Raw genomic sequence first — 115,343 nt, forward strand, 5'->3', positions numbered from 1 at the left:
GAGCTGCTGCCCCGGGTGGCGGGCCGGGTCGGCGCCATCGTGGAGAGCCCGCAGTTCTTCGGCAACTTCACCGGGTACCGCACGCTGCGGCTGCTGGCCCGTGCGGGTGGGGTGCCGGTCTCGCGGGTGGACGAGGCTCTGGACCTGGTGGGCCTGCGCGACCGGGGTGACGAGCGGGTCAAGGGCTACTCGCTGGGCATGAAGCAGCGTCTCGCGGTGGCGTCGGCGCTGCTGAAGGACCCGCGGTTGCTCATCCTGGACGAGCCGGCGAACGGGCTGGACCCGGCGGGCATCCGGGAGATGCGCGACCTGATGCGGTCGCTGGCGGCGGCCGGGGTGACCGTGCTGGTGTCCAGTCACATCCTGGGCGAGATCCAGCTGATCTGTGACCACGTCACGATCATCTCGCGGGGGCGGCAGGTGGCGACCGGCCGCGTGGACGAGGTGCTTGCGGGCTTCGACCGGCACGAGTTCCTGGTGCGGGTGGCCGAGCCGGAACGCGCCGTCGAGGTGTTGCGGGCGGCGGAGCTGGCGGCGGTCGTGGACGGCGAGGCGCTGGTGGTGAGCGGGGTGACCGACCCGACGATGGTCAGCCGGGTGCTCGGCGAGCAGGGGCTGTGGGTGGGCGAGCTGACGCCGCTCCGGCCGGATCTGGAGAGCGTCTTCCTGGAGCTGACCGGCGCCGGGCATCCGTGGTTGCCCCGGCAGGTCGACGGCTCGGAGCTGCCGGCCGGCGCCGAGGACGACGTGGTGATGGATCTCGACGTACGGGGAGTGGACTCGTGAACCTGGTCCGGGCCGAATTGGAGCGGCTGTCCGCGCGTCGCTTCGTGCAACTCATGGTCGTGCTGCTGGCGCTGGCGTTCGCCGTCACCGCGGCGACCACCCTGGCCGGCTCACACAAGCCGAGCGCCAGTGAGCTCGCCTCGGCGCGACAGCAGGCCAGCGAAGCGCGGCAGGGCCTGGAGACAACGTTCCAGGAGTGCCTGGCCCGGAAGAACGGCACGGCACCACCGCGCGACACGGGCGGCTATTTTCCCGCCGACTGCTCGGAGATCGACCCGACTCGGCAGGAACGGTTGCCGATCGTGGCGGACTACCTGCCGGGGGTGTTCAGCTTCGCCCAGCAGGCCCGCCCGCTGCTGTACTTCCTCATCGCGTTCCTGGTGCTGTTCGGGTTCCTGGTCGGCGCCTCGTACATCGGCGCGGACCTGAACTCGGGTGGAGTGGTGAACCTGCTGCTGTGGCGACCGCGCCGGCTGACGGTGCTCGGCGCGAAACTCGGCACCCTGCTCGGCATGGTGCTGGCGTTGTCGGTGGTGGCCTCGCTGTTCTATCTCGCCACGTTCTGGGTGATCGGGCAGACCGCTGGGCTTGCTGGCCAGTTGGACGGGGAATTCTGGGGTTCGCTGGGCGCCATCCACGGTCGCGGCCTGGTGCTGGTGTTGCTGGCCAGCGCCCTGGGCTTCGCCATCGCGACGCTGGGTCGGCACACGTCGGCGGCGCTCGGCGCGGTCGCCGCGTACGCGGTGGTGTGGGAGTTGGGCGCCCGGGTGGTGCTGGAGATCGTGGACGCCCGGCGGCCGGATCAGCTGATGGTCTCCAGCCACATCGGGGCGTGGCTCACCGGCGAGGCGCGGTTCTGGGATCCGCAGCTCTGTGCCAGCGACTCGACCGGCGCCTTCTGCGACGGCCTCTACACCCTGACCTGGCGGCCGGCGCTGGTGGTGCTGCTCGTGATCACCGGTGGGTTGACCGCGGCGGCGTTCGCCGTGTTCCGTCGCCGCGACCTGATCTGAGGGCCTGCCCCGGGCCGCTCGCGCTGACGCGGGCGGCCCGGCGGGTTATCGGCAAGAGCTTGCAGCCTGTCGCCCAGCGGTGAAATATTCCTTCACATGACCGTGCCAGCGGGCTCAGCCGACGGTGGAGCCGAACACCTCGTCGCGGACGGCGTCCAGCGCGGTGCGCAGCGCGCCGCGCAGGATCGGCTCCTCGGTGAGCCCGGTGGGCACCACTCGCGGCCGGACCAGGGTGATCGCCGCGACCTCACGCTGCACCCGGTCGGCGAGCGCATCTCCGCCGGCCTGGCCCACCTCGCCGGCGAGCACCACCAGCGGGGGGTCGAGCACCACGCAGGTGCTGGCCACACCGAGCGCGAGCCGCCGAGCCAACTCGTCGAGCATCGGGCCGCCGGCAGCGCCGTCGGCGACTGCCGCGCGCACCGCCTCGGCCGCGTCCGCGCTCGGGTAGCCGTGCTCGCGGGCCACCGCGCGCACCGAGTCCGCGCCGATCACCTGCTGGAAGGCCGGCTTGGCACGGCGGGACACGTCACGCGGGATCGGCGCCCCGGGCACCGGCAGGTAGCCGATCTCGCCTGCGGCGCCGCTGCTGCCGTGGTGCAGCCGGCCACCCAGCATGATCGCGAGCCCGACACCCGCGCCCACCCAGACCAGCACGAAGTCGGTCATCCCCTGCGCGGCACCGGACTGCGCCTCGGCCACCGCGGCCAGGTTGACGTCGTTCTCGAAGACGACCGGGGTGTGCAGGTCGTCGCGCAGCGCGGCGAGCAGACCGCTGTGCCAGCGCGGCAGGTTGAAGGCGAAGGTGATGTCGCCGGTGTGCGGGTCGACCAGGCCCGGGGTGCCGAGCACGACCCGCCGGACGCTGCTGAGCTGCGCCTGCGCGCTGCTCGCGGCCTGCACCACGGCGTTGTGCACCACGCCCACCGGGTCGTCGGTGTCCCGTGTCGACTGCTCGACCCGGCCGATGACCGCGCCGGTGATGTCGGCGCAGGCGGCCACCACCCGGTCCGGCCCGACGTCCACCCCGACCACGTGTGCGCTGCCCGGACGGACCGCGTAGAGCTGGGCGTTCGGCCCCCGGCCGCCGGCCTGCTCGCCGACCCGGGCGACCAGGCCGCGCTCCTCCAGCCGCTCCACCAACTGGGAGGCGGTGACCTTGGACAGCCCGGTCAGTTCGCCGAGTCGGGCCCGGGTGAGTGGCCCGCGTTCGAGGAGCAGTTCGAGCGCCGCGCGGTCGTTGAGCGCCCGCAACAGGCGGGGGGTGCCGGGCAGCCGGGTCGCACTCATGCCACGTCCTCTAGTTTTAGTAAACTTTGCTAACTGTAAACCGACCTGCGAGCGGGTAGTCGTAGCGTATCGGCCACCCGCAGGTGGAGCGCTCGGCCGACTCGGCAGGGAGATGACCACCGCCGGTACGACTTTTCGTACTCGTGGGGACCGAAGGGGGAAGATCACGTGGGGCTGGATCCAGGACTGCGCAGGCTCGCGTTGGGCACCCTGCTCGCCGCGTACCCGGGGCCGGTCCCGCCGGACTGGGCGGTCGAGTTGCTGGCCGACGGGCTGGCCGGGCACACCCTGTTCGGCACCAACGTGCACGATCCGGCTCAGGTGGCGGCCAGCACCGCCGCACTGCGCACCGGCCGACCGGACGCGCTGATCGCCATCGACGAGGAGGGCGGCGACGTGACCCGGCTGGCGCACGCCACCGGCAGCCCGTACCCCGGAAACGCCGCCCTCGGCGCGATCGGCGACGTGGCGCTCACCCGGCGGGTCTACCAGGCGATCGGCGCCGAGCTGGCCGCGCTCGGCATCACCGTCAACCTCGCACCGACCGTGGACGTCAACAGCGCCGACGACAACCCGGTGATCGGCACGAGGTCGTTCGGGGCGGACCCGGTGCGGGTGGCCGCCCACTCGGCCGCTGCCGTCTCCGGGCTCCAGTCCGCCGGTGTCGCCGCCTGCGCCAAACACTTCCCCGGCCACGGCGCCACAGTGACCGACTCGCACCACGAGCTGCCCACCGTGGACGTTCCGGTGGAGCTGCTGCGCCAGCGGGACCTGCCGCCGTTCGCCGCGGTCGTCGCCGCCGGGGCGCACGCCGTGATGACCGCGCACATCCGGGTGCCGGCGCTGACCGGCGACGGCCCGGCCACCTTCAGCCGGGCCGTCCTGGTCGACCTGCTCCGCGGCGAGTACGGCTTCACCGGCGCCGTGATCACCGACGCGCTGGAGATGAAGGGCGCGGCGGTGGCCGCCGGCGGCGTCGGGCCGGCCGCGGTCCGGGCCCTGGCGGCCGGCGCCGACCTGCTCTGCATCGGCGCGAAGGTCGACGCCGAACTGGTCGAGCGTGTGGCCGCCGAGATCGTCGAGGCGCTCACCGACGGCCGGTTGGAGACCGCGCGGGTCGAGGAGGCGGCCGGCCGCGCCGCCGCGCTCGCCGCCTGGACCCGGGCCGCCGGCGGCGCACCGGCGACGATCGACCCCGATCTGGGGTACGCGGCGGCGCGCCGGGCCGTCCGGGTGGACGGGGTGCTCACCGGGCTGGACCGGCCGCTGGTGGTGCAGTTGCACACCGAGTCGACGATCGCCGAGGGACGGGTGCCGTGGGGCCTCGGCCCGCACCTGGACGGCGTGCGGGAGATCAAGGTGATCGCCGCCGAGACCGAGCCGGCGACGTTGCGCGGGCTGGCCGATGGTCGGTCGATCGTGCTGGTCGGGCGGCATCTGCACCGCCTGACCGGCGGCGCGGAGCTGATCGCCGCCCTGGCCGCCGAGCACCCGGTGACCGTGGTGGAGATGGGCTGGCCGGCGCAGTGGCGTCCCGCCGGCGTACGCGCCTTCGTCACCACGTACGGCGCGAGCCACGCCAACGGCCGGGCGGCGGCGGAGGTGCTCGGCCTGGCCGGCTGAGCCGGTACGGGCTGATGAAGTCCTGCACGCTACGTCACTGAGCGGGCCGACAGCTCTTCTCGGCTCCGCCGCAGGTCAAGTCCACAATTCGACACTCCGACCCGACCGCTTACGCCTTGCACGACGCCATTCCTATACGTAGCGTGATCGACACGGACCGGCCCGCAACGGCCGGTCGCCCGATACGGGGACCTGGGGGGAGGTTGCGGACCGTGGATCCGGCCCGGGATCCACGGTCCGCGCCCGGCACCGCCCACGATCCTGATCAGCGCGGATAGACCCCGTACGCCCGCCAACCCCGGTCCGGGAAACCCGCCGCCTCCGCGACCCGCGCCGAGGCGGGGTTGTCCTTCTCGTGCAGGTACGTGGGCACCGCTCCCTCGTCGAGAACCCGCCGCGCCGCCTGCGCCACCAGTCGACGCGCGAGGCCACGGCCCTGGGCGGCCGGCACGGTGCCGACGGCCAACTCCTGCCCGTACGCGTCGTGCCGTTTGATCCCGGCCCCGGCCAGGTAGGCGCCGTCCGCGTCCCGAACCACCAGCACCGGCCTGTCGAACAGTCGCAGCCAGGGCGGCAGCCCGGGGGCTGTCGACTCGGTCCACTCCCCCACGTCGGGCAGCGGCGCGGGGTTGAGGCTCCAGCGGAACGGGCCGTCGTGGAGGCACCAGGCGGGCAGGCCGACGGCTTCCGGCAGGGCCGCGAGCAGCCGGTCCGGCGTGCGCCCGAGCAGCGCTCGGATCGTCGCCACCCGGTCCGGCGCGACGGACAGCACCCCGCTGCGCCCGGTGTCCACGGCCAGTGCCGGACGCAGCCGACCGTCCCAGGCCGGTCGGGTCCGGCGGTGCGAGGCGACCACGTGCAGCCCCGGCGCGGCCGGCCACTGACCGAGCCAGGAGGCCAGGTGCAGTTGGAGTCGCCGGTCGAGCATGCGTACCTCCCCGTCACCCGGCCGTCGTGATCACCGTACGCCGGGCGGCGCGACCGGGCGGATGATCCGCGAAGCAGCCTGCGGCGTGGTGGACGAACCCCGGGAACCGATCACATCAATCGAACGTCATAGGTATTTCCATATCTAGACACCTTTGTTTGGGACGGTAGGGTCATGCCGATTCAGCCGAACGACCGCCACCAGCAGGACCCCGCGCGACAGTGGTGGGCAACGGGGGCCGCCGGGCGCTTCCCGGCCCAGCCGCGGCACCGGGCGCGCCGCACGTCGGGCGCCCTGTCCTGGGCGGAGTTGGACGCGCTGCCGGCCGGCACCTCCAGCCTGCGCCACCTCAACGCCCACTGACCGGTTCCACACCCGGGCACGACACACCCGGGCCCTCCAGCGGCGGCTTTCGCACACCTGTCGGGTAATTTCTTGTGGTCCGTCATCCCGGCTACGACAGGAGAAGCTCCGCGCATGGGCAAGAAGACGATTCACGTCTCCGACTTCACCGGCACCGTTCTGCAGCAGGATGACGAGGTGGTTCGCATCGTCGTCCTGGAGCACCCGGACCTGGTTGCCGGGCCCGTGCAGTTGGACGCCACCCCGGGCGAGGTGGAGAACATCGACGACGCTGCCCTCGACGTCGCCGTGGTCGAGATCCACGACCGACACGGCGGCGGTGAGCCCCGTCGGGTGGTGCTCACCGCCAGCGAGTTCGACGCGATGGCCACCGACGTGCCGATGGCGCAGTTGCTGAAGACCGCCGAACGGGTCCGCCCGCCCAAGGCCCGCAAGAGCGCCGAGAAGATCGACTACGGCACGCTGGAGCACGCCGGCAAGCCACACCGGGGCCGGGTCACCGAAGACGAGGCCCGGCTGGTACGCGAGCAGCTCGACGAGGTCAACAAGCGGCTCGCTGACGCGGGCGTACGGCAGATCGACCCGGCGGACCCGGAGCACGCCCTGCGGTACGGCTTCCCCGACGTCTCCTGAGCAGCGCGTCTCGCGCGAGAACCAACGATCAGCACGACCACCGAGCAGGAACGCCGTCCACGCGGGCGATGCGGGACGGCGTTCCTGGGTGGCACTACTGGGTGACGTCGCCACCCGCCGCCTTCACCACGGCGGCGAGGGCGGCGACCAGGTCGGCCTCGACCGCCGCCTTCTCCAGACCGAGGTCGGTGAGGACGCCCGTGCCGTCCTCCTGCTCCAGCAGCGCCAGCAGGATGTGCTCGGTGCCGACGTAGTTGTGCCCGAGACGCAGCGCCTCCCGGAAGGTCAACTCCAGTGCCTTCTTTCCGCGTGCGTCGTACGGGATGAGGTCCGGGACCTGCTCGGCCGGCGGCGGGAGGACGGCAGCGACCGCCTCGCGGACCGCCTCGGGAGTGGCCCCCCGACCAGCCATCACCCTCGCGGCCAGCGCCTCCGGCTCGGCCAGCAGGCCCAGCACCAGGTGCTCGGGGCCGATCTCGGCGCTTCCGCTGGCACGGGCCTCCTCCTGCGAGGCCATCACCACGTTGCGGGCACGAGGGGTGAACCGGCCGAAGCCGGCGTTCGGATCGAGCGCCGCCTCGGTCGCCTTAGGCACGAAGCGCTTCTGGGCGGCCTGCTTCGTGACCCCCATGCTGCGGCCGATGTCGGTCCAGGAGGCGCCCGAGCGTCGGGCCTGGTCGACGAAGTGCCCGATCAGGTGGTCGGCGATCTCACCGAGGTGGTCGGCGGCGATCACCGCGTCGGTCAGTTGGTCGAGCGCGTCGGGGTGCGCTTTCTTGATCGCCTGGATCAGGTCGTCGAGCTTGACCGGGTTGCTCATCTGGAAAGGTTCCGTCATGCGTCAACCATAGGTTGACGACCCCTCTCCGTCAACCTCAAGTTGACGATCGGCCAAGAGTGCTCGCCGTCGGGGTGTCACGGCCCGGTCAGCCCCACGTCTGCGGGGCCGGCTGGCGGGTGGTGGCGTTGATCCGGTTGAAGAAGTTGGTGGTGGCCACCCAGAGCACGATCGCGGCAAGCTCCTCCTCACCGAAGTGCCGGGCCGCCTCCGCCCAGATGTCGTCGGGCACAGCGTCGGCCCGGTCGGCGAGCCGGGTGGCGGCCTCCGCGAGCGCGAGCGCCGCCCGCTCGGCCTCGGTGAAGTACGGGGTCTCCCGCCAGGCGGCTACCGCGAACAACCGCTCCTCGGTCTCACCGGCCTTGCGGGCACCCCGGGCACCCGCGTCGACGCAGGCGCTGCATCCGTTGATCTGGCTGGCCCGCAGGTGCACCAGGTCGAGGGTGGTGTTCGGCACCCCGGCCGAGTGCGCGGCCCGGTAGAGCAGGTTGATCGCCTTCACGGCGTCCGGCAGCAGGCTGGCGGGGTTCTGGATGCGTGGTTCGATGACCATTTCCTGTCGGTCCGTCCTGTTAGGCTGCCCGGCGATCGTCGCGGCGCGACGTCCGGTTGCTGTTCACTGGGATGTCGCAGGGCGAGCCGACGGTGTGACAGATGTGCCGGCGGTCACAGAACGATCAGCCTGCGTCCGGGGGTGGAGAGGTCATGAGCGAGGCCGACCAGATGGCCCGACGCTTCGAGGAGAACCGGCCACGGCTGCGGGCGGTGGCCCAGCGGATGCTGGGCTCCGACGCCGAGGCCGAGGACGCCGTCCAGGACACCTGGCTACGGCTCAGCCGAGCGGACGCCACCGCCATCGACAACCTGCCCGGCTGGCTGACGACCACAGTCGGCCGGATCTGCCTGGACCGGCTACGCACGCGAACCGCACGGCCGGAGCAGCAGTGGGACACCGCCGGCCCGGAGCCCGACCCGACGGACGGCGGTCCGGTCGACCCGGAACGGGAGGCCCTGCTGGCCGAGTCGGTCGGACGAGCGCTCCTGGTCGTCCTCGACACCCTCGCGCCGACCGAGCGGTTCGTGTTCGTGCTGCACGATATGTTCGCGGTCTCGTTCGAGGAGATCGCCACCGTGGTCGACCGCACCCCGAGCGCCGTCCGCCAGATCGCCAGCCGGGCTCGACGCAGGGTGCACCAGGACGGGACGGTCCGGGAGGCCGACCCGGCCCGCCAGCGGCGGGTGGTCGAGGCGTTTCTCGCCGCCTCCCGCGAGGGCCGGTTCGACGACCTGGTCAGCCTGCTGGACCCGCACGTCGTCATGCGCGCCGACTCGGTCGCCTCGGCTCTGGGGCCGGCCGGTGAGACGCGCGGCTCGGCCGCCATCGCCGACTTCTTCAGCGGCCGGGCCGAGGCGGCTGTGCCGGCGTACGTCGATGGGCTGCCCGGAGCGATCGTGGCACTCGGCGGCAGCGTCCGGATCGCGATCAGCTTCATCGTGACCGACCGGATCATCGGCATCGAGGTGGTGGCCGATCCGGCGCAGCTCGCGACACTGCTGTTCGCGGACTGAGGTTCGAGCGGTCCCGGCGCACTCCGGTAGTCGGCGGCCTGGTGCGGGCAGGTGGTCGATCTCCTCAGCGAGCGCGCGGGTCGGCGCATGGTGTCGGAACCTGCCTGCCGCACCGGCGGTCCGGTCGCGGCCGGCGCGCGTATACCGTGGGCTCGGGCGAGGCGCGGTTCACTGGAGGGAGGCTGTCGTGCGGCTTTCCGTGGGATGCGCGATGTGGACCCACCGGGCATGGCAGGGACGCCTGCTCGCGCCGCAGGAGCGCCTACGGCACTACGCGAGTTGGTGCGACGCCGTGGAGGGGAACACGACGTTCTACGCGACGCCCGCCCGGGACACCGTGGCGTCGTGGGCCGCGCAGACGAACCCCGACTTCCGGTTCGTCCTGAAACTCCCCAAGGTCATCACGCACGAACGCCGGCTCACCGACGTCGGCGACCCACTGTGTGCCTTCCTGGACGCCATCGAGCCGCTCGGCCCGCGCGCACACGCCCTGTGGGTCCAACTGCCCGGCTCGTTCGCTCCCGCTGACGTGCCGACCCTGAGTCGTTTCCTGGGTCGACTCCCGCAGGCGCACAGGTACGCGGTGGAGGTCCGGCACCCCGCGTTCTTCACCGACGCCCGCGCGACCCGACTGCTGGAGGACGCCCTCGCCGCCACCGCCTCGGAGTGGATCCCCTTCGACACCACCGCCATCTTCACCGACCCACCGACAAGCGACGCGGAGCGGGACGCCTGGACCAAGAAACCCCGCCTGCCGTTGCGGTCACACGCGCTGACGGGCCACCCGATCGTCCGCTACCTCGGCCGCGACGATGCGGACCGCACGGTCCAGGGGTGGCAGCGCTGGATCGACGTCACCGCCGACTGGCTACGCGAGGGCCGCTCCCCCACGGTGTTCGTCCACACCCCGGACAACGCCGACGCGCCGGTGCTCGCCCGCCGATTCCACGACGAGGTACGGGCGCGCGTACCCGAGCTGGACGCGCTGCCCGAGCCGATACCGGTCGAGCCCTTGACGCTGTTCTGACGCGGCGGGTCAACGCTGTTGGTCGAGGAGCTCGTCGAGGTGGGCCGCCGTGCTGATCAGCGAGAGGTGGCTGAACGCCTGCGGGAAGTTGCCGATCTGCTGACCGGTCGGGGCGATCTCCTCGGAGTAGAGGCCGAGTGGGCTGCTGTAGGTGAGCATCTTCTCGAACGTCAGCCGAGCGTCGTCGAGCCGACCGGCCTGTGCGAGGGCCTGGACGTACCAGAAGGTGCACATGTTGAAGGTGCCCTCGGTGCCGGCGAGGCCGTCCGGCGAGGCGTTCGGGTCGTAGCGGTAGACCAGGCTGTCGGAGACCAGCTCGGCGTCCATCACCCGCAGCGTCGACTCCCACATCGGGTCGGTCGGCGCGATGAAGCCGACCCCGGGCATGGCGAGGAGCGAGGCGTCCAGGATGTCCGTGCGGTAGTGCTGCACGAACGCGCCACGGCCAGGGTGGAACCCCCGCGTCATGACCTGCTCGTAGATGGCGTCGCGTGCGGTGGTCCAGCGCGCGATGTCGCCGGGGCGACCACGGCGGCGCGCGAGGCGGATGGCACGGTCGAGCGCCACCCAGGACATCACTCGCCCGTAGGTGAAGTCCTGCCGACCGGACCGGGTCTCCCAGATGCCGTCCTCGGGTTGGTCCCAGTGCTCGCAGAGCCAGTCCATCAGCCCCGCCGTCTTCCGCCAGCCCTGGTACGGCGCGATCAACCCGTGCCGGTCGGCCAGCTCCAACGAGTTGAGCGCCTCGCCGTAGATGTCGAGTTGCAGCTGGCCCGCCGCGCCGTTCCCGATACGCACCGGCGCTGAACCGCGATACCCCTCCAGGTGGTCCAGCACCTCCTCGGGAAGGTCCGGTGAGCCGTCGATCCGATACATGATCTGTAGCGGCAGGTCGCCGTCGCGGGAGTCCCGGATGCGCACGTCGAGCCAGTACAGGTATTTGCTGGCCTCGTCGGTGAAACCCAGGCGCAGCAGCGCGTGCACGGATGTAAATGGAGCGTTCCAGATGCCGGATCGACTCCGCGTAGAAGGCCTGGTCCCGGCGTTGGCTCCACCGCAGGGGCGCCAACCGCACCACCTCGTCGGCAGCGGCGATGCCTTCGTTGAGCGCGACGACCGCGGGCCCGAGTTTGCGTAACTCGCGCAGCCCGCGCTCGGCCTCGCCGAGATCGCGGGTGCGCAGCGCGGCGGACACCGTGTGCAGGGCGGCGGCCGCCGGTTCGACCACGGGCTCGGTCAATCGCATCAGCGTCCGCTGCGGGTGGATGGGCACCAGCAGCAGCCCCACCCCGAGCCCGACCAACCCGCCGACCGCGGCGTCGACGAAACGGGGAACGGACAGCTCCTGCACGGGGGGCTCCAGGGTGGCGATGAGCACCGCGGTGCCGCCGGCCTGGGTGATCAGGGAGCCACCACCCTTGAGCAGTACGGCCACGACGATCGCCAGCACGACGACCACACCGGTCTGCCAGGGCCCGATGCCGAAGAACGGCATGAGCGCGTCGCCGACGGCGAGTCCCAGGGTCACCCCGGCCAGCAGCTCGACGGTGCGGCGCAGGCGTGACCCCATGGAGGCGGCCACGATGCCGACCGCGGTGGTGGGCGCGACGATAGGAGATGAGTCACCCAGGAAGTGGTACGACACGAACCAGGCGATCGACGCCGCGAAGCCCGCCTGGAGGGCGAGCAGCCCGTACAGGCGCAGCCGATAGAACCGGGCGTTCGCCGAACTCTTTCCCCGCTCTCGCAGGTCGGCAAGCGTTCGGTGCGCCCGGTCCGGTAGGTGCGGTGCCGGGTGGTGTTCGGCTGCCGGCTCCTCGTTGGCGGGCACGCGGGGCGCTTACCCACCGCGCGCAAAACTATCCGGTAGGGCCGCAGCGGGTGGAAAAGGACGTGGGGGGCACCCGCCGCCGGATTCGACGGCAGGTGCCCCCACAACCGGGGCGGAGATCAGTTCAGGGAGCTGTTCCCCCCGGGCTGCACGACACCGTTCACGGTGAGCTGGTACGGCGCGTACTGCGTGACCTGCTCGGTCGGGTCGTCGTACGCGATCACGGCGACGACCTTGGGGAACGCGTCCAGCACGGCCAGCTCCAGCGGGCCGATTGTGACCTCGGCCTTGCCGTTGCGCTCGAACTGCCAGGCGATCGAGTGCTTCTCGTCGATGCCGATGAGCCGCAGGTTCCAGTTCTTGACCTGGGTCGGCCGGATCTCCGTAGGCGAGTCGAACGGCGCCAGGCTGGAGCCGTCGCTGAGCGTCTTCCCGCCGAGGGTGATGTCGTCGAGCAGCAGGCCGCCCTCGTTGACACCGCCGTCGCTGACGTACCGGAAGCCGAGCAGCACGGTCTTGCCGGCGTACGCCGACAGATCGTACGAGCGCGCCTCGAAGCCGCTCGTCGTGCCGTTGAGCGCCGGCCCCAGCGGCCCAGCGACCGTGTGGTCACCCGGGATCGCCGTGTACGTGGCGCCGCCGTCGGTCGACACGGTCACGTAGCCGTAGTCGAAGCCGAACTCGGCGCCGTACTTGGCGAGGAACCGCAGCGTCGGGTCGGCGGTCGGCACCTGGACGGAGGTGACAGCCGCCGAGTCGAGGCTGTTGGCGTTGCCGGAGAACAGGACGGCGTTGCCCGGGCGGTCCGGGTCCTGGGTGGTGCTCGTCCACGCCAGCGGGAGCGCCGGCAGGGTCTTCGCGCCCTTGAACTTCACCGACCGCAGGTCACGGCCGCTGAACAGCTTGCCCTTCGCCGCGCCCAGTTGCACGTAGTCGGCCCCGTTCGGCGCGACGCCCGGCGTGGCGTTGGCCGTCGTGCTGGCCAGGTTGACGGTGGAGCGCAGGCTCGGCGTGGTGACCCGGCTCTTGGCGACGCCGAGGGTGATCCCGAGCCGGGAGTCACCGACGATCTTGTCGAGCAGCGTCATCGACTGGAAGTCGTGGATGACCTGGTAGACGTCGTGGACGCCGACCGTCTCCAGCTCGGCGTCGAGGCTCGCGATGCCCTGCCGCTCGCCGTCGCGGTGCAGCCGGGACATGAAGGCGGCGCCGTAGCGGTCGTACAGGAACATCATCATCGAGTACGCGTTGCCGTAGTCGGCGAGCACAGCGTTCGGGTTGGGGCTCTCGTCCCACAGGGTCAGGGAGTTCTCCGGCCCGCCGCAGTCGCGCGGGTTCGTGTTGTACGGCGTCTGCACGGTGCCGAAGCCCTGGTAGCAGTAGAGGTGGCTCTCCGCGCCCCGGTCGAAGACCGTCGCCTTCGAGTCGCTGTAACCGGTCAGCGACATGGCGAAGTCGGAGAGACCCTCGTTGATCCAGTTACCCTCGAACGGGTCGGCGTAGTAGTGCGCGAGGTGCTGCCACTCGTGGGCGAAGGTGCCCTCGTAGCTGTTCGGCCGCGCGCCACGACTGGTGCACAGGTCGTTGGTCGGCTCGTCCGGCGGGTTCGGCGTCATCCGGTGCAGCCAGTCGAACGCGTCGACGGTCATCACGTTCCGGTCGAGCAGCTCGTTGAACTGCGCCGAGAAGAAGCCGGCGATGTAGGTCGGCGCCTCCGGGAACGTGTAGTAGTTGTCGTCCCGCACATTGTCCACCAGGGTGACGGTCTTGTTGCCCGCACCGGTGTAGACCCCGCCCTTACCGTCGGCGTCCGGCCCGATCTGGGCGTTCGTGCCGTCGCGGTCCGGCGGGGTGCTGAAGGCGTTGGTCTCCTTCGGGTACATGTTGTTGTCGAACTCGTCGACGAGGTGCTGCACCTGCGCGTCGGTGACCTGCGTCGAGGACGGCACCTGGGCGCGGCAGTCGCCGGCCGGGAACGCCAGGTCGTTGGCCACCCAGACCTCGATGTGCTCACCGACGGCCCGCAGCGTGTAGTCCTTGCGGTAGACGCTGCCCTGGACGTCGTCGAGGCCGAGCCACTGGCGAACCGTGCCGACCGCCGGCGTCTCGGCGGCCTTCTGGGCCTGCCTGCGCGCGTCGGCGCGCGGCTGGTAGCGGGACGGCGTCTGGATCGGCTGTCCGTCCAGCGTGAAGTCCTTGCGGGTGAGTTCACGCATGTCGCTCGGCTGGCTGGCCTTCGTCGTGCTGGTTTCCGCCGCCGCCGGGGACGTCGTGGCCACGACGGATAGGGCCGGTAGGACGAGGGTAGCGGCGATCACCCCAGCGATGCGGGTGCGTGCCATGGAGCCTCCTTCGGGTGTCTGACCCGGTTTCCGCGAGATCGGCCGGGGTGCCAGCCGCTCACGTTGATCATTGGGACCGACGACACGGTAGCCCCGGGCAACGAACCTACTGACGGGTCAGAAAGTGATACATGCCACTACTCCGAGGTCTTCCCTGCGGGAGATATAAATGCATAGCGACCCATTCATCCACAGTGGATGAATCAATGCGGCGACAGCGCCTCGGCTCTGCGTGCGGCGGGCGGGCTCGGTGTCGTACCGAGCCCGCCCGCTGCGGGTCGAGTCGCTCATCCGGTGCGGTGTGCGCCGCGCCGGGGTGTGGTGCTGCTGTCTAGCGTTGCAGGGTGAGCAGGCCGGGGCGGTAGGGCAGCAGGCCGTAGTCGCCGCCCGAGTTGGGCGAACGCCCCTGGTAGAGCAGTTGCAGGTTGCACGGGTCCACCGTCATCGTCTGATCGGCGTTGGTGCGCAGCAACTCGCCGTGGCTGATGTCGTTGGTCCACGTCGCGCCACTGTTGGCCTTACCCGCGAACGGGTTGCTCTCCGTGGCCGCCTGCGGGGTCCAGGACCCACCCAGGCTGGTGGCCGTGAACGACCGGAAGTAGCGGCCCTGCGACCCGATCGCCTCGACGATCATCAGATACCGACTCTGACCCTGAAGCTTGTAGACCTGCACGGCCTCGAACAGATTGTTCGTCGAGTCGCTCATGATCGTCGTGTAGTTCGACCCGAAGCTGCCCGGGAAGTTCCCGATCGGCATGCTCGCCCGATAGATCTTGCCGTTGTCACCGGCGAAGAACAGGTACATGTTCGTGCCGTCACCGATGACCGCCTGATCGATCGGCCCGGTGCCCGAGCCGGAGATACTCCCGGTGAACAGCGGCTGCGCCGACGACCAACCATTCGGGTTCGTCGGGTCACTGGAGGTCCGGTAGGAGAACGCGGTCGGACCCCACTGATACGCCAACACCCAGATGTTGCGCGGCGCGAAGTAGAACAACGACGGCGCCACCGTCGCCGACGACATCGCGTTCTGGCTGGCCGACGCCATCTCCGAATAGTTCGTGAAGAGGCTGAAGTTCATCGAACCCCACCTCGTGCCGGTGTCGTGCGTGGTGGCGTAGACCAACTGCCGACCGTTGTACGGAGCGACAGTGAAGTCCTTCAACGACACCCACCCCGACCGCGGGTTCGCCAACACGCCCGTCGACGACCATCGGTACGTCGACGGAAGGTTGCACGTACCCGGCGGCGGAGTCGTCGGCGGCGGCGTAGTGGGCGGCGGAGTCGTCGGGGGCGCAGTGGTCGGCGGCGGAGTCGTCGGGGCCGGGGTCGTCGGCGTCGTGCCGCCGGTGCACGTCACGCCGTTCAGGGCGAAACTCGTCGGCGTCGGGTTGCTGCTCGTCCACGACCCGTTGAATCCGAACGACACCGCACCGTTGGTCGGGATCGAACCGTTGTAGCTCACGTTGCTCGCGGTCACCGCCGAGCCGCTCTGCGTCAGCGACGTGTTCCACGACTGCGTCACCGTCTGCCCGGCGCCGAACGACCACGTCAACGTCCAACTGCTCAACGGGTCACCCAGGTTCGTTATCGACACGTTGGCACCGAACCCGCCCTGCCACTGGGACGACACGGCGTAGTTCACCGAACAGCCGGCAGCCGCGGCGCCAGCCGGCATCGCCGCGACGACCGTCGCCGATGCCAGCAACGCGACACCGGCCGACACCAGGCCGACATTTGTCGCTCTGGACCTTTTCATAAAGCACCCTCCTAACGGGTGGGGCGGCCGGGGGCATTCGTGGGGGTGATTGTTTTGTGAACGTTAACAGCCGCGTCAGGTATGTTACGGGAGCGCTCCCATACACTCAACGCCATCGATCGAAAGTTTTCCGGTCCCGAGTGCCCGAGCGCCGCCCACGCCCTCACTGGCCTCCGACAAACTGTTGCCTTGATCAACCGGTACGCTCGGCATTGCTGCAGAGTGCGCTGCCAGGCGTCGACGGGCGTCACCGACCGGATACGACCAGCCGCCCAGGCCGCGAGCCTGCAGCTGACCGACCCGACCCGCGCCTCGCGCCGTTCCAGGGGGAAGCCACCAGGTGAGCACCCACTCGATGCTGTTGTTCGTGCTCGCCGCCGTCGCGGTCATCGTCGCCGTGCGGTGGATAGCGACTCACACCGGCCTACCCGCAGCGGCGCTCCTGCCGCTCATCGGCATCGCGTACGCGCTGCTCCCCGGCCCCAACGTCGGCCTGGATCCCGACCTTGTGCTCATGATCGTGCTGCCACCGCTGCTCTACAGCGCCGCACTGGATTCCTCGCTGCTGGACATCCGCCGGAACCTGCGCATCGTGGTCAGCCTGTCCGTGCTGCTGGTGCTGCTCACCGGGCTTCTCGTAGGCATCGGGTTCCACCTGTTCGTCGCCGGGGCGACGCTGGCTGCCGGAATCGCGGTCGGCGCCGCCATCGCGCCACCCGACCCGGTGGCCGCCCTGGCGGTGGGCCGCCGGGTCAACCTGCCGCCGAAGATGGTCACGATCATTCAGGGCGAGGGGCTGCTGAACGACGCCACCGCCCTGACGATGCTCAGCGTCGCGGTGGCCGCCGCCGTGGGCGGTGAGTTCTCGTTCCCGTCGGCCGTCGGGAAGTTCGTGCTGGCGGCGGCCGGTGGGGTGGCCGTCGGAGCGGTCGTCGCCAGGCTGGTCCGGCTGGCCCGACCGATCACCGCGGACCCGCTGCTGTCCAACGCCATCTCGCTCGCGACACCGTTCGTGGCCTACCTGCTGGGCGAGGCACTGCACGTCTCCGGGGTGCTCGCCGTGGTGGTCGCCGGGCTCATCGTCGGCCACCAGACGCCCCAGTTCGGCTCCGGCGCGGCCCGGTTGCAGACCAACGCGGTCTGGCGGCTGGTCGACTTCCTCCTCGAAGGCTTCGTCTTCCTGCTCATCGGCCAGCAGCTCCCCGAGGTCATCAAGGGCCTGCGCGAGTACGACACGTCGACGATCGTCATCGCCGTCGCGGTGTCGGTGGGCGTGGTGCTGCTGCTGCGCCCCGCGTGGCTCGTGTTGACGCAGTCCCTGCCCCGGTCGCTGCACACCCGCCTGGGTGGCATCTCCGAGCAGGACGACACCGACGAGCCCGGCACCGCCCGGCAGATCGCCCGCGCCGACCGCAACGCCCGCCGACTCACCCCCAGCGAGGTGACGGCGCTGAGCTGGTCCGGCACGCGCGGTGTCATCAGCCTGGCCGCGATCTTCACCCTGCCGCTGACCACCAACAGCGGCGCGGCCTTCCCCGACCGGAACCTCCTGCTGTTCTGCACCTTCGTGGTCGTCCTCGTGACCCTCGTCGGGCAGGGCCTGACGTTCGCGCCGCTCGTGCGGATGCTCGGCCTGCGCGCCAACGAAACCGACCAGGCTCGCGTACGCAACGAGGCGCGCTCGGCGGCGGTCGAAGCCGCCCTGGCCCGCCTCGACGAGGTCGTCGCCGAGGAGCCGGACAGCGCCGAGGCCGTCAACGCCATCCGTACGAAACTGCTCGCCCGGCTGAAGCGCTACCGGGGACGGCTCGACCTGCTCCAGCAGAGCGGGTCCGCCGAGATCCCCACCTCACCGGAGTACGAGACGGCGCTTCGCATCCGCCGGACGGCCATCGACGCGCAGCGGGAGGAACTGGTGCGCTGGCGTGACTCCGGCCGACTGCCCGACGAGGGACTCCGCGTCCTGGAACGGGAACTCGACCACGAAGAGCTGCTGCTGCCGAAGCGGGGTTCATGACGCTGAGCGTCTGACGGACGCGGCGGCCTCTCGCCTGCGGTGAGCACGCCCGCGCGCCGACGTCGGCGGTACCGTCGTACTCGATCTGCGTACCACGAGGGCGTGGGGAGGCAGGCGAATGTTCGGCGACCGGTGGGGTGTGACCGACGAGGACGTCGCGCGCTCCTACCCGTGTGACGACTTCGTTGCCGCGCCCACGTTGCGCGCATGGCGAGGGGTACGGGTCGGCGCACCCACCACGGTGGTGTGGCGGTGGGTCGCCCAGGTGCGGTTGGCGCCCTACGCGTACGACTGGATCGACAACTTCGGCCGCACCTCACCTCGGGAGCTGCTGGGCCTCCCCGAACCGAGGGTGGGCGAGCCGTTCACCAGCGTCGGCGGGCGCGGGCAGGGCCGGATCCTCTCGGTCGACCCGGGGCACCAGCTCACCGGGACGATCATGAATGCCGTCCTGTCCTACGTTCTGGTCCCCGACGGGGACGAGGCCACGCGCTTGCTACTCAAGGTCGTCATGCGGACCAACCCGGTGGTCGCGCTCGGGCTGTGCGTCGGAGACCTGGTGATGGCCCGCCGGCAACTGTTGAACCTCAAGCAGCTCGCCGAACGCACACCGGAGTGACAGCAGCGGGGACGTCAGCGTCTGCGGGGCTTGGACGACCATCGCCTCGCCAGTGTGATGGAACCACTGGCGAGGCAATGATCAGCCGATGGGCGCTACTTCTTCTTCGTCTCGATCTTGATCGTCGCGGTGCGGTAGTTGTTGCGCTTGTCGTTCTTCGTCGGGTCGTAGCCCTTCTCGATGTTGCCGGCGCTGTCCACCGAGAACCAGTTGAAGGTCGTCGTCTCGGTCACGTGGAACACCTGCCCCGGCTCACGGAACTCGGTCGCCGCGTAGCGGGGCGACTCGAGCGTGGGCCGACTGCCGTCCGTCGTGTAGTAGATGGTGGCCGGCTCGCTGGTCTCGAAGTGCACGTTGACCGGCCCCTGGTACTTCCCGTTGCCGGGAACGAGGTCGGACGTCGGCTTCTTCTTGTCCTTGCCCCAGTCCGCCGCGACCCGGAACATCTCCATGATGCCGTTGGCGTACTCCATGGTCTCGGCGTGGCCGCTGACCAGCGCGGGGTTGCCCTCCCACGCCGGCTGGAACGAACCGCCCTGCCAGTTGCCGGTAGCCGGGTTGTAGATGGAGCCACCGACCTCCCAGCCGAAGGCGTAGATCCCGTAGGTGTGGTACAGGTCCTCGCGGACGTTGCCCGCCGAGGAGTAGAGGACGTCGGACGAACCGCCGACGTTCTCCGGCGTCACGACGGTCTCCCGGTGCGCCTTGACCTGCCCCAGGATCCGGGAAGCCGACTGCCAGTAGAACGCCTCGTCACCGAGCGGCGGACGCGGGGTGGTGATGCGCCCGTCGGCGATGTAGGCGCCGGGCTGCCAGAACAGCTGACCGCCGTTGGAGTGCACCGACATCATGAACTTGATGTTGTTGTACTTCTCGACCAGCCAGACGATGTTCTTCGCCTCGGGCTCGGACAGCTTCTCCGGGCCCTGGTAGGTGCCGCTGGTGCACACCGACGAGCCGCCGGAGTAGCCGTCCTGGGCGGACCCGACCCGGTAGTTCCGGTTCAGGTCGACACCCCAGGAGTTACGGTTCGCCGGGTCGGCGGCCGAGTCCGCGCAGTGGTTCGTCATGTTCTTCCGCTGCGAGGCGAAGTTGTAGAAGCTGTAGTTCGCCCCGTCGGGGTTGTTGGAGAGGATGAAGAAGACGTCGGTGTTGTCGACGATGTTCTTCGTCTCCTTGTCGGTCTTGTAGTTGTGCACCAGCCGCTCGGCCGACTCCAGGCTCGTCGTCGCCGGCACCCACTCGCGGGCGTGGTCCTGCGCCTGGATCAGCACGCCGGGCTTCTTGCCGTCACGGTGCTTGCCGATCCGCAGAACGGGGATGGTGACCGGGCCGCGCGGCACCTCGCCCTCGGGCGCGCCGACGCGCTTCTCGTCGAGGAAGTCGGTCAGGGCGACCGGGCCCTCCGTCGGCGCGACGATGCCGGTGCCCGCGTTGTTGCGGTACGGGTGCGACCGGTCGATGAGGCCCTGGGACTGGGTCCGCAGTGCCTCGGCCACCTGCGCGGCCGTGCTCGACAGCGCACCGGAGGCGTCCTTCGCGAGCAGGACGCGGACCGCCTTGCCCGTGACCTCCACCGCGAGCGGGAGGTTGGCCCCCGACCGGTTCACGAACTCGACAGTGACGTCGTTGCCGCCCTCGTGGCCCCACGCCGCCGTGGTGGCGACGACCGCCGACTGACCTGTGCCACCGATGGTGGCCTGCGCCTTGCGCTGGTAGCCGTTCGTCTGGTTCGGGAGGTAGACGATCTCGGCGATGCCCGGGTACTGCTGGGCGATCTCCTTGGCGCGAGCGAAGAGCTGCTGCGGGTGCTTGTAGCCGTCAATGAAGTCGGACTTGTAGCCGGGCTTCTCCGTCAGCGGCTCGGGGGCGTTCTCCAGCCAGTCGGAGACGACGCCGGTGGTGACACCGCCGGTGGAGCTCGTGACCCGGATCTCGCTCGGGCGCGCGTCGAGCTTGAACAGGTTCCGGTGGAACATGTACTGCCCGGAGTCCACGAACCGGCTCATCGTCCGCGCGAACTCGAACGGCGTGCCCTTGCCCGAGTTGTTCTCCAGCTGCATCCCGACGATCGGGGTGGTCTGCTGCCCCTCGGTGGTGCGGGCCTCGACGTAGAGGAAGCCCTGGCCCTTGGTGGTGAACCAGTCGGCGCGGGCGATGCGTACCGTCGCCAGCGCCGGGTCGGTCGCCGGCGGCTGCGTCGGGCGGGCGGCGGGACCCTTGGGGCCCTTGAGGCCGCCGTCGGCCTTCTCGCTCCACTCGAAGCGCGCGTTCTCCTCGAGGAGCTGCACGCCCATGGACTGCAGCTTGGTGAGCTCGTCGGCGGTGACCACCGCTTCGCCCTCGATGCCGTCCGGCACGCGCTTGAGGCCGTGCTCAAGGTCGAACCCGGCGGCGACGACCTTGTCCAGCATGTCGGCGCCGGCCAGCTTGATGTCTACGTGACGTGCCTGCTTGATGTTCTCGAGCGCGGAATGCCCGGAACCGGCCGAGGCCCTCGGCCCGGCGGGGTCCGCACCAGCGGGCCCGGTCGAGACGAGGACGCCCGCCACCAGGGCGGGAACGGCGAGAAGTGCGATGCGTCGTTGTCTGCGTCGCATTTGCCCCTCCTTCTACTTGCGACGATATGTGCTCTGCTGGCCGACCCCCGCACGGTCGTTCCTCCACTGAGGACTGCCGTACCGAACTCGCGTGCCGTGTGCCTGGGTACGACGAAGGTGGTGTTGCCGTTGCGGAAGGGGGTGGGGGTCATCCGCGCGCTGAGTTCGGGAGAGCGTATGTGCGATCCACGGCTTCGCTAGCTGGCATGATCCGAATTTGAGCATTACTTGAGGCACCGGGTGACGCCCTGGACGCACACCGCAACCGGCACGCATAGAAGCACATCAGCGCAGGTGAGGGCTGACGGAGGGGTGCGCCGCGCACCGCCGGACGGCCGCACGGAGGCGGCTGGCACCTTCTTGGGGGCACCACGAAAGCCTCAAGGGCCGGTCGATCAACCGGCCCTTGAGGCATGGTCCGTCGGTCAGCCCAGGCGGGCGGTCACCGCGGCGACCACCTGCTCCTGCTCCGGCACGAGATAGAAGTGGTCACCGGGGAACGTGGCCAACTCGAAGCCGCCGGTGGTCAGCTCCTCCCAGGCCCGCACCGTCGACGTGGTGCACGTCGGGTCCTCGGTCCCCAGGTAGGCGGCGATCGGGGCCTTGACCTTCGCCGGTTCGCGCGGCAGGTGGCGGTAGAGCATCCGCAGGTCCCCCCGGAGCGAGGGCATGATCAGCTCGCGGAGCTTCGGTGACCGCAGCAGCACCGGATCGACCTCGCCCAGGGCGCCGATCCGACCGAGCAGATATTCGTCGTCGGCGAGATCCGGGTCGAGTTCGACCCGGGAGATGTGCGGCGCGCCGTGTCCCGAGACGAAGAGCACGCTCGGCGTGAACCCGTACCGGGACTCCAGGACCAGGGTGACCTCGTACGCCACCGACGCGCCCATGCTGTGGCCGAAGAACGCGATCGGCCGGTCCAGGTACGGCACGAGCACGTCACTGATCCGCTCGGCGAGCACGCCCATCTGGTCCACGCACGGCTCCAGCAGCCGGTCCTGCCGACCCGGATAGCAGACCGCCAGCAGGTCGGTGCCGCCGTTCAGCAGGCCCGCCCAGGGTTGGAACACGTTGGCGTTCCCACCGGCGTGCGGGAAGCAGACCAGCCGCAGGTCGGACCGCTCAGCACGGCGGTAGGTCCGAAGCCACCGGCCGCGTACCTCGGCCTCGTTCATCTCCACGTCTCTCCTCCCGCCGGCTGATGCCCCGGTCAGTCCGACATCGCCACCAGGATGCGGCGGTTGCCGGTGTAGGGCCGCCGACCGTGCGCCACCAGCACGTTGTCGATCAGCAGCAGGTCACCGACCCGCCAGTCCACGTCGATCGCCGCGTCCAGCCCCCGGTCGCGGATCTGGAACACGTACTCGTCGGGGATCGGGCTGCCGTCGGCGAAGGTGACCGACTGGGGCAGCTCGTCCTGCGTCATCACCTGGGTCATCACCCGAGCGACCTCGTCGTCCAGAGCGGCCGGGTGCCACTGGTCGCTCTGGTTGAACCACACCTCCACGCCGGTCACCGGGTGCCGGGTGGTGGACGGGCGGACCTGGCTCACCCGCAGCCCGTCGGCGGTCCACGTCCAGGTCGCCCCGGCGCCCTTGAGGAACGCCTCGACCTCCGCCCGGTCCTCGGTCTCGAAGGTCTGCTGCCAGCTCTTGCCCAGCCCCAGGCCGTCGTGCAGGTTCTGCTGGTAGCACACGCCACCCGCGAAGGCGGCGCGGACCTCCGGGTCGAGGGACTCCAGCCAGAGGTGGGCGTCGACCACCGGGGTGGCGCCACCGGTCGGCGCGGCGACCTGGCAGTAGAACAGCAGGCGGGCCGGCCAGTGCGCGGCGTACGACAGCTCGTTGTGCATGGAGATGGTGTACGGCGCCGGGTACTCCGTCGACGTGTAGACGTTGCGGCCGACCTTGGTGCGGGGCGAGTTGCCGTGCACGTAGGCGAGCCGGTTGGGCAGCAACTGGTCCATCACCGGGTCCAGCGCGCCCGGCTCGACGCCGAAGCCCCGGAACACCAGCGCCTTCTCGGCGGTGAGTAACGCCGTCAGGTCCAGCTCCCCCAGATGGCCGATCAGCCCGTCGACGGTGGCTGCGCATCCGGCGCTGCCCGGTGTGATCTCGTGTGGCTGCCACGTGCCGTGCTCGCTCATCGGTCGATCTCCTCCACGCCAGGGTCGGTCCACTGGGGGCAGCCTGACGTGGGCAGCCATATTTCCTCGATATCGTCGCCGGGCTCAACCGTGCGGGTCGCGGCCGGCCGCGGTCGCGGCCAGCTCGGCGTCCGCCCGCTCGGCGTCCGCCCGCTCGGCGTCCGCCCGCTCGGCGTCCGCCTCGGCCCGTTCCGCCTCGGCGGCGGTACGGGTGCCGAAGGCCAGTACCGCGAACACCGCGATCACCACCATCGTCGCGCCCACGACGGCCAACGCCACCTCGATGCGTGCGGCATCCAGCAGGAAGCCCGCGAACAGCGCGCCGATCGAGTTGGCCCCCGAGGAGAGCAGCGTGAAGATCGAGCCGGCCCGGCCGCGCAGCTCATCGGGAGTCGTCCTGAGCAGGTACAGCATCCCGGCCACGTTGCCGATCCCGGCGCCGTAGTTGATCAACGCCAGGATCACACTGACCGCCACCAGCCCGGGTGCCACAACCAGCAGCGGCATCAGCACCGCCCACGCCACGTGGATGCCGACCATCATCCGGCGGATGCCCCACCGGCGCAGGAAGGCGTTACTGGTCATCGCGCCCGCCATGCCGAAGACACTGTTGACCGCCAACAGCAGACCGACCGTCGCGGGCGTCCCCTCACGGTCCTTGACCAGCACCACCAGACCGAGGCTGAGGATCTGGAAGAGGATGTTGCTGGCCGCGAAGAGACACAGCGCCCGACGCAGGTAGAGCTTGCCCCAGATGAAGACGACACCTTCCCTGATCTGGGCGATCAGCCCGCCCGCCCCGCCGTGCGACGACCGGGGCGCCCGCAGGTCCCGTCGGACGAACAGCAGGGTCACCAACGAGATCAGGTGCACCACGGTGGCGAACAGGAACGGTGCGAACCGGGCCACGGCATAGAGCACCGTGCCGGTCGGCTGGCCGAGGATGCTGGCGGCGTTGCCCCGCGACTCGTTGGCCGCCATCGCCGCGCCCAGTTGGGCCCTGGGCACCACGGCACACACCGCGGCCCGTTCCGCCAAGGCGTAGCAGATGCCCAGCGTGGCCTCCAGGAACGCGACCACCATCAGGTGCGGCAACCACACCGCGTCGAGCAGCACCACCGCCGCCACGCTGCCGGCCCCGAGGACCCGGCCGGCGGTGCAGACCAGCATCGTCGTACGCCGGTTCCACCTGTCGACCAGCGCGCCGGCCGGTAGCTGGGCGACCAGGTTCGGCAGCAGCGCGGCGAAGGTGACGAGGCTGGCCGCGGTGGCCGAGCCGGTCGACCAGAAGACCAGCAGGGTGTAGCCGATGGAGGTGGCCCGGGCGCCGAGCGCGGAGAACCCCGAGCCGGTCCAGAGCAACAGGAAGTCCCTGTTGCGGGTGAGCCTCGCCCCGCTGCGGGCCGGTCTGTCCGCCTGCTCGGTGTCCGTCACCACGTCGCCCCAACCGCAGGCGACCGGCACCACTCGAGCACCGCCATCGCGCTGTAGAGCTTGTTCTCCGCCTGACCGAACGCGATGCTCGCCGGCCCGTCGAGCACCTCCGAGGTCACCTCCTCGCCGCGATGTGCCGGCAGGTCGTGCAGGAAGACCGCGTTCGGGCTGTGCCGCCAGAGGTCCTGTTCGACCCGGAACGGGGCGAAGACCTGACGCCAGTCCGGGTCCGGCTTCATGGTGCCGGTGGTCTGCCAGCGGGTCGTGTAGATGGCGTCGAGATCGCCCGGCAGGTCGGCCATGTGGCACCGCTCGACGATGCTCGCCCCACTGATCTCGGCCTGCCGGGTGGCGTCGGCCAGGATCTGGGCGGACAGGCCGTAGCCGGGCGGGGTGCGCAGTTCCAGTTCCACGCCCGGAAACCGGGTGAGCGCCAGGGCGAGCGCGGTGGCCGTGTTGTTGGCCTCCCCCAGGTAGAGCAGGCGCAGCCCCTCGATTCGGCCGAACTGCCGCAGCAACGTGGTCAGGTCCGTCAGCGCCTGGGTGGGGTGCTCCTCGGCGCTCATCGCGTTGAGCACCGACATCCGACTCTGGGCAGCCCACGCCCGCAGCTCGGTTGGGTCACCGGCGGTGCGGGCGACCAGCACGTCGAGCATGCCGGACAGCACCCGGCCGGTGTCCGCGCTGGTCTCTCCGGTGTTGGTCTGCAGATCCTGCGGGCCGTACTGGATCACGCCGGCACCGAGCCGCAGTGCGGCACTGGTGAAAGCGGTCCGCGTACGCGTCGAGGTCTTGAGGAAGTAGACCCCGGCCACCTGCCCGGCGAGCGGGCTGCCGCACTCCCCGGCGGCGAACGCGGCGCCCCGCGCGACGATCGAGTAGAGGTCCCCGTCGGTCAGGTCGCGGATCGACACCAGGTGCCGTACCTGCCGGACGGTGGGGTCGGTGACCGGCGGGGAGACGCTCGGCATGGTCGTCATCGCATGTCCTCCGTCCGTGCGGTGTTCGACATCAGCTGCGACATGACCTCGTCGCCTGCCTCGCCGTTGGTCAGCAGCACCAGCCCGGACCCGTCGGGAACCCGGCCGGTGACGAGCGCCCGGTAGCCGGCTAGGTGGCCCCGGTGGGTGAACTCCACGTGCGTTTCGGCGCCCCCCTCGATGCGGTCCACCATGCAGCCGAGCCCGAAGACGCCGCCCGGACCGGCGGTCAGTTGCGCCAGCACCAGTTCCTGGCTGAGCAGGGCCGACCCGCCCCGGTAGGCGATCTGGATCTCCTTGGTCAGCGTGGCCAGGTCGGTGGCGGTGCTCCAGAGACCGGCCGCCGCCAGGTCCGCACGCACCTCCCACCCGTGTGGGTGTGGCTCGCCCCGTTCGTCGTGCCCGGCGGCCACCGGCCGGCCGGACGTCTCCGGGAAGCTCTGGTCGAAGCTGCTGCCGGTCATCCCCAGCGGCGCGAAGACCAGCTCGGCCATCAGGTCGGCGAAGGGTGTCGCGGTGACGTCCTCCATGAGCTGCTGGATCACCACGAAGTGGCTGTTGCGCTCCACCGCGACCGGGTCGGGCGCGTCGAGCGCCCGCACCGGGCCGGTGGGCACGCCACGGCCGAGCAGCAGGTCCGACAGCGGCGGTACCGGGCCGCCGCGCGGGTGGCCGGTGCTGCCCGTCGACGTCAGCCCGGCGACGTGGCCGAGCAGTTGCCGCAGGCTCACCGGCCGGTCGGTCGGCAACTGCCATTCCTTGAGGTACGCGTTGACGTCCGCGTCGAGCTGGAGCGCTCCCCTGTCGACCAGGGCCAGCGCACCCACCGCCGCGACCAGCTTGCTGACCGAGCCCACCGGGAAGATGGTGGCCGGAGTCACCGGGGCGTCCCCGCCCGACGTGCCGTGCCCCACGGCGAGGACCTGCACCAACTCGCCGTCCGCGAGCACGGCCAGCGACGCGCCGGGCACCCGCGCCTCGGCGAGGAGCGGAGCGATCTGGGGCAACGGCGCGTTCCGGGGCACCGCCACGGCTCGCGGAGCCGGACCGGCCGGGGTGAACGCGGCGGCGAGGTCGGCCAGCGGACGGTCCAGCATCGCCTGTTGCAGCGTGAGCGGGAGGCCGGCCTGCCGGGCCGCGGTGACCATGGGCACCACCAGCAGGGAGTGCCCGCCCAGGGCGAAGAACCGGTCCTCACGACCGATCCTCGGCACGTCCAGCAGCTCGGCCCAGATCCCGGCGAGAGTGGTCTCGGCCGGACCCTGCGGCGGGGCGATCTCCGCCTCCGTCCGCAGGGGCGCCGCCGGCAACGCCCGCAGGTCCACCTTGCCGTTGGGGTTGAGCGCAATGGCATCGACCGGCACGAAGGCGGCCGGGACCAGGGCGGCGGGCAGCCGCCGGGCACAGTGCCCGGCCAGGTCGTCAGAACCACCCACGTGGTACGCGATCAACTGGTTGCCGCCGCCGGGTGCCGGGCGGGCCACCACCGCCGCGTCGCGTACGGCGGGATGGTCGAGGAGCACCGCGCGGATCTCGCCCGGCTCCACCCGGTGCCCACGGATCTTCACCTGGTCGTCGACCCGGCCGAGCAGGTCGAGCTGCCCCTCCGGCAACCAGCGGCCACGGTCACCGGTGCGGTACAACCGGGAGCCCGCCGGCCCGTACGGGTCGGGCACGAACCGGTCGGCGGTGTGGTCGGGCCGTCCGGCGTACCCCCGGGCCAGTTGCGGCCCACCGAGGTAGACCTCGCCGACCACGCCGACCGGCACCGGATTCAGCCGGGCGTCCAGCACATAGGTACGCATCCCGCCGAGCGGACGGCCGATCGGGGCGACCTGGCCGGTGAGCGCGCCAGTCACCGGGTAACGGCTGACGGCGACGGTCGCCTCGGTCGGGCCGTACTCGTTGAGCAGCACGGTCCGTGGTGCGAGTTCCTGCCACCGCGCGCAGGTCCGCGCGGTGAGCGCCTCGCCGCCGAGCACCAGCATCGGGGTCAGCGCGGCTGCCTGCTCGGCCGACAACTGCCCGGCGAGCAGGTCCAGATGACTCGGGGTCAGCTTGACGAAGCTGAAAGGCCCCGCCGCGGCCAGCCGCGGGCCGAGCTCGTCCAGCCCGGCGTCGGCCGGCAACAGCCACAGCCGCTGCCCGGCGACCAGCGGCGCCCAGATGGTGGTCACCACCATGTCGAAGGCGACCGAGGAGAACAGGGCCGCGCCACCCGCCCGGTCGGCGATGATCTCGTCCACCGCCCAGTTCAGGTAGCCGGCCAGGCTGCGATGGCTGACCTGCACGCCGTTGGGCTGGCCCGTCGACCCCGACGTGAAGATCACGTACGCGAGCTGGTCCGGGTCGGTGCGTCCCGGCGGATGCTCGTCGAAGTGGGCCGCGATCAGCCCCGCGTCGACGTCCAGCAGCACCCGGTCGACGTCGGTGAACCGGTCGGCGTAGGCGGTGCTGGTGACCACGACGGTGGCCCCGGCCCGGGTGAGCATGGACGCGATCCGGGCCGCCGGGTACGACGGGTCGATCGGCAGGTACGCCCCGCCCGCCCGCCAGATGCCCAGCAGGGTCGTGACGAGGTCCGTACCCCGGTCGAGCAGCACCCCCACCACCCGCTCCGGCCCTACGCCCCGCTCCCGCAGGTGCCAGCCGAGCCGGTTCGCCGCCGCGTCGAGGCCGGCGTAGCTCAACTCGCCGACCGCCTCCGCGTCGCCCGCGATGGCGGCCCTCTCCCGCACCAGGTCCGGCACCAGGCCGGGCTCCGGCCCGCTCCCGTCGGCTGCCTCGGCCCAGGCCACCAGCACGTTGTGCCGCTCCGCCTCGGGCAGCCGGACCGCACGGGCGTCGCCGTCCGGGTCCGCCACCATCGCGGCGAGCACGAGCCGGTACATCGCGGCCATCCGTTCGACCTCGGCCCGCTCCAGGTGATCGCTGTCGCTGCTCAGCTCCAGGTGCCCAGCGACCGCGGAGACGGCCAGGGCGAACTCCGAGCTGGCGGCGGCGTACCGGGGGCCTGCCTCGACGTGCTCACCGACCACCTCGTCGAAGTCGAGGTAGCTGAAGTAGACGTCGAGCAGGCGGCTGCCGGCGACCGCCGGCCGGATCGCCGGCGCGGGGTAGCGCCGGTGCGGCCACATCTCGACCTCCGTCGCGTGCACCCGGCGGACCAGTTCGGTCCAGGTGGCGGAGTCGCGTTCGTACGGGAACGGCAGCGTGTTCAACGACATGGCGTACACCCGCTCGCTGCCCAGCATGTCCGGCCGGGTGTGGCAGACCAGGCCGCTGTAGAACCGGGGCTCGTCGGTGAGCTGGCCGAGCACCGTCAGGTGCGCGGCGTGCAGCACCGCCTTGAGCGAGACCCGCGCGGCGGAGGCCAGCGCGCGAAGGCCCGGCTCCAGGTCGCGGAACGGCACCCGGACGGTGTGGGCGGTACGCGCCCGCGGCGGCGACGTGGGCCGCCAGCCGGAGGGGAAGGTGAACTTCGCGCAGCGGTCCATCAGGTCCTGCCAGTACCGCCGGTCCGCCGGGGATTCCAGGGCACGGCGTTCCTCGGCGATGAAGTCGGCGAACCGCACCTCCGGCAGCGGCTCCGACTCGGTTCGGGCGCCGACGCGCATCGTGCGGTAGCGATCGAGGATCTCCGCGACCAGCGCGTGCAGGCTCCAGCCCTCGACGACCACGTGGCAGATCGTCAGCACCAGACGCCAACTCCGGTCGGTCTCCCGGCAGACGGCGAACCGCAGCAGCGGCGCCCGCTCGACGTCGAACGGCGACCCGTACTCCACGGCGACCAGGCGGCGCAGCTCGGCCTGCCGGTCCCCCTCGGACAGCCCGCGCAGGTCGTGCGGCACGACCGGGACCCGCACGGCGGGATGCACCAGTTGCATCGGCACCGAATAGCCGGTCGGGTCCACCGAGGAGCGCAGCACCTCGTGCCGGTTCACCACGAGGCCCACCGCCGCGCGCAGCGTCGGCAGGTCCAGCGGGTCGTCCTCGCGGACGAGGAAGGACGCCACGTTGTGGTAATGGTTCCAGCCGTTGTCGGCCAGCATCTCCAGCAGCATGCCGAGCTGCACCTGGGACAGCGGGTACGCGTCGGTGAGGCCGTCCGGCAGCAGGGCCCGGTCCGGCGCGGACACCAGCTCGAACGGCTCCACCGGGCGGTCGACGTGCACCGGGCCGGTGCGGTCGACAAGCGCGGCGCAGAGCCGGGATACGGTCTGCAGGTCCATCACGTCCGCGACCGAGACCTCGAAACCGGCCGTCCGCAGCGTGCTGGCCAGCACCAGGGCCTTGATCGAGTGGCCGCCCAGCTCGAAGAAGCCGTCCTCGACGCCCACCGCCGGCACGCCCAGCACCTGCGCCCAGATCCCGGCGACCCGTTCCTCCAGCTCAGTACGCGGACCGACCCTGGCCCGCCCATCGCCGGGATCGCCGTCCTGCGGCGCGGGCAGTGCCCGCCGGTCGAGCTTGCCGCTGTTGTTGCGGGGCAACTGGTCCAGCGTCACGAAGGCCGACGGGATCATGTAGTCCGGCAGCGTGCGGGCCAGCGCCACGCGCAGCTCGCCAATGCTCGGCCGCTGCCCGGGCGCGCCGGCCAGGTACCCGACCAGTCGCGGGTCACCAGCGGTGTCCTCGCGCAGGACGACCGCCGCCTCGGCGACCTCCGGCAGCGCGGCCAGCGCCGACTCCACCTCGCCCAGCTCGATCCGGTAACCACGCAGCTTGACCTGGTCGTCGAGCCGGCCGAGGAACTCCACGCTGCCGTCGGGCAGCCGGATCCCCTGGTCGCCGGTGCGATACATCCGACTGCCGGCGGGGCCGTAGGGGTCGGGCAGGAACCGCTGGGCGGTCAGCGCCGGTTGGTTCAGGTAACCCCGTGCCACACCGTGCCCGGCCAGGTGGATCTCGCCGGGCACACCGAGCGGCGTCGGGTGCCCCTGCTGGTCGAGCACGTACATGCGAACACCGGCCAGCGGACGCCCGATCCGGCTGCCCACACCGGCCGCGAGGTCGGCGCGGGTGATCCGGTGATAGGTGGAGTAGACCGTGGTCTCGGTGATCCCGTACATGTTGACCAGGGCGATCCGGGCCAGCCCGAGCCGGTCGACCCACGGGGTGAGGTCGGCGAAGTCCAGCCGCTCGCCGGCCAGCACGACCGCCCGCAGCACCAGCCGCCGCAGCCGCTTGTCACCGTCGGCGGCCAGCCGGACCAGACCCCGGAAGGCCGTGGGGGTCTGGGCCAACAGGGTCACCTCCTGCTCCACCAGCAGGTCGAGCAGGTCCTCCGGCACCCGGGCCACCGCCGGGGGCACCACCACCAGCCGGCTGCCGTGCAGCAGCGCGCCCCACAACTCCCAGACCGAGACGTCGAAGGCGTACGAGTGGAACAGCGCGACGACATCGGTTTCGTCGGTGGCGTAGTGCTCCTGCGCGCTGTCGAGCAGCCGCAGCACGTTGGCGTGGCTGACGCAGACACCCTTCGGGCGGCCCGTCGAGCCGGAGGTGTAGATGACGTAGAGCGGGTCGTCGGCGTCGTTCACAGGGGCCGGGTCGGTCTCCGGCTGGCCGGTCAGGTCGGTGCGGTCGAGCAGCACCAGGTGCCCGTCGTAACCGGCCAGCGCGTCGACGTGGGCACTCGTGGCGACCACCGTCCCGGCGCCCGCGTCGGCGAGCAGGTACGCGATGCGCTCGGCCGGCTGCGTCGGGTCGAGCGGCAGGTAGGCGGCACCGGCCTTGAGCACGCCGAGCAAGGCGGGCACCAGGTCCACGCCCCGGTCCAGGCAGACACCGACCACCGCGCCCCTGCCCACACCGGCGGCCCGCAGGTGCCCGGCGAGCCGGTTGGCCTCTGCGTTGACCTGCGCGTACGTCAGTCGGGTCGGGCCGGCGACCACCGCCACCGCGTCGGGTGCGGCTGCCGCACGGGCCTCGAACAGCTCGGCCACGGTGCCGGTCACCGGCTCCTCGACGCCGGTGTCGACCACGCCGAGCAGCCGCTCCCGCTCACCGCCGGGCAGGTGGACCGCCTCCGCGTCGCCGTCCGGGTCGGCGACCATCGCCGCCAGCACGGCCCGGTACATGCCGGCAAGCCGTTCCAGGTTGGCTCGGGAGAGCACGTTGCTGCGGCTGGAGAGCTGGTAGTTGCCCCGGTGCGCGAAGACCGACAGCTCGAACTCGGTGGCACCGTCGCCAGCGCTGCCGATGACGACCGGCTCGGTGCCGGTCGCGGTCGCCTGCTGACCGGCGCGGGAGAAGTCCTGGTAGTTGAAGAGCACCCGCAGCAGCCGCTGACCAGCGCCGCGCTGGATCTCCGCCAGCGGGAACCGCCGGTGGGGCCAGAGGTCGACCTCCCGGTCGAAGACCGCGGTCACCAGATCGCGCCACGTGCGGGCGGTGCGCTCGTAGCCGAACGGCAGGGTGTTGAGATACATGCCCTGCACCCGGTCGGCCCCGAGGACCTCGGGCCGGGCGTCGCAGACCAGCCCGGCGTGGAAGCTCTGCTCGGTGCTGAGTTGACTGAGCACCTTCAGGTGCGCCGCGTGCAGCACCGCCTTGACCGAGACGCCGGCCTCGGAGGCGAACCGCGCGACGGCCTCGTCCAGGTCCGCGACGTCGACGGTGGTCGAGATGGCAGTCGGATCGCCGGGCTCACCCCAGCCGGCGGGCAGCACGAACGGACTGCGCCCGTCGACAACCGCACGCCAGTAGTCCCGGTCCTCGTCGGACGCCAGCGCGGACAGCTCGGCGGCGATGAAGTCGGCGTACCGCACCGCCGGCTGTTCGGCCTCGGTCGGGCTCTGCCCGTCGGCCAGGTCGGCGTAGACGGCCAACAGGTCGGCGAGCAGCTGTGCGGTGCTCCAGCCCTCGGTGACCGCGTGGCAGATGGTGAAGCTCAGCCACCAACTCGCGTCGCCGTCCTGGTGCGCGGCGACGCGCAGCAGTGGCGCGACGGCCAGGTCGAAGGGGGTGGCCCGCTCGGCCGCGACGAACTCCTCGAAGAGTCGCACCTGCTGATCCGCCGGCACGTCCCGGCCGTCCACCACTGTCACCTGCGGGGTCACCTCGGCGTGCACGAGTTGCATCGGCACCGAGTAGCCGGTCAGGTCGAACGAGGTGCGCAGGATCTCGTGCCGTGCGACGACCATCGCGACGGCGGCCCGCAGCGCGTCGGCCGAGAACGGCCGCCCGTCGCGGACGTGGTGGGCGATCACGCTGTGGTAGGCCGCCCGGTCCCCGCTGGTGGCCAGCTCGACGAGCATGCCGAGTTGGGTCTGCGCGGCGGGGTAGGCGTCGGTGAGGCCGGTCGGCAGAGCAGCCCGGTCGGCGTCGCCCAGCAGCGCGAACGGCTCCACCGGAACCCACTCGTCCCCGCCATCGCCCAGACTCGCAGCCAGCCCTCGCACCGTCCGATACGCGAAAACATCCCGCACACTCGTGGAATAACCCGCCGCCCGCAACGACCCGACCAACGTCACCGCCAACATCGAGTCACCACCCAGGTCGAAGAAACTCGCCTCGACACTGACCTCATCCCGACCCAACACCCGCGCCCACACCCCGGCCACCGCCCGCTCCACCACCGACGCAGGCTCGACCACCACACCCACCGGCTCATCCGCCACCGACGGCACCGGCAACTGCCGCCGATCCACCTTCCCATTCGGATCCACCGGCACCCCGCCGATCACCACGAACGCCGACGGCACCATCGCCTCCGGCAACATCCGCCGCAACGACTCCCGCAGCCCGCTCGAATCTGGGCGTGCATCACCCACCGGCACCACGTAACCGGCCAACACCCGCCGACCATCGACCTCCACCACCGACGCCACCGCATCCCGCACACCCACACAGGACCGCAACGCCGACTCCACCTCACCCAACTCCACCCGCACACCACGCAACTTCACCTGCGCATCCAACCGACCCAGGAACTCCACACTCCCGTCCGACCGCCACGCCACCGCATCCCCAGTCTGATACAACCGCGACCCCACCAACCCAAACGGATCCGGCACAAACCGATCCGCCGTCAACCCCGCAGCCCCCAAATAACCCCGACCCACACCCACACCACCGAGGTACAGCTCCCCCGGCGTGCCGATGGGGACCATTTCGAGGTTGTCGTCGAGGACGTAGAGCCGCAGATTCGGGTGCGGTCCGCCGAGGGGCACCCGGGTCAGCTCGGCCAGGGCCTCCGGGGCGCACTGCCAACTGGTGACGTCGACCGCCGCCTCGGCGGGACCGTAGGTGTTGTGCAACTCGCAGTTGGGCAGCGCCGCCAGGAACGCCCGCGCCACGTCGACCGGCAACTCCTCGCCGCCGACGCCGACGGAACGCAGCGAGGTGCACTGCTCAAGGCCCTCGGCGAGGAGCGCCGACAGCATCGTCGGAACGAAGTGGACCGTCGTCACCTGCTCGGCGATGATCAAATCACGGAGGTACGCGGGGTCGCGGTGGCCGCCAGGTCGGGCGACGACGATCCGCGCGCCGGCCGACAGGGCGGCGTAGACCTCTGCCGGTGAGACGTCGAAGCCGATCTCGGTCTTCTGAAGGACGACGCCGTCCGGGCCGAGGCGGTATACCTCCGGCAGGACGTACTGGGTGCGGTTGACGAGGCCGGCGTGTGTGACCACCGCGCCCTTGGGACGGCCCGTCGAGCCCGACGTGAAAATCACATAGCAGGCGTTGTCCGGCCCCACCACCGGCGGCACATCCTCAGCAGACTCACCAGCCCACAACCCCGGCCGATCAACCAACACCACCTCAGCCGACAACCCCGGCAACCCCGCCACCAACCCCGACGACGTCACCACCACCGACGCCCCCGCATCAGCAACCATCAAACCCAAACGCTCAGACGGATAACCCGGATCCAACGGCACATACACACCACCGGCCTTATGTACCGCCAACATCGCCACAACCTGATCCACCGAACGATGCAGACACACCCCCACCAACACCTCGGCACCCACACCCACCGACCGCAAATACCGAGCCAACCTGTTCGCCGCCGCATTCAACTCCCCATACGACAACGACACCCCACCATCACCAACCGCAACCGCCCCACCAGCAGAAGCAGCCCTCGCCTCGAACGCCGAGAACGCCACCCCCGACACCGGCGCCACCGGCCCCACACCGACCCGCGACAACCACTGCGCCTCACCAGAGGGCACACACACCACCCGCGAATCCCCACCCGGATCCGCCATCATCGACTCCAACACCACCCGGAACATCCCCGCCAACCGCACCAACCCCGCCGAACCAAACACCCGCCCATCAGCCACGAGGCGAATCACGGTCGGGCTGGCACCGACGGACAGGACGAACTCGGTGGCGGCCACGTCGCTGGCGACCCGCCCGGCAACGGCCTCGTCGGCGTGCGTGGTGTGGCCGTCGGTCGTCGGCGCGGCGCCAGGTCCGTCCGCGTCTCCCCTCCCGGACGGGTCGGTACGAGGCTCGGTGTAGCCGAAGACGACGTCGATGGGGTGCGCCTCGACACCCGTCAGCCTGCGCACCGCCGGCAACGGGAACCGCCGATGCGGCCACAACTCCACCTCACGGTCGAACACCGACCGCACCAGATCACCCCACGAACCCCCACCCCGCTCATGACCGAACGGCAACACATTGATGTACATCCCATGCACACGCTCCGCACCCCGCACCTCCGGCCGCGCATCACACACCAAACCCGTGTAAAAACGCCGCTCATCAGTCAACTGACTCATCACCTTCAAATGAGCCGCGTGCAGGACAGCCTTGACGGGTACGCCGAGACTGCTGGCGAATTGGCGCAACGCACCGTCCAGGTCGGCGATGTCCACCTCGGTGCGGCACACCTCCCGCGGGCCGGAGTCGATCGCCTGGCTGCCCGGCAGGGTGAGCTTCGGCCTACCGGTCACCACTTCCCGCCAGTAGGCGGCGTCCGTCTCGGAGTCGAGCGCCGAGAGTTCGGCGGCCACGAAGTCGGCGTACCGGACGGCCACCGGTTCGGCCGGCGTCGGCTGCTCGCCGCGCCGTCGCCGGTGGTAGCCGTCGCGCAGATCGGCCAGCAGGAGGTTGAGGTCCCAGCCACCGGTGATCAGGTGACTGACGGAGACGGTGAGCCACCAGACCCGGTCGTCCTCGCGGTGGACGGCCACCCGCAGCAGCGGCGGCGGCGTCGCCAGGTCGAACGGTCGCTCACGCTCGGCGGCGACGTACGCGGAATGGCCCGTCGCGTCGTCGTGCACAGTGACCGGCACCTGCGCCTCGGCGTGCACGAGCTGCATCGGCATCGAGTAGCCGGTCAGGTCGAACGAGGTACGCAGTGTCTCGTGCCGCGTCACCAGGTCGGCGAGGGTGGCGCGCAGCGGCTCGACGTCGAAGGGCAGCTCGTCGTGCACGGGCATGGTGTGCACGATGTGGTAGGGCGAGGCGGTCTCGTCCTTGGCGATCTCCACGGCCATGCCGACCTGGGCCTGCGTGGCCGGGTAGGCGTCGTTGAGGCCGGCCGGCAGCGCGGCCCGATCGGTGTCGGTCAGCAACGCGAACGGCGCCACCGGCTCCCACGAATCCTCACCACCACCCAACGACGCCGCCAGCCCGCGCACGGTCCGGTAAGCGAAAACATCGCGGACACTCGTCGGATAACCCGCCGCCCGCAACGCACCCACCAACGACACCGCCAGCATCGAATCACCACCGAGATCAAAGAAACTCGACTCGACACCAACAACGTCACGACCCAACACCCGCGCCCACACCGCAGCCACCGCGCGCTCCACCACCGACACCGGCGCCACAAACACACCCACCGACTCATCACCGAGCACCGGCAACGGCAACTGACGCCGATCCACCTTCCCATTCGGATCCACCGGCACCACATCAACCGCCATCACCACCGAAGGCACCAACACCTCCGGCAAAACCCCCCGCAACACCTCCCGAACACCCACCACATCAACACCCGAACCCACCGGCACCACAAAACCGGCCAACACCCGCCGACCATCCACCTCCACCACCGACGCCACCGCATCCCGCACACCCGCGCAGGAGCGCAACGCCGACTCCACCTCACCCAACTCCACCCGCACACCACGCAACTTCACCTGCGCATCCAACCGACCCAGGAACTCCACACTCCCGTCCGACCGCCACGCCACCGCATCCCCAGTCCGATACAACCGCGACCCCACCAACCCAAACGGATCCGGCACAAACCGATCCGCCGTCAACCCCCCACCCCGCAAATAACCCCGACCCACACCCACACCACCGACGAACAACTCCCCCCGCACGCCGACCGGCACCGGCTGGAGTTCGTCGTCGAGCACGCGCAGGGTGAGGTTCGGGAAGGGGCGCCCCAGCGGCACGCGGGACACGTCGGCCAATTCGTCGGCGGTGCAACGCCAACTGGTCACGTCGACGGTGGTTTCCGCCGGCCCATAGGTGTTGTGCAGTTCGCAGTCGGGCAGCGCCGCCAGGAACGCCCGCGCCACGTCGACCGGCAGCTCCTCACCGCCGACCGCCACCGACCGCAGCGAGGTGCACCGCTCGACCCCTTCGGCGAGCAGCGCCGACACCATGCTGGGCACGAGCTCGATCGAGGTGACCGACTCGGCGATGATCAGGTCACGCAGGTACGCGGGGTCGCGGTGACCACCAGGCCGGGCCACGACGATCCGCGCGCCCGTCGACAGGGCGGCGTACACCTCTGCCGGTGAGACGTCGAAACCGATCTCGGTCTTCTGCAGGAGCACGCCGTCGGCACCGAGGCGGTTGATGGTGGGTGCGACGTGGGCGGTCCGGTTGACCAGGCCGGCGTGCGTGACCACCGCGCCCTTCGGACGGCCCGTCGAGCCCGACGTGAAAATCACATAGCAGGCGTTGTCCGGCCCCACCACCGGCGGCACATCCGCACCCGACTCACCAGCCCACAACCCCGGCCGATCAACCAACACCACCTCAGCCGACAACCCCGGCAACCCCGCCACCAACCCCGACGACGTCACCACCACCGACGCCCCCGCATCAGCAACCATCAAACCCAAACGCTCAGACGGATAACCCGGATCCAACGGCACATACACACCACCGGCCTTATGCACCGCCAACATCGCCACAACCTGATCCACCGAACGATGCAGACACACCCCCACCAACACCTCGGCACCCACACCCACCGACCGCAAATACCGAGCCAACCTGTTCGCCGCCGCATTCAACTCCCCATACGACAACGACACCCCACCATCACCAACCGCCACAGCATTTCCCCGCGCACCCGCCTGCGCCTCGAAGGCCGAAAACGCCACCCCCGACACCGGCACCACCGGCCCCACACCCACCCGCGACAACCACTGCGCCTCACCCGACGGCACACACACCACCCGCGAATCCCCACCCGGATCCGCCACCATCGACTCCAACACCACCCGGAACATCCCCGCCAACCGCACCAACCCCGCCGAACCAAACACCCGCCCATCAGCCACGAGGTCGAGGAATCCGCTGGCCGCGGTGACCTGGAGGGCGAACTCGGTGCCACCTTCACCGGCGACGGCTTCGAAGCCGACCTGCTCCTCGCTGTCGGTGTTGGCACGCCGGAACTCGGTGTAGTCGAAGACGACGTCGATCGGGTGCGTGTCGACACCCGTCAGCTTGCGTACCGCCGGCAACGGGAAACGCCGATGCGGCCACAACCGCACCTCACCGTCGAACACCGACCGCACCAGATCACCCCACGAACCCCCACCCCGCTCATGACCGAACGGCAACACATTGATGTACATCCCATGCACACGCTCCGCACCCCGCACCTCCGGCCGCGCATCACACACCAAACCCGTGTAAAAACGCCGCTCATCAGTCAACTGACTCATCACCTTCAAATGAGCCGCGTGCAGGACAGCCTTGGGTGACACCTCGAGCGTCGAGGCCAGGGCGCGGATCCGTGGGTCGAGGTCCTGGTAGCTGATCCGATGCCGCAGCACCGTCCCGGGAGTCGCGGACGCCTCGCCCCAGCCCGACGGCGGAACGAATCTGGCGTACTCGGAAGTGATCTCCCGCCAGTACGCCTCGTCGCCCTCCGAGGCGAGCGCCGCCCGCTCGCCGGCGACGAAGTCGGCGTACCGGACCGCGGTCGGCTCCGGTGCCTCCGGCGCCATGCCCACGCACCGCCGCTCGTAGCAGCTGAGCAACTCGGCCAGCAGGGTGTTGAGGTCCCATCCACCGGTCACGAGGTGGCTGATCGCCACGGTGAGCCACCATCCGCCGTCGGTGGCGACGTGAACGCTGACCCGCAGCAGCGGGGCGGGGTGCTCGGCGTCGAACGGTCGGGCCCGCTCGGCCTCGACATAGCCGCGCAGGTGCGCCTCGGCCCGCTCCTCGTCCAGACGCAGGATCCGTACGTCGACGGGGGCCTGGGCGTGCACGAGTTGCAGCGGCACCGAGTAGGTGTGCGGGTCGAACGACGTACGCAGGGTCTCGTGCCGGGAGACGACGTCGTGCACGGCTGCCGTGAGCGCGTCGCCCGAGAAGGGCTGGCGACTGTGCACCCGGAAGCAGCGGACGATGTGGTACAGCGACCGCGTCGGGTCCTTCTGGATCTCCACGAGCATGCCGAGTTGGACCTGGGCGATGGGGTAGGCGTCGGTGAGGCCGGCGGGCAGAGCGGCCCGGTCGGCGTCGTCGAGCAGCGCGAACGGCGCGACCGGCTGGAACTCCGGTGCGACCTCGGCGGCGTCCTTTGCCGCGAGGTGCGCGGCGAGCGCGGCGACGGTGCGGTGCACGAAGACGTCCCGGACGCCGACGGGGAAACCGGCTCCACGGAGGGCGCCGACCAGAGCGACCGCCCGCAGTGAGTCGCCGCCGAGGTCGAAGAAGCTGTCCACGACGCTGACCGTGTCGAGGGTCAGCACGCGTGCCCAGATTTCCGCGAGTTGCCGTTCCAGGTCGGTACGGGGAGCCACGTGCGCCCGGCCGGTCTCCCCGACGGACGCGACGAGGGCGGCCCGGTCGACCTTGCCGTTGGCGTTCAGCGGAATCGACTCCACCACGACCAGGTCCGCCGGGATCATGTACTCCGGCAGTCGACTGGCGCACTCCTGCCGGACCCGGGCGGCCAGACCGGCGTCCGGCCCTGCGGGCACGTAGAAGGCGAGCAGCCGCGCCTCTTCCGGATCGATCAGGGCCACCGTCTCGCGGACGCCGGCCACGGCGCTGATCACCGACTCGATCTCACCCAGCTCGATCCGGTAACCACGAACCTTCACCTGATGATCAACCCGGCCGACGAACTCGACCGCACCATCGGCCAACCAGCGAACCAGATCCCCCGTCTTATACAACCGCGACCCATCCGAGGCGAACGGATCCGGCACAAACCGATCCGCCGTCAAACCCGACTGACCCACATAACCCCGAGCAACACCAACACCACCAACGAACAACTCACCAACCACACCCACCGGCACCAGATTCATCCACGAATCAAGCACGAACATCCGCATACCCGGCAACGCCCGACCAATCGGCACCACCGGCAACGTCTGCTCCACCCGCACCGGGAAAACACACGTCCCCACCGACGCCTCCGTCGGCCCATACTCATTAATCAAATTCCCCGGACCCAGAAGACCCAACCACCGATTAGCCAACGCCGCAGGCAAACCCTCACCCGCAACCACCACCACCGGCGCCAAACCAGCCAACAACTCATCCGACAACTGCCGACCCAAAATCTCCAAATGACCCGGCGTCAACTTCAAAAAACTAAACGGAGCAGCCGCCGACAGCGACTCCCCCAACTCCGCCAAATCCAGATCCTGATCCACCATGAACACCCGCTGGCCCACCACCAACGGCGCCCACACATTCGGCACCTGCAAATCAAACGCCACCGACGAAAACACCGCCGACCCACCCGAACCACGACCCGCCAACTCCACCGACGCCCAACGAACATGATTCGCCAAACCCCGATGCGTAACCTGCACACCCTTCGGCCGACCCGTCGAACCCGACGTGAAAATCACATACGCCAAATCATCGGAATCCACCACACCCGGCAACACCACCGACTCCACCTGCGGCACAGAGTCGACGGTCAGCACCTCGACGCCATCGGGGCAGCGGTCCACGTGCCCCGACGACGTCACAAGCACCGACGCGCCCGCATCGGCCAACATGGCCTCAACACGACCCACCGGATACGACGGGTCCAGCGGCACGAACGCCGCACCCGCCTTCCACACCCCCAGCAGCGCCGCCACCAGATCGGCACCCCGATCCAGCAACACCCCCACCACCGACCCACGAGAAACACCCCGCGAGGCCAACCACGACCCCAACGCGACCGCCCGCGCATCCAACTCCGCGAAGGTCACACCGTTGACGGCCTCACCCGACGGCACCGCCGTGACCTGGCGCTCAACAGCCGCCAGCACCGACTCCGACACGGGCTCCACCGCGCCGTCACCATCGGCCAACACCACCGACACCTCGCCGGCCGGCAGACACACCACCCGCGCGTCCCCACCCGGGTCCGCCACCATCGCCTCCAGCACCGCCCGGTACATGGCGCCCAGGCGCAGGACGTTGGGGTAGCTGACGACGTGGGGGTCGCTGAGGATGCTGAGCGTGCCGTCCAGCGTGGAGACGTGCAGGTCGAACTCACTGGACGCCTCGTAGACGGCGTCGTCGAAGCCGACCCGCTCGGTGTCGACCTGCGCGAAGTCGAGGTAGTTGAAGAGGATCTCGATGGGCCGGGCGCCGTCGGTGAACCGCTGCACCGACGGCAGCGGGTAGTGCCGGTGCGGCCACAGCTCCACCTCGGCGGCGAAGGTCTGCCGGATCAGCTCCGTCCAGGTGGCTGCCGGACCACGGTGCACGATCGGCAACGTGTTCAGGTGCATGCCGTACACCTGGTCCGCGCCGGTCACCTCGGGCCGCCCGTGGCAGACCAGGCCGCTGGTGAAGACGGGCTCGACGGTGATCTGGCTCATCACCTTCAGGTGCGCGGCCAGCAGCACGCTCTTCAGTGCGGTGCCGGTGCTGCTTGCCAGGTACCGGAGCCCGTCGAGCAGGTCGTGCAGCGGCACCCGGGTGCCGCACTGGAACTGGGGGTCGGAGTCGGGGGCACCCCAGCCGGTGGGCAGGGCGAAGCGCGGGTAATCGACGACACCCCGCCAGTACGCCTCGTCCTCGGCGGACGTCAGCGCGGCCAGTTCCGCGGCGACGAAGTCGGCGTAGCGCACGGGCAGCGCGTCGACGGGCACCGGAGCACCGGTGTCCCGCAGCCGCCGGTAGTTGTCCAGGATTTCCATCAGCAGGGAGTGGTGGCTCCAGCCTTCGAGGATGCCGTGCGACATGGTCAGCACGAACCACCAGGCGTTGCCCTCGCCGATCGCACCGGCGACGCGTATCTGCGGGACCTCATCCGGAGCGAACGGGTTGGCCCGTTCGGCGGCCATGAAGGCGCTCATCCGGGCCTCGGTGTCCGGGCCGCGCAGGTCGAGTTCGGTCACCTCGATCGGCACCTCGGCGTGCACGAGTTGCAGCGGCACCGAGTAGCCGTTCAGGTCGAACGACGTACGCAGGATCTCGTGCCGGTCGACGACGGTCTGCACGGCGCGGCGCAGCGCGTCGAGGACCAGCGGCTGCTCGTCGTGGATCGGGAAGGCCGAGACGTTGTGGTACGTGTGCCGCTCGGTGTCGGTCATCGTCTTGACGAGCATCCCGAGTTGCACCTGGGCGATCGGGTAGGCGTCGCTGAGACCGGCGGGCAGTGCGGCCCGGTCGGCGTCGTCGAGCAGCGCGAACGGCGCGACCGGCTGGAACTCCGGAGCGACCTCGGCGGCGTCCCCCGCCGACAGGTGCACGGCGAGCGCGGCGACGGTGCGGTGCACGAAGACATCACGTACCGAGGCGGAGAAGCCGGCCGCGCGCAGCGCGCCGACGAGAGCGATGGCGCTGATCGAGTGGCCGCCGAGGTCGAAGAAGCTGTCCGCCACGCTGACCGTGTCCAGGGTCAACACCCGCGCCCAGATCTCCGCGAGCTGCCGCTCCAGGTCGGTACGCGGGGCCACGTGCACCCGCCCGCCACCGGTCACCGACGCCGCGAGAGCAGCCCGGTCGACCTTCCCGTTGGCGTTCAGCGGGATCGACTCCACCACCACGAGGTCCGCCGGGATCATGTACTCCGGCAGCCGGCTTGCGCACTCCCGCAGCACCCGCTCCGACAAGCCGACATCCGGACCGTCCGGCACATAGAACGCCACCAGCCGCGAGCCCTCGCCCTGGACCAGGGCCACCACATCGCGAACCCCGGCCACGGCGCTGATCACCGACTCGATCTCACCCAGCTCGATCCGGTAACCACGAACCTTCACCTGATGATCAACCCGGCCGACGAACTCGACCGCACCATCGGCCAACCAGCGAACCAGATCCCCCGTCTTATACAACCGCGACCCATCCGAGGCGAACGGATCCGGCACAAACCGATCCGCCGTCAAACCCGACTGACCCACATAACCCCGAGCAACACCAACACCACCAACGAACAACTCACCAACCACACCCACCGGCACCAGATTCATCCACGAATCAAGCACGAACATCCGCATACCCGGCAACGCCCGACCACTCGGCACCACCGGCAACGTCTGCTCCACCCGCACCGGGAAAACACACGTCCCCACCGACGCCTCCGTCGGCCCATACTCATTAATCAAATTCCCCGGACCCAGAAGACCCAACCACCGATTAGCCAACGCCGCAGGCAAACCCTCACCCGCAACCACCACCACCGGCGCCAAACCAGCCAACAACTCATCCGACAACTGCCGACCCAAAATCTCCAAATGACCCGGCGTCAACTTCAAAAAACTAAACGGAGCAGCCGCCGACAGCGACTCCCCCAACTCCGCCAAATCCAGATCCTGATCCACCATGAACACCCGCTGGCCCACCACCAACGGCGCCCACACATTCGGCACCTGCAAATCAAACGCCACCGACGAAAACACCGCCGACCCACCCGAACCACGACCCGCCAACTCCACCGACGCCCAACGAACATGATTCGCCAAACCCCGATGCGTAACCTGCACACCCTTCGGCCGACCCGTCGAACCCGACGTGAAAATCACATACGCCAAATCATCGGAATCCACCACACCCGGCAACACCACCGACTCCACCTGCGGCACAGAGTCGACGGTCAGCACCTCGACGCCATCGGGGCAGCGGTCCACGTGCCCCGACGACGTCACAAGCACCGACGCGCCCGCATCGGCCAACATGGCCTCAACACGACCCACCGGATACGACGGGTCCAGCGGCACGAACGCCGCACCCGCCTTCCACACCCCCAGCAGCGCCGCCACCAGATCGGCACCCCGATCCAGCAGCACCCCCACCACCGACCCACGAGAAACACCCCGCGAGGCCAACCACGACCCCAACGCCACCGCCCGCGCATCCAACCCGGTGAACGGCACACCGTTCACCGCCTCGCCCGACGGCACCCGGGAAACCTGCTCCTCGAACCACCGCAGGACCGACCCCGACACCGGCTCCACCACACCACCGCCGTCGGCCACCACCACCGACAGCTCACCCGCCGGCAAGCACACGACCCGGGCGTCCCCACCCGGATCCGCCACCATCGCCTCCAACACCACTCGATACATGGCGCCCAGGCGGCGCAGGGCGTCGTGGCCGACGTGCCGTTGGCTGGCCTGCAAGGTGAGGAAGCCGAGCCGGCTGAACACGCCCAGCGGGAACTCGGTGGGGCTGTCGTCGATGGACTCGGCGTAGTCGATGTCGTCGGCGTCGATCTGGTGGAAGTCGTGGAAGCTGAACCGCACGTCGAGCATGCGGGCGTCCTCGCCGACCTCCCGCTGCAGGGTGGACAGCGGATAGCGCCGGTGCGGCCACAGCTCCACCTCGGCGGCGAAGGTCCGCTGGATCAGCTCCTCCCAGGTGGCGGCCGGCCCGTCGTAGCCGACCGGCACGGTGTTGAGGTGCATGCCGTACACCCGGTCGGCGCCTGCCGCCTCGGGCCGGATGTTGCAGACCAGACCGGTGTAGAACCGCTCCGCGCCGGTGAGCTGGCTCATCACCTTCAGGTGCGCGGCCAGCATGGTCGACTTGAACGGCACGCCGAGGCGCCGGGCCAGGTCGCGCAGCGAGGATTCGAGGTCCTGCACCGGCACCCAGTGCTCGTGCTTGGCACCCTCCGGCGCCTCGGGGTCACCCCAGCCGGTGGGCAGGTCGTGACGGGCCCGACCGGCCAGGACACCACGCCAGTACGCCCGGTCGGCGTCGCCGGTGACCGACCGCCGTTCGGCCGCGACGGCGTCGGCGAACCGCACCGACGGGATGGGCTGCGGCGACAGCGGCTCTCCGGCACGGATCTGCTGGTACGCGCGGACCAACTCCATGATCAGCGAGTGGTAGCTCCATCCGTCCAGGATCGGGTGGCACTCGGTGATGGTGAGCCACCAACTGCCGTCCGGGCAGGTACGGGCGTGCAGCCGCAGCAGCGACGGGCGATCGAGGTCGAACAGTTGGGCCCGCTCGACAGCGATGTGCTCACGCAGTTCCCGGTCCAGCTCGGCCCGCTCGGTGGTGACCGTGTGATCATGCGTGACGGTCAGCTCGGCGGTGGCGTGCACCAGCTGCATCGGCACCGAATAGCTGGTCAGGTCGAACGAGGTACGCAGCACCTCGTGGCGGCGCACCAGCAGTGCCGCGGCGGCGCGCAGCGCGTCCAGGGAGAACTCCCCTTCGCCGCGAACCCGGTAGCTGGTCACGTTGTGGTACGGGTTCTGCTCGGTGTCGGACAGCAGCTCGACCAGCATGCCGAGCTGTCCCTGGGTGCACGGGTAGGCGTCCACCAGGCCGGCGGGCAGCGCGGCGCGGTCCTCCTCGCCGACCAGCTCGAACGGGGCGACCGCCGGCTCCGGCTCGGCGGCCGGCCGCGCGGTGAGCAGTTCGGCCAGCTCGGCGACGGTACGCCGCTCGAAGATGTCCCGGACCTCGACGTCGAAGTGCGCCTCACGCAACGCGCCGGCCAGTGCCACCGCACGGATGGAGTCGCCGCCGAGGTCGAAGAAGCCGTCCTGCACACCGACCCGGTCCAGCCCGAGTGTGGCGGTCCAGATATCGGCGAGCTGCTGCTCCACGGTCGTGCGCGGGGCCACGTAGGGGCGGTCGACGGCGGCCACCGAACGGCCCGGGGCGGGCAGCGCGGCCTGGTCGAGCTTGCCGTTGACGGTCAGCGGGATCCGGGGCAGCGGCATGAACGCCGCCGGGACCATGTAGTCCGGGAGCGTCCGGCCCAGCGCCGCGCGCAGCTGCGACGGGCGCAGCAGCGTCGAGGTGTCGTCGGCCACCAGGTAGGCGGTCAGCCGCTGGTCGCCCGGGTTGTCCTCGCGCAGCACCACCACCGCGTGCCGGACACCGGGCAGGACGGTCAGGGCCGCCTCGATCTCGCCCAGCTCCACCCGGTAGCCGCGGATCTTGACCTGGTGGTCGATGCGTCCGACGAACTCCAGCCGTCCGTCGGCGTGCCGGCGGGCGAGGTCGCCGCTGCGGTAGAGCCGCGAACCCGCCGGCCCCCACGGGTCCGGCACGAAACGCTGCGCGGTGAGTTCGGCGCGACCGAGGTAGCCGCGGGCGACGCCCGGGCCACCCACGTGGATCTCACCCGGTACGCCGATCGGCACCGGTCGGCCATCGGCGTCGAGCAGGTGGACGGTGAGGTCCGACAGCGGTACGCCGATCAGGCTGGCCGTACCGCCCACCTCGTCGGCGGTGACCCGGTGGTACGTGGTGTGCACGGTGGTCTCGGTGATCCCGTACATGTTGATCAGGTGCGGTGCGTCCACGCCACGGCTGGCCACCCACGGTGCCAGCTCGGCGAAGTCCAGTTTCTCGCCGCCGAAGGTCACCACCCGCAGGGCAAGCCGGTCCACCCGGGGGTCGCCCTCGGCCGCGAGCCGGACCAGCGCGCGGAACGCCGTGGGCGTCTGGCAGAGCACCGTGACCCGGTGCGCGATCAGCTCGTCGAGCAGCTCCTGCGGGGATCGGGCCAGCGCCCGGGGCACCACGAGCAGCCGACCGCCGTGCAGGAGGCAGCCCCAGATCTCCCAGACGGAGAAGTCGAAGGCGTACGAGTGCAGTAGCGTCCACACGTCGTCCGGGCCGAACCGGTAGTCGGCGGCGGTGACGGTCAGCAGCCGCAGCACCTGCCGGTGGGCCACCGCGACACCCTTGGGGCGGCCGGTGGAGCCCGAGGTGTAGATGACGTAGCAGAGGTTGCCCACGTCCATCGGCACGGCCGGGTCGGCGGCCGACTGGGTGGCCAGCTCGGCGACGAGGTCCGGGTCGTCCAGCAGCACAACTGTCCCACCGAAGTCGGCGAACCGGTCGCGGTGGGCGGTCGTGGTCAGGACGATCTCCACCCCGGCGTCGTTGATCATGAAGTCGAGGCGCTCGTCCGGCGAGGCCGGGTCGAGGGGCAGGTACGCCGCGCCGGACTTGAGCACGCCGAGCAGGGCCGGCACCAGTTCGGGGCCGTGGTCGAGATGCACACCGACCAGCCGCTCCGGGCCGGCACCGTGGCCGCGCAGCCAGTGGGCGAGCCGGTTGGCGTCGGCGTTCAGTTCGGCGTAGCTACGGGTGGTGTCGCCCGCCGTCATCGCCGCCGCGTCGGGGTGGGTGGCCGCCATCGCCTCGAAGACGCCGTGCACGGTGCCGGTGACCGGGTCCGCGGTGACCGGCCCCCGGGTCACCACTGCCAGCTCGGCGGCACCGAGGATGGCCAGGTCGGACAGTCGGGCCATCGGGTCGGCCGCCACCTGCTCCAGGAGCCGCACCAGGTGGTCGGCGGCGCGCTCGACGGTGGCAGCGTCGAACAGGGCGGTGGCGTACTCGATCCGGCCGCGCAGCCCGCCGTCGGCGCCCTCCATCATGTGCAGCGTCAGGTCCACCTTGGACGTCCGCAGGGGCAGCTCGACCGGCTCCACGCGCAGGTCGCCGGGCCAGTTGGTGGAGGGCGGCTCGCTCTGGAGGGTGAACGCGACCTGGTAGAGCGGGGTACGGGACAGATCCCGTTCCGGCTCCAGCTCGTCGGCCAGCAGCGCGAACGGGGCGTCGGTGTGGTCGAACGCGCCCAACACGGTGTCCCGGGTCTGCGCCAGCAGGGCGGCGAACGAGGGGTCGCCGCTCCACCGTGCCCGCAGCACCAGGTTGTCGATGCCGTACCCGACGAGGTTGTGCAGCTCCGCGCGGCTGCGCGCGGACGACACCGTGCCCACGGCGAGGTCGGTCCGGCCGGTGTAGCGCGACAGCAGCGCCTGGAAGGCGCTGAGCAGGGTGACGAAGACGGTGGTGCCGGCGTCGCGGGCGACGCCGCGCAGCGCGGCGGAGAGATCGGCGCTCAGGGTGAACGGCACCGACGAGCCGCGCCAGTCGCGGTTCTTCGGACGGGTCCGGTCGGCCGGCAGCTCCACCGGCGTCAGCCCGGCGAGCTGGTCGCGCCAGTAGTCGAGCGACCGGGCCACCGACTCGGCGCGCGGCCGGCCGCGCTGCCAGGCGGCGAAGTCGGCGAACTGCACGGCGGGCGCCGGCAACCAGGGCTCGACGCCGGCCCGCAGGGCGGCGTACAGCTCGGCCAGCTCACCGGTGAGCACCGCGACGGAGGGCGCGTCGCAGGCGATGTGGTGCAGCACCAGGGCGAGGACGTGCTCGTCGGTGTCGAGCCGGACCAGCACGGCCCGCACCGGCCAGTCCCGGGCCAGGTCGAACCCGGTCAGCGCGGCGTCGGCGAGCACCGCGTCGAGCGCCGCCTCCCGCTCGGTGCCCGGCCGGTCGGTCAGGTCCACCACCGGCAGGTCGCGGCGCGCCGGTGGGTCAATCACCTGGACCGGAGCGGTGCCGGCGAGGGCGTAGCGGGTGCGGAGGATCTCGTGCCGGGCGACCAGGGCGTCGATGGCGCGGCCCAGCGCGTCGGCGTCCAGTGGGCCGTGCAGCCGCAGCGCGGAGGAGACCAGGAACTCGGCGCTGGTGGGGTCCATCCGGTTGAGGAACCACATCTGCTGTTGGCCGTACGACAGCGGCAGCTCCCCCGACCGGTCGACGGTCGGGATCCGGCCCCGGCGGCCGGTACGACGGCCGGCCAGGCGACGCTGGACGAGTTCTTCACGCAGGTTCGGCTCGTTGGCGATGCTGGTCATGCCGGGGACTCCTCGGATCGCGAAAGGTCGTGGGTGAGGTCTGCGGCGTCCAGCGCGTCGACCTCCGCGCGGATCAGGTCTTCGATGGCGATCGCCTGGGCGCGCACCGTCGGGTGCTCGAACACCAACCGGATCGGCAGGTCGAGGTCGAACTCCTCCTGCAACCCGGCGATCAGCCGGGCGGCGAGCACCGAGTGACCACCCAGGAGGAAGAAGTCGGTGGTCGCGCCGATCCGGCCGTCGAGCAGCTCCGCCCAGTTCTCGGCGACGCGCTTCTCGACCACGGTCTGCGGTGCGACGAACTCGGTGGGGTCGGCGGTGCCGTCGGCGAGCGCCGCGTCGAGCCGGCCGCGCAGGGCGTCCCGGTCGACCTTGCCGTTGGCGTTGAGCGGGATCCGGTCCACCGGTACGAACAGGCTGGGCACCATGAAGTCGGGCAGCTGCCGGGCGCAGTACGCGGCCAGGTCGGTGGCCTCGCCGAGGTAGAAGGCGACCAGGCGGTCCTGGTGGGCGAGGACCACGCAGTCGCGTACCTGGGGATGTTGGGCGACGACGGCGCTGATCTCGCCGGGTTCGATTCGGTAGCCGCGGACCTTGACCTGGTCGTCCACCCGACCGACGAAGGCCATCGTGCCGTCGGGCCGCCAGTGCCCCCGGTCGCCGCTGCGGTAGAGGCGGGCGCCCGGTGGGCCGAAGGGGTCGGGCACGAAGCGCTCGGCGGTCAGCCCGGGCCGCCCGAGGTAGCCGGTGGCCAGGCACGCGCCACCGATGTACAGCTCGCCGACGGCGCCCACCGGCAGCAGCCGCATCGCGTCGTCCAGGATCCGCACCACGGTGTTCGCCATCGGCCGGCCGATCGGCACGATCTCGCTGGTCTGTGGTGCGACCACCGGGTACGCCGACATGATCACGGTGGTCTCGGTCGGACCATAGGAGTTGATCAAGCCGCCGGGACCGAGCAGGTCGAGCCACTGGTTCGCCACCGACCGGCGCAGCACCCCACCAGCCACCCAGAGCTGACCGGCCAGCCGCTGCGCCTGCGCGGCGTCGACCTGTGCGGCCAGCAGCTCCAGGTGCGGGGGCGTCATGATGAAGCGGTCGTACGGGCCGGCGGCCAGCAGCAGCGCGCCGAGCTGGGTGAGGTCGAACTCCTGCGGCAGCAGGGCCACCGGCTGCCCGGCCACCAGCGGCCCCCAGAGGTTGGAGATCGACAGGTCGAAGGCGATGGTGGAGAAGAGCGGGGCCCCGCCACCGGCCGGGCGGCCTCCCCGGTCGCCGAGCGCCTCGGTCTCCGTGGCGCAGGCCAGGAAGTTCGTCACCGCCGCGTGGGAGAGCAGCACCCCCTTGGGGCGGCCGGTCGATCCGGAGGTGAACAGCACGTACGCCGTCTGCGCCGGGTCGAGGTCGCGAGTCGGCGCGGTAGGCGGCTCGGCACTGACCATCAGCCGGTGGGTGTCCACCTGGAGGGTGGGCACACCGAACCGGTCGGCGTACCGCGAGTCGGTGATGGCGAGGCCGACGCCAGCGGTGTCGAGCAGGTAGCCGATCCGGTCGGTCGGGTACGAGGGGTCCAGCGGAAGGCAGGCGGCACCCGCCTTCCAGCAGCCGAGAATCGCGGCGACCAGGTCGGGGCCCCGCCCCAGCAGTACGGCGATGGTCGTGCCCGGCGCGACGTCGGACCGACGCAGGTGGTTGGCGAAGCGGTTGGCCCGGTCGTCCAACTCGGCGTAGCTGGTGCGCGCGTCGCCGTGGCGCAACGCCACGGCGTGCGGTGTCGCCGCGCGGCGTGCCTCGAACAGGTCGACCACGGTGGTGGCCGGCCGGGGCACCGTCGGCCCGTTCCACTCGTGCAGCAGCCGGTGCCGCTCCTCGGCCGAGAACAGGTCGAGCTGGTCCAGGCGGGCGTCCGGCTCGTCGGCGGCGGCGCGGAGCAGCCGGACGAAGTGGTCGGCCAGTCGTCGCACGGTGGCGTCGTCGAACAGCGCGGTGGCGTACTCCACGGCTCCGGCGAGCGAGCCGTCCGGCTGCGGCCACAGGTGCACGGTCAGGTCGGTCTTAGCCACTGTGGACGCCCGCCGCAGCGCGTCGATCGTGAGCGGGTCGTCGGCCACCCGGCCGGTGATCCCGCCCTCCTGGTAGTTCAGCGCCACCTGGTAGAGGGGGGTGCGGGAGAGGTCCCGCTCACCGACCAGGTCGTACACCACCCGGTCGAAGGGCAGGTCCTGGTGGGCCAGGGCGGCGGCGGTCCGGTCGCGGACCTCCCGGACCGCCTCGGTGAAGCCGGACGCCGGGTCCAGCGTGCAGCGCAGCACCACCGGATTGAGGAAGATCCCGGCGATCTGGTCCAGCTCGGCGGGCCGGTGCCCCGAGGTGGGCGTGCCGATCGGCACGTCCCACTGCCCGGTGTAGCGAGCGAGAACCGTGGCGAAGCCGGTGAGCAGTGCGATGAACGGGCTGGCCGCGCAGCGCCGACCCAGCTCGGTCAGGGCGCCGGCGACCTCCGCCTCGACGGTGAAGCCGAGCATCCGGCCCTGCGCGTCCCGCCGGGCCGGGCGCGGACGGTCCAGCGGCAGCTCCAGCTGGGGCATCCCGGCCAGCGTCTCCCGCCAGTACGCCAACTCCCGCTCGACGACCTCGTCGGTGAGGTGCCGCTGCTGCCAGACCGCGTAGTCGGCGTACTGCACCCGCAGCTCCGCCAGGTCGGCCGGCCGTCCCAGCGCGGCGGCGTCGCACAGCTCCCGCAGGTCCCGTTCGAGGACGTCGGCGGTGCCGGCGTCGGACGCGATGTGGTGCACGGCCAGCACCAGCAGGTGATCGCGGCCGGTGGCGATGGCCAGCCCGGCCCGCCACAGCGGCCCGGTGTGCAGGTCGAAACCCTGGCCGAGTTGTGCGGTGATCAGTTCGGCCAGCCCGCCGTCGCTGACGTCGCGCACCTCCAGGTCGACCTCTCCCGGCGACACGACCTGCTGCCGGGCCACCCCGTCGACGACCAGGTAGCGGGTGCGCAATGGCTCATGCCGTACCTCGAGCGCGTGCAGGGCCGCCCGGACGTGGTCGGGGTGGATGGCGGCGGGCAGCCGTACGTGCACGGGGACGACCCACTCCTTGCTGCCCGGGTCGAGCTGGTCGAGCATCCAGAGGCGGTGCTGGGCTGCGGAGAGCGGCAGGGGTCGGTCGCGTCCCACCGGCAGCACCGGCGGAGCCGCCAGGGTGGCCGCCTCCACCAGCCGGGCCTGCGCCGCCACGGTGGTGTGGGTGAGCAGGTCGCGCAGCGCCACCGCGCCGCCCGCCCCGCTGAGCCGGCTCTCCAGCAGCAGCGTCACCAGTGATGAGCCGCCGAGCTGGTAGAAGTCGTCGTCGACGCCGACCTGGTCGACGTCGAGCAGGTCCCGCCAGATGGCCGCGACCGTCTGTTCGGCGGCGGTCCGCGGTGGCCGCAGCGCCGGCCGGTCGAGAGGGTCAATCGCCGGCAGGGCGGACCGGTCGATCTTGCCGCTGGCGGTGAGCGGGAACTCCGCCACCGGCTGGAACACGGCCGGCACCAGCGCCTCGGGCAGCCGGCCGACGCAGAACGCGCGCAGGGCCGCCGGGTCGAGTGACCGCCGACCGGCGACGTACGCGGCGAGCTGCCGGCGACCGGCCGGGTCGGTGTGCCCCACCACCACCGCCGACTGGACGTCCGGGTGCGCGGCGAGCACCGCCTCCACCTCGGCCGGTTCGATCCGCACCCCGTTGACCTTGAGTTGGTGATCGGTCCGACCGACGAACTCCAGGCTCCGGTCGGCGCGCCACCGGACCTGGTCGCCGGTGCGGTAGAGGCGCTCGCCGGGCGGCCCGTACTCGTCGGGCACGAACCGTTCGGCGGTCAGGTCCGGCCGGTGCAGATAGCCCCGGCCCAGGTTGGCCCCACCGATATAGAGCTCGCCGACCACACCCACCGGCACCGGCCGACGGTCGGCGTCGAGCACCTGGACGCGGACGCCGGGCAGCGGGCGTCCGATCGGCACCGGCCCGGCCGGCTGGGCCGGGTCCACCGGGTGGGCGGTCACGTCGATGGCGCACTCGGTGGGGCCGTAGGTGTTCCACACCCGCACGTCGGGCGTGACCGTCAGCCGTCGGCACAGGTCGGCGTGCAACGGCTCGCCCGCCGAGAAGATGAGCCGCAGGCTGGTGCAGTCGGCCCAACCGGGCTGGTCGACCAGCCGACCGAACACCGACGGCACTCCCTGTAGGACGGTGATCCGGTGCCGGACGACCGCCGCGACGAGTGCGGCGGGATCCCGGTGTGCCCCTTCCGGCGCGAGCACCACGGTGCCGCCACTGGCAAGCGGGGCGAAGAACTCCCAGCCCGCCGCGTCGAAACTGACCGAGGTCTTCTGCAACACCCGGTCGCCCGGGCCCAGGCCGTGCTCCCGGATCGTCCAGGTCACCCGGTTGCCGATGCCGCGATGGGTGATCAGCACTCCCTTGGGTTCGCCGGTGGACCCGGAGGTGTAGATGGCGTACGCCAGCGAGTCCGGGTCGGGTGACGGCACCGCCGGGGTGTCCGGGCAGGCCGCGATCCGCGCCCGGTCGGTGTCCAGGCAGACCACGCGACCGGGCGTCGCCTCGTCGCGCAGCGCGTCACGGGTGAGCAGCACCGCCGCCCCGCTGCCGGCGAGGAGACGCCGCCGCCGCTCGGCGGGGTGGGTCGGGTCCAGCGGCAGGTACGCGGCACCGGCGCGCCACACTCCCAGCAACGCGACCACGAGGTCGACGCCGCGGTCCAGGTTGACCGCGACAAGCGATTCCGGGCCGACGCCCAGCTCGGCCAGGTACCGACCGAGTTGGTTGGCCCGCCGGTCCAGTCCGGCGTAGTCCAACCGCTCGGACTCGCCGCTCACCGCGATGGCGGTGGGGGTCAGCGCGGCCTGCCGGGCGATCAGCTCGGACAGGGTGCCCGCCCCCTGGGTGGCGGCTGCGGCTGCGGGCGCCGCTGGCGGAACGATGCTCATGGTGCTCCTCCGGGGGACCGGGCGCGGGCGTGGGATCGGATCAGTTGGTCAGGCCGTGGCCTGGGACTCCATGCGCTGGCGCAGGCTCAGCGGCCGCATGTCGGTCCAGATCTCGTCGATCCGGGCCAGGCATTCGTCGCGACTGCCCTCGGTACCCTCGGCACGCCAACCGGCGGGCAGGTCCCGGTCGGTCCACCAGACCGAGTACTGCTCCTCGTCGTTGAGCACCACGCGGTAGCTGCGGTTGTCGGTCATTGCCACTCCTTCAGGGATCAGGTGGACGCCACGGTGGCGTCCCCCACGGGTAGGAAGTCCTCGACGCGCACGCCCAGGTGCCGCCGGTCGGCGGTGGCGCGGACGTGCTCGGCGAGCACGAGGTCCAGCACGCCCAGGCCGAACGGGGACACCACCACCGGCACGTCGTCGACGGGCAGTCGCACCTCGCCGCCGGCCAGCGAGCCGATGGTGGCGTGAATGAAGTCCCGACCGCCGGTGAGCTGCTCGGCCAACTGCAACGAGGTGCCCTCACGGCAGGCGTGATCGGCGTCGTCGACCACGTTGCGCGCGGTCAGCAGCCCTTCGGGGCGCAGATCGCGCAGGGACAGGTGCAGCACCACCGCGCCGGGCCGGCAGGCGGCCAGGTCGAGGTGGGGCTCGGTGGCGGTGGTGGCGATCGAGACCAGCCGGTGCGCGGCCAACGCCTCTTCGGCGGTCCCGGCGAGTGTGGTCGGCGTACCCGGCAGCAGGGTCCGGGCGGCCTCGGCGAAGGCCTCGGCCCGGTTCGGGTCGGTGTCGAACAGCGTCAGCGCCGGTGGCGGGGCGACGGTGCCCGCCACGAACCGGAGCACCTGCTGGTTGATCAGCCCGCAGCCGATCAGGGCCAGGCCGTCCGGGCGGCGGCGCGCGGTGAGCAGGCCGGCCGCGAGCGCCGCGCTCGCCGCGGTACGCCGGGCCGAGATGACCGAGCCCTCGACCAGGGCCACCGGGTGGCCGGTACGCATCGAGTTCAGCAGGACCGCCGCGCTGGCCCGCTCCAGCCCGACGGCCAGGTTGCCGGGGAAGGAGGAGATCCACTTGATCCCGCTCACCGGCGGGTCGGCGCCGAGGTAGGCGGGCAGGCCGATGATGCGGTCGCGGGGCCGCTGCGGGAAGCGCAGGAAGACCGAGTGCGGCAGGCTCGTATGGCCCTGCTCGTGCAGCAGGTACGCGTGCCGGACCAGATCCACCACCCGGGCGTCGTCGCCGTCGAGGATGTCCCGCACAACAGCCCGACCGATGATCAGCACGTGGCGTCCTTCCACAGGTGGGTGATCTCACCGAAGTGCCGGGACACCCACTGATCCGAATAGATCGTGTCGAGGTAGCGGTCACCGTTGTCGGGCAGGATCAGCACGGCGGTGGCACCCGCCGGGATGTCCGCCATCCGCTGGCGCAGCGCGGCCACGGTGGCGCCGGAGGACCCGCCGGCGAGGATGGCCTCCCGGTGCAGCAGCAACCGGCAACCGACCACGCAGTCCAGGTCGGAGACGTGCATGATCTCGTCCGGTGCGGCGTCGGCGGCCAGGGGCGGCACCACCGAGGCGCCGTGCCCGGGGATCAACCGGGTCGCCGGCTCGCCGCCGAAGATGGCGCTGCCCACCGCGTCCACCGCCACCACCCGCGTGGACAGCCCGTGGTCGCGCAGGTAGCCGACGCAGCCGACAAGCGTCCCGCAGGTGCCGGTGGAACAGAACAGGTAGTCGATCCGCCCGTCGAGCGCGGTCACGATCTCCGCCATCGTCTGCCGCTGCGCGGCGGCGTTGAGCGGGTTGGCGTACTGGTCCGGGCGGTAGGCGTGCGGGACCTGCTCGCACAACTCGCGGACGCGGCGTTGCCGGGCCGGCAGGTACTCGCCGGTCACCGGGTCAGGGTGCTCGACCATCTCGATCTCCGCGTGGTACGCGGTCAGGATCGCGAGGTTCTGCCGGGTGGTCTTCGGGTCGACCACGCAGATGAACCGGATCGCGTAGTACGCGCAGACCTGGGCCAGCCCGATGGCCAGGTTGCCCGAGCTGGACTCGACGACCACCGATCGGCCGGGCACCAGCTCCCCGGAGTCGACCTTGGCGCGCAGCATGCTCAGCGCGGTGCGGTCCTTGATGCTGCCGCCGGGATTGAAGCGTTCGAGCTTCACGAATAGCCGGGAGGGGAACTCCGGAAACAACCGGACCAGCTGTACCAGCGGTGTGTTCCCGACCGTCGAGAGGATGCCCTCGCGCACCGTTCCTCCCTCCACGAGTGATCTACCAACGCCACGACGTTGTCAACCGGCGCTATACCGGCCCTATACCGGTGCTCGGGCGGTCAGCGCCGGGCCTGGACCCGGCCGGCGACGGGGGTCGCGCCGGCCGGATCCGGCCCGTACGGCGGGCACACCGTCCCGGTGGCACCAGAGGCGCCACGGGGGCCACGCCGCACCGGTCTATGAGGTGCCGAGCGCCAGCAGAGCGCGCAGCTCCGCCTGGTCGACCATCGGCGCCAGGGACACCACCGCCTCCGGCGTCGTGCAGGCCACCCGCAGCATCTGGAGGAAGTGCCCGGCCAGCCGCCGCACTGTCGCCTCGTCGAACAGGTCGGTGTCGTAGCCGAACTCCGCCTGGAGCCGGCCGTCCTGATACTGGGTGAGGGTCACCGACAGGTCGAACTGCCCCTCGTCGTACGGGATGTCCAGCAGCCGGATCTGGTGCCCGGCGAACGCGTGCCGCTGGCTGGTGTAGTTGTCGCCGTGCTGGTGAGCCAGCAGGGTGACGGTCACCCGCACCGGCGGATCCTGGTTACGCCGGCCCGATCTGAGCAGCGGGAACGGGTAGGCGGCGTGGGCCACGGCGTCGGTCAGCTGTCGGCCGGCCGCGGTGATCGCCGTGGCGAACGTGGTGCCCGCGTCGAACGACCCCCGCAACGCGATCGTGTTGATCAACATGCCGACCACACCGCGCAGCGCCCGTCCCCGCCGAAGCGACGCCGGACAACCGACGGTGAACTCCCCCAGACCGGTGTAGCGGTACATCGTCGCCTGGAACGCGGCGAGAACGACGGCGTACGGCGTCACCCCGGCCGCCGCCGCGGTCTCCCGCAGCCGGGCGGCGAGGTCGTCCGGGAGTTCCTGGCTGAACGCGCCGCCGCGAAACGAACGCACCGGCGGACGGGGCCGGTCGGTCGGCAGGGTGGCCGCCGTGGCACCGTCGCAGACCCGATCCCAGTACGCGCGCAGCCGCTCGCCGCGCTCGCCGGCCAGCGCCGCCCGCTCCCGGGACAGAAAGTCGTCGTAGCTGCCGGAGACCTGCGGCAACTCCACCGGCCGCCCCGCCTGCAACGCCCCGTACGCGGCGTCCAACTCCTGCCAGACGATCCGCTGCGAGTGGAAGTCGGTGGCGATGTGGTGAATGACGACCACCAGCACGCAGTCGGTACGCCGCCGCAGCAGCGCCATCCGCATCGGACCGTCCCGCTCGAGCCGGAGCGGCCGGTCGCCGAACTCCTGGCAGCGGCGCAACAGCCCATCGTCGTCCAGGTCGGGAACATCGTGGACCTCGACCTCGCACCCGAGGTCGGGATCGACGACCCGCACCGGCCCCTGATCGGTCTGCACGAACCGGGACCGGAGCAGGTCGTGGCGCGATCGCACTGCCGCCACCGCCCGGCGTACCAGGTCGGGGTCGAGCGCAGGTTCGACGTGCAGCCCGTGCACCACGTTGCTGGCCGGGCTGTCCGGGGCCAGCCGGTGGACCAGCCACAGCGCCCGCTGCCCGACCGACAACTCCCGGACGTCCTCGGTCACACCGCAGACCGGGCGGAGAGGACGAAGTCGGTGAGGTCCTGGACCTTGGCGAAGCTGCCGACCTTCTCGTCCGGCACCTCGATGTCGAAGTGGTTCTCCACGGCGGCGAGCAGGTCGACGAGCTTGAGGCTGTCCAGCCCGAGGTCGACGAAGGTGTCGCCGGCGTTGATCTCCCGGTCGGCGTCGTCGGTCATCAGCTTGCGGGTGAGCGCAACAACGTCGAGGGACACCTGGTTAACGGTCGTCGTCATGGTGCTTGTCCTTTCGTGGGAATGGGTTTGATCGGAGTGGTCAGGGCATCCGGATGATCTGGCCGGCGTAGGCGAGTCCCGCCCCGAAACCCAGGAGCATCACGCGATCGCCGGGGGTGGTCCGACCGCTCTCGTACAGCCGGCTGAGCGCCAGCGGCACCGACGCGGCCGAGGTGTTGCCGGTGTCGACGATGTCCTTGGCGACCTTCTCGTCCGGGATTTGGAGGATCTCGGCCAACTGGTCGACGATGCGCAGGTTCGCCTGGTGCGGCACGAACCAGTCGATGTCCGACAGCTCGATGCCGGCGTTGGCGCACACCTTGCGGGCCACCCTCGGCACGTTCTTGGTGGACCAGCGGTAGACCAGGGGGCCGTCCATCTTGGCGAACTCGCGGCCGTTGGCGTCCCACTTGGTGCCGAGGATGTCGGACCGCGAGCCGTCGCTGCCCCACACGGTCGGGCTGATCCCGTCGACCTCCGCGGGGGAGACCACAGCGGCGCCCGCGCCGTCACCGAAGATGACGTACGTCGCCGGGTCCTCCGGGTCGATGAAGCGGCTCAGTTGTTCCGCCCCGACGACCAGCACGTTGCGGGCGCCGCCCATGCGGATCTCGTTGGCCGCGATTCCGATCGAGTAGGCGAAGCCGGCGCAGGCGGCGTTCAGGTCGAACGCCCCGGTGGCGGTGATGCCGATCCGGCTGGCCACCTCGGGCGCCCCGCCCGGAATGCGGTCCTTCTTCGTCGCCGAGGCGAGGATGACCAGGTCCACCTCGGACGGGTCGACGTTGGCCATGGCCAGCGCCTTGCCGCCGGCCTCGGCGGCCATCATCACCACGGATTCCTCCGGCCCGGACCGGTAGCGCGATCGGATGCCGGTCCGCTCCTCGATCCACTCCGGAGTCACGCCGGCTTCCTCGGAGATCTCCTCGTTGGTGATCAGTCTGCTCGGCCGGTACGCCCCGAGCCCGGTGATTGCCGCACCTGTCATCTGTGCCATCGCCTCCTCCGCGCCACGCCTGGTCGGCGTCCTGGTGGCACCGTCCGGAGGCAGTGTTCGGCGGGGCTCTCATAACTTCTCTACATCGCACCCGGTATGGAGAAGAGATAGTCCGGCCACGGACCGTACGGCGGAAGTGTGTCGCCGCAGGCGGGCATGCCGATTTCCGAGGGAGCGCGCATGAAGGAATTCCGAGGCAAGGTCGCGGTCGTCACCGGTGCCGGTTCGGGCATCGGGCGGGCGTTGGCGGTCGAGCTGGCCGCGCAGGGCGCCCGCCTGGCCCTCTCCGACGCGGCGGAGGAGGGCCTGGCACGGACCGCCGCGATCTGCGCCGAACGGGGAGCCGAGGTCCGCACCTACCGACTCGACGTCACCGACAGGTCGGCCGTGCAGGCCCACGCCAAGGAGGTACGCGCCGACTTCGGCGGAGCCGACCTGGTGATCAACAACGCCGGGGTGACCCTGCTGGCCTCGATCACCGAGGCCAGGTGGGAAGACATGCGGTGGGTGCTGGACGTCGACTTCTGGGGCGTGGTGCACGGCACCCAGGCGTTCCTGCCGCTGCTCGTCGCCTCCCGGGGCCACCTGGTGAACATCTCCAGCATGTACGGGTTGACCGCGGCGCCGGCGCAGAGCGCGTACAACGCGGCCAAGTTCGCCGTACGGGGTTTCACCGAGGCGGTGTTGCAGGAGATGCGGGTCGGCGACGTGCCGGTGCGGGTCAGCTGCGTCTACCCAGGCACGGTACGCACCGAGATCTTCAGCAACGCCCGGGCCTCGAAGGGGCTCGGCTATGGCGGGGTCCGGGAGCGCTACGCCCGGGAGGCGACGACCTCGGCCGATCAGGCCGCCCGGATCATCCTGCACGGGGTCCGGCGCAACCGAGTGAAGATCATCGTCGGGGCGGACGCCCGCCGGGTCGACCTGCTCACCAGGTTGCTCGGCACGACCTATCTGCGGATCACCGCGCACCGCGCCCGGACGCAGGCGAGCCAGGTCCGCCTGGAGGCCATGCGGGCCCGGCTCGCGGCACAGCGGGTCAGAACGTCAGACCACCGTCAACCGTGACGACCTGCCCGGTCAGGTAGGAGGCCCGCTCCGACAGCAGGAACGTCACCACCGGGGCGACCTCCTCCGCCTGGCCGAGCCGGCCGAGAGCGGTCCGCTGCTGGACGCCCACGGCCAGCCCGGCAGGCAGGTCGTTCAGCATGTCCGTCTCGATGAAGCCCGGCGCCACGGTGTTGACCCGGATCCCGTACGGGCCGACCTCCTTCGCCAGCGCCTTGGTGAAGCCGATGATGCCGGCCTTCGAGGCCGAGTAGTTCGTCTGGCCCGGGCTGCCGGTCATGCCGGCCACCGAGGAGACCGTGACGATGGCGCCACCACGACGCCGCATCATCCGGCGGATCGCCGCCCGGCACACGTTGTAGACACCCCCGAGGTTGACGTCGATCACCGACTGCCAGTCCTCGTCGGCCATCATCGCCACCGGCCGGTCGCGGATGATCCCGGCGACGGTCACCAGGGCCGCGATCTCGCCCAGGTCCCGCTCCACCCCGGTGACGAAGTCGCGCACCTGCGCGGAATCGGCGACGTCCACCTGCCGGGCCAGCACCTGGGCACCGGTCTCCAGCACCTCCGCGGAGACCTTGTCGGCGGCCTCCCGGTTGCTCTGATAGCAGAAGGCCACGTCGTACCCGTCTGCGGCGAGCTGCCGGACCACGGCCCGGCCGATCCCTCGGGATCCGCCACTGACCAGGGCGACGGGTCGTCGGGTTTCACTCATGTCGACTCCTTGACGTCGGAGACCCCGGCCAGGACGGCGGGGCGAAGCGCGGCCGCCGGGCGCACCGCGCCGACCAGACGACCGACCTGCATGACCACCTCGGCGCCGACCACGCTCTCGCCCCGGACGAAGCCCGTGTCGGCGATCAGTCGGATCAGCTCGACCCGGTGCTCGACCGTCTCACCCGGCAGGACCGGCCGGCCGAAACGGATTCCCTCGAAGGCGCCCGCGATCGGCACCCCGTCGGTCAGCACGTCGGGCATCGGTCGGTCGTGCCTGATCAGGACCAGCGCGGCCTGGCCCCACGACTCCAACAGCAGCACGGCAGGCAGCGGCCGGGGCCCGGTCACCGTGTAACTGCCCACCAGCCGGCGCCGGGGTACCAGTTCGCTGACCCGGTCGACCAGGAGCATCGGTGGGCGGTGCGGGATGAGCCGTCGAATGTCGTCGCGGTCGAGCATCAACCGTTCCCTTCCTGATAGCGCAACACCACCTCGGCGGCCGGCGCACCGGACACGGCGACCGCGCCCCGGCGTAGCCCGCCGTCACACCGGATGGTGATGACCAGCTCGTCGTCGAGATCGATCGTTCGGAGGAACCGGCAGGACACCAGCTCGGCGAGAATCGCCGACGGCGTCGCCGCGAGGACGGCGCGGTGCACGTACTCGACGATGTAGACGCCGGGCAACAGGGGGAAGCCGGGATAGTGCCCGACGAAGACCGGGTCGTCCCGGTCGGGCCGGACCCGGGCGACGATCTCGTCCCCGCTGGCGTGGTCGAGATCGATCCGCGCGCTGGTCGCGCACTCGGGCGGGATCAGGATGGTCACTGGCTGACCGTGCCGGCACCGGCTATATCTTCTCCATACGCTGGCCGCCGGGCGCACGGCGGAGATGCCGGCGCGGTCAGGCGGACATCGCCGACCGGGCGGTCACCACGCGGTGGTCCACCGGGTCGGCCTTCTCCCGCGCGAAGACCCGCACCAGGTCGTGGAAGCGGTGTCGCTGCCGCCGCCCGCCGTCCGAGCCCGCGATCTCCAGCAGTCGGGCATCGACCAGGCCCTCGGCGACCTCCTCCCCCACCCGGGGCGTCACGCCGAGCACCCGGGCGGCGGCCCCGATCGGGAAGTCAGCCGTGTCCAGCAGGGCCAGCCGGCGCAGCGCGACCTGGCTCTCGACCTCCAGCTCCTGGTAGCTGCCCTCGATCCGGGCCCGCACGTCCAGCGTCCCCAGCCGCAGTTCGTTGAGACGGAACCGTTCGTCGGCCAGCCGCTGCGCAAGGTAGCGCAATGACCAGTGCGGCCGGGCGATGAGCCGCGCCGCAGCCACCCGGATGCCGATCGAGAGCCGCCCGCACAACTGCACGATCCGGTGTGCGGCACCGGGCTCGGCGGCCACCCTCCGCGAGCCGACGATCGTGGCGAACAGCTCCAGCGCCTGCTCCGGATCGAGGATGCCCACCTCGACGCGTGTGACACCGGGCAACTCGGAGAGGCGGCCCCGACAGGTCAGGATCACCCGACAGGACGGATCACCGGGCAGCAGCGGGCGGACCTGCGGATAGTTGGCCGAGTTGTCGAGCACCACCAGCACCCGGCGGCCGGCCAACTGGCTGCGGTAGAGGTACTCGCGTTCGTCGAGGCGCCTCGGAATGGCCTCCTCGGCATTGCCGAGGCTCCGGAGGAACCAGCCCAGCACGTCGCCCGGGTCGATGGCGTTGCCCCGGGTGCCGCCGAGGTCGGCGTAGAGCTGCCCGTCCGGGAACTCGCTGCGGCACAGGTGCGCGGCCCGCAGCGCCAGCGCCGTCTTGCCGACGCCGGCCATCCCGGTCAGCAGCGTCCGCTGCGGAGCGGACGGCGACGTCTCGGTGAGCAGCCCGGCCAGCTCCCGCAGTTCCAGCTCCCGGCCGCAGAAGTCCTGCGCTCCGGGCGGCAGCATCGCCGGTCGGACGTCGCGCCAGCCCGGTCCGGCCCGCGGTGCGACCGCGACGTCGGGCATCCCCGGGCCAGCCAGCACCCTCTGGTACGCCTCGGCCAGGGCGGAACCCGGATCGGCCCCCAACTCGTCGGCGAGCACCCGCCGGCCCTCGTGGTAGACGGCCAGCGCGTCGGCTTGGCGGTCACAGCGCAGCAGCGCCGTGATCAGGTGGCTGCGCAGTTGCTCGTGCAGCGGCTGCGCGGCGACCAGGTCGCTCAGCTCCACCACCAGCTCGGCCTGCCGGCCCAGCATCAGGTCGGCCGTGATCCGATCCTCCAGGACCGCCATCCGCACCTCGGTCATCCGGGGCGACTCCGCCTCGACGAGGTAGTCGGTGACGTTGGCGAGCGTCGCGCCGCTCCACAGCGCCAGCGCCTCGTGCAGTTCCCGCGCGGCCTCCTCGTACCGACCGGAGCGCAGCGCGGCCCGACCCAACCCGGCCAGCCGCTCGAACTCGTCGATGTCGAGCTGGCTGTCACCCGTCCGCAGCATGTACCCGGACCACTGCCGGACGATCTCCACCTCGTCGCCGAGATATTTACGCAGGCGGGAGACGTAGTTGTAGAGCTGGGCGGCGAACGTCGCGGGCGGGTTCTCGTCCCACAGCAGCTGGCAGAGCCGGGTGTCGGAGACGATTCGCCCTCGGGCGAGCAGCAGGACGGCCAGGACGGTTCGCTGCTTGGCGCCGTCCAACTGGACCTCACCGCCGTTGCGCCAGGCGCTCACCGGTCCCAGTACGCGAAACTCCACAGTCGCTCCGATCGGGTCAGCCCATCGAACAGTCGGAGAGTCGACCACCGGCACGCGCCGACGCATCTGTGCCGGGCACCCAAGTTCCGTCGCCCCCGCACCCGCGTCATGTCGCCACACCACCGACACCCGGCACCCGGTCGGGGCAGCCGGGCGGGCCCACCCGCCGTCGTGCATGACGAGACCGGAGGGTGCGCGGGCCACGGCGACCAGCCGGGACGACAAGAATTTGGGTGGATCCCACGCATGAGTTACCCGCCGTCGCTTGGCACGCTCTATTCGATGAACACCACAGACGCCGACGGCCCACCCAGCCTCGCTCCGGCCGAGTCGTACCGACTCAGCCGGAGCTGGTGGGCGCGTGGCCTGGCGCTGCACGAGCGGGTGGCCGCCAGCTGCGGCACCGACCCGGTGGACGCCGGGCGACTCGGGCACGCCCGGCAGCGGCTGGATCTGTGGCGGGCCGACCGCGGCCCGAATCTGGACGTCCGGCTGGGCGAGCTGGGCGTCGATGAGGACCGGTTGCTCGCGTGCATGGCCGAGGAGGACGGGCACCTCGCCGCGCGGGTCGACCCGCCGTCCTGGGCGGTCCTGATCGAGTCCGCGGTGCGCGCCGCCGCGCCGCCTCCGTCGGTGCCGGTCCCATCGGACTGGAGGACGGCGTTCGCCCTGCCGTTGCGCCCGTTGGTCGACCAGGCGAGGATTCGCTTCCGCCGGGACGCCGGCCCGGTGACCGACGCCCACGTCGACCTGGGCGCGCTGGATGCCGCGTTGGGGGCCACCCTGGAACGGCAACTGGCCGCGTTGGCCGCCCGTACCTTCGTCGCGGAGCTGCACCGCCGCAGGACCGCCGGCCTGCTCCAAGGTGCCGACGGTCGCGCCCGATTCGTCGACTTCGTCGGCCAACTCGGCACCCCGGCGGGACTGGCCGCGCTGTTCACCGACCTTCCGGTCCTGGCCCGGCTGCTCGGGCAGGCCACCGCGCACGCCACCGACGCGATGCTGGAGCTGCTCGCCCGGTTCACCGCCGACCGGGACTGCCTGGTCGACGACCTCCTGGGCGGTGCCGACCCCGGTCCGCTGGTGGCAGTCGAGGACCGGCGGGGTGACCCGCACCGGGCCGGCCGGACCACCACCGTGATCCGGTTCGCCGACGGTCGGCGGCTGGTCTACAAGCCCCGGGACCTCAGCCACGACGCCCGACTGGCCGCCTTCGTCGGCTGGATGAACCGGGTGGTGCCCACCGTCGGCATGCGGACCGCCGCCTGCCTGGTCCGCCCGGAGTACGGCTGGACCGAGTTCGTGATCGCGGCACCGCTGGCCGACCCGGGCGGCGCGGACCGCTTCTATCGACGTCAGGGCGCCCTGCTGGCGCTCGCCCACGCGCTGAACACCACCGATCTGCACTACGAGAACGTGATCGCCAGCGGCGAGGACCCGGTGGCCATCGACGTCGAGACGTTGTTCAGCCCTCGGTGGCGGCCCGCGACGGACAGCGGCGATCCCGCCGCCGACCTGCTCAGCGCCTCGGTGCACCGGACGGCGTTGCTGCCGCTGATCGTCGTCGGCGAGCAGGGCATCATGGACCTGTCCGGCAGCGGCGGCGACCAGGGCCGGCAGAGCCCGGTCAGTCAGATCGACTGGGCGGACCCGGGCACCGACCGGATGCGCCTGGTACGCCGCGCGTCCACCTTCGACGGTGCCTCGAACCGGCCCCGGCTCGGCGACCGCGTGATCGATCCGGAGGACCACGAGGCGGCGATGCTGGAGGGTTTCCGGCTCGGCTACGAAGCGATCGAGGCGCACCGCGGGGACTTCGCCCAGCTGGTCGAGGCGTCGTCGGCCATGACGGTGCGACTCGTCGTACGGCCCACCTGGGCCTACCGGACGCTGCTCGACGAGGCCACCCACCCGAGCCTGCTGCGCGACGGCCTGGATCGGGACCGCTTCCTCGGGCAGATCTGCGGCCGGACGACACTGCCCGGCGACCCGGTGTTCGCCCGCCACGAGATCGTGGCCCTGTGGCGCGGTGACGTGCCGTACTTCCACGCCCGGGCCGACAGCCACCAGCTGTCAGCCGACGGGGAGCCGACCGCGGTGCCGCTGTACCGCAGCGGCGTCGACGCGGCACTGGACCGGATCGCCGGGCTCGGCGAGGCCGACCGGCAGGACCAGGAGTGGGTCATCACGGCCAGCCTGGCCACCCGCCGGCCGGTCGGCGCGCATGGCGACGCGGCGCCGATGCCAGGGCCGTCGCACGGCACGGCCGCCCCACCCGAACGGCTGGTCTCGGCAGCCTGTGCGATCGCCGACCAGCTCGTCGCCCGTGGCGCACCGGGCCGGGACCGGGTGAACTGGCTCGGCCTGGAGCTGGTCGACGACCGGCAGTGGCTGCTGCTCCCGATGGGTGCCAGCCTCGCCAACGGGTACCTCGGCGTGGCGCTCTTCCTCGGCCAACTCGCTCAGGTCAGCGGCGTGGCCCGCTACGGCGACGTGGCCCGGCGGGCGGTCGCCGCGACGCCGGGGCTACTGAGCCTGCTCTCAACCCGGCCGGAGCTGATCACGGCGATCGGTTGCGGTGGGCTGCACGGCCTCGGCGGAGTGGCCTACGGGCTGGCTCGGCTGGCCGTGCTGCTCGACGACCCGGAGATCGGCGGGTGGGTCGACACGGCGGTCGAACTCGCCGAGGTCGCCGTCGCCGGCTCCGCCAGCGACGACTGGGCCACCGGCCAGGCCGGCTGCCTGGCCGCGATGACCTCGATCCACGCCGAGCTGGGTCTCGACCGGGCGGCGGCGCTGGCCCGGACCTGCGCCGACCACCTGGCCGGTACGGCCGCGTTCGATCACCCCACCAGCCCGGCCGGCTTCGCCGAGGGCACGGCCGGCATCGCGTACGCCCTGCACCGGTTCGTCGACGCCGGCGGCGGTTCCCCGCAGCACGCGGACGCGGCACGGAAAGCTCTGCGGCACGCCCGGCAGACCCCGACCAGCTCGTCCGGGTGGTGCGCCGGCACCTCCGGCCTGGCCCTCGCCCTCGCCGGCCGGCACGACACGGGCACCTCCCCCACCGCGGACTCGGACGCGCCGGCTCACCTCGTCCGGCGGTTGGCCGACCGGCCGCTGTCCCGCGACCTCAGTCTCTGCCACGGCGAGTCCGGCGTCGGCGAGGCGCTGACCGTGCTGGCCGCGGGGCCGGCCGGCGCTGCGGCAGCCGCCGCGCTACGGCAGCGGACCACCCTGCTCCTCAACTCCCTGCAGTGGCAGACGCGCTACTGCGGCACGCCCGACGGCGTGCTCACACCGGGGCTGTTGACCGGGCTCGCCGGCATCGGCTACGGGCTGCTGCGCTCCGCCCTGGCCGCGCGGATACCGTCCGCGTTGCTCCTGGAACCCACCCCACAGCCAACCGGACCCGGCTGGCTGTCGCTCACCAACCCCTTCACACCGAGGAGAGAAGAAAAATGATGTCTCACCAGCTCACCACCGACCTCGCCGACACCGACCTTGCCGACACCGACCACGTTGAGGAGACGCACCCCGCCGGGGAGCCGAAGGTCAGCCCGATGGTGGCCTTCGGCCTGCGTACGGCGGCCCTGGCCGGTCTGGCCATCCCGGTGGGTCTCCTGGTCGGACACCTGGTCGCAGGTGACGCCGGAGACGCCGTGGACGCCTCCGTCCCGCTCGCGCTGACCACCTGCTGCCCCACCTTCGCTTTGTGACCCTGGGCAGGGTCAGCCCGGTCGGCCGGTAATCTCGCCGGACTCGGTGTACCTGCCGACTGACCCTGGTTATCGCTGGGCGGCCTCGCTATCGTTGCCGCCGTGCAACGATCCCGCGTCCTGGTAGGCCGAGATGCGGAATTCGGTGTGCTGAGCGGCATGATCGAGGCTGCCCGCGTCGGGCGCGGGGGCGCGGTCTTCATCGTCGGAGAGGCTGGCATCGGCAAGTCGCGGCTCGCCGCGGCGGTCGCCGAGTCCGCCTACACCGCCGAGATGAGTCTGCTGCGGGGGCGGGCCAGCGCACTCGGCACCGGGGTGCCCCTGCGACCGCTGACCGAGGCGGTGCTCTCCCTGCTCCGATCCGCCACAGTGGACGTCACGGCGCTCGGCCCGTACGGCCCCATCCTCGGCCGGTTGGTGCCCGACTGGGGCACCAACCTCGCCGACCAGGAGACCGGATCGGTGGTGATCCTGGCCGAGGCGGTGCTCCGGCTGACCGGTCTCGCCGGCCAGGATCGCGGTTGCCTGATGGTCCTGGACGACCTCCAGGACGCCGACGCCGAGACGCTCATGGTGGTCGAATACCTGATCGACAACCTCGACCAGCAGCCCACCCTGCTGGTCGGCGTCATCCGGGCCGACGACTCCCCCGCGCTGGACGTCGCCCGTGCAGCGGCCCGCCGGGGCCGTTGCACGGTGATCGAGTTGGGCGGGCTCGGGCCTGAGGACCTGCGCGCCATGGCCGGTGCCTGCCTCGGCGTGGCGGCAGACGAGCTGCCCACGGCCGCGGCCGAGCTGCTCTGGGGCGGCAGCGGCGGCAACCCGTTCCTCATCGAGGAGATCCTCGCGGCGATGGTGGAGAACGGGTTGCTCCGGCACGGTCCCGAGGGGTGGCTCGTCACTCCGCAGGCGCCCGCCACCCTGCCCGCCGCCTTCGCCAGAAGCATGGCGCACCGGATCGAGAAGCTGAGCCCGCAGGCACGGGACCTGCTGGCCTGCGGCGCCCTGATCGGGCAACGCTTCTCGGTGGCCGTGGTGCAGGCGGCGACCGGGCTCAGCGACCGCGACCTGTTCAACCATCTGCACGGCGACATCGTCGCCCAACTGGTGGCGCCGGACGACCAGTTGACCGACTGGTACACCTTCCGGCACCGCGTCACCCGCGAGTCGCTACTCGCCCTGGTCGAGCCGGACGACCGGCGGGAGTTGGCCCACACCGTCGCCGAGGCCGTCGCGAAGGTCCACCCGGAGTTGCCGGGTGAGTGGTGCCAGATCTCCGCCACCCTGCGCGTCGAGACCGGCGACGCCCTGTTGGCCGGTCGACTCTTTGCCGAAGCCGGCCGGAGGGCCCTCGCGCAGGGTGCCGCCACCTCGGCCGTCGCCCTGCTCGACCGGGCCTGGGAGCTCCAGGCCGACGGGCCGGCCGAGGCACGCGCCGACACCCTGGAGACGCTCCTACAGGCCCTCGGCGAGGCTGGCCTGGTCCGGCGGGCACTGGAGTTGGTCAACAGCCCGGACCAGGTGGCCGGTCTCCCCGCTCGACGGCAGGCCAGGCTGCACACCCGGCTGGCCTGGACCGCGGTGGTGGCCGGGGAGCTGACCGACGCGCTGGCCCAGGTGGAGATCGCCCGTGAGCTGCTCGGCCCGGACCCGGCTGCGGAGGACGAAGCCCCGGTCGACATCGTCGCCGCACACCTGGCCCTGGACACGCCGGGGCGGGGCCAGATGGAGGTCGCCGAGACCCTGGCCCGCCGGGCCGCCACGGTCGGCGCCGCGGTGCCGCTGCCGGTGGTGGCCTGTCAGGCCTGGCAGTTGCTCGGCGCGCTCGTCCGGCATCGCGACCCGGCCGAGGCCACCCGCTGCCTGGAGCAGGCCCGGTCCATCGCGGCCGAGCACGGCCTGCCGATCTGGGAGGTCCACGCGCTGATCCGGCTCGGCAACGACGACGCGTTGCTGCACGGCGCGCTGGACCGGCTGGAACAGGCCCGAGAACGGGCGCTGCGGGTCGGGGCGGTGACCGCCCGTCAGCAGGCCGAGGCGAGCATCGCACTGCACCTGATCATGCGCGGCGACTACCCGGCCGCACAGGACCTGATCGACCAGGTCCGCACCGCGACGACCCGCCTGAAGCTGATGGAGACCACCCAGTACGTGCTGCTGCTCAGCGCGGTGCTCGCCGCCCACCAGGGCCGGCGGATGGAGATGCAGGACGCGCTCGCCGAGTTCCGACGCTGGGGCGGTGACGAGAGCCTGCACACGCAGCGGGTCCACGGGCTGGCCGGCACGTTCTGCGCGCTGCTGGAGGAGGACCGCCCGCGGGCGTTGGACGAACTGTCCCTGGCGGTACGGGCGGAGGAGACCAACCCGACCGTGTTCCACCTGGGCGGGCGGCTCGGCCTCCAACTGCTGTTGCGGGCGATGGCCGGCGAGGTCAGCTTCCCGGCGTACGAGGCGATCGTCGGCACACCGGCGAGCCAACTGCGGTGGGACCGGCAGTTCGCGCTCTTCGCCCAGGCGGTCCTGCTCGGCCGCGCGGGTCAGCACGACGCCGCGACCGCCACCGTGGCCGAGGCGATGGAGGTCGGCGCGCTGTACGCGATGGGGCGGCACCTCGCCCTGCGGCTGGTCGCCGAGTCGGCGCTCGCCGACGGCTGGGGCACCCCCGTGGAGTGGCTGCGTGCCGCCGAGGACTACTTCCACCAGGCGAACGTCGTGCCGGTCGCCGGGGCGTGCCGCACGCTGCTGCGCCAGGCGGGCGCGCGGGTCGCCCAACGTCGGCGCGGCGCCGCCGAGATCCCACCTGAGCTACGGGCAGCGGGCGTGACGGTACGCGAGTGGGAGGTGCTGCGACTGCTCACCGGCCGGCTGAGCAACCGCGAGATCGCCGAGCGGCTCCACCTGTCACCGCGCACGGTGGAGCGGCACGTCTCCAGTCTCATCACGAAGACCGGCCAGCCGAACCGGATCGCGTTGAGCGATATCGCGACCGACTTCGACACGGGCTGACGTCCCGTCCCGGGTCCACGCGGCGAACCGTCCGCGTCGAGGTCGCCCCGAGGGCCGGGCCTGGTCGGACCGGCCCCCGGGGTACGGGTCAGCTGCGCAGATTCCACTGCTGGTTCGCGCCACCGTTGCACGACCAGAGAATGATCTTCGTACCGTTGGCGCTGGCGGCACCGTTGGCATCCAGGCAGAGCCCGGACTGGGCGTTCGTGACGGTGCCATTGGTGTTGACGTTCCACTGCTGGTTGAGCCCGCCGTGACAGTCCCAGATGATGACCGCGGTGCCGTTGGCCGTGCCCGCACCGGAGGCGTCCAGGCACTTGTTGCCGTACACGGTCAGTTGCTTGCTGGCGGTGGAGGTCCACCGCTGGTTGGTGCCGCTGCCGCAGTCCCAGAGCTGCGTCTGGGTGCCGTTGGTGGTCGCCGAGTTGGGTACGTCGACACAGCGGCCGGACTGGCCGCCCACGAGCTGGCCGGTGCGCTGGCCACCGCCGCTGCCCGGCTGCCTGACGAGCGAGCTCGACTCGGCCGACCGGTTGCCCTGAGCGTCGACGACGTAGAGCCGGTACTCCCCCTGGGCCGTCGGCACCGCGATGGACGTGGCGGTGCCGCCCGCGCTGGTCATCGTCGGCCCAGCGGCGAAGGTCGTCGTGCCGGAGGGAGCCAGCCAGAGCGTCCGGGTGGCGTCGCCGGTGCTGCGGATCGGAATCGACGACGCCCCGCTGCTGACCACCGTGCTCGCCGGCAGGACGTAGTTCGGTAGGGAGAGATTGCTGGCCGGAATGACGTCCCGGTAGGAGTCCTCAAGGCCGGAGTTCACGGCGATGCCGTAGGCCGGCGCCGGCCAGACGTAGTCGGAGGAGACGAGGATGTCCTGGATCGTGCTGTTGGGCAGGGTCTTGTTCGAGACCTTGTTGATCGGGCCGTAGCTCTGCGTGATGCTCAGGTCGTGCTTGCGCCCGAAGTCGTCTGAGTTGATGAGCCAGGTGATGTTCTTGTCCACGCTCAGGACGTTGTCGCGGAAGGTGATGTACGCCGAGCCCTCGTCCGGGTGCAGGCCGTACTTGTGACCGGACGGCACGCCCTGGAGATAGTTGTTGGTGATCGTGGTCCCCGGCTGCGCGCCCAGCGTGTAGATCGGGGCGGTGTCGCTGAGCCGCTGCACCGTGTCGATGATGTGGTTGTAGCTGATGGTGTTGTTCTTCGCCGTCGTGGTGGGCCGGTTGGGTGCGATCGAGCCCGACGAGCCGTCGAAGTTCCACCACCCCCACCCGAGGGTGATGCCCGACCACGGTGACTTCTCGATCCGGTTGCGCTGGATCGTGAGGGTGTCGACGAAGTACGCCGAGATGGGGCTGTGCCCGTTGAACAGGACCGCACTGTCATAGATGTAGTTGTTCTTGATGTCGATGTTCTTGGGCAGCCCTTCGACCTGCGCGGAGTACTTCTCGCGGTTGGTCGAGGTGTGGTCGCCGATGAAGACGTGCTGGGGGTGGCCCACGCTGATGGCCGAGCCGGCGATGTCGTTGGTGTAGTTCCCGATCAACTGCGTGCCCTGCACGTCGTTGACCATGCTGATGCCGTCGGCACCGGTGTGCTGGATCCGGTTGCGCTGCAACAGGATCCCGTCGGCGTTCTGCACCTGGACGATGCCGGGCGTCACGTCGACGTTGCGGTAGTAGTAGACGTGGAAGTTGCCCTTCGCGTACGCGAAGGCGCTCAGGTTGCCCTGCTGGGCCTGCTTGAAGGCCGAGCCCGCGACGTTGACCAGGTTCCAGTCGGAGTGCTGCACCGTCAGCCCGGAGAACGTGATGTTGCGGGCGTGGTTGCTCGTCGAGGTGCCGGCGACCCGCAGCAGGGTGGTCACGTTGTTCGGCGCGTACACCGTGGCGGTCGCCATGTTCTCGGAGCTGGCCTTGTAGTAGTACAAGGTTCGGCTGGTCTTGTCGAAGTGGAACTCGCCGGGCGCGTCCAGGAACTCGTAGGCGTTCATGACCTTGTGGGTGCCGCCCACCTGGGCGTTGCCGTTGAACGCGCCCTGGGCGATCGCCGCACCCGGTTGCTGGAACAGAGCGACCCGGCTCCCGCCATCGGAACTCGTGGTCACCTGGCGGACGCCCACGAAGGCCGTCGTCCAGGTCGTCCCCGTCTCGATCTCGATGTCGTCCTGGTTGCGGGCGATGGCCGGAAAGTCGCTCAAGCTGTATCGGGCGCCATCACACTGCGACCCCGACTCCCAGGCCCAGTCGGCCTGTCCAGCAGTGATGTTGTACGTCCCGTAACACCCCGCCGAGTTGATCGTCTTCGACGCCATGAAGGCGCGCTTGTCGTTGACGTACAGCGTCCGCAGCTTGTTGGCACGGTCCAACGGTGCCTTCCAGATGTTGCCGCTGTGCTGGGTCCACCCCGTCACCTGGACCCCGCCGTCGAGGACCGGCCTCTCGTTGCCGTAGGCGGCATAAACGACCCGGAAACCGTTGGTGCCCGAGTCGGCGGCACCGAACTCGACGGTGCTGCTGATCGGATAGGTGCCGCCCCGAAGGAACACGTTGATGTCGCCGGTCATGCTCGCGTTCACCGTACGGACGACGTCCCGGGCGCGTTGCAGAGTCCGGAACGGGGACTGGAGCGTGCCAGGGTTGGCGTCGTTACCGTCGGGGGCGACGTAGTAGGTCTGCTGGACTGCCGCGGAGGCGGGCGTGGGGTGAGTCAGCACAGCCGGGAACGCGGCGGCGACGAGCACGGCGAGCGCCAGCAATGACGTTCGGGCAGTGGTTGCGGGTGGCTTCACGTACTGTTCCTCTCACTTGCCGTCGACAGTGGACCTACGCGCCTATCGAGCGACGAGTACGGAAACAGCGACGCCACTAAGGGCGGCGGGGGACGACTGCCGCCGACCGCACTGTGCCCATCGCTACGAAAGTCTTCCTCGGAGCGTAGGTCACACGTGTGACGTCTGCAACAGTCAATCCGAGGTCATCTATGCGCGAATGCCATGGGATTTGGACAGAGCGACCACCCTGGCCATCGCGCCGCTCTGGATCATCAGATGATTCGCCTGCCACTGGCGGCAGGGGCTTCGGCAAAGCCGGGCCGCTAGACTCCGCGCGTGCAGCATTGCCGACTTTTCTCCACCAAACGCACGGCGATCGGGGCGCTACTGCTGGCCTTGGCCCTGGCCGGCTGCGACTCCGAGGCGGAATCGTCCTCCGGTGCCACGTGGTCGAGCCCTGACACCGCCGCTACCGCGACCGCCTCCCGCGCTGCTTCCCCCCCAAGTCCCCGTGACGCCGCACCTTCCGCATCTTCCTCCCCCACCGCGGACGAATCACGGAAGGCCGAAGCGGCAGAGGAGCCCAAAGCGGCAAAGAAGACGGAGGCGCCGAGCGGGGGCGGCACCAAGTACCCGGCGTGTGCCGACGGCGACTGCAAAGTGTCTTTCTCCCGTTCGGTCAACTTTCCACTCGGCAGGTGGACCGTGTCGTCCTCTGTGGAGGATGGCGGTGTCAGGGTGCGACTGACCGACGCCAATGGCAGGGGCGGCGGTGGCGGCTTCATGGCAGGGCCCGGGTGCAGTGTGGCGATTCACGCCGACGGCGGCGGGCGAGTCGGATGCGACCAACCCGGAGCCGAGCCCGATCCGGGAGGGTGGGTCGTACACCTACTGGAACTAAACGGGGACACCGCGGTCATCCGAGCGATCCTGGGCTGACTGTGACGATCGCTGGCGGATTCGCGATTCGCCGCGCAATTCGCACTGATAACGCCGCGCAGATCCGCCGAGATAACACCGGAAACTGCATGCCCAATCCATGGCGGACCGAGAGATTTAGTTCACGTGAACCACATCGCCTGGCCGCGCGTTTAACATGGGCGATTTTCTACCGGCGGCATCCGGTTCTCAATGCTTACGATCGACACATTGACATGTACTTCATTGAGGCGTCAAATGTTTAGTCAGTTGGCTTGGCGGAGTGAGTTCATTCCCGCGCCAACTTACCCACACCTGTGTCTGCAGGAGGATGCCATGCGCCCATCACCGTCTGTCCGAGCCGCCCTGCTTGCGGCCATCAGCGCCGCAACAATCGTGGTGACTGCCGCCCCCGCTGTCGCGGCTGAACCCAACAGCAGCTGCACCTATCTCGACGGCACTCTCTGCCTCCACGTGTCGAAATGGTTCGACGGCACCACTATGGAATACACGGCGCCGCTCGGCACCGAGTGCGTCGACACCCCGGTCGGCTACCTGGGCTGGGTGAACCTCACCGACGAAACCCTGATGGTCTACTCGGGCACCGGCTGCACCGGCGTCCCCTACTTCGTCCCGACCGGCGATCTGCACAACGTCCAGTCGCCCCTGCGCAGTTTCAAGGTCGTCTGATTTCGGCTCCCGAATCGCATTGGACGCGGATGCCGGCTGCTCTACCCAGACGGAACGTTCGGAATAAAGTCGTCGTCGCGGACGGCCCGGGGGTAGCCCCGCGGCAGCGGCGATAGCCTCGACGGCCTCGTCCTGCCCGGTGGTCTCGGGCAGGACGAGGCCGTCGGGCCAACCAGCACGTCGTGGGTGGCCGACGCCCCGCTCGTTCGCCAACTTTGTCGTAACCTGCCACAACCGAATCCGGCCCCGGCCACTCAGTGTTGTTGGGAGGCTGGGTTGCAGAGTGAGCGGGAGTACGTCGAGTACGTCCAGGCGCGGATGCCGTGGCTGCGACGGTTGGCGTACCGGCTGTGCGGGCGGTGGTCGACTGCCGACGACCTGGTGCAGGAGTGCCTCGTCGCGCTGTATCGGCATTGGCGCAAGGCGTCGGCTGCCGATTCGCTCGACGCGTACGTCCGGGCGATGCTGGTGCATGCCTACCTGGCCGAGCGCGGGCGGTTCTGGATCCGCCAGGTGCGGCCTGTAGCTGACGTGGCTGGCCCTCCGGTGGCGCCACTGGCCGGTGCCGAACACCGCGTCGACCTGCTGGCCGCGCTCGCGAAACTCTCCCCCGGGCAGCGCGCGGTGCTGGTGCTGCGATTCTGGGAGGACCTCGACGTCGCGCAGACCGCGGCAGCGCTGGGCTGCTCGACGGGCACTGTCAAGAATCGTTAGAAGCTATGGTCGATGTTGCCGATGCGAACGTCGATCTAGGGGGACGGTTCTGATGGTACGGCGGAAGGCCCGGTCGGGGAATCGGGGCCGGTTCGACAGCAAGGACGCGTTGCTGGCCGGTGGCGTAGAGGTGCGGGCGTTGCGGTATCAGCGCGCGAGTCAGGACAAGAAGGAGCAGGGCAAGAGCGTCCACGACCAAGGTGTGTTGAACCTGGCGGAGATCACGAAGCGGTCGTGGACCGACGCGGGTTCGTTCACCGACAACCACCGATCGGCCAGCCGCCGCGCCACGAAGGAGCGCGAGCAGTTCGAGTTGTTGATCGAGCAGATCCGCGCGGGCAAGGGTGACGTGCTGGTGGTCTGGGAGATCTCCCGCAAGGAACGTGACCTCGCGGTGTTCGTGAAGATCCGCGACATGTGCCACGAGGTCGGTCTCAACTTCTGGCTGGTCGGCGGGGTTCTGTACGACCTGCGGGACAAGAACGACCGGATGATGCTCGGCTTCCAGGCGGTGCAGGCGGAGTGGATGGCCGACTCGATCCGCGACAACGTGTTGCGCGGCATCGTCGGCGCCGCGGAAGCGGGCCGCCCGCACGGGAAGATCACCTACGGGTACCGGCGAATCTACGACCAGCGCACCAAGGCCCTGCTGCGCCAGGAGCCGGACACCGAGATCCGCACCGCGGTCGCCGCGGACGGGACCGTCACGCAGTACTCGCACGCTCAGGTGGTGCGGGACAACTTCCGCAAAATCTCCGAAGGCATGCCCCTCACCGTCCGGGAGGCCGAACTCAACCGCCTCGGGATTCCTGCCTCGCAGGGCGGGATCTGGCGGCGGGGCATCTTGCGGAAGCAGTTGATGAACCCGGCGTACATCGGAAGGCGGGTGCTGCGCGGGGAGATCGTCGGAGACGGGATCTGGCCGCCGCTGGTGTCGGAGGAGACGTACTGGTCGGTGGTGCGAATGCTGGGCGACCCGTCCCGCACGACGACCCGTCCCGCCCGTGCGGTGCATCTGCTGTCGTACATCGTGCGCTGCGGGGTGTGCGACGGACCGTTGTCGTCGCAGCGGCTCAACCGACACGGCTGGACCGGGCAGGTGTACTCCTGCCTGCACAAGCGGTGCACGGCGGTGAAGGCCGAGTTCCTCGACGAGTACGTGCAGCGCACGGTGGTGGCGTGGCTGTCCCGCCCCGACGTGCACGACATCCTCACCGCCGCCAGCGCCACCGACGAGGAAGTCGCCCACGCCCGCGCCGAAGCACAACGGCTGCGCGGGGAGCTGGAGGACTGGCGCAAGCTCGGCGAGGAGGGCGAGGTCACCGCGATCGCCTACGCCCGCGCCGAGAAGGGCATCCTCGCCCAGATCGCCGAGCACGAGCAACGCGCCGCCGACGCCGGGATCCCGGCCGTGCTGCGCGGACGCATCGGCGACCAGGCGGTGCAGGCGTGGCGGGACCTCGGTGACGACATCGCGGTCAAGCGGGAGATCATCCGCCTCGTCGCCGACATCAAACTCCTACGCGCCGGGTTCAAGGGCGAACGCCGCACCTTCGGCCGCCACCGCCTCGACTGGACCTGGAAGTTCGGCCCGCAAGACCAGTAAGCGACCTGATCCTGCGCGGCAGCCGCGAGGCGAGTCGCTGGACGACTTGACCTTTCGGCCGGGGGTGAGTGTCGGTCGTGTCCGCCGCCTGTCTCCTACCGGGCCGGCGGGTGCTGCGGCGGTTCGCCTTCGACGTCACCGCTGCTGACCAGCCGAAACGAGCAACTGCCGCAACCCGCAGGCGGCGTAGGTCTTTCCTACCCGTGCAGGCCCTCGACGCCCCGTCCAGCCTGCGGCGTATGCTTTTGCTTCCGGTCGCCAGAGGTCCGGCGACTTGCCGGCGATTTGCTCGCACAGCAGGTCAACAGGGGTCACACTCTCGGATCCGAGCCATCGGGTCGGGTCGAGGGATAGTAGCTGTCGCGACATCGCGACGTACGCCGCTGAATCACTCTGCTTCACCGGACTTTAGCCGTCTCGAAGGATCGCGTGGTGGCTGTTTCCCTACGCTCATAAGGGCAAGGTCGTACTCCTCTTTCCTGGGCTGGCCTGGTCTGGCCGGAGAACCGCAGGACCGCTGCGCCTGCCGTCGGCCAACCGGATCCAGCTGCGCAACGTCTTCGGGTTCATGCCGAGGTCGTTCGCGATCGGAGCGACCGCGTCGGCCTTGGACTCGGGCGGGTAGTGTTTCGTCACCCTCTGTCACAGACTCCTGTCCACCTGGACCTAAAGATCCGAGTCTCAGTGTCCGAAGATCATGGGCAGGCTTCCGATGCGGCCTCCGCTCGACAGCGGTTTCTGGAACGGCCCGCTTTGGCACCGCGCCACCTTTTTCCGAAGGTCCCGCCGAGTAGGCATTGGACGCGCTCGGGGCTGGCTGGGCGGCTTCCTCACCGACGTGAGCGCCCAGCACGGAGTCACCAACGCTCGGTGCTGCTCACCGTCACGCGTTCCTTCAGATCGGCCGACGCGGGCTGAAGGGCTCTGCGGTAGGGATTCTGCGCACCGGGTGACCGTGCATGTATCCCGGGTGGTGGAGTGGCAACACTGCGCGGGATGCGGCCGGGGTGGGGCACGATGAGGAACGGGGGTTCGATGAGGGAAGCGGGAAGGTCGTGACGATGGGCCACAAGACGGCGGCTACCGGCCGGCCCCTGATCACCGCGCTGACCGAAGCCGCCGCCACCTCCGGTCGCGCCCCTTCGGTGCACAACAGTCAGCCGTGGCGCTGGAAGGTTCTGCCGACCGCGCTGGAGCTACGGGTGGTGCGGGACACGCGGCTCGCCGCCATCGACCCGCAGGGCCGGCTGGTGACGCTGAGCTGCGGCGCGGCGCTGCATCACGCCCGCGTGGCGTTAGCCGCTGAGGGCTGGACCGCGCTGGTGGAGCGGCTGCCCTACCCGAACGAACCGGAGCTGCTTGCCAGGCTCGCCGGGTTGCGGCACACCGGGGCGGACCCGGACGCGATGCGCCTCGTGCATTGCATGCAGGTCCGGCGCACCGACCGCCGGCCGGTGAGCGAGGAGCCGGTGCCGGGCCCGGCCCTCGACGAGATCGTGCAGGCGGCCACCGCGGAGGGTGCGTGGCTGGAGGTGCTGGACTCCGACCAGGTGATGGAACTGGCCGCGGCGGCGGGGCGGGCCGCCGCCGCGGAGGCGGGGGAACCGGAGCTGCGTGGGGAGCTGGAGTACTGGACCAGCCGGGCTGGCACCGGCACCGGGCTGCCGCCCGAGGTGCTGCCCGAGCATGCCCCGCAGACCACCGTGCCGGCCCGGGACTTCGGCCGCCCCGGCACCCTGCCAGTCGGCCCCGGCCACGACCAGGCCGCCCGGTACGCCATCCTCTACGGCGACGAGGACGAGCAGGACAACTGGCTGCGGGCCGGCGAGGGGCTCTCCGCCGCCTGGCTGACCGCCACCCGCCTCGGGGTCTCCGTGGTGCCGCTCAGCGGCGTGGTGGAGGTGGACGGCACCCGGCAGGCCCTGCGCCGGCTGCTGGCCGGGCTCGGCTTTGCGTACCTCGTGCTGCGGCTGGGTATCGCGGACCCGGCGCACGCGGGGCCACCGCGCACCCCGCGGCTTCCCACCGAGCGGATCGTCGACACCTGCGCGGTGCGCGGGAGCGCTTAGCGGGCTCGTCCCGCCGCTTACCGGGCGGGAGGGCAGGGCAAGCGATAGACGAAACGCGCGCCTCGTGCCGTGCCGTACGGCAGCCTGGGAGCATGGCACGGCAGTCACCACAGGATGCGCGTGACGGACCCCTGCCGGCGGGGCACGATCCCCGTCAGCCGATCGGCCAGCTTCTCGAAGATCTGGGGACGAGCCTGGATGGGCTGTCGAGCGCGCAGGCGGGGCAGCGCCTGGCCGACTGGGGGCCGAACGAGCTGCGTCGGCTGGGCGGGACTCGGTGGTGGCGGGATCTGGTTCGGCAGCTGGTTCACCCGCTCGCGCTGGTGTTGTGGGTGGCGGCTGGCTTGGCCTGGGTCGCCGGGACACCGGTGCTGGCGGCGGCGATCGTGGCTGTCATCCTGATCAACGCGGTGTTCGCGTTCGCGCAGGAGCGTCACGCCGAACACGCCGTTGAGGCGCTGAGCCGGTACCTGCCTCAGCGGGTCAGCGTGCTGCGGGATCAGCGGTGGCAGCGGGTCGACGCACGGCGGTTGGTGCCCGGTGACGTGATATTCATCGCCGAGGGTGAGCGGATCTCCGCTGACGCCCGGCTTGTGGACGGGTCGGTCGAGGCGGATTTGTCGGCCCTGACCGGCGAGTCGCAACCCGTATACCGCGCTGCCGGCGACGCCGGCACGCAGGAGCCGTTGGTCCAGGCGTCCAACCTCGTGTTCAGCGGGACGGTCTGTCTGGGTGGGCAGGCCCGGGCCCTGATCTACGCCACGGGCATGCGCACCGAGTTGGGGCGCATCGCCGCACTGTCCCAGCGCGTGGGGCCTGAGGAGAGCCCGCTGGAGAGGCAGGTCAAGCGGGTGGCTTGGCTCATCGCGGTGGTCGCCTGCATCGCCGGGGCGGTCTTCTTTCCGATCGGAGTGTGGGCGGCCGGAATGCCGACCTCCGACGCGGTCGCCTTCGCGATCGGGCTCCTCGTCGCCAACGTCCCCGAAGGTCTGCTGCCCACGATCACCCTCGCCCTCGCCGTCGGCGTACGCGGACTCGCCCGGCGCGGGGCCGTTGTCAAGCGGCTCAGCGCGGTGGAGACTCTCGGGTCCACCGCGGTGATCTGTACCGACAAGACGGGGACGATAACCGAGAACAGGATGCGGGTGGTGGCGGCCTGGTCGGCCGGGGGCCTCATCGAGGAGGCCGACCTGACGCGTAGGGACCAGCCCGCGGGGGTCCGGGACCTCGCGCGGACCGGCGTGCTCTGCAGCAACGCACAACTCGGATCCGGGCCGGGCGCGGAAGCGACCGGGGATCCCACGGAGATCGCTCTGCTGCGGTTCGCCGAGGAGCTCGGCGTCGACACGTCACCGGAGCAGCGCCCGCGGTGCCGGCGGGGAGAGTTTCACTTCGACCCCACACTGCGGCTGATGTCCACCGTCGACGTCGACGAGCACGGTATGTGGCTACACACCAAGGGCGCCCCCGAAGCGGTCATCACCCGCTCCACCACGATCATCGAAGCCGACGGGCGAGAGCAGCCTCTGGACGACACAACCCGACAGCATCTGACGGAGGCCGTGACAGCGCAGGCCGCCAAGGGTATGCGGCTCATCGCAGCGGCCCGCCGCCCCATGTCGGAAGTCCCCGCCAGCCGTGACGAAGCCGAACGCGGCCTGTGTTTCCTCGGCTGGGTCGCCATGCTCGATCCCGCCCGCCCCGAGGTCGCGGATGCGGTGGCCTGCTGCCACACCGCTGGCATCCGCATCATCATGATTACCGGCGATCACGGGCTGACCGCTGCGGCCATCGCCACTCAGGTCGGCATCACGCAGCCAGACCCGACCGTCGTCAACGGCGACCGCGTCGACGCCATGCCCGACGACGAACTCACCGATCTTCTCGGACGTACCCCGGATCTCGTCTTCGCCCGATCCTCACCCGAGGCCAAACTCCGCATCGCCAAAGCGCTGCAGAGCACCGGTCACGTCGTGGCCATGACCGGCGACGGGGTCAACGACGCCCCCGCCCTACGCCGCGCCGACATCGGCGTGGCCATGGGCCGCACCGGCACGGACGTCACCCGCGAAGCAGCCACCCTGGTCCTCACCGACGACAACTTCGCCACCATCGTCGCCGCCGTCCAATCCGGCCGACAGGTCTACGACAACGTCCGCAAGTTCATCCTCTACATCTTCGCCCACGCCACACCCGAGGTCGTGCCGTTCCTCGTCTTCGCCCTCTCCGGCGGGGCGGTCCCGCTACCGCTGACCGTGCTGCAGATCCTCGCCATCGATCTCGGCACCGAAACCCTCCCCGCGCTGGCCCTCGGCCGCGAACCCGCCGAGCCGGGACTCATGAACCGGCCACCACGCAGGCGCGGCAGCACCATCGTCGACCGGCACATGCTCATCCGAGCCTGGGGTTACCTCGGGGCCATCTCCGCCGTCCTCGTCATGGCCGGCTTCTTCCTCACCCTCTACCGGGCCGGCTGGCGACCAGGCGACCCCACCGGCCCCGGAACCCCCCTGCACCACGCCTACCAGCAGGCCACCACCATGACCTTCCTCGGTATCGTCGCCTGCCAGATCGGTACCGCCCTCGCCGCCCGCACCGAGCGCACCTCGCTCCGCGCCGTCGGCCTGGTGACCAACCGCCTGCTGCTGTGGGGAATCGCCTTCGAGCTCGCCTTCGCCGCCGCCATCGTCACCGTCCCCCCGCTACAGGCGATCTTCGGCACCGCCCCACCCGACCCCCTGATGCTCACCCTCCTGCTCGCCTTCCCGATACTCGTATGGGCACCCGACGAGATACGGCGAGCGGTACGCTGCGCCGGAAGTCGCTGACGTCCCCGCGTCGGTGGCCAATGACATCGGGCTCTTGGTTGACGACATCACGCGCGCGGTGCCGGGAGGCCCCCCTCTGATCCCCCGATCCGTGCCGCCATGATGCTCGCGCCGATGGCGCTTCCGGCCGCCCCACGGCAGAACGCCGGCGTAGGGGTAGGGGACTCGGGCCGCCGTCGACCCGGCTGAGGACGACGGCGGCGCAGATGGCGTACGCGAGCACGCTGCCGGCCAGAGATCTCCTCGGCTTCATCCGGGTAGATCCAGCCTCGAGCGCGACTGCCCGCCGTCGTGGCTGGCGGCTACAGGTTCGGCGGTGCCGAGTAGATCCGGCCCGTGTACTGGGCCACTTTGTGTTCCCCGAGGTGGGTGGCGAGGTCCGCCTCGCTGATCATCCCGACCAGCTGCCGGTTCTCTATCACTGGCAGCCGCCGGATCTGGTGCTGTTCCATCAGCCGCAGCACCTCGTCCTCGGGGGCCTCGACGTCGACCCACACCGGCGTGCCCTGAGCCAGCTCGCGTGCCGTGGTCGTGCGCGGGTCGCCTCCTTCGGCGATGCACCGGATGACGATGTCCCGGTCGGTGACGATGCCGTGCAGGCGCTGATCGCCACCGCAGATCGGCAGGGACCCGACCCGCAGATCCCGCATCTTCCGCGCGGCCATCTCGAGGGTCTCGTCCTCCCGAATGCACTCCGCGCCGCGGTGCATGATGTCTCCGGCCCTGGCCATCCTCATCCTCCTGATCACCGAACGATCTTGGGCAGTGTCGTGGGTGCCGCCATTCAGCAGCGGCAGCGCGGCATCCCCTAGGGGTTGGTCATCAAACATCCGGCGTGCCGCCCGACGGCTGGTTGACATCCGCCAACCCGGGCAAGGTGCCTGTTTCACTGCGAACCGTCGTGAAGAGTACGTAGGTTTGCCGCAGGGGCAGCGGGTGCGCGGGGGTTGGTGTGATGGGTGAGCCGCGGGAGGCGTTCGTCGAGTTGCAGGACCGTCTGCGCCGGCCGGGCACGGGGATGTTGGATCGGCTCCGGCAGGCGCAGGTCAAGGATGGCCGCATCGACGCCGAGGACCTAGAACGGGTCGCCGGCGGGTTCGGCTGGCCGGTGGCGGCCGTGACAGGTTCGGTGACGTACTACGCGGACTTCGCGGAGGGTCGCCGGGGCCGGCGGCACGTGCGGGTGTGCGAGGGGACCTCGTGCTTTGTGAGCAGCCGGGGCGAGCACATCGCGCGGCTGGAGCGGGCGCTGGGCGTGCGGCTGGGCGACCGTGCTGCGGACGGGTCAGTTTCGCTGCAAGGGACGCGCTGTCTCGGGTACTGCTACGACTCGCCCGCCGTACTCGACGGGGAGCTACCAGCCAGCGGGGAGACTCTGGGCGGGCTGTTCGGTGACCGCTGGCCGCGCAGCGGCGGACGAGGCCCGGTTGGGTCGAGCCGTGGAAGATGCGGGCGGCCGACATACCGTACGTGAGCGCGGTCGATCAGCCGGTGGTGCTGGCCGGTCTGGTCGGCGGCGAGGAACCCTGGGCGGTGTGGCCCAGCGTGGTGGCAGCCGGTGCCCGCGAGAAGGTCATGTCCGAGATCGCCGCCTCGGGCTTGCGCGGGCGGGGCGGGGCCGGTTTCCCGGTGGCCAAGAAGTGGTCGATGACCGCCAGCGAACCCGCGCCCCGGTACGTGGTGGGCAACGGCGACGAGGGTGATCCCGGCTCGTACGGGGATCGGCTGCTGATGGAACGGGATCCGCATCGGATCCTGGAGGGCCTGGCGCTGGCCGGGTTCGCCGTGGGCGCGCGGCACGGGCTGATCCTCGTGCGCTCGGAGTACCCGGCCGCCGCCGATCGGCTGCGCGCCGCCGTGGTCCAGGCGCGGGAGGCCGGTCACCTGGGCGAGCGGGTGCACGGCTCGCCGGTCGACTTCGACGTGGAGATTGTGGTGGGCGCCGGCTCGTACGTGGCCGGGGAGGAGACGGCGTTGCTGCACGCCCTGGCCGGGCTGCGGGCGGCGGTGCGGGCGCGCCCCCCGTACCCGACCAGCCACGGTCTCCTGGGACATCCGACCGCGGTCAACAACGTGGAGACGCTGGCGGCCGTACCGTGGATCGTCCGGCATGGTGGGGCGGCCTACGCGCGGCTGGGCCACCCGGACGAACCCGGCACCAAGCTGGTCTGCCTGAGCCAGCGCTTCCGCCGGCCGGGCGTGTACGAGGTGGAGTTCGGCGTGCCGCTGCGCCACCTGGTGGAGGAACTCGGCGGCGGGCTGCGCGAGCCGTACCGGCTGCGCGCGGTGCAGGTCGGCGGACCGCTCGGCGGCTTCCTCACGCCCGACCAGCTCGACCTGCCGCTGCTGTCCGAACCGCTCGCGGAGGCCGGGGCCGCGTTGGGACACGCCAGCCTCGTCGCGGTCGACTCGACCGTGCCCGCCGCCGCGATCCTGCGCCACGCGTGGGCGTTCGGGGCGGCGGAAAGTTGCGGAGCCTGCACACCCTGCCGGGTCGGTACCCGCCGCGGCCTCGAGCTGGTCGAGCGGCTGCGGGAACCGGAGCGGGCCGGGGCGGTGCTCGCCGACCATGAGCCACTGATCGAGGTGCTGACTGTGGCGAGCCTGTGCGCGTTCGGGCGTGGGGTGTCCTGCGCGGTGCGCAGCCTGCTGCGGGTGTACTCCGACGAACTGCACCAAGCGGCCCTCACCGGCAAGGGGGGCGAGTAGATGCGGTTGTCCGTCGACACCATCGGCATCGAGGTGGCCCCGGGGGCCACCGTGCTGGACGCCGTGCGGGCGGCCGGTGCCGTGGTGCCGACCCTCTGCTACGACGAGCGGCTCACCCCGCAGGGATCGTGCCGGGTCTGCCTGGTCGGGGTCCGGGGGCGGGCGATGCCGGCCTGCACCACACCCGCCGCCGACGGGATGGAGATACAGACCGACGATGAGACCGCCCGCAGGTCGGCACAGCTCGCCCTGGAACTCCTCGTGTCCCAACTGCCTGCGCGGGCGCTCGACATCCCCGCCGAACGCAGCGAGCTGGTACGCGCCTGCCGGCACTTCGGCCTGACCGGATCCCGGTTCGACGGTGCTACCCGCAACGCGGGCGTCGACCACTCCCACCCGTACGTGAAACTCGACCGGGACTTGTGCATCGCCTGCAACCGGTGCGTACGCATGTGCGCTGAGGTGCAGGGCACGTTCGCGCTCTCCCTGGCTGGACGCGGGTTCGACACCGTCGTCGTGGCCGGCACCGGAGGCCCGTGGGTGTCATCCCCGTGCGTGGCCTGCGGCGGCTGCGTCGACTCCTGCCCGAGCGGGGCCCTGTCCGAACCAGGGCTGGCCGACCCCCGCCCGATCAGCCGAACGACCATTACCACCTGCGGCTACTGCGGGGTGGGCTGCACCCTGCGGGTACACACACGCGACGAGACCGTCGCCGCGATCACCCCGGTGCACGACGCCCCGGTCAACCGCGGCCACGCCTGCATCAAAGGCCGCTTCGCGCACGCCTTCACCCGCTCCCGAGACCGGCTGACCGCCCCACTGGTCCGCGACGGCGGGCGGGACTCACCGCTGCGGCCCGCGTCCTGGCAGGAGGCCCTCACCTTCGCCGCGACCCGGCTGGCGGCCATCCGCGACCGCCACGGGCCCGATGCCATCGGCATGATTTCCTCCGCGCGGGCGACCAACGAGGAGAACTACCTCGCCCAGAAGTTCGCCCGCGTCGTGCTCGGCACCAACAACATCGACAACTGCTCTCGGCTGTGCCACGCCCCGTCCGCGGTCGGGCTCGCCGCCTCGTTCGGCCACGCCGGCGGCACCAACTCCGCCGACGACCTCGACAACACCGACTGCATCCTTGTCGCCGGCGCGAACCCCACCGAGGCCCACCCGGTCATCGGGGCCCGGATCAAACAACTGGTGCTGCGCGGCGCACGGCTCATCGTCATCGACCCCCGCCGCATCGACCTCGCCGAGATGGCCGACGTGCACGTCCAGGCCCGACCGGGATCCAACGTCGCCGTCTTCAACGGCGTCGCCCGAGTGCTGCTCGACGAGGGATACGCCAACCAGGACTTCCTCCGTACCCGAGCCAGCGGGCTCGCCGAACTCGCCGCGCTGTTGGCCGACTATCCGCCCGACCACGCGGCACGGCTCGCCGGCGTCACGCCCGAGACGCTGGTCGCGGCGGCCCGCCTGTACGGGGCAGCACGCCGCCCGGCGATCGTCTACGGCCTCGGCATCACCGAACACGCCCACGGCACCGACGGCGTACGCACCCTGTCAAACCTGGCCATCCTCAAAGGCGCGGTCGGCACCCCCGACTGCTGCGGCGTGCTGTCCATGCGCGGCCAGAACAACGTCCAAGGCGCCTCGGACATGGGCGCCCTGCCGGACATGTTGCCCGGCTACCAGCGCGTCACCGACGCGGGCGTGCGCGCCCGGTTCAACCGAACCTGGCGGGCGGAGGTGCCGGCCCGGCCCGGGCTCCGCATCCTGGACATGTTCGCCTCAGCCACCGCCGGCCGCGTGCGCGCGATGTACGTCATCGGCGAGGACATCGCCCAGACCGACCCGGACAGCGGCAACGTACGCCGGGCACTGGCCGCCTGCGACCTCGTCATCAACCACGACGTGTTCCTCTCCACCACCGCCGAACACGCCGACGTGGTCTTCCCCGCAGTGCCCTACCTCGAAAAGGACGGCACCTTCGTCAACTTCGACCGACGGATCCAACGGGTCCGCCCGGCGCTGGACCCACCCGGACAGGCCCGCAGCGACTTCGACATCCTGCACCTGCTCGCCCGAGCGATGGGCGCCGACCTCGGCTGCCCCACCCCCGCCGACGCGATGGCCGAATGCGCCACACTGACCCCCACCTTCGCCGGCATCTCACACACCCGACTCGACAGGGACGGACCACTGCACTGGCCCTGTCGCAGCCCCGACCAACCCGGCGAAGGGCGGCTCTACCTCGACTCGTTCGCCACACCCGACGGCCGCGCCGCACTCGCCGCCCGGCCGTACCTGCCGCCCGGCGAGCAAGCCGACACCACCTTCCCGTACGTCCTGATCACCGGCCGCCGGCTGGTGCACTACAACAGCGGATCGATGAGCCGCCGCACCCCCAACCACCAGCTCCGCCCACACGAAGTGCTCGACCTGCACCCCGACGACGCCGCCCGGCTCGGACTAGCCGACGGCGACCTCGTCGAAGTGACCAGCCGCCGCGCCACCGTCACCTACCCCGTCCACCTGACCGACACAATCGCCCCCGGCCAGACGTTCACCACCTTCAACTTCCCCGACACCCTCACCAACACCCTCACCTCCGACGCCACCGACACCGAAACAGGCTGCCCCGAATACAAGATCACCGCGGTCTCCCTGAGCCCCGTCCCTCATCGAGCTGACAGCCGGGCGGCAGGCCGCTGACTTCTCCGACGCGGGGACCACGCGTACATGGGATGACCGATCTGGCATCCATGTCGCGGTGGTACGCCGATAACAACTGACCGATGCGGGCATGGCCACGACGGCCAGCCACTGGTACAGATCAGGGCCTGCCGTACGTGCGTGGCGGTCGGCACGCCCTGGCACAGCAGCCGCAGCGCATCGACGGTCACGAGGTTCAGGTTCACATCTGGTCAGTGCTGGCCTGAGCGCGGCGAGCGCGGGGGCCGGGTCGGCGTGGATCCGGAGGATCTCGATCGCGTAGCCGATGCTGGTCATTCGGGCGAGGACGAACCGGTTGCGGATGGCGTCCGCGGCGACGCGGCTGGCCAGGACGGCGGAGCGGGTCATCGGCAGTGCCCGGAACCGGTCGATGTGCCGGTGGCCGGGGCCGTCGGCGAGGGTTACCCCGGTCTGGGCGGTGCCGAACGCGATGGGGAGGTCCCGGATTTCCGGGCAGCGCGGCAAGGGCGACGCGCAAACAGGTTGTTCGTCAGCTCGCGTCGGGCGCCAGCCCTGCCCGTTGATTCGCCTGTGCCTTCGGCACTCCGGATGCTTGCAGCAGTTCGCTGATGGCAAGGCGTAACCGCGAGGCGAGGCCCCTGCCGCAGAACCCGATATCGTCGGCGCATGCCTGGTTGACGTCGTCGATGGCCTGTTGTGCCCGCGCACGCGCACGGTCGGGCTTGCGGCCGGCGAGGAAATCACGATGCAGCAGCCGCACCGCCTGGCCGAGGTGCTCGATCGAGGCTGGAAGACTCGCCGGTATCGGCTCACCCAGCCGTACCGTCGATATGACCCAGTGCGCCATCTCGCGGCTGTCGGAGTAGGCCTGTTGGAGGTGCTCGGCGGCGTGCTGGTAGCGGCGCAGGATTTTCAAGCGTCGCCACCGCCACGGTGAGAGAAGGGCGATCTCCCCCGCGGCGGCCACCATCTCGATGGTCTTGTTTCTATGCTTTTCTGCCGCGACCAAGCTCCGCAGGGCGCCCTCAGCCTGGTGGACGTCACGCTGCCCCAAGGCGCGAGCGACCGCGGTGAGGTCACGGGCGACGATGTCCAACGTCGGACCGGCAGCGCGATGAACGACGCGCACGGGGTTGGCCGGCATGATCAGCAGCGCCACGGCGATGGCCGTCACCCCTCCGATCAGCCCGTTGGCGGCCCGCGCCGCGGCGAGGTTCTCCGTGGTCAGCGTTCCCAGCAGCACAGCGGTACTTCCGGCATGCACCATGACGGCGCCGCTGCCCTGAATCACGGCTGCCGACGAGATCGCGAACGTCACGATCAGCGCGGTCTGAACCGGTCCTGTCCCGATCACCTCGATGATCAACTGTCCGGTCACCGCGCCCAGGATCACCCCGGCGGTGAGTTCCGCCGCTCGCCCGATCCGATTGCCGAGGGCAGCCGCGACCGTGCCGATCGACGCCGCGGGCGCGAACAACGGCTGCGGGATGTGCAGCACGTCGTCCGCGATGAACCAGGACAGACCGGCCGCCACACCTGCCTGGACCGCGATGATGAAGTAGCTGCGAAGCCGCTCGTAAGCCTCCCGGCTCTCTCGCTGCACCAACTGCTCTGGCCGCCCACCCTGGAATCGGCTGCGCACGTCTGACCTCCCCCAGGGGCGGTGCCACGGTCCCGCGAGCAACCGATGCTGTGCGATCCCTTGCCGCAGGTTGGCCGGGTGCAACGACGCCGGGGGCCAGGCCGTCAATCCCCGCACGGCCTGGCCCCACGACCGCGTCCCGTCCGCAGGCCGAACTGCAGGGCGCCGTCGTCGTCAGGCGTCGGGCATGACAACGATCCGGTTCTCCACCGACATCACGCCCGGCGTTGACCAGGCGACCCGTCCGGCTTCTTCGCGTTCACGCCAGGACCGGACCACGCCGGTCAGGACGACCTTGTCGCCCTCGATGGTCACGCTCAGCCGTTCGCCGGGCGTGTCCACGGCGCGGATGAGAGCCTCCTCGATCCTGTCGCGCGCCGCCGCCACGTCCACCTTCACCCGGGGCCGCAGTGAGATCTGATTCGTGACTCCCCGTACTCCCGACAGGCGCCGTACCGCCCGCTTCGCGGAGCGCCGCTGGAACTCCCACTCGACCTCGCCGCTGAGGGTCACCCAGCCCTTGGTGACGGTGACGTGGATGTTCTGGCTCGGCACCAGCGCGTCCCACTCCAGGGCCCGGGTCGCCGCGGCCGCCAGGTCAGCGTCGGTGCGTTCCGCCGCGGTCGGTAGCCGCACTTCGAGGTCGTTGGCAACCGCCTTCACGCCCCGCACCCGGTGCGCCGCGTCCTCGGCCGCCCACTTCTTCACGTACGAGTCCACCCATCCGGTCAGGGTCACCACACCGTCCTTGGCGGACACGCCGATCTCGTTCGGGTGGACGCGGGCGTCCCAATGCATCTCGGCCAGCACATCCCGCTGGAGTTGTTCATCTGTCCGGGCCATCGTCGTGGTGGTCATCGCGCTCCTTCCAAAGTTCCCGTCGTCGGCTTCACTGTGAACCACCCGCACTCGTAGGGGTGGACGCACTCTGGGACGTCGCGCTAACGAGCGAATCACCACAGTTACGGGGACGAGGACCCGTACCCTCCGTTATGGAGGTCCGGATTCTGCGCCGACGAGAGGCCGCATACGCCGCCTCGCTTCCGCCGGACGTTCCCGTTGACACCGGGGCTCACCCACCGGTGTTGTTGACGGGGCTGAGGCTGACGCCTCGTGTCGTGCGGGTTCGGCGTTCGTCCGGGTGGTGGCTCGTGTCGCGCCTACGATGGGGAGCATGCCGCCCTCGAGACGGGAGCTCACACGGGAGCGGGAGACGTTCTTCCGGTCTCTGCCGTCTCGGGCGGGGCGGGTGCTTCCCTGCTGGGCCGCCGGCGTGGTGTTGATCAAGGTGGAGGAGGGTGACGGCGGGGAGTTCTGGCGGGTGGCGATGCGTGACCGGGCTGTCGTCGTGGACAGGGGCAGCGAGCCGGCCGATGCCACGGTGGTGCTGTCGGCTGACCTGTTCCACGACTTGATCACGGGCGCTGATCAGTTGATCGCCGCGTTGCTGCGTAACGAGGCGACGGTGGTGGGGGAAGTCGCGCTGTTGTTGGTGTTCAGGCGGTTCTTCCCCTCCGCGCCAGGGTCGGGTGACCCGAGGGACGCGGTCGGTGGCAGTCGTTGGCGGGAGCGGATGGACGAGACCGTCGCCCGCAGCACACCAGCGGAGCGGGCATGAAGCCGTTGGTCAACATTCTTGACGGCAACACGTTTCTGGTCAGCGACCGGCAGGGGGATGTCGATCCCTCGCCGGCCTTTCCCACGGGCTTGTTCTCCTACGACACCCGCTTCTTGTCCACCTGGCAGTTGACCATCGACGGTGGCCGGCTCACCGCGTTGTCAGTGGATGACCTGCAGTACTACGAGAGCCGGTTCTTCCTGGTGCCCGGTGAGCCGACCCACTACGTGGACACCGACATCTCCGTGATCCGTCACCGCACGATCGGCGGGAGCTTCGATGAGGATCTCGCGGTGCTCAACGAGGGCAACGAGCCGGCGGAACTGGTGGTCAGGGTCGAGATGGGCGCGGATTTCGCGGACCTGTTCGAGATCAAGAACCCGGCCCGTAAGATGGCACCGGTCACCGTCACCGTCCGCGACGGCCTGCTGTGTTTCACCTACCGTCGGGACAACTTCGAACGCCAGACGGTGGTGTCCAGCAGCGTGGCCGGCGATGTCGACGAGCACGGCATGACCTTCCGGATCCAGGTCCCCGCGCACGCGGAGTGGCGCACCCGCTTGCATGTGGCGACGAACATCCTGGGCGCGCAGGGGCGGGACTTCCGGGACAGCCTGCGTCTGCACCGTCCCCGGTCCGCGGCGCAGATCGCCGAGGCGCTGACCAGATGGCTGGATGCCACACCGCGGCTGGTCAGCGACAGCGAGACGCTCACGTCCACCTACCGTCGAAGCCTCACGGACCTCGCCGCGTTGCGGTACACCTCGGTCAGCACCGCCACTCACCTGGTCGCCGCTGGCCTGCCGTGGTTCATGACCCTGTTCGGCCGCGACAGCATGTTCACCTGCCTACAGTCCCTGCCCTTCCTGCCGCGTCTCACGCCGCCGACCATCACCGCGCTGGCACTGGCCCAAGGGTCCCGTTTCGATGACTTCCGCGACGAGGAACCCGGGAAGATCCTGCACGAACTGCGCTACGGAGAGTCAGCGGGCTTCGAAGAACAACCGCACTCGCCCTACTTCGGCTCCGCCGACTCCACCATGCTGTTCGTGATCCTCCTCGACGAGTACCACCGGTGGACCGGCGACGACACGCTTGCGAAACGGTTCGAGATGGAGGCCCGCGCGGCACTCGACTGGATCGACACCTACGGCGACCTGCTCGGCACCGGATACGTGTGGTACCAGACGCGCAACCCCGAGACAGGATTGCAGAATCAGTGCTGGAAGGACTCCTGGGACTCGATCTCCTACGCCGACGGCCGGCTGCCCGGCTTCCCGAGAGCCACCTGCGAGTTGCAGGGGTACGCCTACGACGCGAAGATGCGCGGCGCCCGGCTCGCCCGGCTGCTGTGGGACGACCCCGCCTACGCGCAGCGGCTGGAACACGAGGCGGCCGAGCTCAAGGACCGGTTCAACCGCGACTTCTGGGTCGGCGACGGACGGTACTACGCCCTGGCCCTGGACGCCGAGGGCGGGCAGGTCGATGCCCTGTCCTCCAACATTGGGCATCTGCTCTGGAGCGGCATCGTCGACCAGCAGCGGGCCGCCGACATCGTCGGCCACCTACTCGGGCCGCGGCTGTTCTCCGGCTGGGGAATCCGCACCCTCGCCACCGGCAACGGCCGCTACAACCACCTCGGATACCACGTCGGGACGGTGTGGCCGTTCGACAACTCGATCATCGCCTGGGGCCTGTGGCGCTACGGGTTCCGGGAGGAAGCCGCCATCGTCTGCCAGGCGATGCTCGACGCCGCCCGATACTTCCAAGGCCGCCTTCCGGAGGCGTTCGCCGGATACGATCGGAAACGAACGAAGTACCCCGTGCAGTACCCCACCGCCTGCAGCCCGCAGGCATGGTCCGCCGGAACGCCGCTGCTGCTCATACGGGTGCTACTCGGCCTGCAACCCCACGGTGACCATCTCGTCGTCGACCCGGCGCTTCCCGACAGCATCAAACGCATCGAACTGCTGGACATCCCCGGCCGGTGGGGAGTCGTGGACGCCCTCGGCCGCCGACGACCGGACACCAACCACAACGAACGAGACAGCGCCTCCCGCAGTTGATGAAAGGGCCGACACCGGCCAAAGGAGGGTGAAGCGGTGAAGACCGCCAACGAGATCTTCTTCTACGAGCTCGCGGCCATGCAGGACCTGGAACACCAGGCGCGTTCCATCCTCGGCCTCCTGATCGGCACCCGCATCCACGACAGCACGCTCAAACGCATCATCGAGGACATGGCCGACGCCAGCGAGCGCCACTCCGACCGGATCGACACCTGCCTGCGGGATCTCGGCACCGCACCCCTGCACACCCGATCCGGTCCCATCCGCGGAGTCGAAAGCGACTTCCAGGACTTCCTCCGCACCCCCCACAACGACGCCATCCGTGACCTGTTCGCCCTCAACGCCGCCCAACGCATCACCAAGCTCGCCATCGCCGGCTACGAACACCTCACCGACTGGGCCACCACCATCGCCGCCGTGACCTGCACCCAGTGCCTCCTCAAGAACCTCGTCGAAAAGACAGAAACCTCACAACAGCTGAGAAAGCTCAACCAAACCCTCAGCGAACAACTCCTCGCCACCACCACCTGAACCCCACCCGGGGCCGGCCGAAACCCCATCCGTCCCCTCCTCCCCGACTACCCCACACCCGGATGTCAGACCACGACTGCTCGCGCCCGGGCGGTTCCCCCGGGCTGGCGCGGCAGGGGCCGAATCGAACCACGTCACGATCGATAGAATCACCGTCTCGACGGTACGGCCGCCGGGGTGCCGTTCCGGCTGCTGGCCAAGGACCGGGCGCTGGCGGTGTTCGAGGAACTCGATCCGGTGGATCAGCAGGCCATCCTTGCCGGGCCGCGGGATCAGGCGTTCCGTGAGCTGGTCGAGGGGATGGACCCGGACGACCGGGCGAGGATGCTGCGCGAGGCGCCGGCCAAGGTCGCCGAGCGGGTCCTGTCGGGGTGTCGGCGCACGAGCGGCAGATGACCGCCGCGCTGCTGGGTTATCCGGCCAGGTCGGTCGGGCAGGTGATGACACCCGAGGTGGTGGAGTTGCCCTGGCAGCCCACGGCCGGGCAAGCGCTGCAAGCCGTGCGGTACAGGGGCGCGCAGGCGGAGACCGTCTACGCCCTGCCGGTGGTCGACACAGGTCGCCGCCTGGTCGGGTGACCGGGTTGCGCGACGTGGTGCTCAGCCCGCCCGGGCGGCCGGTGGCCGAGCTGGTCGACACCGGGTGCCGCGGTGATCTGGCGTGAGGCCCGGGTGGCACTGCTGCTCGGCGCGCTGCTGGCTCTGGTGGGCCTGACCGTCGGCGCTCTGGTCGTGGGTGGGAAGATCGCTCTGGTCGTCGGCATGTCCCTGGTGGTCATCTGCGCTCGGGCGGCCACCGTTGGCGCGACCATGCCGCTGCTGGCCAAACAGCTGCGTGTCGACCCGGCGGTGGTGTCCGCCCCGATGGTCACCACCCTCGTCGACGCCACTGGACTGATCATCTACTTCCTCGTCGCGCACGCCGTGCTCAACCTGTGACGGCCCGCGCGCGCCGCCACCCTACCGCGTCGGGCACACTGATCGGCTGTGAGCCCGACAGCGCCGCAACCGGTACCGGAGCACGCTGCCGCGGACCGGCGGTGGTTGACCCCGGGCGTGGCCGGGATCGGCGCGGCGAGCTGCCTGGCCGACGTCGGTCACGAGGTGCCCACCGCGCTGCTGCCGTCGCTGCTGACCTCGACGCTGGGTGCGCCGGCGGCGGCGCTGGGCGTGATCGAGGGCGTGTCCGACGCGGCGCGGCCCGATTCGCCGGCGGCGCCCTCGCCGACGACCCGGCTCGCCGGCGGACGGTTGCCGTCGGCGGGTACACCGCCACGGCGGCGCTGACGGCCGGCACAGGCGCGGCAACGCCGGTGTGGCAGGTCGGTGCGCTGCGCGCCGGGGCGTGGGCGGCGCGTGGGCTTCGGGTGCCGGCGCGTAACGCGCTGCTGGCCGACATCGTGCCCGCCTCCGCGTACGGGCGGGCCTACGGGTTCGAGCGGATGATGGACAACCTCGGCGCGATCGCCGGGCCGCTGCTGGCCCTGGGCCTGGTCGCCGCGGTCGGCACCCGCTGGGCGATCGGCCTGTCCGTCATCCCCGGCCTGCTGGCAGCAGCGGCGATCGTCTACGCGATCCGCCGTGCTCCGACGGCCGAGCCCCGCCCACGGGTACCGCTGCGGATCCGGGTGCGGCCGGTGCTACGCGGCGACCTGGGCCGGCTACTGGCGGCGGTGGCGGCATTCGAAGTCGGCAACGTCGCCGCGACCCTGCTGATTCTTCGGGCCACCGAACTGCTCAGCCCTGACCGCAGGCTGTGAGCCGCCACCACCGTGGCGCTGGGGATGTACGTCGCGTACAACGTGGCCGCAGCGGCCGCGTCAGTGCCCGCCGGTCGTGCCGCCGACCGGCTCGGCCAGCGCGGACCCGTCCTCGTTCTCACCGTCGGCGTAGCCGGGTTCGCCGCCGCGTACGCACTGCTCGCTATCCCCAGCCCGGGCCTGTGGGCGCTGGTGGTGCCGTTTCTGCTCGCCGGTGCCGGTATCGGCGCCGTGGAGACCGCGCAGCACGCGGCGATCGCCGCACTGGCCCCACCGCAACTGCGGGGGTCGGCGTTCGGGGTGTTGGCCACCGTGCAGTCGCTCGGCAACCTCGCGGCCTCCGCCGCCGCCGGCCTGCTGTGGACGGGCCGTCTCGCCCACAGCCGCGTTTGGTTACCTGACCGGATGGATGCTGCTCGCGATGGCCGGGCTGCTGCTGGCGGTGCCCCCGGACATGCGCCTACCGTGCCGGTACAGCCGACAGGCCAACGCAGGCCCCTGGCCCGGCTGGGGGAACGCATCCCGCCCTCAAGGAATATGCTGGGTGAGCTCCAGGGCAACGGCGTTGTTCGTCTGCAGTCGGTAAGCGAGCGCCAGTCGCAGACGGAGTGTCGGCGGTGCCGGTCGTAGAAGTCGGTGATCCAGGCAGCGGGCATCAGTGCGGGGTCCGGAACCGGCGACGGTGGACGTACTCGGCCTAGTGCCGTGACCACGAACGTTGACGGTGTTGGTCAGGCTGCGCGGGTGGCGGGTTGGCCCCATCGTCGTTGTCGTTCGCTGCGGATGCGGGCGCGTTCTCGGCGTTGGGCGGCCAGGACCTCGGGGTGGCGGGCGTTGGCGTTGCGCCAGCGTAGGTAGGCCTGCAACCGCCGGGTCAGGACGGTGTGGTTGGGGTGGTTCGAGCCGGCGATGACGAAGGTGCGCAGCGGCCCGAACTGGGCCTCGATCGGGTTGGCCCAGGAGGCGTAGGTCGGGGTGAAGCAGAGTTCGGCCTTGTTCCGGGCCGCCCACCTTCGGATTTTCAAGCCTTTGTGCGCGGACAGGTTGTCCAGGATGACGTAGATCGGTGCACCGTCCGGCCTCGCGGCGCGGATCGACTTGAGCGCGGCGAGGGTGTTCGCGGCGCTCTTACGGCGCCGCACGACGCCCCAGAGTTGGTCGTCGCCGACGCTGTAGCAGCCGTGGAACTGCCGGACGCCATGCAGCTTGTGGTAATTCGCGGGCAGCCGATGGGGGTGCCCGGCCGGAGCCCATCCGGTGCCGGCCTGCGGGCGGATCACCAGGGGCCCGAACTCGTCGAACGCGAACACCCGCTGCGGGAAGTGGCTGCTCACGTACTCGATCCGGGCGAGTTTGGCGTCCCGGTCAGGGTCGGTGGACTCCTTCCACGTCTTCGTCCGTTGAAAGGTGATCCGGTGTCGATGCAGGATCTGCCGCAGCCTTTCCCGGCCGATACGGACCCGGCGGGCGGCATGCGAGCCCAGGTGGTCGGCGAGCTTGCGCACGCTCCAGCGGGTGAACGGCCGCCCCAGCTTTTCGGGGCGGGTGTTGGCCGTCTCGACGATGAACTGTTCCTCGTCAGGACTGATCTGGCGGGGACGGCCACCCGCCCACTGAGGGTCCAGGCTGGCCATCCCCATCTCGTTGAACCGGTGGATGACCTGCCGGATCGTGTCCTCGTCGGCCTGCACGAGACGGGCGATGGCCGGCACCGTGTTCCCGCCGGCCGAGGCGAGCACGACCATCGCCCGACGTAGTCGGATCGGTGAACCGGTTCCCCGGCGGGTGATTCTGAGCAGCTGCTGACCTTCCTGATCACTCAGCCGCCGCACGCGTACAAGATCTGCCACCGCCACAGCCTGACCGGCACAACGCCCCCCGGCCGACAAGCCGAACGGCGTGTCATCCAACACCGTGAACGTTCGTGGTCACGGCACTAGCTACTTCCACCTGAAAAGTCGGCGCGTGGCGGTCCGTCTTCGGGCGCCGTGTGATCGAGAGGATGGCCTCGAACCCTTGGGCTAGAAGGGATCGAGGCCATCGTGTTTCGTACCGTAGGCGATCAGTTGTCGTTGTTCGAGTCGACACTGCCGGAACAGTTGCTGCGGCTTCCTGAGGAACTCGCACGAGTCGACGCGCTGCTGGACGACCCGGCGTTCTTCGCGCCGTTCGTGCCGTTCTTCGACCCGCGGATCGGTCGGCCGTCGACACCGATGGAGACCTATCTGCGGTTGATGTTTCTGAAGTTCCGCTACCGCTTGGGCTACGAGAGCCTGTGCCGGGAGGTGTCGGACTCGATCAGCTGGCGGCGGTTCTGCCGGATCCCGTTGGAGGGCTCGGTGCCGCATCCGACGACGTTGATGAAGCTGACCACCCGGTGCGGCGCCACCGCGGTGGAAGGGCTGAACGAGGCGTTGCTGGCCAAGGCCGCTGAGGCCAAGTTGTTGCGCACCAACCGGGTCCGGGTCGACACCACGGTGGTGCCCAGCAATGTCGCCTATCCCACCGACTCCGGGCTTCTGGCCAAGGCGATCGGCCGGATCGCCGCGACCCGCACCAAGATTCGGGACCGGTCCAGGTCGGCGGGCAAGCGTGCCCACTCCATCGGCGCGAAGCTGCGGACGCGCAGCGCTGCCGGTAAGGACCAGGCACAGGCCGCGGTGCGCCGGGTCACCGGCGAGTTGGCCGACCTCGCCGAGAGTGCCGCCAACGGTGCCGAACGGGTGCTGGCCAACGCCAGGCGAGCCCTGGCGCGGGCCCGGGCAAAGGCCGTGGAGCAGCGGGCCAACGGTGAGCATGATGCGGCCGCGGGTCGACGCCGTGGCCAACTCGCCCGCGCGATCAACGATCTGGTGGACCTGGTCACCGCGACCAGGCAGATCGCCGCGCAGACCCGGCAACGGCTCTCGGGGGTGACGCCGGCCGGGGCCACCCGGCGGGTCAGCCTGCACGACCCCGACGCCCGCCCCATCGCCAAGGGCCGGCTGGGCAAGCCGGTCGAGTTCGGCCATAAGGCCCAAGTGGCCGACAACGACGACGGCGTGGTCTTGGACTACACCGTCGAGCAAGGCAATCCCGCCGACGCCCCGCAACTGGCCCCCGCCATCGAACGGATCGCCCGCCGCGCCAGTCGGGCACCGCGAGCTGTCACCGCTGACCGCGGCTACGGCGAACACAAGGTCGACGAAGCACTCCACGACCTCGGCGTGCGCACCGTCGTGATCCCCCGCAAGGGCAAACCCGGTAAGGCCCGACAGGCCGAAGAACACCGACGAGCGTTCCGACGAACGGTGAAGTGGCGAACCGGGATAGAAGGCAGGATCAGCACCCTCAAACGCGGATACGGCTGGGACCGCACACGCATCAACAGCACCGAAGGAGCCAGGATCTGGACCGGACACGGGGTCCTGGCCCACAACCTGGTCAAGATCAGCGTCATCAGCGCCTGACCGGGACTACAGGCAGAGGACTGCGGCCACGAGCTCAGCGGCCCGATGTCGGAGTTCAGCAGCCGTCAGCGTTTGCCAGGTGGAAGTAGCTAGACGGTGAAGGTGGAGAAGGTGGCCTCGGCGGCGTCGAAGCACGATCCGTCTCGGCCCATCGACTGGCGTACCTTGCAGCGGGCGCAGGCGCGGGCGAAGTCGGCCAAAGTGCACTCGCCCTCACTGCTGCGGTCGCTGTGGAAGACCACGTCGGCGACAATGCCGCCACGGCGACGGCGGCCAGGGTTCAACGCCGCCACGAACAGGCCGGCGCCATGGCGCTCGCCCCTCGCGGCGGGTCATCGCCTTGGGCTTCGCCGCGCCCTCGCGGTGGCCGCAGGCGGGCGGAACCTGGAGGGGGCCCGAGGGGGTGCTGGTCCCACCTGCCTGCGGCGGAGCCGCGCGGCAACACGGCTCCACTGAAGTGGCGTCACGGCTGCGGGATCCGTTACGGCCGCAGGGCCGCGGCCTGAATGGGGCACGTCCGCACTGGTGACAGAGGGGACGACGATCGCAGAATGGTCTCTGCAGCTCAACGCCCGTGACGGCGACGTGACCATCTCGGGGTGGACGGCTCGGCGGTGGTGCCGCGCCGCCGGGACCCGGACGGCGACGGCGGCCGGGGCTTGGCCATCATCGAGGCTGTGGGCCACGCGCGGGGTGTGGACAGCCCCGACGACGGCGGCAAACGCGTCTGGGTCCGCCTGGTGAGACCACCCGTCCCGCCAGGTGAGTAGCGCTGCGAGGTTTTCCGCCGTGACCACGCGGACGCAGGAGGACTGGAGAGCACTGGGGCGGACTCTATAGCACCCCGGCGGACTGGTGACAAGACTCGGTGGCGATCCGTAGCGAATTGGGGGTTGACTCGACGGGGGTTGCCGAGGCGTACTGGATACACGTTCCCGCAGCGCCGGCTGGCGCGGTCGGCCACACAGCAGCGGGCAGGCACCCCACGGATGGGGTGCCTGCCGTTGTTCGTGCCGACGCCGCGGGGGGGGGTAACGGGGAGAGAGATGGGAGGACCCACATGAAGGATCGTCTGTCGGCGAGTTGAGTCGCCGCACCACCTGAGCGCTTCTGCGTCGCTGTCGGTGGTGAGTTCTGATCTTTGTGGCTCGGCTTGGTGTCCTGGTGCCTGCCCCTGCGCGGGGTCTGTGTTCGTTGACTCGACCATAGTGACTTTTGTCGTCCCCTGCACCTACGAGGGTCCGCCCGGCCGGGCGTCACCCGGCAGGGTCGGGCCTGCCCGGGAACTGACCGGAGCCGGGCAGGCCCGACCTGGGACGGAACCCTAACCACCTGAAGCCGAACCCTTCAACCACCTGTTTGGAGCAGAACGTGACCTCACACGACAACCTCATGGAGGCGGCGGCTGCCGTCGCGGCCCGCCTGCACACGACAACGCCGAACGCGGCCGTGCACGCGCCGCCTGGATCCAGGTGGTGGGCCGTTGGCGGCACCTGACCAACGTGACCCCGGCTCACCCGCCCGGGTGGGTGCGGGGCGGGAGCGGTGGGAGAACCGGGCCCAGGTGGCGATCATGCTGTTGATCGGTGGTGCGGCTGGCGCGGCGTCGTTCACGCATGTGCATGACGTCGCGGCCGGGCACGGGCAGCCGGGCTGGCTGGCCTGGGCCGACGCGATCGTCCTGGAGTTGATGTCGATCGCCGCCGGTCTGGAGTTGCGGCGCAAGCGGCGCCTAGGCAATAGCGTGGTCTTCCCCGCCACGGTGCTCATTGTGGCGGTGTTGCTGTCCCTGGCCGCGCAGGTGGTGGAGGCGGAGGCGTCGGTGATCGGCTGGATCGCCGCCGCCCTGCCGGCGCTGGGCTTCCTGGCGATGGTGAAGATCGCCCTCGGCCGCGCCGACACCGCCCCACCCCACCCGACCGCCCAGCCCGCGCGTGGATCGGCGCTGACCGTCGACGCGTCGGTCCCGGACACCCGCCCGCCGGTCCCCGTCACCGCCGCCGCGGGCCGGGACTCCGCGACCGCGGTCCCCGTCGTCGCGGACCAGCCTCCGGCGGTCCCGGACCGCCGGGACGACGAGGCGTCGACCGGCGATGGCGGTCCGGAGGTCACCGCGCTGGTCCCGGCCGCCCGGACCGCCGCCCGCACCCTCACCGCCGAAGGGACACCGCTGTCCCGCAAGGCCCTCGCCCGACAGCTGCGCGCTGACGGGCACCAGTTGTCCAACGCCACCGCCTCCGCCCTCGTACGCGTCCTACGCGCCGAAACCACCCCGCCAGTACCAGACCTGTCACACCAAGAGGCCGCATGACCGAACCCCGAGTGTCGGCTTCGGTCAGACCGAGCCGCCGCTGTCAGACCAGCGTCAGCGCCTGTCAGCAGGCCCGCGAGCTGACAGATGCTGACCGGGCCTGCCAATCGCTCCCGCCCGCTGCGGCGGCGGGCGCACCGACCTCACACCCACTCACACCTGCGACCATGGAGCAACAACGATGATCACCCCGCACCGGGAACCTCACCAGCGTCACCGACCCGACTCACACCCACTCTCACCGCACCGTCACGCCGAACCCGGTGTGCCCGACGGTGTAGCAGTCAGCACAGATCTCCGTTCTACCGTCCGTCTTGATCCTGACCCCCAACCTGACCCCTCACGGCCGCTCACAGCCCAGGTCAGCCCCGCTGTCAGCAGTCGGGGACCGCTCCAGACAGACCCTCCAGTCTCGGGTCTCCCCCCAGGGGCTTGTGCCCATGGGTAAACACCTACCGACCGCGGATCCGCTGCTGCGCCTGCAGGCCAGCATCACCGCCCGCGACGACCGGCTCCTCGACTGGCTCTACGACCACGGCGTGCTCACCACCGACCAGGTCGCCGCCGCTCTGTTCCCGTCCCTGGACTTCACCCAACGCCGACTGCGCCGCCTCACCGCCTTACGCGCGGTCGACCGGTTCCGGCCCAACAAGGCCGACGGAGGCTCGCACCCCTACCACTACGTCCTGGACCAACTCGGCTACGACCACGTCCACGCCCAACGCGGACTCGGCCGGCCCCGCCGGGAACAGGCCCGCCGCCGCAAACAGTCCCTCACCTCCCGGCCGGACCTGCCGCACCTGCTCGGCGGCAACCAGGTCTTCATCGACCTCGCCGCCCACGCCCGCACCCACCCCGACACCGAGCTAGTCCGCTGGCAGCCCGCATCCGCCTACCACGAACCCGGCACCCTCTACCGCGAAGGCGGCGACCCGCAGATCATCATCGCCGGGGCTACCGGCTTTCCCCGCCCGGACGGCGCCGGGGTGTGGACCGAGGACGGACGGTCCGTGCCGTTCTTCCTCGAGTACGACACCGGGCTCGAACACCTGCACGTCCTCATCGACAAGGTCATCAAGTACGAGCGGCTGTACACGATGAGCACCTGGGCATGGCCGGTGCTGTTCCACCTCCCCTCCGCCCGCCGGGAGGCGAACCTGCACCACCGCATCGCCGGCATCGGCCTGGAAACCGTCGTCGCCACCACCACCGCCGACCTGCGCACCACCCTCGCCGCCAGCCCCGCCGAGCAGGTCTGGCAACTGGTCGACCGCGGCGGCCGTCACCGCCTCATCGACCTGCCCTACACCGACACCCGCCACGACACCGAGTTCCCCACCCACACCGCGCCCGACCAGGAAGACCGGGCCGCCTGATGGGGGCGCGGCGGAGCACACCGCGCGCGCGTACGGGCGGCTCACTCGCCCACACGCCGCCGAACCCGCCCATGCCCGCCCCCAACCCCGGGGCCGCCGTCACCACCTGCCCTGCGGCGCGCACCGAGGCAACGCACCGGGCGGCAGCGGAGCGGCAATCCTTGGGAAGCTGTCGATATTTGTCACCGCTTCGGCGACAGACTCCGCGACCGCCCGGCCCACTCACACCTGCGGCTTGCGCCTGTAAGTCGCTGTGAGTGGCGCACGTCTTCACTTCCGCGGCCGCCGGAGCTACAGTCCGCGGCCCTTCACCGACGCCGACCCGCCGCCGTCCGCAGGCTGGGCGATCCGGCGATCGATCGTCAACGAGTTCCTACCACCGCGAAGGAGATTCCCATGGCCCGACACCACGTCCTCACGCCACGAGCCGTCCTGGGAGGGACATGGCCACACGCCGTGACCAGACATCACGCGCGAACACACCACACCCGTCGCCGTCGACCCCGCCCACGCGGACAACCGACGGCGAGGCCCCGACCGCACACCCCGACCCCGATCTGCCGGTCCTGCCGGGAACGCTGTCGATGGCCCGCTACCTGACCGACCCCGCCACCGAAACCGAGATCCAAGCCCTCGCCGCCGAAGCCGGCCTCCCGACGGTTGACCAAGCCGCCACCCTCGCCCGCCTACTACGTCTGCACCAACCCGCTCCGCCACGCGCCGCGTGACCTGCGCCCGCCCGCACCTCGGCGGGCGCAGCCTCCTTCACCCGAACGTCGGCCGAGTGAGCATCCATCGCAGGGGCCACTTGCGCCGTGCGTCGACACTACGATGCGGGTCGTGGGACACCCCACGCCGAACCGAGCACACCTGCCACCTGCCGCCTGAGCTGCGCGACCAGGAGATCGCACCCGAGCAGCTCTTCGCCGAGCCCTGCTCGGGCTACGGGACAGTATACGTGCACAAAGGCCGCGACCTACACCGCCGTGTCGTCTGGTTCGCCACCTGGGTCGACGAGATCACCGCCGACACCACCGGCATCGATCAAGTCGAGGGCACCCGCGAAACTGTCCTCGCCTGGCCCGCTCCCCGCCCGCCGCCGCGCACCTGATCACCGCCGTCGACGGTTCGGGATGGGTGCCGCTGCCTGACGCCGACGACGAGATCGACCTTCCACCCCTCACCGACTGACGCCTGCGTCCCTCGCGGTCAGACGTCACGCTTACTCGCAGAGTAACCTTCAGGCGTCACCCAGCACCTCGCCGGTGTCGCTACCCCTCTCCTGCCGGCGGCGAGATGCGCCGGCCGGCTCGACGCAGCCACCAGCGGGCTCGTGTACGACGCCGTGCTCGCCGCCCTGCGCGCCGACACCATCCGGGACGTCGACCTCGACCTCACCGGCCTCGACCGCTTCGATGCCGCCGCCACCAGCACGCTGGTGGCCTGCCATCGGGCCGTGCACGTCCGCGGCGGCACCCTGCGGCTGACCAACATCCCGCCCGCAGTCCGGCGGCAACTGTTCACCGCCGGACTGCTCGGCCTGCTCGACGGCGACGCGAGCGGTGCCAAGGCGCCGACCCTGCCTGCCTGAGCCGGCGTGACGAAGCTATGGCGATGCGATGTTGGTGGCGGCGACCAGCGCTCGCACTCTGCCGATCCAACCGGCGTCGATCAGTCGGGTGGGCGCCTTGTCGTTGCCTGCGTCCATGCCCGGCCCCGCCGCCGCTCAGCTCTTGACTGCCTGAGGCCGCACCGGGCGCACTCGGATCTGTCAGGGGACTGGAGTCCAGTGCCAGGGCCGCGGACCTTGTTCACCGCGGATGCAGGCCAGCCGGTATCGCGCTTGCCCACTCAGGTGGGGCTGCTGGTCGGCCATCTGTGCGGCGAACGTGACCTTCCGCAGCTCGCGTGCGTCCCGCAGAACGGTGTAGCCCGCCCACCGGGTGACCTCGTAGCCGTAGCGTGTGCAGAACCGGTGCCATGCTGTCGCGGACATGGACCCGAACGTGAAGTGGTCGACGGCGATAGAGGTGAGGTCCCACTCGGGAGGTCCGTATGCGAAGCGTTCTAGGTCGAGTACGACGGGACCGGCGGCGGTGGCGACGATGTTGCCGCCCCAAGCGTCCCCGTGCACTGCGGCCCGCGGAAGACCGGCGGGCAGGTTCTCGTACTGCTGGGTCAAACCGTGAAGGTGCTTGAGCAGCCAGTCGCGCTCCTCGCCGTCGAAAACGTCGGTCTCGGTGATGCGTTCTTCTAGCCGGACGAACGGTGCTAGCGGCGGCAGCGCGAGCTCTGGTGGGGGCTGGAGTCCGTGGATCTGCCGAAGAATGTCGGCGACCTGGTCGACGCTGCCCTCGTGATGGTCGGGCAGCTCCTGCCAGAAGGTCACAGCCCGGCCCTCGACCTCTATTGGCTGAGGAACGCCGGTCAGGACCTGAACGACAGGGACGCCAGTCTGCTGCAACCAGCGTGAGACTCGAACTTCCTTGGCGGCTGCGGCCCCTTGGCCGGGACGCGTGACGCGGGCGACGACGCGGCCGGGCAGCCGGTACAGCGTGTTCTCGCCGGCCCGGATCAGCTCGGCACCCTTAGCGTCGAGCCCGGCCTGTTGACACGCGCGCATGAGCGCGGTGAGGGCATCGATCACGCGGCTGCCTTGACAGTCGCGTCGATCGCGGCGCGCAGCGACGAGACCTCGGGGATGCTCGCGTGGCTTCCCGCCACGCGATGAAGCTCGCGCAGGTCGTCTGCGGTGCGGCGAGAGCGAATCGCGCCGGCATCTGCGAGCGCGAGCTGACCGATGTGCGCGGCCTCCAGGGGATCGCCTTGGACCATGGTCAGAGACGCGAGCTTCGTGCGGGAGATCGCCCTGGATCGTGCGAACTCCGGCTGGTGGTGCTCGACCGAGTACTGGAACCGGCTGACGGCTTCGGTGGCAAGCGTTGTGTGCATCGCGACGTCGTAGAGGGCGTGAGCGGTGTCGCCGTGGTGCTGGGCATCGTCGTAGAAGCGCATCCAGGGCGGGTCGTCGGCCGGCTGCGAGCGGGCGAACGCGTCGTCCGCTGTCCCCACCGCCGCCAAGGCTTCCTGGGCATGGGTCGGACCTAGCTTGGCCAGCGCCCTGGCGCGGACGGTGTTGAGCATGGCCCGTTCTGTGGCGGTCAGCCGTTCGGCTCGTACAAGCCCCATCTCGACATAGGTGAGGCCGTCATCTGGCTGTCCGCACCAGATGGCTTGACGTGCCATGTACGATAGCAGCAGCGCACGTTGGTGCCAGTTCCCGCCCACCTCCGCGCACTGCAGCGCGAAGGTGAATTTTCGGCGTGCCGCGTCGTGGTCGTAGGCGTCGAAGAGCATGAACGCCACCACGCCGGCCAGCTGCGCCATCGCTGTGTGCAGGTCGCCGCGCAGCTTCGGCGGGCACGGCCGTCGTAGGAGCTGAGCGAGCCGGCGGAGCTTGTCGTCGGCGATCTCCCGAGCAAGGGCGCCGCCGTGGCTGTTGTCCCAGTGTTCGAAGATGTCCGCCGCTTCCATGACCGCGGTGATGTGATCGTTGCCGATCCGTCGCGGCAGCTCGTGCGACGGCCCCGTGTCAAGCAACGCCAGCGTGGGGGCGCTGACGACGCCCGCTCCCACCAGAACACCTATAGCGCCGAGCATGCCTCGTCGATCCACGTCATCGACGGTAGCCGACTTGACGGCACGCGGGTTATAGAAGCCCAGCTCCTGATCGGTACGTGCGCTTAACGCGGTCCGCAGGGTCGCCCGGTACTCGGGCTTTGGCCAATGGATCAATCCTTCTTCGAGTTTGCCCAAGTAGTTGGCATTGAATGCGCTCCGGCTACGCAGACGCGGATCTGGATACAGCACTTCATTGACGAGCGCCACGACTTCCGAGCGCGACATCGGCTCACCGGGGCGCTGGGGGGAGGGCAGGCGCTCCCGCGCTGCGCGGAGTAGCTGATTCTTCACGATGCGGCCCCGGTGTCAGCATCGGGCTGCTTCGAAACGCGCAACCCTTGAACAGTTCAGTTGCCGTGATTGGGACCAGCATGGCACCGTGCGTCACTCTTCTCAAGCCCGCTGTGAAGTCGATCCTGATCGTTCTTCTCATCCCCGCAGGAGCAGCAGTTGGGCCGGCCCAGCAGGGTCGGCCCAACTCGAGCTGAGGTACGCGCGAGGGGGATCAGCGAAGAGCGAACTCCCCTTCCCGCAGGCCAGCAAGGAAGGAACCCCACCCTTCGGCGGAGAAGACGAGAGTTCCATCGCTGCGGTTCTTGGTGTCCCGGACGCCTACAACGGCGCCGACGTGGGCAACCTCGACGCAGTTGCCGCCGCCGCTGCTCTTGGTGGACTTCCGCCAGTTGGTGAAGGTTGGTTCGGTCACGCTGCTCTTCCTGTCGCCTCAGTTATCTTGCCGGCGGTGTCCAGCAGGAACCGCACACTCTGGTGAGATGGGAGGGTGCCGTCTCTCAGCCGTTCGTACAGGTCCAGATAGTGGTTCACGGCATCCGGCTTGGTCAGCACCAGATCATCGGTGACGGTGTCGACCGCGACGACAACCGGATCCTGCGGATCCGGGTAGGTGTAGATTGAGAATCCCGAGCGTGGCACCAGGTAGCCGGAGATCCGGCTGTCGACCGGCAGGATCCGCACGCTGATCTTGGCGTCCGCGTCCGCCTGTTGAGCTATGTGGATCATTTGATCGCGGAGCACGGGCGCGGCAGCAGCAGGACGGCGGACCGCCAGCTCATCGATCACCACTTCGTAGGTCGGGCCGTCCGGTCGATGTAGCACGCGTTGTCGTCCGATACGCGCCTCGACCGCACGGTCGGCGTCAAAGTGTGCCGACCAGTCGGCCTTGTCGACACCCGCCCGCGCCCGCGTGAACTCACCGGTCTGCAGCAGACCAGGCAGCAGGGTCATCTGGTACTCACGGATGGTCGCCGCGCCTGCCTCAAGGTTCGCGTAGAGCGCTTGGCGAGCGCCCATCTCACTGGCCGCCGACTCCCACCATCCTCGCTCGCTGGCCTGGCGAGCGATAGTCAGCAGCGTCGTCCACGCCTCCCCGGTGACCTTGAGTTGCTCCAAGATCTTCATCACGTCATTCGGGTCAGGTCTCATACGGCCGTTCTCCAGTCGGGACACCGTCGTCCGTGGAAGACCGGCGGCGCGAGCCAGGGCCTCCGACGACATCTCCCGGTCCTGGCGTAACGCGCTCAGCTCAGCCGCCAGCCGAAGCCGCCGGACGTACGTACTGATCACCAGCACCTCCGACCGACACCAAAGTGAACAGTTCATCGACTTGACGTCGTCGGCCTGAGCGTACATCCGACCGGTTGGCGTCGTAACCCTGCGCGACCAGGGATGCCCGGGGCCACACAACCATCCCTCCCTCCCCAACCATCCCCATCCCTCCCTAACCGAAGGTCTTCCTCGACGCCGGGACGGTGGGCCACCGTGGTCGAACCGATCACCGGTGTCGACAGCGCGATGACGGAACGTGACAGACGCGGTTAGCGCCACTGGCAGTCGGTGACGGCAGAACGCCCGTGTCGGGATTCGGAGTAGGCCGTCCCGGATCACTCCTCAGAAAGGCTTGTGCGATGTACGGACAGGATGACCTGGCCCGCTACGGCTATCGGCAGGAGCTCAGTCGCCGGCTGCGGTTTCGGGACCTGGTGGCGTACGGCTTGGTGTACATGGTGCCGATCGCGCCGATGGCGATCTTCGGCAGCGTCTACGCCGGCTCTGGCGGCATGGTGGCCCTCGCCTACGCGGTCGGTGTGGTGGCGTTGGTGTTCACCGCGTTCTCGTACGCGCAGATGGTGAAGGCGTTCCCGATGTCGGGCAGCGTCTACAACTACGCGGGCCGGGGCATCAGCCCGCCGGTCGGCTTCCTGGCCGGCTGGGTGATCCTCCTGGACTACGTGCTCGTGCCCGGGCTGCTGTACCTGGTGGCGTCGGTGGCGATGCACGCCACTGTGCCGGCGGTGCCGGTGTGGCTGTGGCTGCTGGGGTTCGTCGCGGTCAACACGGTCATCAACTCGGTCGGCATCCGCATGACGGCGGTGGTGACCCGGGTGATGCTCGTCGGTGAGCTGGTCGTCCTGGCGGTGTTCCTGGCCGTCGCCGGCTGGGCTCTCGCCTCCGGTAAGGGCCGGTTCAGCTGGGACGCGTTCTACAACTCCGACACCTTCACCTGGTCCCTGGTGGCGGGGGCGGTGTCGATCGCGGTGCTGTCGTTCCTCGGCTTCGACGGGATCAGCATGCTGGCCGAGGAGACTCGCGACGGCGCGCGGCAGATCGGCCGGGCCATGGCGGCCGTCCTTGTCTTGGCCGGGGTGTTGTTCATCGCGCAGACGTGGCTGGCGGCGATGCTCGTGCCCACCGCCGACACGCTGCTGGCGGAGGGCGACGTGAACGGCACCGCCTTCTACGACGCCGCCGCCGTGGCCGGCGGAGGGTGGCTGGCCACCCTGTGCGCGGTGGCGACGGCGATCGCGTGGGGATTGCCGAACTCGATGGTCGCGCAGGTCGCCACGTCCCGGCTGCTGTACGCGATGGCCCGCGACCGGCAGCTCCCAGCGTTCCTGGCGAAGGTGTCGATACGCCGCAGCGTGCCGATCAACGCCACCCTTCTCACCGGCGTCGTCTCCCTCGGCCTCGGCCTGTACATGGCGACGCGGGCGGACGGGATCACCCTGTTGTCGTCGCTGATCAACTTCGGGGCGATGGTCGCCTTCCTGGTCCTGCACGTCTCCGTGGTCGTGCACCACCTGATCCGCCGCCGCAGCGGCAACTGGTGGGCGCACCTGCTCATGCCTGGAATCGGGTTCGTGATCCTCGCCTACGTGGTGGTGAACGCCAACATCGCCGCCCAGCGCCTCGGCCTGGCCTGGCTGGGCCTCGGCGTGCTGGTTCTGGCCGGTCTGTACCTGACCGGCCGCCGGCCGGTGCTGTCCGGCCTGGCCCCCACCCAGGCCGCCGGGCGTGACATGGAACGGGTGTGATCACGATGAGCCAGTTCACCTACCGGCCTGCCCGCGACGAGCTCGCCTACACCTTCGGCGGCCGTCTCCCGGTGGCGCACGTCCGCTCCGGCGACGTGTTCACCGTGCACACGCAGGACTGCTTCGGCGGCCTCGTGCGAGGACCTGCGGACCTGCCGTCGCAGGTGTGCCGCATGCCGTACCTGAACCCGGTGTCGGGGCCGTTCTTCGTCGAGGACGCCGAGCCCGGCGACACCCTCGCCGTACACATCATGTCGATCGAACCGGCCCGGGACTGGGGCGTGTCGGCGACCTTCCCCTACTTCGGGGCACTCACGTCGACCTCGCATACCGCCACGTTGCAGCCGCCGCTGGAGGAGCGGGTGTGGGTGTACGACATCGACCGCGCTGCGGGGGTGGTCCGGTACCGGGCCACCGCGAGTGAGCACACGGTCGACCTGCCGCTGGATCCGATGATCGGCACCATCGGTATCGCCCCCGCCGCCATGGAATCCCGGTCCACGATCGTCCCGGACTACTACGGCGGGAACCTCGACACCCCCGAACTGCGCGCCGGGACCACCCTGTATCTCGGGGTGAACGTGCACGGCGCGATGCTCGCCCTCGGCGACGGCCACGCCCGCCAAGGCCACGGCGAGGCCTGCGGCGTCGGCGTGGAGATCGCCACCGTCACCACCCTCGCGGTCGAGGTCATCAAGGGCGCCGACACCGCCTGGCCGCGCCTGGAAACCGACACGGCGATCATGTCGGTCGGCTGCGCCCGCCCCCTGGAGGACGCCTACCGCATGGCCCACCAGGACCTCACCGCCTGGACCGTCGACCTGTGCGGTCTGCAGACCCTGGACGCCTACCAGCTCATCTCGCAGGCCGGGCGGGCGCCCATCGGCAACGTCTGCGACCCCAACTACACCGTCCTGGCCGCCATCGAAAAGGCGCTGCTCCCGCGCCCGCTGCCCGCCTACCGTGACGCGCACGCACGGCTGCGCCACCTCGACGGCCGACGGTAAGGGCGGATGCCATGACCGCGTCGATACCCCGGCTGCCGCTGCGCGACGAGCTGTTCCTGCTCGGGCACCACGACGACACCGGCCAGCCGCACCTGCACCGCCATGCCTTGGCCCTCGGCATGGCCGGCGCAGTGCTGATCGACCTGTTCCTCGCCGGACGGATCACCCTCGACTCCTACGACGACCGCCCGGCCGCCGACCGGTGGCTACGCCTGAACTCCGACCAGCCGGTCGGCGACCTGATCGCCGACACCGCCCTCGCCACAATCCGCTACTCACGCGCCACCCCGACCGTGAAAGCGTTCCTGCGCAGCTTCGCCGACGACCTGTACGAACGCACCCGCGCCGGACTCGTCGCCGCCGGCATCCTGCGCCACACCGCCCGCCGCCGCCTCGGCGGCCTAATCCGCGCCGACGCCTACCTCGCCACCGACACCAAGTGGGCCGTCGTCGCCCGCGCCCGGCTGCGCTACCTCGCCGCCGGCCGTGAACAACCGGACAACCACACCGCCGCGCTCGCCGGACTCGTCGCCGTCCTCGGCCTCGCCGACCACCTCTACCTCGACGACGACACCACCACACTCACCGCCCACCTGAAGACCATCGCCGCCCAGCACCACCGCCCCATCCGGGAGATCACCGCCGCCGTCGACGCCGCGATCGGTGACCTCGCCACCGCCACCTACCGATAGACCGCCGAGGGAGACGACAACACCGTGGACTCAATCGTTCGTATCCGCGCCGCCCGCTGGACAGACAGGCAGACCGTCGCCACGTTGATCGCCGACGCCTTACAGCCCACCGCGCTCGGCGCCTGGCTGGTGCCCGATCCGACGCAGCGGCGCCAGGTGCTGACCGACGTCCTGGTGATCTGGGCCGAGCACGCCCTGTTCTTCGGCGACGTCCACCTCACCGACGACTGCACCGCCGCCATCGTCGGCTTCCACCGCTACCGGCCGATCCCGCCACCAGCCAACTACCCGACCCGCCTCGTTCAGGCCGCCGGATCCCACGCTGACCGCTTCACCGCCATCGAGGGACTGATCGCGCAGAAACAGCCCACCGAACCGCACTACCACCTAGCGCTCCTCGCCGTCGGCGCTGCCCATCAGAAGGATGGCCGCGGCAGCGCCCTGCTAGCCCACCACCGCGCCCGCCTCGACCGCCTCGACCTGCCGTCCTGGACCGCCGTTCCCACAGAAGCGGAGCACCTGCTCGCACGCTACGGATACACGCTCCGCCCGCCCCTCACCGCGCCGAACGGACTGAGCCTGCACCCCATGCGCCGCAACGCGCCCCATGCCAGCAGCCCCATGCCGATCAACCCCGCGCGGCCGGTCGGCAACCGCTGGCAAGACCAGCACGCCTGATACGTAAGCCGCCCGGCTTACCCCCATTTGGAGTGCTGCCGCAGGCTGCCGAGTTACTAACCCGTCCACCCCTCAACGGACAGATCATGGCCTTCCCTCGCAGATACCCGCCCGACCTCGTGGACGCCGTCGTCCAGCGCGTTGCCGCCGCCCGCACCGTTAAGGCGTACGGCGCGGTCACCACCGTCGCCCGCCAGTTGGACCTCGATCCCCGCCTAGTGCAGAAATGGGTTACCAAAGCCACCGCTCCACAGGCGCAGCAGGCGGACCGAGCGGCGGACGGCACCGGCCCGTGGGAGGTCTCTTTGTTCCCTGGGCTGCTGCACTGCAAATTGTGCCGCCAACCGCTGACCCAGGACGAGACAGCCGACGCGGCACGGGTGTATCGGTGCGGAGAGGACTGCTGGCGAGAACCAGTCGACGTCGTCGTCATTGCCGATTATGTCGGTCGAGCTATTCTGCGACACGCGCCACGGATCGTTCCTTCCTCAGCGGGGACACCCACGCCTCCATACGTGGCCGCCATGCATGCTCACCGCGTCCTGACACGCGTCACCGTCGGCGCCACCGCCCGCGATATCACCCTCGCCTGGCGCGCGGTTCCCCGCTCTAGTGGAGACCGGTGGGAGACCGAGCGCGCGCAGCGTATCGCCGCCGCCCGGGACCTGGCCTCCAGCGATCCGCTACGCGCCCGACGCCTCCTGCACGACAGCCTCACCGGCATCGACCCCGCCACCGCCCCGCCCCACCCGGTGTATGCCGAAGCCGCCATCCTCCTGACCGAACTGCACCTGCGGCTCGGCGAGCTCGACGCCGCCACCGCCTGGGCCGGGTACGCCCACCACAGCGCCGATCACCTTTACGGCAGCACGGACCGGCGCAGCCTGCACGCCCTGCACTTGTTCGCTGCGGCTCACCGCAGTGCCGGCCATCATCAACGCGCCTACCACCTCTATCGGCAGCTCGGCGAGCACCTCGCCAGCAGCGACGGCTCGCACGGCCACCGAACCCTCGCCGTTCACGCCGCTACGGCTCTGGTCCTGCACGACCTCGGCCACTGTCAGGCCGCCCGGAACCTGCTCGCCGACACCATCGCCACGCACCGCCGCGAGCATCCCGGACACCCCGCCACCGCCCGCATGACCCAGCACCTCGCTCGCATGTGGCAGGACTGCGTCACCAAGAGCCATCACCACGAGGACGGGTGAGTGCTGACCGGCCGCTGCGCGAGGGAGGCCCACCCTGCGCCTGAGGGCACCTTGGCGCCGTCGGTCGGCGACAACCGCCACCCGCGGATGAGCCGCATCGACGTGAAGGCCCAAACAGCTGGTCCGTTCGATCCGCCTCCGGTCGCCCGAGAAGGAGTAGCCGTGTCGCTGACCACCGCTCGCCCCGCCCTGCTGGCACAAGACCAGCCCATTGCGACGGCCCACCCGGCGCAGCAGCCCCCGCTGGCCCGAGCACCCGGCCGGATCGTCATCCTCGGGGCAGGGCTGTGTGGTCTGGCCTGCGCGGGCGAGCTGGCGCGGCTGGGTCACGCGGACTGGCTCCTCCTGGAGGCGGCGGCTACCGCAGGCGGGCTCGCCTCGTCCGTGACCGACTCGGCGGGCTTCACCTGGGACCTGGGTGGGCACGTCGTCTTCTCCCACTTCGGGGAGTTCGACCGGCTGCTGACCGACCTGTTCAGCAGCGGAGAGCTTCTGCGCCACGACCGGTCCTCGTTCATCCGCTTCCACGACCGGTGGATCCCTTACCCCTTCCAGCAGCACGTGCATCGCCTTCCGGCGCAGGACGCGGCGGCCTGCCTCGACGGGCTGGCCCTCGCCGCCCGGGAGGACAGCGTGGTCGCAGATGCCGACTTCGCGACCTGGCTGCGGGCAACCTACGGAGCGCCGCTGGTGGAGAGGTTCTTCGGCCCGTACAACACCAAGGTATGGGCCACGCCGCCTGAGCTGATGTCCTCCTCCTGGGTGGCCGAACGCGTCGCACCGGTCGACCTCGACCAAACCCCGACCGCCACCGCCGTGCAACGCCCGTCCCGGTGGGGGCCGAACGCCACCTTCGCGTTCCCCATCTCCGGCGGCACAGGGGAGATCCCCCGGCGCCTGGCCGCTCGTCTCGGCTCACGTGTGCGCACCCGTGCCCGTGTGGCCGCTGTCGACCCCGCCGCCCGGACGGTGATCCTGGCCGATGGCGAACGCATCGCCTACGACCATCTGGTGGCCACCGGACCGCTGGACCAGTTGGCGGCGATGACGGCGGGGGCTCCGACTCAGGTGCGGGCGGCGGCCGAACGCCTGCGCCACACCACCGTGGCCATGGTCGGCCTCGGCTATCGGGCGCCCACCACCGACGTCCGGTCGTGGATGTACTTCCCGCAGCCAGATGTGCCGTTCTACCGGGCCACCAACTTCGGCAAGTACGCGCCCGCGAACGTCCCCGGCTCGGGCACCCACATCTTCAGCTCCTGGATGACCGAGACCTCCCTGCCGGAAGGCACGTACCTCGACCGAGACACCTTGATCGACGCCTGCGACCAGGCGCTGCGCCGCCACGGCCTCGTCCCCGCCCACGCCCCGTTGGCCAGCGCTCACCTGGAGGTGATTCCGTATGCCTACCCGGTGCCCACCCTCGGCCGCGACGCGGCCTTGGGCGAGGTGATGCCGTGGATGGAGCAGCGCGGGATCTACCCGCGGGGGCGGTTCGGCACGTGGCGCTACGAGATCGGCAACATGGACCACGCCGTGAAGATGGGCATCGACATCGCCCGCCGCCTGGTGGAAGGCACACCTGAGGAACTGCTCGACACGCCCGCGGTCACGGCGGCGGTCAGGAGCCGCTCGTGAACGCCGCGACGGACGGCGAGCTGGTCTCGTTCGCCGGGCACAGTTTCAGCGTCCACACCGATCAGGCGTTCCGAGGCACCCAGGAAGCCCACCTACGGAGCTTCATCCCGGACGCAGACCCGGCGCCGGCGTGCGGGCATCTGACGCCGATCCGCGTCCATCACGATGAAGGTTTCTTCTACGCCCGGATGACCTACCTGCAGGCGAGCCGGTCGCGGGCGGTGCTGCCGTTCCGCGGCGAGCCGTACCGGTCCTCCCAAGTAGGGAGGGTTTCCTGGTGGCGGCCCGACCCCGACTCACACCTGCGTGAGGATCACTTGTACGCGCGGGATGCGAGGGGCCGGCTGCACGTCGTGCTGCATCCGGGGACCGAACACGGTCAGCGGTACGCCATGCGGGTCATCCGCGAGGTCGTCCTGCGCTGCGCCGAAGGTCGCGGCTGGACCGCCTTCCACGCCGCCGCCGCGGCGGTCGACGGCCGCGGCGTGCTGATCGCGGGCCCGTCCGGGGCAGGCAAGACCACCGTGCTGGCCGCGCTGGGCGCGTACCGCCAAGCGGACGTGATCGCCGCCGACCGCGCCGTGATCACCGGGGACGCCGAGCGGGTGGTCGGCGTCCCGATCTCCGTGCGCATCGCGGACGGCACCCTGTCGGCGCTCGGCCCGCGCCACGACCTGCCATCGCCTCGGCGGCTACCACCGGAGTTCGGCCACGCCCGCAAGGTCGCGTGCTCTCCGCGCGACTTCGCCCACGCCTTCGCCGCCCGGGTGCGCGACAGCGCCCCACTTCGGCTCGTTGTCCTCCCACAGCTCAGCGACGACAGCCGGAAGGTGCGCCTGGCGCTCTGTGGCGCACCGCTGGCCCGCGCGGCGCTCTCCGCTGTCGGCTGCACTCCCCACGACGAAGACTGGCTCCACCCGTGGTTCGCCGAGCGCACCCGCAGCCTCGATGAGCTAAGCCGCCAGGGCACGAGCTGCCTGGAGGCCCTGATCGCGAAGGTGCCGGTGATGAGGG

At 70.5% G+C, this 115,343-nt stretch carries 73 protein-coding genes and 4 pseudogenes (2 of these 77 running past the window's edge); 41 read left to right on the forward strand and 36 right to left on the reverse strand.

What is annotated here, in order from left to right:
- Both ABZ780_RS12100 and ABZ780_RS12105 read left to right on the forward strand, forming a co-directional pair.
- Window positions 1-786, forward strand: partial view of an ABC transporter ATP-binding protein gene (locus ABZ780_RS12100; RefSeq protein WP_357011288.1) — the 3' portion only. 222 nt of this gene lie to the left of the window's left edge; 786 of the gene's 1,008 nt are visible here — the last part of the coding sequence; the start codon falls outside the window, past its left edge; the stop codon is at window positions 784-786.
- On the forward strand, window positions 783-1,799 hold the full coding sequence (locus ABZ780_RS12105; protein WP_357011286.1) for an ABC transporter permease subunit: 1,017 nt from the start codon (window positions 783-785) through the stop codon (window positions 1,797-1,799). The genes ABZ780_RS12100 and ABZ780_RS12105 overlap by 4 nt, the downstream gene beginning before the upstream one ends.
- A gap of 114 nt (window positions 1,800-1,913) precedes the next feature.
- Here the strand turns inward: ABZ780_RS12105 and ABZ780_RS12110 are convergent, their stop codons facing one another.
- A complete protein-coding gene (locus tag ABZ780_RS12110; protein WP_357011284.1) occupies window positions 1,914-3,089 on the reverse strand; it encodes an ROK family transcriptional regulator in 1,176 nt (391 codons plus the stop codon).
- 168 nt (window positions 3,090-3,257) lie between these two features.
- On the opposite strand from ABZ780_RS12110, the gene ABZ780_RS12115 reads away from it, so the two are divergent.
- Window positions 3,258-4,712, forward strand: coding sequence for a glycoside hydrolase family 3 N-terminal domain-containing protein (locus ABZ780_RS12115; protein ID WP_357485817.1), 1,455 nt, complete (start codon window positions 3,258-3,260; stop codon window positions 4,710-4,712).
- 265 nt (window positions 4,713-4,977) lie between these two features.
- On the opposite strand, the gene ABZ780_RS12120 is transcribed toward ABZ780_RS12115, so the two are convergent.
- Window positions 4,978-5,640, reverse strand: coding sequence for a GNAT family N-acetyltransferase (locus tag ABZ780_RS12120; protein ID WP_357485819.1), 663 nt, complete (start codon window positions 5,638-5,640; stop codon window positions 4,978-4,980).
- 174 nt (window positions 5,641-5,814) lie between these two features.
- Here ABZ780_RS12120 and ABZ780_RS12125 point away from each other — a divergent pair, with 174 nt between their 5' ends.
- Both ABZ780_RS12125 and ABZ780_RS12130 read left to right on the forward strand, forming a co-directional pair.
- Window positions 5,815-6,003: a DNA repair protein gene (locus tag ABZ780_RS12125; RefSeq protein ID WP_357485821.1), complete on the forward strand. Its 189-nt coding sequence runs from the start codon at window positions 5,815-5,817 to the stop codon at window positions 6,001-6,003.
- 114 nt (window positions 6,004-6,117) lie between these two features.
- On the forward strand, window positions 6,118-6,636 hold the full coding sequence (locus ABZ780_RS12130; RefSeq protein WP_357011276.1) for a hypothetical protein: 519 nt from the start codon (window positions 6,118-6,120) through the stop codon (window positions 6,634-6,636).
- A gap of 94 nt (window positions 6,637-6,730) precedes the next feature.
- Here the strand turns inward: ABZ780_RS12130 and ABZ780_RS12135 are convergent, their stop codons facing one another.
- Window positions 6,731-7,474 carry a Clp protease N-terminal domain-containing protein gene (locus tag ABZ780_RS12135; protein ID WP_357011273.1) on the reverse strand — a complete coding sequence of 248 codons (744 nt, stop codon included), beginning with the start codon at window positions 7,472-7,474 and terminating at the stop codon, window positions 6,731-6,733.
- An 88-nt stretch (window positions 7,475-7,562) separates the two neighbouring features.
- Window positions 7,563-8,027 (reverse strand): carboxymuconolactone decarboxylase family protein, encoded by a 465-nt coding sequence (locus ABZ780_RS12140; RefSeq protein WP_357011271.1) that lies wholly within the window; start codon window positions 8,025-8,027, stop codon window positions 7,563-7,565.
- Between the two features lie 152 nt (window positions 8,028-8,179).
- Here ABZ780_RS12140 and ABZ780_RS12145 point away from each other — a divergent pair, with 152 nt between their 5' ends.
- Window positions 8,180-9,043 carry a sigma-70 family RNA polymerase sigma factor gene (locus tag ABZ780_RS12145; RefSeq protein WP_357485822.1) on the forward strand — a complete coding sequence of 288 codons (864 nt, stop codon included), beginning with the start codon at window positions 8,180-8,182 and terminating at the stop codon, window positions 9,041-9,043.
- Between the two features lie 211 nt (window positions 9,044-9,254).
- Window positions 9,255-10,070 (forward strand): DUF72 domain-containing protein, encoded by an 816-nt coding sequence (locus ABZ780_RS12150; protein WP_357485883.1) that lies wholly within the window; start codon window positions 9,255-9,257, stop codon window positions 10,068-10,070.
- A 9-nt stretch (window positions 10,071-10,079) separates the two neighbouring features.
- On the opposite strand, the pseudogene ABZ780_RS12155 reads toward ABZ780_RS12150, so the two are convergent.
- The 4 genes and pseudogenes from ABZ780_RS12155 to ABZ780_RS12170 all read right to left on the reverse strand — a co-directional run.
- Window positions 10,080-11,057: pseudogene (locus ABZ780_RS12155) on the reverse strand (glycoside hydrolase family 15 protein); the annotation flags it as partial.
- A 364-nt stretch (window positions 11,058-11,421) separates the two neighbouring features.
- A pseudogene (locus ABZ780_RS12160) lies at window positions 11,422-11,901 on the reverse strand (FUSC family protein); the annotation flags it as partial.
- A 119-nt stretch (window positions 11,902-12,020) separates the two neighbouring features.
- On the reverse strand, window positions 12,021-14,243 hold the full coding sequence (locus tag ABZ780_RS12165) for a peptidase M6 immune inhibitor A (protein WP_357485824.1): 2,223 nt from the start codon (window positions 14,241-14,243) through the stop codon (window positions 12,021-12,023).
- A 331-nt stretch (window positions 14,244-14,574) separates the two neighbouring features.
- Window positions 14,575-16,002: a non-reducing end alpha-L-arabinofuranosidase family hydrolase gene (locus tag ABZ780_RS12170; RefSeq protein ID WP_357485826.1), complete on the reverse strand. Its 1,428-nt coding sequence runs from the start codon at window positions 16,000-16,002 to the stop codon at window positions 14,575-14,577.
- A gap of 355 nt (window positions 16,003-16,357) precedes the next feature.
- On the opposite strand from ABZ780_RS12170, the gene ABZ780_RS12175 reads away from it, so the two are divergent.
- Together ABZ780_RS12175 and ABZ780_RS12180 are read left to right on the forward strand one after the other, a co-directional pair.
- Window positions 16,358-18,019, forward strand: a complete 1,662-nt coding sequence (locus ABZ780_RS12175) for a Na+/H+ antiporter (protein ID WP_357011607.1) — start codon at window positions 16,358-16,360, stop codon at window positions 18,017-18,019.
- Window positions 18,020-18,137: 118 nt separating this feature from the next.
- Window positions 18,138-18,638, forward strand: a complete 501-nt coding sequence (locus ABZ780_RS12180) for a polyketide cyclase (RefSeq protein ID WP_357485827.1) — start codon at window positions 18,138-18,140, stop codon at window positions 18,636-18,638.
- Window positions 18,639-18,733: 95 nt separating this feature from the next.
- Here the strand turns inward: ABZ780_RS12180 and ABZ780_RS12185 are convergent, their stop codons facing one another.
- The 13 genes from ABZ780_RS12185 to ABZ780_RS12245 all read right to left on the reverse strand — a co-directional run bounded on the left by ABZ780_RS12185 (window position 18,734) and on the right by ABZ780_RS12245 (window position 59,106).
- Entirely contained in the window at window positions 18,734-21,238 is a 2,505-nt protein-coding gene (locus ABZ780_RS12185) for a M14 family metallopeptidase (RefSeq protein WP_357011255.1), read from the reverse strand.
- Between the two features lie 425 nt (window positions 21,239-21,663).
- The gene (locus tag ABZ780_RS12190) at window positions 21,664-22,413 is read right to left on the reverse strand and encodes an alpha/beta fold hydrolase (protein ID WP_357011605.1); all 750 of its coding nucleotides are present in this window, start codon (window positions 22,411-22,413) and stop codon (window positions 21,664-21,666) included.
- A gap of 35 nt (window positions 22,414-22,448) precedes the next feature.
- The gene (locus tag ABZ780_RS12195) at window positions 22,449-23,384 is read right to left on the reverse strand and encodes a TauD/TfdA family dioxygenase (RefSeq protein ID WP_357485829.1); all 936 of its coding nucleotides are present in this window, start codon (window positions 23,382-23,384) and stop codon (window positions 22,449-22,451) included.
- 84 nt (window positions 23,385-23,468) lie between these two features.
- Window positions 23,469-24,818, reverse strand: a complete 1,350-nt coding sequence (locus ABZ780_RS12200) for an MFS transporter (RefSeq protein ID WP_357485831.1) — start codon at window positions 24,816-24,818, stop codon at window positions 23,469-23,471.
- Complete coding sequence (locus ABZ780_RS12205) at window positions 24,815-25,798, reverse strand: ornithine carbamoyltransferase (protein WP_357485833.1); 984 nt, start codon at window positions 25,796-25,798, stop codon at window positions 24,815-24,817. The genes ABZ780_RS12200 and ABZ780_RS12205 overlap by 4 nt, the downstream gene beginning before the upstream one ends.
- Entirely contained in the window at window positions 25,795-49,047 is a 23,253-nt protein-coding gene (locus ABZ780_RS12210; protein ID WP_357485834.1) for a non-ribosomal peptide synthase/polyketide synthase, read from the reverse strand. The genes ABZ780_RS12205 and ABZ780_RS12210 overlap by 4 nt, the downstream gene beginning before the upstream one ends.
- Window positions 49,044-54,041 (reverse strand): amino acid adenylation domain-containing protein, encoded by a 4,998-nt coding sequence (locus ABZ780_RS12215; protein WP_357485836.1) that lies wholly within the window; start codon window positions 54,039-54,041, stop codon window positions 49,044-49,046. Before ABZ780_RS12215 ends, ABZ780_RS12210 begins: the two co-directional genes overlap by 4 nt.
- Window positions 54,042-54,089: 48 nt before the next feature.
- On the reverse strand, window positions 54,090-54,296 hold the full coding sequence (locus ABZ780_RS12220; protein ID WP_124855650.1) for an MbtH family NRPS accessory protein: 207 nt from the start codon (window positions 54,294-54,296) through the stop codon (window positions 54,090-54,092).
- Between the two features lie 17 nt (window positions 54,297-54,313).
- Window positions 54,314-55,327: a 2,3-diaminopropionate biosynthesis protein SbnB gene (gene sbnB, locus ABZ780_RS12225; protein ID WP_357485838.1), complete on the reverse strand. Its 1,014-nt coding sequence runs from the start codon at window positions 55,325-55,327 to the stop codon at window positions 54,314-54,316.
- Window positions 55,321-56,289, reverse strand: coding sequence for a 2,3-diaminopropionate biosynthesis protein SbnA (sbnA, locus tag ABZ780_RS12230; RefSeq protein WP_357012801.1), 969 nt, complete (start codon window positions 56,287-56,289; stop codon window positions 55,321-55,323). The genes sbnB and sbnA overlap by 7 nt, the downstream gene beginning before the upstream one ends.
- Window positions 56,290-56,502: 213 nt before the next feature.
- A complete protein-coding gene (locus ABZ780_RS12235) occupies window positions 56,503-57,858 on the reverse strand; it encodes a condensation domain-containing protein (protein ID WP_357485840.1) in 1,356 nt (451 codons plus the stop codon).
- The gene (locus ABZ780_RS12240; RefSeq protein WP_357485841.1) at window positions 57,855-58,109 is read right to left on the reverse strand and encodes an acyl carrier protein; all 255 of its coding nucleotides are present in this window, start codon (window positions 58,107-58,109) and stop codon (window positions 57,855-57,857) included. The genes ABZ780_RS12235 and ABZ780_RS12240 overlap by 4 nt, the downstream gene beginning before the upstream one ends.
- Window positions 58,110-58,149: 40 nt before the next feature.
- Window positions 58,150-59,106, reverse strand: coding sequence for a beta-ketoacyl-ACP synthase III (locus ABZ780_RS12245; RefSeq protein ID WP_357485843.1), 957 nt, complete (start codon window positions 59,104-59,106; stop codon window positions 58,150-58,152).
- 180 nt (window positions 59,107-59,286) lie between these two features.
- Here ABZ780_RS12245 and ABZ780_RS12250 point away from each other — a divergent pair, with 180 nt between their 5' ends.
- On the forward strand, window positions 59,287-60,174 hold the full coding sequence (locus ABZ780_RS12250; RefSeq protein WP_357485845.1) for an SDR family NAD(P)-dependent oxidoreductase: 888 nt from the start codon (window positions 59,287-59,289) through the stop codon (window positions 60,172-60,174).
- Here the strand turns inward: ABZ780_RS12250 and fabG are convergent.
- The 4 genes from fabG to ABZ780_RS12270 all read right to left on the reverse strand — a co-directional run bounded on the left by fabG (window position 60,146) and on the right by ABZ780_RS12270 (window position 63,618).
- Window positions 60,146-60,892: a 3-oxoacyl-ACP reductase FabG gene (gene fabG, locus ABZ780_RS12255; RefSeq protein WP_357012729.1), complete on the reverse strand. Its 747-nt coding sequence runs from the start codon at window positions 60,890-60,892 to the stop codon at window positions 60,146-60,148. The genes ABZ780_RS12250 and fabG overlap by 29 nt on opposite strands.
- Window positions 60,889-61,353, reverse strand: coding sequence for a beta-hydroxyacyl-ACP dehydratase (locus ABZ780_RS12260; protein WP_357012731.1), 465 nt, complete (start codon window positions 61,351-61,353; stop codon window positions 60,889-60,891). The genes fabG and ABZ780_RS12260 overlap by 4 nt, the downstream gene beginning before the upstream one ends.
- Window positions 61,353-61,721, reverse strand: coding sequence for a hypothetical protein (locus ABZ780_RS12265; protein WP_357485847.1), 369 nt, complete (start codon window positions 61,719-61,721; stop codon window positions 61,353-61,355). The genes ABZ780_RS12260 and ABZ780_RS12265 overlap by 1 nt, the downstream gene beginning before the upstream one ends.
- A 76-nt stretch (window positions 61,722-61,797) precedes the next feature.
- Window positions 61,798-63,618 (reverse strand): BTAD domain-containing putative transcriptional regulator, encoded by a 1,821-nt coding sequence (locus tag ABZ780_RS12270; RefSeq protein WP_357485848.1) that lies wholly within the window; start codon window positions 63,616-63,618, stop codon window positions 61,798-61,800.
- Between the two features lie 282 nt (window positions 63,619-63,900).
- Between ABZ780_RS12270 and ABZ780_RS12275 the strand changes: the two genes are divergently transcribed.
- From ABZ780_RS12275 to ABZ780_RS12285, 3 genes are all read left to right on the forward strand, one after another.
- Entirely contained in the window at window positions 63,901-67,083 is a 3,183-nt protein-coding gene (locus ABZ780_RS12275) for a type 2 lanthipeptide synthetase LanM family protein (RefSeq protein ID WP_357485850.1), read from the forward strand.
- Window positions 67,083-67,337 carry a hypothetical protein gene (locus tag ABZ780_RS12280; RefSeq protein WP_357485851.1) on the forward strand — a complete coding sequence of 85 codons (255 nt, stop codon included), beginning with the start codon at window positions 67,083-67,085 and terminating at the stop codon, window positions 67,335-67,337. The genes ABZ780_RS12275 and ABZ780_RS12280 overlap by 1 nt, the downstream gene beginning before the upstream one ends.
- Before the next feature lie 102 nt (window positions 67,338-67,439).
- Window positions 67,440-70,343 (forward strand): AAA family ATPase, encoded by a 2,904-nt coding sequence (locus tag ABZ780_RS12285; RefSeq protein WP_357485853.1) that lies wholly within the window; start codon window positions 67,440-67,442, stop codon window positions 70,341-70,343.
- Window positions 70,344-70,431: 88 nt separating this feature from the next.
- On the opposite strand, the gene ABZ780_RS12290 is transcribed toward ABZ780_RS12285, so the two are convergent.
- Complete coding sequence (locus ABZ780_RS12290) at window positions 70,432-73,131, reverse strand: ricin-type beta-trefoil lectin domain protein (RefSeq protein ID WP_357485855.1); 2,700 nt, start codon at window positions 73,129-73,131, stop codon at window positions 70,432-70,434.
- A 1,236-nt stretch (window positions 73,132-74,367) separates the two neighbouring features.
- Between ABZ780_RS12290 and ABZ780_RS12295 the strand changes: the two genes are divergently transcribed.
- On the forward strand, window positions 74,368-74,721 hold the full coding sequence (locus ABZ780_RS12295; RefSeq protein WP_357012742.1) for a hypothetical protein: 354 nt from the start codon (window positions 74,368-74,370) through the stop codon (window positions 74,719-74,721).
- 41 nt (window positions 74,722-74,762) lie between these two features.
- On the opposite strand, the pseudogene ABZ780_RS12300 reads toward ABZ780_RS12295, so the two are convergent.
- A pseudogene (locus ABZ780_RS12300) lies at window positions 74,763-74,895 on the reverse strand (kinase); the annotation flags it as partial.
- A gap of 102 nt (window positions 74,896-74,997) precedes the next feature.
- On the opposite strand from ABZ780_RS12300, the gene ABZ780_RS12305 reads away from it, so the two are divergent.
- The 4 genes from ABZ780_RS12305 to ABZ780_RS12320 all read left to right on the forward strand — a co-directional run bounded on the left by ABZ780_RS12305 (window position 74,998) and on the right by ABZ780_RS12320 (window position 81,938).
- Complete coding sequence (locus tag ABZ780_RS12305) at window positions 74,998-75,435, forward strand: sigma-70 family RNA polymerase sigma factor (RefSeq protein ID WP_357012743.1); 438 nt, start codon at window positions 74,998-75,000, stop codon at window positions 75,433-75,435.
- A gap of 52 nt (window positions 75,436-75,487) precedes the next feature.
- Entirely contained in the window at window positions 75,488-77,041 is a 1,554-nt protein-coding gene (locus ABZ780_RS12310; RefSeq protein ID WP_357012745.1) for a recombinase family protein, read from the forward strand.
- Window positions 77,042-78,000: 959 nt separating this feature from the next.
- Complete coding sequence (locus tag ABZ780_RS12315) at window positions 78,001-79,110, forward strand: nitroreductase (RefSeq protein WP_357012746.1); 1,110 nt, start codon at window positions 78,001-78,003, stop codon at window positions 79,108-79,110.
- Between the two features lie 92 nt (window positions 79,111-79,202).
- Entirely contained in the window at window positions 79,203-81,938 is a 2,736-nt protein-coding gene (locus ABZ780_RS12320) for a cation-transporting P-type ATPase (protein WP_357012747.1), read from the forward strand.
- Window positions 81,939-82,240: 302 nt separating this feature from the next.
- Here ABZ780_RS12320 and ABZ780_RS12325 read toward each other — a convergent pair whose 3' ends face one another.
- The gene (locus ABZ780_RS12325; protein WP_357012748.1) at window positions 82,241-82,798 is read right to left on the reverse strand and encodes a CBS domain-containing protein; all 558 of its coding nucleotides are present in this window, start codon (window positions 82,796-82,798) and stop codon (window positions 82,241-82,243) included.
- Between the two features lie 95 nt (window positions 82,799-82,893).
- Between ABZ780_RS12325 and ABZ780_RS12330 the strand changes: the two genes are divergently transcribed.
- The 3 genes from ABZ780_RS12330 to fdhF are packed head-to-tail and all read left to right on the forward strand — an operon-like array spanning window position 82,894 to window position 87,359.
- The gene (locus ABZ780_RS12330; RefSeq protein ID WP_357012749.1) at window positions 82,894-83,412 is read left to right on the forward strand and encodes an NAD(P)H-dependent oxidoreductase subunit E; all 519 of its coding nucleotides are present in this window, start codon (window positions 82,894-82,896) and stop codon (window positions 83,410-83,412) included.
- Window positions 83,409-84,647, forward strand: a complete 1,239-nt coding sequence (locus ABZ780_RS12335; RefSeq protein ID WP_357012751.1) for an NADH-ubiquinone oxidoreductase-F iron-sulfur binding region domain-containing protein — start codon at window positions 83,409-83,411, stop codon at window positions 84,645-84,647. The genes ABZ780_RS12330 and ABZ780_RS12335 overlap by 4 nt, the downstream gene beginning before the upstream one ends.
- Window positions 84,648-87,359, forward strand: a complete 2,712-nt coding sequence (gene fdhF / locus ABZ780_RS12340; RefSeq protein WP_357485857.1) for a formate dehydrogenase subunit alpha — start codon at window positions 84,648-84,650, stop codon at window positions 87,357-87,359.
- A gap of 511 nt (window positions 87,360-87,870) precedes the next feature.
- Here fdhF and ABZ780_RS12345 read toward each other — a convergent pair.
- Both ABZ780_RS12345 and ABZ780_RS12350 read right to left on the reverse strand, forming a co-directional pair.
- Window positions 87,871-88,983, reverse strand: a complete 1,113-nt coding sequence (locus ABZ780_RS12345) for an FUSC family protein (protein WP_357485859.1) — start codon at window positions 88,981-88,983, stop codon at window positions 87,871-87,873.
- Between the two features lie 174 nt (window positions 88,984-89,157).
- Window positions 89,158-89,841, reverse strand: a complete 684-nt coding sequence (locus ABZ780_RS12350) for a BON domain-containing protein (RefSeq protein ID WP_357012756.1) — start codon at window positions 89,839-89,841, stop codon at window positions 89,158-89,160.
- A 316-nt stretch (window positions 89,842-90,157) separates the two neighbouring features.
- Here ABZ780_RS12350 and ABZ780_RS12355 point away from each other — a divergent pair, with 316 nt between their 5' ends.
- The 8 genes and pseudogenes from ABZ780_RS12355 to ABZ780_RS12390 all read left to right on the forward strand — a co-directional run bounded on the left by ABZ780_RS12355 (window position 90,158) and on the right by ABZ780_RS12390 (window position 95,587).
- The gene (locus ABZ780_RS12355) at window positions 90,158-90,601 is read left to right on the forward strand and encodes an SCP2 sterol-binding domain-containing protein (protein ID WP_357012758.1); all 444 of its coding nucleotides are present in this window, start codon (window positions 90,158-90,160) and stop codon (window positions 90,599-90,601) included.
- Window positions 90,598-92,667 (forward strand): glycogen debranching N-terminal domain-containing protein, encoded by a 2,070-nt coding sequence (locus tag ABZ780_RS12360; protein WP_357012760.1) that lies wholly within the window; start codon window positions 90,598-90,600, stop codon window positions 92,665-92,667. The genes ABZ780_RS12355 and ABZ780_RS12360 overlap by 4 nt, the downstream gene beginning before the upstream one ends.
- A gap of 36 nt (window positions 92,668-92,703) precedes the next feature.
- Complete coding sequence (locus ABZ780_RS12365; protein ID WP_357012762.1) at window positions 92,704-93,198, forward strand: DUF892 family protein; 495 nt, start codon at window positions 92,704-92,706, stop codon at window positions 93,196-93,198.
- A gap of 171 nt (window positions 93,199-93,369) precedes the next feature.
- Window positions 93,370-93,594, forward strand: a pseudogene (locus ABZ780_RS12370) (hypothetical protein); the annotation flags it as partial.
- Window positions 93,591-93,776: a hypothetical protein gene (locus ABZ780_RS12375; RefSeq protein ID WP_357012763.1), complete on the forward strand. Its 186-nt coding sequence runs from the start codon at window positions 93,591-93,593 to the stop codon at window positions 93,774-93,776. The pseudogene ABZ780_RS12370 and the gene ABZ780_RS12375, both read left to right, overlap by 4 nt.
- A 72-nt stretch (window positions 93,777-93,848) precedes the next feature.
- Window positions 93,849-94,136 carry a magnesium transporter gene (locus ABZ780_RS12380; RefSeq protein ID WP_357012765.1) on the forward strand — a complete coding sequence of 96 codons (288 nt, stop codon included), beginning with the start codon at window positions 93,849-93,851 and terminating at the stop codon, window positions 94,134-94,136.
- 101 nt (window positions 94,137-94,237) lie between these two features.
- On the forward strand, window positions 94,238-94,957 hold the full coding sequence (locus tag ABZ780_RS12385) for an MFS transporter (protein ID WP_357485861.1): 720 nt from the start codon (window positions 94,238-94,240) through the stop codon (window positions 94,955-94,957).
- A 12-nt stretch (window positions 94,958-94,969) separates the two neighbouring features.
- Window positions 94,970-95,587, forward strand: a complete 618-nt coding sequence (locus ABZ780_RS12390; protein ID WP_357012769.1) for an MFS transporter — start codon at window positions 94,970-94,972, stop codon at window positions 95,585-95,587.
- A gap of 101 nt (window positions 95,588-95,688) precedes the next feature.
- On the opposite strand, the gene ABZ780_RS12395 is transcribed toward ABZ780_RS12390, so the two are convergent.
- Complete coding sequence (locus ABZ780_RS12395; RefSeq protein WP_357012771.1) at window positions 95,689-96,807, reverse strand: IS630 family transposase; 1,119 nt, start codon at window positions 96,805-96,807, stop codon at window positions 95,689-95,691.
- Between the two features lie 192 nt (window positions 96,808-96,999).
- Here ABZ780_RS12395 and ABZ780_RS12400 point away from each other — a divergent pair, with 192 nt between their 5' ends.
- Window positions 97,000-98,406 (forward strand): ISNCY family transposase, encoded by a 1,407-nt coding sequence (locus ABZ780_RS12400; RefSeq protein WP_357012773.1) that lies wholly within the window; start codon window positions 97,000-97,002, stop codon window positions 98,404-98,406.
- A gap of 89 nt (window positions 98,407-98,495) precedes the next feature.
- On the opposite strand, the gene ABZ780_RS12405 is transcribed toward ABZ780_RS12400, so the two are convergent.
- Window positions 98,496-98,648 (reverse strand): hypothetical protein, encoded by a 153-nt coding sequence (locus tag ABZ780_RS12405; protein ID WP_350754073.1) that lies wholly within the window; start codon window positions 98,646-98,648, stop codon window positions 98,496-98,498.
- Window positions 98,649-99,979: 1,331 nt separating this feature from the next.
- On the opposite strand from ABZ780_RS12405, the gene ABZ780_RS12410 reads away from it, so the two are divergent.
- The 4 genes from ABZ780_RS12410 to ABZ780_RS12425 all read left to right on the forward strand — a co-directional run bounded on the left by ABZ780_RS12410 (window position 99,980) and on the right by ABZ780_RS12425 (window position 103,684).
- The gene (locus ABZ780_RS12410; protein WP_357012802.1) at window positions 99,980-100,717 is read left to right on the forward strand and encodes a DUF2637 domain-containing protein; all 738 of its coding nucleotides are present in this window, start codon (window positions 99,980-99,982) and stop codon (window positions 100,715-100,717) included.
- 440 nt (window positions 100,718-101,157) lie between these two features.
- Window positions 101,158-102,093, forward strand: a complete 936-nt coding sequence (locus tag ABZ780_RS12415) for a replication-relaxation family protein (RefSeq protein ID WP_357012774.1) — start codon at window positions 101,158-101,160, stop codon at window positions 102,091-102,093.
- Window positions 102,094-102,877: 784 nt separating this feature from the next.
- Window positions 102,878-103,204: a hypothetical protein gene (locus tag ABZ780_RS12420; RefSeq protein ID WP_357485862.1), complete on the forward strand. Its 327-nt coding sequence runs from the start codon at window positions 102,878-102,880 to the stop codon at window positions 103,202-103,204.
- 171 nt (window positions 103,205-103,375) lie between these two features.
- Window positions 103,376-103,684: an STAS domain-containing protein gene (locus ABZ780_RS12425; RefSeq protein WP_357012803.1), complete on the forward strand. Its 309-nt coding sequence runs from the start codon at window positions 103,376-103,378 to the stop codon at window positions 103,682-103,684.
- A 180-nt stretch (window positions 103,685-103,864) separates the two neighbouring features.
- Here the strand turns inward: ABZ780_RS12425 and ABZ780_RS12430 are convergent, their stop codons facing one another.
- The 4 genes from ABZ780_RS12430 to ABZ780_RS12445 all read right to left on the reverse strand — a co-directional run bounded on the left by ABZ780_RS12430 (window position 103,865) and on the right by ABZ780_RS12445 (window position 107,358).
- Window positions 103,865-104,740, reverse strand: a complete 876-nt coding sequence (locus ABZ780_RS12430; RefSeq protein WP_357012777.1) for an aminoglycoside phosphotransferase family protein — start codon at window positions 104,738-104,740, stop codon at window positions 103,865-103,867.
- Window positions 104,737-105,999 (reverse strand): hypothetical protein, encoded by a 1,263-nt coding sequence (locus tag ABZ780_RS12435; protein WP_357012779.1) that lies wholly within the window; start codon window positions 105,997-105,999, stop codon window positions 104,737-104,739. The genes ABZ780_RS12430 and ABZ780_RS12435 overlap by 4 nt, the downstream gene beginning before the upstream one ends.
- Before the next feature lie 280 nt (window positions 106,000-106,279).
- Window positions 106,280-106,480 (reverse strand): DUF397 domain-containing protein, encoded by a 201-nt coding sequence (locus tag ABZ780_RS12440; protein ID WP_357012780.1) that lies wholly within the window; start codon window positions 106,478-106,480, stop codon window positions 106,280-106,282.
- A complete protein-coding gene (locus ABZ780_RS12445; RefSeq protein WP_357012781.1) occupies window positions 106,477-107,358 on the reverse strand; it encodes a helix-turn-helix transcriptional regulator in 882 nt (293 codons plus the stop codon). The genes ABZ780_RS12440 and ABZ780_RS12445 overlap by 4 nt, the downstream gene beginning before the upstream one ends.
- Window positions 107,359-107,699: 341 nt before the next feature.
- Here ABZ780_RS12445 and ABZ780_RS12450 point away from each other — a divergent pair, with 341 nt between their 5' ends.
- The 7 genes from ABZ780_RS12450 to ABZ780_RS12480 all read left to right on the forward strand — a co-directional run.
- Entirely contained in the window at window positions 107,700-109,106 is a 1,407-nt protein-coding gene (locus ABZ780_RS12450; protein WP_357012782.1) for an APC family permease, read from the forward strand.
- Window positions 109,103-110,113, forward strand: a complete 1,011-nt coding sequence (locus ABZ780_RS12455) for an acetamidase/formamidase family protein (RefSeq protein WP_357012783.1) — start codon at window positions 109,103-109,105, stop codon at window positions 110,111-110,113. Before ABZ780_RS12450 ends, ABZ780_RS12455 begins: the two co-directional genes overlap by 4 nt.
- An 11-nt stretch (window positions 110,114-110,124) precedes the next feature.
- Window positions 110,125-110,805, forward strand: a complete 681-nt coding sequence (locus ABZ780_RS12460; protein WP_357012784.1) for a GPP34 family phosphoprotein — start codon at window positions 110,125-110,127, stop codon at window positions 110,803-110,805.
- A gap of 24 nt (window positions 110,806-110,829) precedes the next feature.
- Window positions 110,830-111,483: an N-acetyltransferase gene (locus ABZ780_RS12465; protein WP_357012785.1), complete on the forward strand. Its 654-nt coding sequence runs from the start codon at window positions 110,830-110,832 to the stop codon at window positions 111,481-111,483.
- 32 nt (window positions 111,484-111,515) lie between these two features.
- A complete protein-coding gene (locus ABZ780_RS12470) occupies window positions 111,516-112,691 on the forward strand; it encodes a hypothetical protein (RefSeq protein ID WP_357012786.1) in 1,176 nt (391 codons plus the stop codon).
- A 162-nt stretch (window positions 112,692-112,853) separates the two neighbouring features.
- Window positions 112,854-114,329, forward strand: a complete 1,476-nt coding sequence (locus tag ABZ780_RS12475; protein WP_357012787.1) for an FAD-dependent oxidoreductase — start codon at window positions 112,854-112,856, stop codon at window positions 114,327-114,329.
- Window positions 114,326-115,343: the 5' portion of a hypothetical protein gene (locus tag ABZ780_RS12480; protein ID WP_357012788.1), read on the forward strand. The gene runs 71 nt beyond the window's last position; the window shows 1,018 of its 1,089 coding nt (coding positions 1-1,018); its start codon is at window positions 114,326-114,328; its stop codon lies off the right edge, out of view. Before ABZ780_RS12475 ends, ABZ780_RS12480 begins: the two co-directional genes overlap by 4 nt.

Source organism: Micromonospora sp. NPDC047467 (genome assembly GCF_040643095.1).
GTDB lineage: Bacteria > Actinomycetota > Actinomycetes > Mycobacteriales > Micromonosporaceae > Micromonospora.

What these genes read in the sequence shown, in the direction of transcription:
- ABZ780_RS12185 (WP_357011255.1), bottom strand. Translation starts at nt 21,238, where the DNA reads ATGCGACGCAGACAACGACGCATCGCACTTCTCGCCGTTCCCGCCCTG.
- ABZ780_RS12220 (WP_124855650.1), bottom strand. Translation starts at nt 54,296, where the DNA reads ATGACCGACAACCGCAGCTACCGCGTGGTGCTCAACGACGAGGAGCAG.
- ABZ780_RS12215 (WP_357485836.1), bottom strand. Translation starts at nt 54,041, where the DNA reads ATGAGCATCGTTCCGCCAGCGGCGCCCGCAGCCGCAGCCGCCACCCAG.
- fdhF (WP_357485857.1), top strand. Translation starts at nt 84,648, where the DNA reads ATGCGGTTGTCCGTCGACACCATCGGCATCGAGGTGGCCCCGGGGGCC.
- ABZ780_RS12175 (WP_357011607.1), top strand. Translation starts at nt 16,358, where the DNA reads ATGCTGTTGTTCGTGCTCGCCGCCGTCGCGGTCATCGTCGCCGTGCGG.
- ABZ780_RS12360 (WP_357012760.1), top strand. Translation starts at nt 90,598, where the DNA reads ATGAAGCCGTTGGTCAACATTCTTGACGGCAACACGTTTCTGGTCAGC.
- ABZ780_RS12140 (WP_357011271.1), bottom strand. Translation starts at nt 8,027, where the DNA reads ATGGTCATCGAACCACGCATCCAGAACCCCGCCAGCCTGCTGCCGGAC.
- fabG (WP_357012729.1), bottom strand. Translation starts at nt 60,892, where the DNA reads ATGAGTGAAACCCGACGACCCGTCGCCCTGGTCAGTGGCGGATCCCGA.
- ABZ780_RS12350 (WP_357012756.1), bottom strand. Translation starts at nt 89,841, where the DNA reads ATGACCACCACGACGATGGCCCGGACAGATGAACAACTCCAGCGGGAT.
- ABZ780_RS12135 (WP_357011273.1), bottom strand. Translation starts at nt 7,474, where the DNA reads ATGACGGAACCTTTCCAGATGAGCAACCCGGTCAAGCTCGACGACCTG.
- ABZ780_RS12245 (WP_357485843.1), bottom strand. Translation starts at nt 59,106, where the DNA reads ATGGCACAGATGACAGGTGCGGCAATCACCGGGCTCGGGGCGTACCGG.
- ABZ780_RS12240 (WP_357485841.1), bottom strand. Translation starts at nt 58,109, where the DNA reads ATGACGACGACCGTTAACCAGGTGTCCCTCGACGTTGTTGCGCTCACC.
- ABZ780_RS12125 (WP_357485821.1), top strand. Translation starts at nt 5,815, where the DNA reads ATGCCGATTCAGCCGAACGACCGCCACCAGCAGGACCCCGCGCGACAG.
- ABZ780_RS12310 (WP_357012745.1), top strand. Translation starts at nt 75,488, where the DNA reads ATGGTACGGCGGAAGGCCCGGTCGGGGAATCGGGGCCGGTTCGACAGC.
- ABZ780_RS12450 (WP_357012782.1), top strand. Translation starts at nt 107,700, where the DNA reads ATGTACGGACAGGATGACCTGGCCCGCTACGGCTATCGGCAGGAGCTC.
- ABZ780_RS12195 (WP_357485829.1), bottom strand. Translation starts at nt 23,384, where the DNA reads ATGAGCGAGCACGGCACGTGGCAGCCACACGAGATCACACCGGGCAGC.
- ABZ780_RS12460 (WP_357012784.1), top strand. Translation starts at nt 110,125, where the DNA reads ATGACCGCGTCGATACCCCGGCTGCCGCTGCGCGACGAGCTGTTCCTG.
- ABZ780_RS12295 (WP_357012742.1), top strand. Translation starts at nt 74,368, where the DNA reads ATGCGCCCATCACCGTCTGTCCGAGCCGCCCTGCTTGCGGCCATCAGC.
- ABZ780_RS12165 (WP_357485824.1), bottom strand. Translation starts at nt 14,243, where the DNA reads ATGGCACGCACCCGCATCGCTGGGGTGATCGCCGCTACCCTCGTCCTA.
- ABZ780_RS12190 (WP_357011605.1), bottom strand. Translation starts at nt 22,413, where the DNA reads ATGAACGAGGCCGAGGTACGCGGCCGGTGGCTTCGGACCTACCGCCGT.
- ABZ780_RS12325 (WP_357012748.1), bottom strand. Translation starts at nt 82,798, where the DNA reads ATGTCAACCAGCCGTCGGGCGGCACGCCGGATGTTTGATGACCAACCC.
- ABZ780_RS12205 (WP_357485833.1), bottom strand. Translation starts at nt 25,798, where the DNA reads ATGACGACCATGCCGAGCGTCTCCCCGCCGGTCACCGACCCCACCGTC.
- ABZ780_RS12355 (WP_357012758.1), top strand. Translation starts at nt 90,158, where the DNA reads ATGCCGCCCTCGAGACGGGAGCTCACACGGGAGCGGGAGACGTTCTTC.
- ABZ780_RS12150 (WP_357485883.1), top strand. Translation starts at nt 9,255, where the DNA reads ATGTGGACCCACCGGGCATGGCAGGGACGCCTGCTCGCGCCGCAGGAG.
- ABZ780_RS12415 (WP_357012774.1), top strand. Translation starts at nt 101,158, where the DNA reads ATGGGTAAACACCTACCGACCGCGGATCCGCTGCTGCGCCTGCAGGCC.
- ABZ780_RS12280 (WP_357485851.1), top strand. Translation starts at nt 67,083, where the DNA reads ATGTCTCACCAGCTCACCACCGACCTCGCCGACACCGACCTTGCCGAC.
- ABZ780_RS12130 (WP_357011276.1), top strand. Translation starts at nt 6,118, where the DNA reads ATGGGCAAGAAGACGATTCACGTCTCCGACTTCACCGGCACCGTTCTG.
- ABZ780_RS12250 (WP_357485845.1), top strand. Translation starts at nt 59,287, where the DNA reads ATGAAGGAATTCCGAGGCAAGGTCGCGGTCGTCACCGGTGCCGGTTCG.
- ABZ780_RS12275 (WP_357485850.1), top strand. Translation starts at nt 63,901, where the DNA reads ATGAACACCACAGACGCCGACGGCCCACCCAGCCTCGCTCCGGCCGAG.
- ABZ780_RS12145 (WP_357485822.1), top strand. Translation starts at nt 8,180, where the DNA reads ATGAGCGAGGCCGACCAGATGGCCCGACGCTTCGAGGAGAACCGGCCA.
- ABZ780_RS12170 (WP_357485826.1), bottom strand. Translation starts at nt 16,002, where the DNA reads ATGAAAAGGTCCAGAGCGACAAATGTCGGCCTGGTGTCGGCCGGTGTC.
- ABZ780_RS12110 (WP_357011284.1), bottom strand. Translation starts at nt 3,089, where the DNA reads ATGAGTGCGACCCGGCTGCCCGGCACCCCCCGCCTGTTGCGGGCGCTC.
- ABZ780_RS12180 (WP_357485827.1), top strand. Translation starts at nt 18,138, where the DNA reads ATGTTCGGCGACCGGTGGGGTGTGACCGACGAGGACGTCGCGCGCTCC.
- ABZ780_RS12435 (WP_357012779.1), bottom strand. Translation starts at nt 105,999, where the DNA reads ATGTCGCGCTCGGAAGTCGTGGCGCTCGTCAATGAAGTGCTGTATCCA.
- ABZ780_RS12315 (WP_357012746.1), top strand. Translation starts at nt 78,001, where the DNA reads ATGTATCCCGGGTGGTGGAGTGGCAACACTGCGCGGGATGCGGCCGGG.
- ABZ780_RS12410 (WP_357012802.1), top strand. Translation starts at nt 99,980, where the DNA reads ATGCTGTTGATCGGTGGTGCGGCTGGCGCGGCGTCGTTCACGCATGTG.
- ABZ780_RS12260 (WP_357012731.1), bottom strand. Translation starts at nt 61,353, where the DNA reads ATGCTCGACCGCGACGACATTCGACGGCTCATCCCGCACCGCCCACCG.
- ABZ780_RS12375 (WP_357012763.1), top strand. Translation starts at nt 93,591, where the DNA reads ATGACCGCCGCGCTGCTGGGTTATCCGGCCAGGTCGGTCGGGCAGGTG.
- ABZ780_RS12120 (WP_357485819.1), bottom strand. Translation starts at nt 5,640, where the DNA reads ATGCTCGACCGGCGACTCCAACTGCACCTGGCCTCCTGGCTCGGTCAG.
- ABZ780_RS12320 (WP_357012747.1), top strand. Translation starts at nt 79,203, where the DNA reads ATGGCACGGCAGTCACCACAGGATGCGCGTGACGGACCCCTGCCGGCG.
- ABZ780_RS12330 (WP_357012749.1), top strand. Translation starts at nt 82,894, where the DNA reads ATGGGTGAGCCGCGGGAGGCGTTCGTCGAGTTGCAGGACCGTCTGCGC.
- ABZ780_RS12210 (WP_357485834.1), bottom strand. Translation starts at nt 49,047, where the DNA reads ATGACCAGCATCGCCAACGAGCCGAACCTGCGTGAAGAACTCGTCCAG.